At 67.4% G+C, this 104,721-nt stretch carries 91 protein-coding genes, 2 pseudogenes and 1 riboswitch (1 of these 94 running past the window's edge); of the genes and pseudogenes, 66 read left to right on the top strand and 27 right to left on the bottom strand.

Features of this window, described 5'->3' with window-relative positions:
- Positions 1-519: 519 nt before the first annotated feature.
- The 3 genes from ACX9OT_RS14045 to hemH all read right to left on the bottom strand — a co-directional run bounded on the left by ACX9OT_RS14045 (position 520) and on the right by hemH (position 4,729).
- Positions 520-2,625 (bottom strand): methyl-accepting chemotaxis protein, encoded by a 2,106-nt coding sequence (locus ACX9OT_RS14045; RefSeq protein WP_049462243.1) that lies wholly within the window; start codon positions 2,623-2,625, stop codon positions 520-522.
- 290 nt (positions 2,626-2,915) lie between these two features.
- Positions 2,916-3,770 carry an alpha/beta fold hydrolase gene (locus tag ACX9OT_RS14040; protein WP_277778807.1) on the bottom strand — a complete coding sequence of 285 codons (855 nt, stop codon included), beginning with the start codon at positions 3,768-3,770 and terminating at the stop codon, positions 2,916-2,918.
- A complete protein-coding gene (gene hemH / locus ACX9OT_RS14035; protein WP_049462244.1) occupies positions 3,767-4,729 on the bottom strand; it encodes a ferrochelatase in 963 nt (320 codons plus the stop codon). The genes ACX9OT_RS14040 and hemH overlap by 4 nt, the downstream gene beginning before the upstream one ends.
- Positions 4,730-4,894: 165 nt before the next feature.
- Here hemH and ACX9OT_RS14030 point away from each other — a divergent pair, with 165 nt between their 5' ends.
- The 4 genes from ACX9OT_RS14030 to tatC all read left to right on the top strand — a co-directional run bounded on the left by ACX9OT_RS14030 (position 4,895) and on the right by tatC (position 7,311).
- Positions 4,895-5,788 (top strand): lipid-binding SYLF domain-containing protein, encoded by an 894-nt coding sequence (locus ACX9OT_RS14030; protein WP_100469988.1) that lies wholly within the window; start codon positions 4,895-4,897, stop codon positions 5,786-5,788.
- Between the two features lie 75 nt (positions 5,789-5,863).
- Positions 5,864-6,091: a Sec-independent protein translocase subunit TatA gene (gene tatA / locus ACX9OT_RS14025; RefSeq protein ID WP_032128453.1), complete on the top strand. Its 228-nt coding sequence runs from the start codon at positions 5,864-5,866 to the stop codon at positions 6,089-6,091.
- Between the two features lie 15 nt (positions 6,092-6,106).
- Entirely contained in the window at positions 6,107-6,565 is a 459-nt protein-coding gene (gene tatB, locus ACX9OT_RS14020; RefSeq protein WP_189720266.1) for a Sec-independent protein translocase protein TatB, read from the top strand.
- On the top strand, positions 6,562-7,311 hold the full coding sequence (gene tatC / locus ACX9OT_RS14015) for a twin-arginine translocase subunit TatC (RefSeq protein ID WP_110714192.1): 750 nt from the start codon (positions 6,562-6,564) through the stop codon (positions 7,309-7,311). The genes tatB and tatC overlap by 4 nt, the downstream gene beginning before the upstream one ends.
- Positions 7,312-7,400: 89 nt before the next feature.
- On the opposite strand, the gene ACX9OT_RS14010 is transcribed toward tatC, so the two are convergent.
- From ACX9OT_RS14010 to ACX9OT_RS14000, 3 genes are read right to left on the bottom strand one after another with little or no spacing between them, the layout of a single operon-like run.
- Positions 7,401-8,312, bottom strand: a complete 912-nt coding sequence (locus tag ACX9OT_RS14010; RefSeq protein WP_043399673.1) for a BPSS1780 family membrane protein — start codon at positions 8,310-8,312, stop codon at positions 7,401-7,403.
- Between the two features lie 50 nt (positions 8,313-8,362).
- Positions 8,363-9,109 carry a glutamine amidotransferase gene (locus tag ACX9OT_RS14005; protein WP_005411673.1) on the bottom strand — a complete coding sequence of 249 codons (747 nt, stop codon included), beginning with the start codon at positions 9,107-9,109 and terminating at the stop codon, positions 8,363-8,365.
- On the bottom strand, positions 9,081-10,916 hold the full coding sequence (locus tag ACX9OT_RS14000) for a GspE/PulE family protein (RefSeq protein ID WP_049424290.1): 1,836 nt from the start codon (positions 10,914-10,916) through the stop codon (positions 9,081-9,083). Before ACX9OT_RS14000 ends, ACX9OT_RS14005 begins: the two co-directional genes overlap by 29 nt.
- A gap of 83 nt (positions 10,917-10,999) precedes the next feature.
- Here ACX9OT_RS14000 and glyQ point away from each other — a divergent pair, with 83 nt between their 5' ends.
- The 6 genes from glyQ (at position 11,000) to ACX9OT_RS13970 (ending at position 25,869) form a co-directional block, all read left to right on the top strand.
- Positions 11,000-11,911: a glycine--tRNA ligase subunit alpha gene (gene glyQ, locus ACX9OT_RS13995; RefSeq protein ID WP_459002554.1), complete on the top strand. Its 912-nt coding sequence runs from the start codon at positions 11,000-11,002 to the stop codon at positions 11,909-11,911.
- 71 nt (positions 11,912-11,982) lie between these two features.
- Positions 11,983-14,058 (top strand): glycine--tRNA ligase subunit beta, encoded by a 2,076-nt coding sequence (gene glyS, locus ACX9OT_RS13990; protein ID WP_277778808.1) that lies wholly within the window; start codon positions 11,983-11,985, stop codon positions 14,056-14,058.
- Between the two features lie 256 nt (positions 14,059-14,314).
- Positions 14,315-16,111, top strand: a complete 1,797-nt coding sequence (locus ACX9OT_RS13985) for an autotransporter assembly complex protein TamA (RefSeq protein ID WP_277778845.1) — start codon at positions 14,315-14,317, stop codon at positions 16,109-16,111.
- Positions 16,108-19,968, top strand: a complete 3,861-nt coding sequence (locus tag ACX9OT_RS13980; protein ID WP_049424283.1) for a translocation/assembly module TamB domain-containing protein — start codon at positions 16,108-16,110, stop codon at positions 19,966-19,968. Before ACX9OT_RS13985 ends, ACX9OT_RS13980 begins: the two co-directional genes overlap by 4 nt.
- A 171-nt stretch (positions 19,969-20,139) precedes the next feature.
- Entirely contained in the window at positions 20,140-22,287 is a 2,148-nt protein-coding gene (locus tag ACX9OT_RS13975; RefSeq protein ID WP_459002551.1) for a S46 family peptidase, read from the top strand.
- 135 nt (positions 22,288-22,422) lie between these two features.
- On the top strand, positions 22,423-25,869 hold the full coding sequence (locus ACX9OT_RS13970) for a hybrid sensor histidine kinase/response regulator (RefSeq protein WP_049399156.1): 3,447 nt from the start codon (positions 22,423-22,425) through the stop codon (positions 25,867-25,869).
- Between the two features lie 72 nt (positions 25,870-25,941).
- On the opposite strand, the gene ACX9OT_RS13965 is transcribed toward ACX9OT_RS13970, so the two are convergent.
- From ACX9OT_RS13965 to acs, 3 genes are all read right to left on the bottom strand, one after another.
- Complete coding sequence (locus ACX9OT_RS13965) at positions 25,942-26,517, bottom strand: manganese efflux pump MntP (protein WP_032128462.1); 576 nt, start codon at positions 26,515-26,517, stop codon at positions 25,942-25,944.
- Positions 26,518-26,605: 88 nt separating this feature from the next.
- Positions 26,606-26,695: riboswitch (yybP-ykoY riboswitch) on the bottom strand.
- Positions 26,696-26,928: 233 nt separating this feature from the next.
- Positions 26,929-27,594 carry a response regulator transcription factor gene (locus tag ACX9OT_RS13960; RefSeq protein WP_005420420.1) on the bottom strand — a complete coding sequence of 222 codons (666 nt, stop codon included), beginning with the start codon at positions 27,592-27,594 and terminating at the stop codon, positions 26,929-26,931.
- Between the two features lie 121 nt (positions 27,595-27,715).
- The gene (acs, locus tag ACX9OT_RS13955) at positions 27,716-29,659 is read right to left on the bottom strand and encodes an acetate--CoA ligase (RefSeq protein WP_180844895.1); all 1,944 of its coding nucleotides are present in this window, start codon (positions 29,657-29,659) and stop codon (positions 27,716-27,718) included.
- 245 nt (positions 29,660-29,904) lie between these two features.
- Here acs and ACX9OT_RS13950 point away from each other — a divergent pair, with 245 nt between their 5' ends.
- Positions 29,905-31,332 carry a DcaP family trimeric outer membrane transporter gene (locus tag ACX9OT_RS13950; protein WP_049399159.1) on the top strand — a complete coding sequence of 476 codons (1,428 nt, stop codon included), beginning with the start codon at positions 29,905-29,907 and terminating at the stop codon, positions 31,330-31,332.
- Positions 31,333-31,492: 160 nt separating this feature from the next.
- Positions 31,493-33,154, top strand: a complete 1,662-nt coding sequence (locus tag ACX9OT_RS13945; protein WP_032128465.1) for an MFS transporter — start codon at positions 31,493-31,495, stop codon at positions 33,152-33,154.
- Between the two features lie 140 nt (positions 33,155-33,294).
- Here the strand turns inward: ACX9OT_RS13945 and ACX9OT_RS13940 are convergent, their stop codons facing one another.
- On the bottom strand, positions 33,295-33,960 hold the full coding sequence (locus ACX9OT_RS13940) for a hypothetical protein (RefSeq protein ID WP_277778810.1): 666 nt from the start codon (positions 33,958-33,960) through the stop codon (positions 33,295-33,297).
- Between the two features lie 282 nt (positions 33,961-34,242).
- On the opposite strand from ACX9OT_RS13940, the gene ACX9OT_RS13935 reads away from it, so the two are divergent.
- The 4 genes from ACX9OT_RS13935 to xth all read left to right on the top strand — a co-directional run bounded on the left by ACX9OT_RS13935 (position 34,243) and on the right by xth (position 37,974).
- Positions 34,243-34,857, top strand: a complete 615-nt coding sequence (locus tag ACX9OT_RS13935) for a hypothetical protein (protein ID WP_277778811.1) — start codon at positions 34,243-34,245, stop codon at positions 34,855-34,857.
- 64 nt (positions 34,858-34,921) lie between these two features.
- The gene (locus tag ACX9OT_RS13930) at positions 34,922-35,461 is read left to right on the top strand and encodes a Tli1a family immunity protein (RefSeq protein ID WP_277778812.1); all 540 of its coding nucleotides are present in this window, start codon (positions 34,922-34,924) and stop codon (positions 35,459-35,461) included.
- A gap of 127 nt (positions 35,462-35,588) precedes the next feature.
- A complete protein-coding gene (locus ACX9OT_RS13925) occupies positions 35,589-36,998 on the top strand; it encodes a coniferyl aldehyde dehydrogenase (protein ID WP_277778813.1) in 1,410 nt (469 codons plus the stop codon).
- Between the two features lie 193 nt (positions 36,999-37,191).
- Complete coding sequence (gene xth, locus ACX9OT_RS13920) at positions 37,192-37,974, top strand: exodeoxyribonuclease III (protein ID WP_277778814.1); 783 nt, start codon at positions 37,192-37,194, stop codon at positions 37,972-37,974.
- A 103-nt stretch (positions 37,975-38,077) separates the two neighbouring features.
- On the opposite strand, the gene ACX9OT_RS13915 is transcribed toward xth, so the two are convergent.
- Complete coding sequence (locus ACX9OT_RS13915) at positions 38,078-38,329, bottom strand: GlsB/YeaQ/YmgE family stress response membrane protein (protein ID WP_014648887.1); 252 nt, start codon at positions 38,327-38,329, stop codon at positions 38,078-38,080.
- An 84-nt stretch (positions 38,330-38,413) separates the two neighbouring features.
- Between ACX9OT_RS13915 and ACX9OT_RS13910 the strand changes: the two genes are divergently transcribed.
- The 9 genes from ACX9OT_RS13910 to ACX9OT_RS13870 all read left to right on the top strand — a co-directional run bounded on the left by ACX9OT_RS13910 (position 38,414) and on the right by ACX9OT_RS13870 (position 46,586).
- Positions 38,414-39,013, top strand: a complete 600-nt coding sequence (locus tag ACX9OT_RS13910; protein ID WP_277778815.1) for a 4'-phosphopantetheinyl transferase family protein — start codon at positions 38,414-38,416, stop codon at positions 39,011-39,013.
- A 39-nt stretch (positions 39,014-39,052) separates the two neighbouring features.
- Positions 39,053-39,691 carry a 16S rRNA (guanine(527)-N(7))-methyltransferase RsmG gene (gene rsmG, locus ACX9OT_RS13905; RefSeq protein WP_277778816.1) on the top strand — a complete coding sequence of 213 codons (639 nt, stop codon included), beginning with the start codon at positions 39,053-39,055 and terminating at the stop codon, positions 39,689-39,691.
- A 113-nt stretch (positions 39,692-39,804) separates the two neighbouring features.
- The gene (locus tag ACX9OT_RS13900) at positions 39,805-40,602 is read left to right on the top strand and encodes a ParA family protein (protein ID WP_019661751.1); all 798 of its coding nucleotides are present in this window, start codon (positions 39,805-39,807) and stop codon (positions 40,600-40,602) included.
- Positions 40,602-41,525, top strand: a complete 924-nt coding sequence (locus ACX9OT_RS13895; RefSeq protein WP_005411652.1) for a ParB/RepB/Spo0J family partition protein — start codon at positions 40,602-40,604, stop codon at positions 41,523-41,525. Before ACX9OT_RS13900 ends, ACX9OT_RS13895 begins: the two co-directional genes overlap by 1 nt.
- A 125-nt stretch (positions 41,526-41,650) precedes the next feature.
- A complete protein-coding gene (locus ACX9OT_RS13890) occupies positions 41,651-42,385 on the top strand; it encodes a suppressor of fused domain protein (RefSeq protein ID WP_277778817.1) in 735 nt (244 codons plus the stop codon).
- A gap of 46 nt (positions 42,386-42,431) precedes the next feature.
- A complete protein-coding gene (locus tag ACX9OT_RS13885) occupies positions 42,432-43,397 on the top strand; it encodes an NAD-dependent epimerase/dehydratase family protein (protein WP_049424262.1) in 966 nt (321 codons plus the stop codon).
- An 89-nt stretch (positions 43,398-43,486) separates the two neighbouring features.
- On the top strand, positions 43,487-44,209 hold the full coding sequence (locus tag ACX9OT_RS13880) for a glycosyltransferase family 2 protein (RefSeq protein ID WP_107433458.1): 723 nt from the start codon (positions 43,487-43,489) through the stop codon (positions 44,207-44,209).
- Positions 44,209-44,556 carry a lipid-A-disaccharide synthase N-terminal domain-containing protein gene (locus ACX9OT_RS13875; RefSeq protein ID WP_005414908.1) on the top strand — a complete coding sequence of 116 codons (348 nt, stop codon included), beginning with the start codon at positions 44,209-44,211 and terminating at the stop codon, positions 44,554-44,556. The genes ACX9OT_RS13880 and ACX9OT_RS13875 overlap by 1 nt, the downstream gene beginning before the upstream one ends.
- A 257-nt stretch (positions 44,557-44,813) precedes the next feature.
- On the top strand, positions 44,814-46,586 hold the full coding sequence (locus ACX9OT_RS13870; protein ID WP_049424257.1) for a DUF885 domain-containing protein: 1,773 nt from the start codon (positions 44,814-44,816) through the stop codon (positions 46,584-46,586).
- A gap of 133 nt (positions 46,587-46,719) precedes the next feature.
- Here the strand turns inward: ACX9OT_RS13870 and ACX9OT_RS13865 are convergent, their stop codons facing one another.
- From ACX9OT_RS13865 to ACX9OT_RS13840, 6 genes and pseudogenes are all read right to left on the bottom strand, one after another.
- A complete protein-coding gene (locus tag ACX9OT_RS13865) occupies positions 46,720-49,929 on the bottom strand; it encodes an efflux RND transporter permease subunit (RefSeq protein WP_277778818.1) in 3,210 nt (1,069 codons plus the stop codon).
- A 10-nt stretch (positions 49,930-49,939) separates the two neighbouring features.
- Positions 49,940-51,145, bottom strand: a complete 1,206-nt coding sequence (locus ACX9OT_RS13860) for an efflux RND transporter periplasmic adaptor subunit (protein ID WP_277778819.1) — start codon at positions 51,143-51,145, stop codon at positions 49,940-49,942.
- Positions 51,142-52,395: a TolC family protein gene (locus ACX9OT_RS13855; protein WP_277778820.1), complete on the bottom strand. Its 1,254-nt coding sequence runs from the start codon at positions 52,393-52,395 to the stop codon at positions 51,142-51,144. Before ACX9OT_RS13855 ends, ACX9OT_RS13860 begins: the two co-directional genes overlap by 4 nt.
- Before the next feature lie 56 nt (positions 52,396-52,451).
- A complete protein-coding gene (locus ACX9OT_RS13850) occupies positions 52,452-52,787 on the bottom strand; it encodes a hypothetical protein (RefSeq protein WP_006402574.1) in 336 nt (111 codons plus the stop codon).
- Positions 52,788-52,977: 190 nt separating this feature from the next.
- A pseudogene (locus ACX9OT_RS13845) lies at positions 52,978-53,073 on the bottom strand (RidA family protein); the annotation flags it as partial.
- Positions 53,074-53,129: 56 nt separating this feature from the next.
- The gene (locus ACX9OT_RS13840; RefSeq protein ID WP_049396045.1) at positions 53,130-53,519 is read right to left on the bottom strand and encodes a RidA family protein; all 390 of its coding nucleotides are present in this window, start codon (positions 53,517-53,519) and stop codon (positions 53,130-53,132) included.
- 108 nt (positions 53,520-53,627) lie between these two features.
- On the opposite strand from ACX9OT_RS13840, the gene ACX9OT_RS13835 reads away from it, so the two are divergent.
- Together ACX9OT_RS13835 and dnaQ are read left to right on the top strand one after the other, a co-directional pair.
- Positions 53,628-54,521 carry a LysR family transcriptional regulator gene (locus ACX9OT_RS13835; protein WP_277778821.1) on the top strand — a complete coding sequence of 298 codons (894 nt, stop codon included), beginning with the start codon at positions 53,628-53,630 and terminating at the stop codon, positions 54,519-54,521.
- A 55-nt stretch (positions 54,522-54,576) separates the two neighbouring features.
- On the top strand, positions 54,577-55,086 hold the full coding sequence (gene dnaQ, locus ACX9OT_RS13830; RefSeq protein ID WP_005411640.1) for a DNA polymerase III subunit epsilon: 510 nt from the start codon (positions 54,577-54,579) through the stop codon (positions 55,084-55,086).
- Between the two features lie 13 nt (positions 55,087-55,099).
- Here dnaQ and ACX9OT_RS13825 read toward each other — a convergent pair whose 3' ends face one another.
- Entirely contained in the window at positions 55,100-56,314 is a 1,215-nt protein-coding gene (locus ACX9OT_RS13825; RefSeq protein WP_277778822.1) for a nucleotide disphospho-sugar-binding domain-containing protein, read from the bottom strand.
- A 278-nt stretch (positions 56,315-56,592) separates the two neighbouring features.
- Here ACX9OT_RS13825 and rpmB point away from each other — a divergent pair, with 278 nt between their 5' ends.
- From rpmB to ACX9OT_RS13790, 7 genes are all read left to right on the top strand, one after another.
- The gene (gene rpmB, locus ACX9OT_RS13820) at positions 56,593-56,829 is read left to right on the top strand and encodes a 50S ribosomal protein L28 (RefSeq protein WP_005411638.1); all 237 of its coding nucleotides are present in this window, start codon (positions 56,593-56,595) and stop codon (positions 56,827-56,829) included.
- A gap of 10 nt (positions 56,830-56,839) precedes the next feature.
- Positions 56,840-57,007 carry a 50S ribosomal protein L33 gene (gene rpmG, locus ACX9OT_RS13815; protein WP_170272460.1) on the top strand — a complete coding sequence of 56 codons (168 nt, stop codon included), beginning with the start codon at positions 56,840-56,842 and terminating at the stop codon, positions 57,005-57,007.
- 265 nt (positions 57,008-57,272) lie between these two features.
- Entirely contained in the window at positions 57,273-58,691 is a 1,419-nt protein-coding gene (gene cls / locus ACX9OT_RS13810; protein WP_049462271.1) for a cardiolipin synthase, read from the top strand.
- A 45-nt stretch (positions 58,692-58,736) separates the two neighbouring features.
- Positions 58,737-60,158: an FAD/NAD(P)-binding protein gene (locus tag ACX9OT_RS13805; protein ID WP_049462272.1), complete on the top strand. Its 1,422-nt coding sequence runs from the start codon at positions 58,737-58,739 to the stop codon at positions 60,156-60,158.
- A 9-nt stretch (positions 60,159-60,167) separates the two neighbouring features.
- Positions 60,168-62,360: a DNA helicase II gene (gene uvrD / locus ACX9OT_RS13800; RefSeq protein ID WP_277778823.1), complete on the top strand. Its 2,193-nt coding sequence runs from the start codon at positions 60,168-60,170 to the stop codon at positions 62,358-62,360.
- A 177-nt stretch (positions 62,361-62,537) separates the two neighbouring features.
- The gene (locus tag ACX9OT_RS13795) at positions 62,538-62,864 is read left to right on the top strand and encodes a low molecular weight protein tyrosine phosphatase family protein (protein WP_049462274.1); all 327 of its coding nucleotides are present in this window, start codon (positions 62,538-62,540) and stop codon (positions 62,862-62,864) included.
- Positions 62,865-62,971: 107 nt separating this feature from the next.
- A complete protein-coding gene (locus tag ACX9OT_RS13790; RefSeq protein WP_459002536.1) occupies positions 62,972-63,526 on the top strand; it encodes a hypothetical protein in 555 nt (184 codons plus the stop codon).
- Positions 63,527-63,611: 85 nt separating this feature from the next.
- On the opposite strand, the gene ACX9OT_RS13785 is transcribed toward ACX9OT_RS13790, so the two are convergent.
- Positions 63,612-63,758 (bottom strand): hypothetical protein, encoded by a 147-nt coding sequence (locus tag ACX9OT_RS13785; RefSeq protein WP_180862753.1) that lies wholly within the window; start codon positions 63,756-63,758, stop codon positions 63,612-63,614.
- Between the two features lie 183 nt (positions 63,759-63,941).
- Between ACX9OT_RS13785 and ACX9OT_RS13780 the strand changes: the two genes are divergently transcribed.
- The gene (locus ACX9OT_RS13780) at positions 63,942-64,388 is read left to right on the top strand and encodes a universal stress protein (protein WP_005411629.1); all 447 of its coding nucleotides are present in this window, start codon (positions 63,942-63,944) and stop codon (positions 64,386-64,388) included.
- A 134-nt stretch (positions 64,389-64,522) separates the two neighbouring features.
- Here the strand turns inward: ACX9OT_RS13780 and ACX9OT_RS13775 are convergent, their stop codons facing one another.
- Positions 64,523-64,807, bottom strand: coding sequence for a DUF2782 domain-containing protein (locus ACX9OT_RS13775; protein ID WP_049462276.1), 285 nt, complete (start codon positions 64,805-64,807; stop codon positions 64,523-64,525).
- Between the two features lie 98 nt (positions 64,808-64,905).
- On the opposite strand from ACX9OT_RS13775, the gene polA reads away from it, so the two are divergent.
- A complete protein-coding gene (gene polA / locus ACX9OT_RS13770; RefSeq protein WP_277778824.1) occupies positions 64,906-67,680 on the top strand; it encodes a DNA polymerase I in 2,775 nt (924 codons plus the stop codon).
- A gap of 328 nt (positions 67,681-68,008) precedes the next feature.
- Positions 68,009-68,488: a DUF421 domain-containing protein gene (locus tag ACX9OT_RS13765; protein ID WP_049462278.1), complete on the top strand. Its 480-nt coding sequence runs from the start codon at positions 68,009-68,011 to the stop codon at positions 68,486-68,488.
- Positions 68,489-68,530: 42 nt separating this feature from the next.
- Here the strand turns inward: ACX9OT_RS13765 and hemF are convergent, their stop codons facing one another.
- From hemF to ACX9OT_RS13735, 6 genes are read right to left on the bottom strand one after another with little or no spacing between them, the layout of a single operon-like run.
- Positions 68,531-69,427, bottom strand: coding sequence for an oxygen-dependent coproporphyrinogen oxidase (gene hemF, locus ACX9OT_RS13760; protein WP_149908940.1), 897 nt, complete (start codon positions 69,425-69,427; stop codon positions 68,531-68,533).
- Between the two features lie 54 nt (positions 69,428-69,481).
- The gene (locus tag ACX9OT_RS13755) at positions 69,482-71,098 is read right to left on the bottom strand and encodes a hypothetical protein (protein WP_049462280.1); all 1,617 of its coding nucleotides are present in this window, start codon (positions 71,096-71,098) and stop codon (positions 69,482-69,484) included.
- 37 nt (positions 71,099-71,135) lie between these two features.
- Positions 71,136-72,254 carry a hypothetical protein gene (locus ACX9OT_RS13750; protein ID WP_277778825.1) on the bottom strand — a complete coding sequence of 373 codons (1,119 nt, stop codon included), beginning with the start codon at positions 72,252-72,254 and terminating at the stop codon, positions 71,136-71,138.
- A gap of 35 nt (positions 72,255-72,289) precedes the next feature.
- Entirely contained in the window at positions 72,290-72,850 is a 561-nt protein-coding gene (locus ACX9OT_RS13745; protein WP_049398641.1) for a hypothetical protein, read from the bottom strand.
- 30 nt (positions 72,851-72,880) lie between these two features.
- Complete coding sequence (locus tag ACX9OT_RS13740; RefSeq protein ID WP_277778826.1) at positions 72,881-73,300, bottom strand: NUDIX hydrolase; 420 nt, start codon at positions 73,298-73,300, stop codon at positions 72,881-72,883.
- Positions 73,297-75,666 (bottom strand): S9 family peptidase, encoded by a 2,370-nt coding sequence (locus ACX9OT_RS13735; protein WP_277778827.1) that lies wholly within the window; start codon positions 75,664-75,666, stop codon positions 73,297-73,299. Before ACX9OT_RS13735 ends, ACX9OT_RS13740 begins: the two co-directional genes overlap by 4 nt.
- Positions 75,667-75,833: 167 nt before the next feature.
- Between ACX9OT_RS13735 and ACX9OT_RS13730 the strand changes: the two genes are divergently transcribed.
- The 29 genes and pseudogenes from ACX9OT_RS13730 (at position 75,834) to ACX9OT_RS13590 (ending at position 103,282) form a co-directional block, all read left to right on the top strand.
- Positions 75,834-76,163 (top strand): hypothetical protein, encoded by a 330-nt coding sequence (locus ACX9OT_RS13730; protein ID WP_005414880.1) that lies wholly within the window; start codon positions 75,834-75,836, stop codon positions 76,161-76,163.
- A 37-nt stretch (positions 76,164-76,200) separates the two neighbouring features.
- Positions 76,201-76,854 (top strand): RNA polymerase sigma factor, encoded by a 654-nt coding sequence (locus ACX9OT_RS13725; RefSeq protein WP_049462284.1) that lies wholly within the window; start codon positions 76,201-76,203, stop codon positions 76,852-76,854.
- The gene (locus ACX9OT_RS13720) at positions 76,851-77,066 is read left to right on the top strand and encodes a hypothetical protein (RefSeq protein ID WP_012512479.1); all 216 of its coding nucleotides are present in this window, start codon (positions 76,851-76,853) and stop codon (positions 77,064-77,066) included. The genes ACX9OT_RS13725 and ACX9OT_RS13720 overlap by 4 nt, the downstream gene beginning before the upstream one ends.
- Positions 77,067-77,384: 318 nt before the next feature.
- A pseudogene (locus ACX9OT_RS13715) lies at positions 77,385-77,975 on the top strand (ABC transporter permease); the annotation flags it as partial.
- 148 nt (positions 77,976-78,123) lie between these two features.
- Complete coding sequence (locus tag ACX9OT_RS13710; protein WP_459002527.1) at positions 78,124-78,684, top strand: ABC transporter permease; 561 nt, start codon at positions 78,124-78,126, stop codon at positions 78,682-78,684.
- Between the two features lie 13 nt (positions 78,685-78,697).
- Complete coding sequence (locus tag ACX9OT_RS13705) at positions 78,698-79,885, top strand: ABC transporter permease (protein ID WP_459002525.1); 1,188 nt, start codon at positions 78,698-78,700, stop codon at positions 79,883-79,885.
- Between the two features lie 128 nt (positions 79,886-80,013).
- On the top strand, positions 80,014-81,411 hold the full coding sequence (locus tag ACX9OT_RS13700; protein ID WP_277778829.1) for a cytochrome ubiquinol oxidase subunit I: 1,398 nt from the start codon (positions 80,014-80,016) through the stop codon (positions 81,409-81,411).
- A gap of 1 nt (position 81,412) precedes the next feature.
- Complete coding sequence (cydB, locus tag ACX9OT_RS13695; protein ID WP_010482330.1) at positions 81,413-82,426, top strand: cytochrome d ubiquinol oxidase subunit II; 1,014 nt, start codon at positions 81,413-81,415, stop codon at positions 82,424-82,426.
- A gap of 217 nt (positions 82,427-82,643) precedes the next feature.
- Positions 82,644-83,387: a beta-ketoacyl synthase chain length factor gene (locus ACX9OT_RS13690; protein ID WP_049424210.1), complete on the top strand. Its 744-nt coding sequence runs from the start codon at positions 82,644-82,646 to the stop codon at positions 83,385-83,387.
- A complete protein-coding gene (locus ACX9OT_RS13685) occupies positions 83,380-84,177 on the top strand; it encodes a lysophospholipid acyltransferase family protein (RefSeq protein WP_006402207.1) in 798 nt (265 codons plus the stop codon). Before ACX9OT_RS13690 ends, ACX9OT_RS13685 begins: the two co-directional genes overlap by 8 nt.
- Positions 84,164-84,421, top strand: coding sequence for a phosphopantetheine-binding protein (locus tag ACX9OT_RS13680; protein ID WP_005411610.1), 258 nt, complete (start codon positions 84,164-84,166; stop codon positions 84,419-84,421). The genes ACX9OT_RS13685 and ACX9OT_RS13680 overlap by 14 nt, the downstream gene beginning before the upstream one ends.
- 17 nt (positions 84,422-84,438) lie before the next feature.
- The gene (locus ACX9OT_RS13675) at positions 84,439-84,696 is read left to right on the top strand and encodes an acyl carrier protein (protein ID WP_006402206.1); all 258 of its coding nucleotides are present in this window, start codon (positions 84,439-84,441) and stop codon (positions 84,694-84,696) included.
- A gap of 22 nt (positions 84,697-84,718) precedes the next feature.
- Positions 84,719-85,270, top strand: a complete 552-nt coding sequence (locus ACX9OT_RS13670) for a COG4648 family protein (RefSeq protein WP_012512473.1) — start codon at positions 84,719-84,721, stop codon at positions 85,268-85,270.
- Positions 85,263-86,948, top strand: coding sequence for an ApeI family dehydratase (locus ACX9OT_RS13665; protein ID WP_277778830.1), 1,686 nt, complete (start codon positions 85,263-85,265; stop codon positions 86,946-86,948). Before ACX9OT_RS13670 ends, ACX9OT_RS13665 begins: the two co-directional genes overlap by 8 nt.
- On the top strand, positions 86,938-87,708 hold the full coding sequence (locus ACX9OT_RS13660; protein WP_134952149.1) for a glycosyltransferase family 2 protein: 771 nt from the start codon (positions 86,938-86,940) through the stop codon (positions 87,706-87,708). The genes ACX9OT_RS13665 and ACX9OT_RS13660 overlap by 11 nt, the downstream gene beginning before the upstream one ends.
- 1 nt (position 87,709) lies before the next feature.
- Positions 87,710-88,651 (top strand): lysophospholipid acyltransferase family protein, encoded by a 942-nt coding sequence (locus ACX9OT_RS13655; RefSeq protein ID WP_134952150.1) that lies wholly within the window; start codon positions 87,710-87,712, stop codon positions 88,649-88,651.
- Positions 88,641-90,191, top strand: coding sequence for an HAL/PAL/TAL family ammonia-lyase (locus ACX9OT_RS13650; RefSeq protein ID WP_049462290.1), 1,551 nt, complete (start codon positions 88,641-88,643; stop codon positions 90,189-90,191). The genes ACX9OT_RS13655 and ACX9OT_RS13650 overlap by 11 nt, the downstream gene beginning before the upstream one ends.
- Positions 90,178-90,609, top strand: coding sequence for an acyl-CoA thioesterase (locus tag ACX9OT_RS13645; RefSeq protein WP_071228589.1), 432 nt, complete (start codon positions 90,178-90,180; stop codon positions 90,607-90,609). The genes ACX9OT_RS13650 and ACX9OT_RS13645 overlap by 14 nt, the downstream gene beginning before the upstream one ends.
- Entirely contained in the window at positions 90,606-91,232 is a 627-nt protein-coding gene (locus ACX9OT_RS13640; protein WP_277778831.1) for an outer membrane lipoprotein carrier protein LolA, read from the top strand. Before ACX9OT_RS13645 ends, ACX9OT_RS13640 begins: the two co-directional genes overlap by 4 nt.
- On the top strand, positions 91,204-93,579 hold the full coding sequence (locus ACX9OT_RS13635; RefSeq protein ID WP_277778832.1) for an MMPL family transporter: 2,376 nt from the start codon (positions 91,204-91,206) through the stop codon (positions 93,577-93,579). Before ACX9OT_RS13640 ends, ACX9OT_RS13635 begins: the two co-directional genes overlap by 29 nt.
- A gap of 53 nt (positions 93,580-93,632) precedes the next feature.
- Entirely contained in the window at positions 93,633-94,883 is a 1,251-nt protein-coding gene (locus ACX9OT_RS13630; RefSeq protein WP_032129172.1) for an NAD(P)/FAD-dependent oxidoreductase, read from the top strand.
- Positions 94,871-95,428 (top strand): DUF3261 domain-containing protein, encoded by a 558-nt coding sequence (locus ACX9OT_RS13625; protein WP_107433485.1) that lies wholly within the window; start codon positions 94,871-94,873, stop codon positions 95,426-95,428. Before ACX9OT_RS13630 ends, ACX9OT_RS13625 begins: the two co-directional genes overlap by 13 nt.
- On the top strand, positions 95,425-96,609 hold the full coding sequence (locus ACX9OT_RS13620; RefSeq protein WP_277778833.1) for a beta-ketoacyl-[acyl-carrier-protein] synthase family protein: 1,185 nt from the start codon (positions 95,425-95,427) through the stop codon (positions 96,607-96,609). Before ACX9OT_RS13625 ends, ACX9OT_RS13620 begins: the two co-directional genes overlap by 4 nt.
- The gene (locus tag ACX9OT_RS13615; RefSeq protein ID WP_032129169.1) at positions 96,606-97,061 is read left to right on the top strand and encodes a hotdog family protein; all 456 of its coding nucleotides are present in this window, start codon (positions 96,606-96,608) and stop codon (positions 97,059-97,061) included. Before ACX9OT_RS13620 ends, ACX9OT_RS13615 begins: the two co-directional genes overlap by 4 nt.
- Entirely contained in the window at positions 97,058-97,789 is a 732-nt protein-coding gene (locus ACX9OT_RS13610) for a 3-ketoacyl-ACP reductase FabG2 (protein ID WP_049398676.1), read from the top strand. The genes ACX9OT_RS13615 and ACX9OT_RS13610 overlap by 4 nt, the downstream gene beginning before the upstream one ends.
- Complete coding sequence (locus tag ACX9OT_RS13605; protein ID WP_032129167.1) at positions 97,789-99,027, top strand: beta-ketoacyl-ACP synthase; 1,239 nt, start codon at positions 97,789-97,791, stop codon at positions 99,025-99,027. The genes ACX9OT_RS13610 and ACX9OT_RS13605 overlap by 1 nt, the downstream gene beginning before the upstream one ends.
- A gap of 62 nt (positions 99,028-99,089) precedes the next feature.
- Positions 99,090-99,530, top strand: a complete 441-nt coding sequence (locus ACX9OT_RS13600) for a hypothetical protein (RefSeq protein ID WP_010482305.1) — start codon at positions 99,090-99,092, stop codon at positions 99,528-99,530.
- A gap of 160 nt (positions 99,531-99,690) precedes the next feature.
- The gene (locus tag ACX9OT_RS13595; protein WP_010482302.1) at positions 99,691-99,951 is read left to right on the top strand and encodes a YcgL domain-containing protein; all 261 of its coding nucleotides are present in this window, start codon (positions 99,691-99,693) and stop codon (positions 99,949-99,951) included.
- On the top strand, positions 99,944-103,282 hold the full coding sequence (locus ACX9OT_RS13590; RefSeq protein ID WP_277778834.1) for an ankyrin repeat domain-containing protein: 3,339 nt from the start codon (positions 99,944-99,946) through the stop codon (positions 103,280-103,282). Before ACX9OT_RS13595 ends, ACX9OT_RS13590 begins: the two co-directional genes overlap by 8 nt.
- A 126-nt stretch (positions 103,283-103,408) precedes the next feature.
- Here the strand turns inward: ACX9OT_RS13590 and ACX9OT_RS13585 are convergent, their stop codons facing one another.
- Positions 103,409-104,721, bottom strand: the 3' portion of a protein-coding gene (locus ACX9OT_RS13585) for a monovalent cation:proton antiporter-2 (CPA2) family protein (protein WP_134951290.1). The gene runs 466 nt beyond the window's last position; only the last 1,313 of its 1,779 coding nucleotides appear in the window; the start codon falls outside the window, past its right edge; it ends in the stop codon at positions 103,409-103,411.

Raw genomic sequence — 104,721 nt, 5'->3', positions numbered from 1 at the left:
GGAAGTGAAACGCAGCTGCGCCGATGGTAGTGTGGCTCAAGCCATGCGAGAGTAGGTCATCGCCAGGGTTTACACCCAAAACCCCGCTGCTTACGCAGCGGGGTTTTTCTTTGTGCGCGCGAAATGCGGGTAGTGCCGGCCGCTGGCCGGCAACCCGATGGCGATACATCGCCCGTTAGATCCAGGCCATACGCGGATATTCTCCGCGGGTAGCCACAGCGCCAACCAAGGTTGGCGTCTACCGAGGGCATGCGGACCCACAGTAGATCCACGCCGTGCGTGGATGGGCTGTCCCTGCGAAGATCGGTGCCAACCCCGGCAGCAGGCCAGACAGTGCGCGTCGCTGTGATTGCCGGCCAGCGGCCGGCATTACCAGTAGATCCACGCCATGCGTGGATGCCCTCCGTGAGGAACCACGGCGCCAACCAAGGTTGGCAGCTACTGGCAGCAAGGCCTACGCAACAAAAAGACGGCGCCCTGCGGGCGCCGTCTTGATCAGGATCGAACTGAAGGCCCGGATCAGGCGGCCTGCGAGACCTCGTGCGGTTCCTGCTGGCGGAACACCGACACCGCCTCGGTAAGCGTACCCGCCTGCGATTGCAGCTCGCGTGCGGCGGCGGTGGCTTCTTCCACCAGCGCGGCATTCTGCTGCGTCGCCTGATCCATCTGCACCACGGTCTGGTTGATCTGCTCGATACCGATCGACTGCTCCTGCGACGCCGCGGAAATCTCGCGCATCAGGTGGCTGACATCCTCCACGCCGCCAACAATGCCCTGCATGCGCTGGCCGGCGTCGGCCACCAGCTGGGCACCCTCACCCACCTGGCGGCCGGCTTCGTCGATCAGCTTCTTGATCTCCTGGGCCGCCGCCGCAGAGCGCTGCGCCAGTACCCGCACCTCGCTGGCCACGACCGCGAAGCCTCGGCCCTGTTCGCCGGCGCGTGCCGCCTCCACGGCTGCGTTCAAGGCCAGGATATTGGTCTGGAAGGCAATGCCGTCGATGACGCCGGTGATGTCGCCGATCCGCTTCGAGGCACCTTCGATGGCCTGCATGGTATTCACCACGCGTTGCATGGCTGTGTTGCCGTCACTGGCAGCGCTCTGCGTGGAAGCTGCCAACGCACTGGCCTCACGCGCATGGGCGGCGTTCTGGCGCACGGTGGCGGTGAGTTCCTCCATCGATGCTGCGGTCTCCTGCAGGTGCGCGGCCTGGCGCTCGCTGCGCTCGGACAACGCGCCGTTGCCGGCGGCAATCTCGCTGGCGGCGGTACTGATCGACGCCGCACATTCCTGGATGCGACCGACCATGCGTGCCAACTGACCGGCCGTGGCATTCGCATCGCGCTGGATGGCAGCGAAAGCACCGTGATACTCGCCGTTCATGCGCCGGTCCAGATCGCCATTGGCCAGTGCCGAGAGCATCTGCCGCACTTCGTTGACGGTGCTGCCGAGCGTATCGAGCAGCTGGTTGATGCCACCGGTCAGCCCATCGAGGAAACTGGCACCTTCAGTGGCCTGCAGGCGCTGGTCGAGATCACCGGCCGCTGCCGCTGCGACGATGCCGGCCACGGCGTTTTCCAGCGCGAGTTCATGGGTGCGGTCATGCCATTCCACGGCGAAGCCCAGGCGCGCGCCCTGCGCATCGAACACCGGGGTGACCACCTGCGCGAAGTGCACGGGGCCGATCTGCACCTTGCCGTTGTGGGTGACCTGCAGGCCGTTGAGGATCGCGCGGATGCGATCCGGGTTGGCGTGGAAGCGGTGGATGCTGCTGCCGACCAGGCGCTCGGCATCGAAGTCGGGGAAGGCCTGGCGCAGTGTTGCCTGCTGGTTGCGCAGCAGGGCCACCACCGAGCGGTTCACGTAACGGATCACGTGGTCGTTGTCGGCAATCATCATCGCGGTGCGCGAGGCATCGAGCGCCTGGCGGATCTGCGCATTCTCGGCATGCGCTTCAGCCTCGCGCCCACGCTGCGCCTGCACGTGGCGGGCGGTATCGGCCAGCGCATGGGCCAGCGAACCGGGTGCATAGGCCGCGGTATCCGCATGTGCGCTCAGATCGGTGCCCGTCGCGATATCGCGCGCCAGTGCCGCCAGGCGGCGTGGGCCGTGGCCAAGTGCCTCGGTCTGCTGCCGCAGGCGCAGCGCGACCTGGCCGAGGAACACGGTCAGGCTGGCGAACAGGCCCGCCTGCAGCAACGTCGGTCCCACGGCTGCGCCGTGCAGCAGCGGTACCAGCAGGGCGAGGGTGCCAACACCACCGGCCAGCCATACCGGCAGGCGATCGCGGTGGCTGAGCAGCACGCCCAGCAACAGCGCAATCGGCAATGCCGGTGACAGGCTGACGATCGCGCACAACAAGGCCAGCTGCAGCGACAACAGCAATGCCAGGCCATTGCGGGCGACGGCCCGGCCCGCCTGTGGACCGGCCAGCCAGAGGGCGGGCAGTACGGCGGCCGCGGCCAACGCAGCGCCCGGTACGTGGGGCCCACGCAGGGCCAGCACGAGGCCAGCCACGGCCAACGCCGCGCTGCCGATCAGCAGTCGACGGTCAGCGCGGCGCGCGAGCTGCTGCAGATGCGGCATGCGGGCGGTATCGGGGGGACGGGAGGATGCAACGGACATCGGCGACTCCTGGATCAGCAAACGACAACAGCCACGCCGCGGCACACGCAGGAGTGCGTGAGCAGGGCGCGAGCCGGGAATTCGGGGAATGCGGCGCGATCAGCGACGCGGAGACGGGACACCGTGGCCACATCCTGTGGGTGACGGTGCAGCAGAGCGGGCATGCGGACTTCCTTGCAGAACCAGACACACGCCGCAGGCCCGACCGGACCTGCGTGCTGCGGACGCAGGGGCCCGCAACTGATGTATCGGCCGCAAACGCGCGGAGTGAAGCGCGCGGATACGTTTGCTCAGCCGGCGTTGCCGTTGCTGAAGAAGTGCAGGATCACGCCCGCGATCTGTTCCGGATCTTCCATGTGCAGGTGATGGTTGCCGGCAAACACCGCCAGACGGCCATCGCGCAGGTGCTGCAGGCGATCGCTGCGCATCGGCTCGGGATAGTACGACTGCGCCGGTGTGGCGTAGATCACCTGCGTCGGGCAGGCGATGGCCTGCAGCAGGTTGTCGATCTGGCCTTCGCTGAGGCGGATCGCAGTGGGCAGCATCAGGCGCGGGTCGCTGCACCAGCGGTAACCACCTTCGACCGGCTCCACGCCGCGCTCGACCAGCAGCCGTGCACAGCGCTCGCTGAGCTGGTTGGTCATCATCCGCGCGCGGATCGGGGCGGCGAGGTCGGGGAACACGCGCAGCTGCTTGCGTGCCAGTGCGCGTGTGGCATTCACATGCTCGCGCAGGCGGTTGGCGGTTTCTTCCTCAGGACCACGCAGGCCGCCGAGTGCTTCGATCGCCACCAGCCGTTCGACACGGTCGCTGACCGAGGCGGTGAGGCTGGCGATGCCCGCGCCCATCGAATGGCCGAGCAGGCTGAAACGGTCCCAGCCCAGCGCGTCGGCGACGTCGAGTACGTGACAGATGGCGGCGGCCGTGGTGTAGCTGGCACCGGCCGGCAGATGCGTGCTGTGGCCGTGGCCGGGCAGGTCGATGGCCACCAGCTGCAACGACGACAGGTGCGGCGCCAGCGGCACGAAGCTGGCCGCGTTGTCGAGCCAGCCATGCAGGGCCAGCACGCGCGGGCCGTCACCGTGGTTGCGCAGGCCGGCGACGCGCGCGCCACCGACCTCCAGTTCAAACGGTTGCAGACTCATGCCAGCGAGGCCACGGCCAGCCGCGCAAGCGCACGCGCGTGCTCCGGTTCGGCGTTGAGGCAGGGGATGTAGCGCATCGTCGCGCCGCGCTCGGCCAGTGTTTCGGTGAAGCCCAGTGCCACTTCTTCCAGCGTCTCCAGACAGTCGGTGGCGAAGCCCGGACACACCACGTCGATCTGCTTCACGCCGGATTCGGCCAGCGCCCACAGGCTGGGCTCGGCATACGGCTGCAGCCAGCGCTCGCGGCCGAAGCGCGACTGATAGCCCATCTGCCAGTCGTCCCTGCCCAGCTCCAGCGCCTTGGCGATGGCCTGCGCACTGGCCTCGCAGCGCTGCGGATACGGATCGCCGGCATCGGCCAGGCGCTGCGGGATGCCGTGGAAGGAGAACATCAGTTTCTGGCCGCGACCGTGCTGTTCCCAGTAGCGGCGGATCGAGCCGGCAACGGCGTCGACCCAGCCCGGATCGACCGAATAGTCGCGTACCAGGCTCACGGTCACGCCCGGATTGCGGCGCTGCCAGGCATCGACGCGGTCTTCGACCGAGGCGGTGGTGGTGGTGGAGTACTGAGGGTAAAGCGGCAGCACCACGACGCGGCGCGCACCATCGGCCGCCAGCCGGTCGAGTTCGCTGGCCAGCGCCGGTTCGCCATAGCGCATTGCATGGCGCACCGTCAGGGTCGGCAACAGCGCTTGCATGGCCTGCGCCAGCTGGCGCGTATGCACCATCAGCGGAGAGCCCTCCGGCAGCCAGACCTGGGCGTACTTGGCCGCTGAACGGCTGCTGCGCAGCGGCAGGATCAGTCCGCGCAGCAACGGCTGCCACAGCAGTGCCGGGATCGAGACCACGCGGGGGTCGGACAGGAATTCAGCCAGGTAACGGCGTACGGCGGGGGCCGTCGGCGTCTCGGGCGTGCCTAGGTTGACCGCCAGCACGGCGGTATCGGGTGCGTCGAGCATGAGCGGTATTGTCGCCGATCCGGTGCCGCGCCGGGATGCAGGGTTCGGATTGCAGGCATAGCGCGCATCAATGTGAGCAGGGAACGCTCATTGGGGATTCATGACAACACTACTAATTTCAGTCACTTGCTATATCTTCCTATGGACTGACTTCTGGAGCCTGCCATGCGTCGCCCGATCCAAGCCCTGCTGATCGCCGCCAGCCTGCTGTCCAGCCAGGCCATGGCCGGACCGCAGGAAGACCAGCGTGCCCGCAATGCCGTGCGCGTGCTGGCTGAAATCCAGGAAATCCCTGAACAGGGCATTCCGGACAAATTGCTCGACGAAGGCCGCGCGGTCATCGTCATTCCCGACACGATCAAGGCCGGTCTGGTCATTGGCGGTCGTCGTGGCCACGGCCTGATGTCCGTGCGCATGCCCAACGGTGCCTGGTCCAACCCGGTGTTCGTGAAGCTCACCGGCGGCAGCATCGGCTTCCAGGCCGGCGTGCAGTCCTCCGATGTGGTGCTGGTGTTCCGCAACGACCGGAGCCTGGACAACCTGGTCAACGGCAAGTTCACGCTGGGCGCCGATGCGGGTGTCGCCGCCGGCCCGGTCGGCCGCAATGCCGCCGCCGCCACCGACGGTCAGCTGAAGGCCGAGATCTGGTCCTGGTCGCGCGCCCGCGGCCTGTTCGCCGGTGTCGCCCTGGATGGTGCGGTGCTGCAGATCGACGATGCCGCCAATCTGGACGCCTACGGCAGCAACACCACGCCGCGCATGATCTTCGAAGGCCGCGCGGCCGGTTCGCCGTCGATGGATGTGGTCACGTTCCGCGACCGCCTGGAAGAGGCCACCTACGCCGCGCGCAACAACCGCAACGGCAACGGCGGTAGCGCGCCGCGCCCGGCAGCGGCCCCGGCGGTTGCTCCGGCGCCTGTTCAGGCAGCGCCGGCCGCCCCGGCCGAAGCCACTACCGCACCGCTGCAGAACGTGCCGCAGAACCCGCCGCCGCAGCAGCAGGGCTTCCAGCCGGTCAACGACGGCGAGATCCGCACGGAAACGCTGGGCGGAAACTGACTTTCGTCACGCGCGCCGGCTGACACCCGGTGCGCTATGCTCGACAGCCTGATCACTAACGTAACGAGCGTCTTTATGGGCAGTTTCAGCATCTGGCATTGGTTGGTCGTGCTGGCCATCGTCCTGCTGGTGTTCGGCACCAAGCGCCTGACCAGTGGCGCCAAGGATCTCGGTTCGGCGGTCAAGGAATTCAAGAAGGGCATGCGCGACGAGGACAAGCCGAACGCGCAGCTGGGCGATGAATCGCGCAGCCAGGACGCCTCGCGCGCCGCGCAGGACGAGCACGACCGTAACGCTCGCTGATCCGGAGCGGTCGCGGTGTTTGATATCGGCTTCAGCGAACTGCTGGTGATTGCGGTGGTTGCCTTGGTAGTGCTCGGTCCCGAGCGCCTGCCCAAGGCGGCCCGCTTTGCCGGCCTGTGGGTACGTCGTGCCCGCAATCAGTGGGATTCGGTGAAACAGGAACTGGAGCGCGAACTGCAGGCCGAGGACATCAAGCGGCAGATGCAGGACGTGCGCCAGGGCATGCAGGACACCGAGAACCAGCTGCGCGCCAGCGGTGAAGCGATCCGTCGCGAAGCGCAGGAGGCCCAGCAGCAGGGCGATACGTTGGCGCAGGAAGTACGCGCGCCGGCGCCCGCGGATCTTCCGCCGCACATGAGCACCGCGCCCGACGCCGATGTGCCCGTACCGGAGAGCGCTGCTCCCGAGCCGATGCCGGCGACACCCCCTGAAGCCGGTGCGACGCCGCCGCAGAGCACGGAGCGCCAGCCATGAGTGAACAGGATTTCGGCGAAAGCTCGCTGGTTGAGCATCTGGTGGAACTGCGTGGCCGCCTGGTACGCGCATTGCTGGGACTGGGCGTGGTGCTGCTGGGCCTGCTGCCGTTTACCCAGAAGCTCTACAACGCACTGGCCGAACCGCTGGTCTCGCAGCTGCCGAACGGGCAGACGATGATCGCCACCAATCCGGCCGGTGCCTTCTTCGCACCGCTGAAGCTGACTTTCTTCGTGGCCCTGTTCGTGGCGGTGCCGTGGCTGCTGTACCAGCTGTGGGCCTTCGTCGCGCCCGGCCTGTATGCGCGCGAGAAGCGCCTGGCGGTGCCGTTGCTGGTGTCCTCGGTGCTGCTGTTCTACACCGGCTGTGCCTTTGCCTACTTCCTGGTGCTGCCGGCGGTGTTCCACTTCCTCACCACCTTCAGCCCGGACGTGATCGCGATCACCCCGGATGCGAACGCCTACCTGGATTTCGTGCTGGCGATCTTCTTCGCTTTCGGCGGCAGTTTCGAACTGCCGGTGGCGATGGTGATCCTGGTGCTGCTGGGCTGGGTGACGCCGCAGCAGTTCAAGGAAGGCCGTGGCTACGCCATCGTCGGCATCTTCGTGGTGGCCGCAGTGCTGACCCCGCCGGACGTGGTCTCGCAGCTGATGCTGGCGATCCCGATGTGCCTGCTCTACGAACTGGGCATCCACGCCGCACGCTGGCTGGTGCCGTCGTCGGTAGTGAAGAAACCCGCCGCCTGAAAGAAGAAAAAAAGGGGACGGAGGGGATTAAGTCGTTAGCTGCACACACTGGGCATAAACGACTTAATCCCCTCCGTCCCCTTTTTCCGTCAGGCGTGGAACACGTCGCTTGAGGTCGGCGTGGTCGGGATCGGCGGCGCCGCGCGGCTGCCGCGGTGCACGAACATCTGCTTCCACGCAGCGTAGACCGCGCCGACATACAGCGGCATCAGCACCGTGGTCAGTACCAGCTGGGCGATGAAGGCGGCGGCCAGCGGGCCGCCGATCAGCATCGCGATCTGGATCACGATCACGAACAGGATGTACATGCAGAACGCGGCGATCAGGCCGAGCGCGGCGAACACGAACATCGCACCGATGTTCTCGATGCAGCCCTGCAGGCTCAGGCGCAGCGCGTGCATGCCGCTCTGCTTGTCGAACACCACCAGGGCCGGCTGGGTGAACATCGCCAGCGACAGCGCCACTGCGCTCAGGAACACCAGCAGCATCCACAGCGCGATGCGCTTGGCCGGCAGGTTGGCGACCAGCGCGGCCGCGTCGTCCGGCTTGATCTGCTGGCCGCTGCGGCTGATTTCTTCCATCTTGGTCATGACCTCGCTGAAGGCGGTGAAGCCCTCGCGGCCGATCATCATGAACAACAGCGCGCCCAGCAGCAGGACCGCCAGCACCTGGATCGCCAGCGGCACCAGCAGGTGGCTGACGCGGTGGTCGCGGATCGGCTGCAGCAGGTGCGAGGCCAGGCCCGGGCGGCCTTCGTCGATCTCGCCCACGGCATACAGCATGCCGCCGAACATGATCGGCGAAATGGCCAGGGTCATGAGCTGCACAGCCATGCCGGCGGCGCCGGGAATCAAGGTCGACAGCAGGGTCACCACCCAGCTCACCAGCAGCCAGGTCAGGCCGATCCGGGCCAGCTGCAGCGGCGCACGCCGGTACAGGGAGAACGTATCCAGCAACCACTGGGCGCCCGCCGAGGCCGGCAGCTTGCGAATCTCTTTCATGGACATCCGGGAAGGACAGGAGGGGGCCGGGCGGCTGCCCGTGCCGCCGATTATCCCTGTTTTGCCACCGGCTGGGCTGAAGACAGCCGCGCCTGGCGGACGAAGCGGCGCAACAGCTGGCGGGCCAGTGGTGCGGCGCTGACCGCGCGCTCGATGCTGCGGGCGCAGCCGCCGTGGCGGCCGATGCAGTCGGCGCGGGCGCGCACGTAGCCGCGCATGTGGTGGGTGGCGAATTCCGGATGGAACTGCACGCCCCAGGCCTGGCGCCCCCAGCGGAAGGCGTGGCAGCCGTCCAGCGGCGAGCGTGCCAGCACTTCGGCGCCGTCAGGTGCGCGCAGCACCGTCTGCAGGTGGGTGGCATGGGCGGCGAAATGCTGCGGCAGGCCCTGGAACAGCGGGTCCTGCGCGGCCTGCGGCTGCAGTTCCAGCTCGATCGTGCCGGACTCGCGGCCAGCCGGGTTGTAGGCCACCTCGCCACCCAGCGCGTGTGCCAGCAGCTGGTGGCCGTAGCAGATGCCGAACACCGGCAGGTCGTCGTGGGCGGTCTGGCGCAGCCATGCGGCGCTGCGCTCGCTCCACTCGGCGTGGTCGGTGACGAAGGCGGCCGAACCGGTCACCAGCACACCGGCGAAGGCATGTGGGTCGGGCAGGGCGCCACCGTGTTCAACATCGACCACCACCGTCTCGTGCTCTTCCAGCCCGGCGGCGACGCGGATCCAGTGCGGAAAGCGCCCGTAGCGGCGCAGCGACGGTACCGGGCGGCCGGTTTCAAGGATCAGGAACGGGGCTGGGTTCATCCGGGGGCGGCAGGACTGACAGGACTTCCTCGATTGTAGTCAGCCCCTGCGCCACCTTTTCAAGCCCGGCCTGGCGCAGGGTTCGCAGCCCTTCAGCCCGTGCGGCACGGCTGAAACCGGCCAGATCCATGTCGGCACGGATCTGCCCGCGCAGCCGCGAGCCCAATGGCAGCAACTCATACAGGCCGATGCGGCCAAGGAATCCGGTGCGCCGGCACTCCAGGCAACCGACCGGCCGACAGGGCGTGGCGGCATCTGGATATGCGGCATGGCTATCAGCCAGCACCGCCCAGTCGGCGGCGCCGAGGCTGTGCGGCTGCTTGCAGTGCGGGCACAGCGTGCGCACCAGGCGCTGGGCGAGGATGCCGTTGAGGGTGCTGGCCAGCAGGTAGTGCGGCACGCCCAGGTCGAGCAGGCGGGTAACCGCCGAGGGCGCGTCGTTGGTATGCAGGGTGGACAGCACCAGATGGCCGGTCAGCGAGGCCTGCACCGCCATCTGCGCGGTTTCCAGGTCGCGGATCTCGCCGATCATGATGATGTCCGGGTCCTGCCGCAGCAGCGTGCGCACGCCGCTGGCGAAATCCAGGTCGATGTTGGTCTGCACCTGCATCTGGTTGAACTCGGGCGCGATCATCTCGATCGGGTCCTCCACCGTGCACACGTTCACGTCCGGCGTGGCCAGGCGCTTCAGCGTCGAATACAGGGTGGTGGTCTTGCCCGAGCCGGTCGGGCCGGTGACCAGCACGATGCCGTGCGGGCGTTCGACCAGTGCATTCCAGCCCGCCGCCTCCTGCGGGCTGAAACCGAGCTGGTCGATGCTCTTGAACGCGGCATCCGGGTCGAAGATGCGCATCACGCACTTCTCGCCGAAGGCGGTGGGCATGGTCGACAGGCGCATCTCGACTTCGCGGCCGCCCGGCGAGCGGGTCTTGATGCGGCCGTCCTGCGGGCGCCGGCGTTCGGCCAGGTCCATGCGGCCGAGCACCTTGATGCGACTGACCACGGCGGTCATCACTGCCGGAGGCACCTCGAACACCTTGTGCAGCACGCCGTCGATGCGGAAGCGCATGCGCCCCATCTCGCGGCGCGGCTCCAGGTGGATGTCCGAGGCGCGCTGTTCGTAGGCGTACTGCAGCAGCCAGTCGACGATGTGCACGATGTGCTGGTCGTCGGCGTTGACGTCACCGGTACGGCCCAGCTCGACCAGCTGCTCGAAGCTGGGCAGGGTGGTGTTGGCCTCGCCGCGGACGTCGCCGCGGGCGCCACGCACCGAGCGGGTCACCCCGTAGAACTCCATGGTGTAGCGGTGCAGGTCCAGCGGGTTGACCACCGCCAGCTCGATGCGGCGGCGGGTCAGGTGCTGCAGGTCGCGGCGCCATTCCTGCACCAGTGGCTCGCTGGTGGCCACCAGCACGCGCTCGGCATCCACCGCCAACGGCAGGAAACGGTGGCGGCGCGCGTAGGCATGGGAGACCAGCGCGGTGACCGCGGCGACGTCGACCCGGGTCGGGTCGATGCGCAGGTAGCGGCTGCCGGTGCGCTGCGCCAGCCACTCGGTGAGGCGCTCCAGGGTCAGTTCGCCACCGCCGTTGGCGGCCAGCTTGAGGTTGGACAGCAGCACCAGCGGGTGCACTTCACTGGCGTTGCGTGCGCCCTGCGCGGAAAAGCGCATGCGCTCGCGGTCCTGCTCGGCCACCAGGCCATCGGCGATCAGGGCCGCGGCAATCTGCTCGAACTGCAGCCGTCCCCACGGCAGCGGTACGCCGCCAGCCTCGCCGGGCGTGCCCACCGGCAGCCGATGTTCCATCTGCCTGCTCCTCCCGGGTACGGAATGCCCCGCAGGTCGGCCGTTATACTAACGCACCCCCTTGCCGGCCAAGACTCGTACGCATGTCCGCGACCCCGACCGTTCCGATCACCTTCCAGGGCCTCATCCAGACCCTGAACCAGTTCTGGGCCCAGCAGGGCTGCGTGCTCATCCAGCCGCTCGACCTGGAGGTGGGCGCCGGTACCTTCCACCCGGCCACCTTCCTGCGTGCGATCGGTCCGGAGAGCTGGAACGCGGCCTACGTGCAGCCCTCGCGCCGCCCGACCGACGGCCGCTACGGCGAGAACCCGAACCGTCTGCAGCACTACTACCAGTACCAGGTGGCGATGAAGCCGGCGCCGGACAACATCCAGCAGCTGTACCTGGATTCGCTGAAGGCACTGGGCATCGATCCGCTGGTGCACGACCTGCGTTTCGTCGAGGACAACTGGGAATCGCCGACGCTGGGCGCCTGGGGCCTGGGCTGGGAAGTCTGGCTCAACGGCATGGAGGTGACCCAGTTCACCTACTTCCAGCAGGCCGGTGGCCTGGAGTGCCGCCCGGTGCTGGGCGAGATCACCTACGGTCTCGAGCGCCTGTGCATGTACCTGCAGAACTGCGACAACGTCTACGACCTGGTCTGGACCTACGGCCCGGACGGCCAGCCGGTGACCTACGGCGACGTCTACCACCAGAACGAGGTGGAGCAGAGCACCTACAACTTCGAATACGCCGACGTGGAAGAGATGTTCCACCGTTTCGACGCCTGCGAACGCGAAGCGCAGAAGCTGGTGGAAGTGAACCTGCCGCTGCCGGCCTACGAGCAGGTGATGAAGGCCAGCCACACCTTCAACCTGCTGGATGCGCGCCGCGCGATCAGCGTGACCGAGCGCCAGCGCTACATCCTGCGCGTGCGCGCGCTGGCCCAGGCGGTGGCCAAGGCGTACTACGAGCAGCGCGAGAAGCTGGGCTTCCCGGGCGCGAAGAAGGCCTGACGGCCGCTCCCCCCCTTACTCCGGGGCGCCGGACGCGTCGCGCGCTGCGCCCCCACCACAGGATTGAAACGATGAGCCAACTGTCCCCCCTGCTGATCGAACTGGGCACCGAGGAGCTGCCGGTCAAGGCGCTGCCGGGCCTCGCCCAGGCGTTCTTCGATGGCGTTGTCGACGGCCTGCGCAAGCGCGGCGTCGCGCTGGAACTGGGCGATGCGCGCCCGCTGTCGACTCCGCGCCGCCTGGCCGTGCTGCTGCCGGGCGTCGGCCTGGAACAGCCGGAACAGCACAGCGAAGTGCTGGGCCCGTACCTGAACATCGCGCTGGATGCCGAAGGCCAGCCGACCAAGGCCCTGCAGGGCTTCGCCGCCAAGGCCGGGATCGACTGGACCGCGCTGGAAAAGACCACCGACAACAAGGGTGAGCGCTTCGTGCACCGCGCGGTGACCCCGGGCGCGAGCACCGCCAGCCTGCTGCCGGAGATCCTGCGCGAGGCGATCGCGGCGATGCCGATTCCCAAGCCGATGCGCTGGGGCGACCACGCCTGGGGCTTCGCGCGCCCGGCGCACTGGCTGGTGCTGCTGCACGGCGCCAACGTGGTCGAGGCCGAACTGTTCGGCCTGCAGGCCGGCCGCGTCAGCCGTGGCCATCGCTTCCACCATGACCAGGCGGTGTCGCTGGCGCAGCCGCAGGACTACGTTGAAGCGCTGCGCGCCGCGTTCGTGCTGGTCGACCCGAGCGAGCGCCGCGCGCGCATCGTCGCCGAGGTCGAGGCCGCTGCGGCCAAGGCCGGTGGCAGCGCCCGCATCACCGACGACAACCTGGAGCAGGTGGTGAACCTGGTCGAATGGCCGTCGGCGGTGCTGTGCAGCTTCGAGCCCGCGTTCCTGGCGGTGCCGCAGGAAGCGCTGATCGAGACGATGGAGATCAACCAGAAGTTCTTCCCGGTGCTGGATGCCGCAGGCACGCTGACCGAGAAGTTCATCGGCATCGCCAACATCGAATCGAAGAACGTGGCCGAAGTGGCCAAGGGCTACGAGCGGGTGATCCGTCCGCGTTTCGCCGATGCCAAGTTCTTCTTCGACGAGGACCTGAAGCAGGGCCTGGTGTCGATGGGTGAGGGGCTGAAGACGGTGACCTACCAGGCCAAGCTGGGCAGCGTGGCCGACAAGGTGGCGCGCGTGGCTGCATTGGCCGAAGTGATCGCACCCCAGGTTGGCGCCGATGCCGCGCAGGCCAAGCGGGCTGCCGAACTGGCCAAGAACGACCTGCAGTCGCGCATGGTCAACGAGTTCCCGGAGCTGCAGGGCATCGCCGGCCGCCACTACGCCGTGGCCGGTGGCGAATCGGCCGAGGTGGCGCTGGCCATCGACGAGGCCTACCAGCCGCGCTTCGGTGGTGATGACATCGCGCTGTCGCCGCTGGGCAAGGTGCTGGCCATCGCCGAGCGCGTCGACACGCTGGCCGGTGGCTTCGCCGCAGGCCTGAAGCCGACCGGCAACAAGGACCCGTTCGCGCTGCGCCGCAACGCGCTGGGCCTGGCCCGCACGATCATCGAAAGCGGCTTCGAGCTGGACCTGCGCGCGCTGCTGGCCAGCGCCAACGCCGGCCTGGCCGCACGCAACGTGCAGGCCGATGTCGGCGAGCTGTACGACTTCATCCTCGACCGCCTGAAGGGCTACTACGCCGACAAGGGCGTACCGGCCACGCACTTCAACGCCGTCGCCGAGCTGAAGCCGGCCTCGCTGTACGACTTCGACCGCCGCCTGGATGCGATCGGCACCTTCGCCGCGCTGCCGGAAGCCGAGGCGCTGGCTGCGGCCAACAAGCGCATCCGCAACATCCTCCGCAAGGCCGAAGGCGACATCCCGGCCCAGATCGACCCGGCGCTGCTGCAGGAAGACGCCGAGCGCGCGCTGGCTGAAGCGGTCACCGCGGCCATCGACGACACCGGCGCCAGCCTGCAGCACAAGGACTATGTGGCTGTGCTGGCGCGCCTGGCACGCCTGCGCCCGCAGGTCGACGCGTTCTTCGATGGCGTGATGGTCAATGCCGAGGATCCGGCGCTGCGTGGCAACCGCCTGGCGCTGCTGACGATGCTGGGCGAGCGCCTGGGCAAGGTGGCAGCGATCGAGCATCTGTCGAGCTGACGCCCGTATCGGTAGTGCCGGCCGCTGGCCGGCATTGCCACCGCGCATCGGATCGATCTGCGGGTTGCCGGCCAGCGGCCGGCACTACCGGATCACCGCCGGCGGATGTCCATCGGGGTCATTGCCGGCATCGCGCACGATGCCGGCATCCTCGCCTTCGATTGCGATGATCGCCACAAAGGCGCGTATTTTGACCGCCACTTAACAACCGATCCCCAATGACGTGATGCATTTCGCATCGTCACCTTCGGTCGGTATGCTGTGCCGCATGCAGCCAAAGAAATACGCCCTGCCGCTGATGGTCCTGTCGCTGGCCGCCACCTCCGTGGCCCACGCGCGCGGCACCATCGACAAGGTGGACATCAAGGGATTGGACAAGGGCGACGACGCCGCAATCATCGAGAACATCCAGGAATCGCTGTCGCTGTACGACACGATCGGCAAGGAACAGGGCGAATCGCGCCTGGAGTACCTGCTGTCACAGGCCGAGCGGCAGACCCGCCAGGCACTGGAACCGTTCGGGTACTACAACCCGGTGATCAAGGTCGAGGCGCCGCGCGAGGACGAGCATGTGCGGGTGCTGATCCATGTCGACAAGGGCACCCCGGTGACCGTTCGCCGTGAGCACATCGACATCACCGGGCCGGCGATGTATGACCAGTACCTGCAGGACGACCTGGCCGCATTCAAGCCGCGCAAGGGCCAGCGCTTCGAACATACGCAGTACGAAGCCAGCAAGATCACCGTCACCCGCCGCCTGGCCGAACGTGGCTATTTCGATGCCGACTACACCCAGCGTCAGGTGCAGATCACCCGTGCCGACAACGCCGCCGACATCGACCTGACCTGGGACAGCGGCCGCCGCTACAACATGGGACCGGTGCGTTTCGAGCAGGACTACTTCGTCGACAAGCTGTTCGATCCGCTGGTGTACTGGGAACAGGGCAGCTACTTCCACGAGGGCAAGCTGGACCGGCTGCGCGAGTCGCTGACCAAGCTGGACTACTTCAGCGTGATCGACATCCAGCCGCGGCCCGACCAGGCCGATGCGAACGGCGAAGTGCCGGTGGATGTGAAGCTGACCCGTGCCAAGCGCACCATCTACACTGCGGGTCTGAGCTACGGCAGCGAAAGTGGCCCGGGTGTGCGCGGTGGCATCGAACGGCGGTGGCTGAACAACCGCGGCCACAAGATGAACACGCAGCTGGACTATGCGCAGAAGCGCAAGAGCCTGGTCACCAGCTACCGCATTCCGGCCTTCAACTGGCTTGATGGCTGGTACACCTTCGCTGCCAGCGCCTACGACGAGCAGACCGACTACATCGACCTGCGCAACTTCAAGCTGATCGCCAGCCGCAGCGGTGAGATCAACGAACACTGGACCGCGATCGCCTCGATCAACGCGCTGCGCGAGCGCTGGCGCTATGCCTCCGGCACCGAATTCACCGACGCGGTCTACAACACGTCGACGCTGGTGTACCCGCAGATGGTCGCCGACTACGTCAACGTCGATGACGAACTGTTCCCGCGCAAGGGCATCAGCGGTACTGCGACGATGCGTGCCGGCGTTGAGGGTGCCGGTTCGGACACCAGCTTCGTGCAGGCCAATGCCGTGCTGCGCTGGTACATCCCGGTGGGCGAAAGCAACCGCCTGATCCTGCGCGGCGAGGGTGGCACCACCTGGACCAGTGATCTGGTGGCGATGCCGCCCAGCCTGCGCTACTTCGCCGGTGGTGACCGCAGCATCCGCGGCTATGCCTATCGCGAGGTGGGCCCGCGGACCCCGGCACCGGACAAGTACGTGCTGGGCGCCAAGAACCTGGTGATCGGCTCGGCCGAGTACGAGCACTACTTCAATGGTGGCCCGTGGGGTGCGGCGGTGTTCGTCGATACCGGCAGCGCCTTCGACAACACCATCGATCTGCATACCGGCGTCGGCTTCGGCGTGCGCTGGAAATCGCCGGTGGGCCCGGTGCGCGTGGATATCGCGCATGGCCTGAACAACCCGGATTCGCAGTTCCAGCTGTACCTCAACATCGGAGCGGACCTGTGAGTACGCCCGCACCCACTCCGAACCCGACCACGCCGCCGCGCGTGCGCTTCTACCGCCGCCGCCGCTTCTGGGCCTGGTCCGGTGTGGGCGTGCTGGGCCTGGTGCTGCTGGCCCTGCTGGCGGTGTACTGGCTGCTGCAGACCGTGGCCGGCCGTGACGTGCTGCTGGCGCAGGTGGTGGCACGGCTGCCGGTGGGCGCCAGCTTCACCTGGGACAAGGTGGACGGCCCGGTGGCCGGTCCGCTGACCCTGTACAACGTCGACTTCCGCTACGACGACATCCATTTCCACGCCGAGCGCGCCCATCTGGAGCCGGACCTGCGCCCGCTGCTGGGCCGCAAGCTGCTGCTGGACAAGCTGGAACTGACCAACGCGACGCTGAACCTGGCCAAGAGTGACGAGCCGTTCAAGCTGCCGTCGTGGCCCGATTCGCTGCCGCAGATCGAAATGCCGTTGGCGATCCAGGCCGATGCCATCGCCATCGACGGCTTCCGCATCAGCCAGGCCAACGAGCCGGTGATCGACATCAGTCGCGTGCGCGGCGGCATCGAGATCGCCAATGGCGAGTTCCAGGCACACAAACTGGTGGTGGACAGCGACATGGGCAATTTCACCGCCCAGGGTCGTTACATCCCGGCCAAGGACTACGACACCGATGTGACCGTCACCGCGGTGCTGCCGGCGCCGCGTGGCCGCACGGCCGCCACCGTCGGCCTGGTCGCCCGCGGTGACCTGTCGCACATGGAAGTGGCCGTAGCCGGGCGCGCGCCGAAGCCGCTGCACGCGATGCTGGTGTTCGATGGCCGCACCGATCCGAGCTGGAGCGCCAGCATCCGCAGTGACGAGCTGGATCTGGCGCTGCTGTCGCCGGCACTGGCCAGCTCGGCGATCGCGCCGCTGGCACTGGACTTCACCGCCGCCGGCAAGGGCGGCAACGCCAACCTGCGTGGCAAGGTGAAACAGGGCGATCAGGAACTGGAACTGGCACCGTCGGTGGTGTCGCTGCAGGACCAGGTGCTGAAAGTCTCACCGCTGCTGGTGAAGGGTCTTGGCGGTGAGGCGCGGCTGGAAGGCACGGCCGATTTCAGCCAGGAAGACCAGCAGAAGCTCAACTTCTCGGTGGTCGCACATGACCTGACCTACGTGCCAGCGGCGGACCCGAACACCGCCGGCAGCGCCCCGGTGCCGGTCACCTTGAAGGAAGCGCGCTTCGGCCTGGCCGGTACCCTGAAGGCCTGGGCGGCGATCGGCCGCGCCGAGGTCGAGCGCGACGCGCAGAAGGCACAGCTGCACTTCGATGTGCGCGGCAACGATCAGGCCGCGTCGATCCACCAGCTGCAGGCGCAGACCCCGGGTGGCCAGCTGCAGGTGGAAGGCCAGGTGGCGTGGGCACCGCAGCTGGACTGGGATGCCAAGGCCACGCTGAAGGACTTCGACCCCGGCTACTTCGTGCCGGGCTGGAATGGCCGCCTGTCTGGCAACCTGGCCTCCAAGGGCCGCCAGCTGCCGCCGCCGGCAAACGCACCGCCGGGTACCGCCGGCACGTTGGAAGCCACGGTCGATCTGCCGTCGTTGAAGGGCGTGCTGCGTCAGCGCAACCTGGACGCGCAGGGCAAGTTCGCGCTGCAGGGCGCGCAGGGCCAGGGTGACCTGAAGCTGTCGCTGGGCAGCAGCCGGGTGACCGCTTCGGGCAAGGTCGGTGACCGCCTCGACATCGATGCGCGTTTCGAACCGCTGCAGCTGAGTGACCTGCTGCCGGGCGCCGATGGCGGCCTGCGTGGCCAGGTACAGGTGAAGGGCCCGCGCGATGCGCCGGACATCACCGCCGACCTGGTCGGCAACAACCTCAACTGGGACGGCTATGGTGCCGAGAGCGTGAGCATCAAGGGCCACCTGCCGTGGCGCGGCGACAGCGGCACGCTGGCGATCCAGGGCCAGCAGGTCAATGCCGGCATGCTGCTGGAACGCTTGAATGTGGATGCGCAGGGCAGTGTCTCCAACCTGCGCCTGGCCGCGCAGACCCGCAACGAGATGGGCGCGATCGAGCTGCAGGGCAGCGTGCGCCAGCAGGGCGCGCAGTGGCGCGGCGAGCTGGCCGCGCTGCGCATCGCACCGGTGAAGGGCGATGCCTGGTCGCTGCGTGCACCGGCGGCGTTCGCGATCAACGGCAGCAACTACACGCTGGGCGAAGCCTGCCTGGCCGCCGCCAGCAGCGGCACACTGTGCGCACAGGCCAACTGGCCGCGCGAAGGCCTGGTGGTGCGCAGTGATGCGCTGCCACTGGCGCTGGTGCAGCCGTGGTTGCCGCCACAGTCCGGCCGTCGCATCTACCTGCGTGGCGATGTCAGCCTGGATGCGCAGATCCGCCCGCGCGGCAACGCCTGGGAAGGCCATGTGGAAGTGCGCTCGAAGGAAGGCGGCGTGCGCCTGGGTGAGAACCGCAATGCCGTGGGGGACACCACCCGTGGCGAGCTGGTGCGCTACGACCAGTTCTCGCTCAAGCTCGACATGACCCCGGCCAGCATCAAGGGCTACCTGGGCATGGGCTTCCAGGGCAACGGCTTCGTCGATGCCAGGATGCAGACCGGTTGGGAAGCCAGCGCGCCGTTGAACGGCGAGCTCTATCTCAACATGTCGCGGCTGTACTGGCTGGAGCTGTTCTCGCCGGACATCGTGCGACCGACCGGCCTGATCGAAGGCCACGTCAGCCTGCGCGGCACGCGTGGCCAGCCCTCGCTGGGCGGTGACGCGCAGCTGAGCAACTTCAAGGGTGAATTCCCGGCACTCGGCCTGACCTTCGACCAGGGCAAGGGCAGCTTCGTGGCCCAGCCCGATGGTTCGGCCAAGATCACCGCGCAGGCCAACTCCGGCCAGGGCACGCTGTACGTGGATGGTGGCCTGTCGTGGTTCGGCGATGCACAGCCGCTGCAGTTGAAGATTCACGGCGACAACGTGCTGCTGTCCAACACCAGCGAGCTGCGCATCGTCGCCAATCCCAACCTCGACTTCACCCTGGCCAAGGCCGCGATGGAGCTGCGTGGCACCGTGCACGTGCCCGAGGCCGACATCGATCTGGAGCGCCTGGACCGCGGCACCTCGGTGTCCGAAGACGTGGTGGTGCTCGACCCGGCCGATCCGGAAGAGTCGCGTACCTCGCCGCTGGACATGGAGCTGACCGTCAGCCTCGGTGACAAGGTGAAGATGACCGGCTTCGGCCTGAAGGGCGCGCTGACCGGCAAGATGCAGGTCTGGGCCAAGCCTGGCCGCGAAATGACCGCCAATGGCGGGCTGGAAGTGAGTGGCCGCTACAAGGCGTACGGGCAGGACCTGACCATCACCCGCGGCAACCTCACCTGGAACTACAACGCGGTGTCCGACCCGCGCATCAACATCCGTGCCGAGCGCCGGATCGGTGATGTCACTGCTGGTATCGACGTGACCGGGCGTGCGCAGCAGCCGCGTGCGGACGTGTGGTCCGATCCGGCGATGTCGCAGTCCGAAGCCCTGGCTTATCTGGTGCTGGGACGCAGCCTGACCGGCGCCAGCAGCGACCAGACGCAGCAGGTCAATGCGGCCTCGGCGGCATTGTCGGCCGGCAGCGGCCTGCTGGCCTCGCAGCTGGGTGCCAAGCTGGGTCTGGACGATGCCGGCGTGAGCCAGTCGCGCGCGCTGGGTGGCTCGGTGATCGGCGTCGGCAAGTACATCTCGCCCAAGCTGTACGTCGGTTACGGCGTGTCGCTGGTCGGTGCCGGTTCGGTGATCACGCTGAAGTACCTGCTGCGTCGCGGCTTCGACGTGGAAGTGGAATCGAGCACGGTGGAAAACCGTGGGTCGATCAACTGGCGGCGGGAGAAGTAACGATGCGGTAGTGCCGGCCGCTGGCCGGCAACTGCACCGTATCTCCCGAGTTGCGTGGGTTGCCGGCCAGCGGCCGGCACTACCGTGCACGACGGCCCCAACCATCGGCCGTTGCCCCATCCGCCCCCAGCGGCTATGGTCCCGGGCTGTTCTGTCGTACCGGATTGCCCCATGTCACCACGCAAAGCCCTTCCCACCGCCCTGGCCCTGGGCCTGACCCTCGCCGCCGGCGCCCACGCCGATGAAGGCATGTGGATGCCGACCCAGCTGCCGGAGCTGGCCAAGCCGCTGCAGGCCGCAGGCTTCAAGGGCAATCCGGCCGACCTGGCCAATGTCACCGCACCGCCGCTGAGCGCGGTGGTGCGTGCCGGTGGCGGCACCGGCTCGTTCGTATCGTCGGACGGCCTGCTGCTGACCAACCACCACGTGGCGATGGGCGTGATCCAGTACAACAGCTCGCCCGAGCACGACCTGATCAATGGTGGCTTCATCGCCAGGGACCGCGCCGACGAGCGCCCGGCCAACCCGGACTTCCGCGTGCTGGTCACCGTCGGCTTCGACAAGGTGACCGACCAGGTGCTGGCGCAGGCGCGTGGCAAGACCGGCCGTGCCTACTTCGATGCGGTGGATGCGGCCAGCAAGCAGATCGTGGCCGAGTGCGAGAAGGACGGCAGCGTGCGCTGCTCGGTGGCCAACATGTACTACGGCACCGATTTCTACCGCATTGCCCAGCTGGAGCTGAGCGACGTGCGATTGGTCTACGCGCCGCCGCGTGCGATCGGCAACTACGGCGATGAGATCGACAACTTCATGTGGCCGCGCCACACCGGCGACTTCACCCTGCTGCGCGCCTATGTCGGCAAGGACGGCAAGCCGGCCGCGTACAGCAAGGACAACGTGCCCTACCAGGCGCCGGCGCACCTGCAGATGTCGGTGGAAGGTCCGAAGGAAGGTGACTACGCGATGCTGGCCGGTTACCCGGGCATTACCTATCGCCACCGTACCGCGGCCGAATTCGCTGGCCAGATCGATACCGTGCTGCCGCGCCGCGTATCGGTGTTCCAGCAGATGATCGACACTATCGAGGCCGCCAGTGCCAAGGACGCGCAGGCGCGCACCCGCTACGCCTCGCAGCTGCAGTCGCTGAAGAACAACCGCAAGCGCGCCGCCGGTGAGCTGGAAGGCCTGCTGCGCAGCGACGCCAAGGCCCAGCGTGCCGCCGACGAGACGGCGATGCTGGCTGCCACCGACCGCAAGTACCAGGGCGATATCAAGGCGCTGCTGACCAACCTGTCGCAGGGCGCGGCGGTGGGCGAACGTGACCTGCTGCTGGACCAGATGGCCGCACAGAGCCAGCTGCTGCGCTCGGCGCTGCTGCTGGAACGCCTGCGTATCGAATCTGCCAAGCCGGACGCGCAGCGCGAGAGTGGTTTCCAGCAGCGCGACCAGGCGATGATCGAAGGCGTGCTCAAGCAGGTCCAGCGCCGCTACGCGCCGGAGGTCGAGAAGGCGCTGCTGACCACCCTGCTGACCCGTTACCAGCAGCTGCCGGAAGCGCAGCGCGTGGCCGAGTTCGATACGGCCTTCGGCCGTACCCCGGAGCAGCTGGCGAAGGCACTGGACACCCTGTACGCCGGCACCCAGCTGGGTGAAGAGGCACAGCGCCTGTCCCGTTTCGCTGCTGCGCGCGAAGGCAAGGCGCTGGCCGCCGATCCGCTGATCACCGTGGCCGCCCCGCTGGTGGCCGCGCAGCTGCGCATCGAGAACGAAAGCAAGACCCGCGAAGGCGAGCAGCTGCGCCTGCGCCCGGCCTACATGCAGGCGCTGTTCGCCTGGCGTGCCAAGCAGGGCCGCGCGGTGTACCCGGATGCCAACCGCACCCTGCGCATCAGCTACGGCAAGGTCGAAGCGCTGCATCCGCGCGACGGCGTGACCTACTCGCCGGTGACCACCGTGGCCGGCATCGTCGAGAAGAACACCAACGCCTATCCGTTCGATGCGCCGAAGCCGCTGCTGGCCGCGATCGGCAAGGGTGACTTCGGCAGCACCGCCGACCCGGCGCTGAAGACCCAGACGGTCAACTTCCTGACCAACCTGGATACCACCGGCGGCAACTCCGGCTCGCCGGTGCTCAACGCCAAGGGCGAACTGATCGGCCTGAACTTCGACAGCAACTGGGAATCGGTCAGCGCCAGCTGGTGGTTCGACCCGCGCTACAAGCGCGCCGTGCACGTGGACATGCGCTACCTGCGCTGGCTGCTGGCCAAGGTCTACCCGGCGCCCGAGCTGCTGAAGGAAATGGGCGTGCCGGCCCAATAAGAAGCCGGCCACGACCAACGGTCGTGGCCCGCACCGCGTAGGCCCCCACCTTGGTGGGGGTGGTTGCCCCCAACGAGCCCGCACCCCCGGCCATGCCTGGCCTACACTGCGGGTTCTTCCGACGGAAACGCACGCGTGGTCTCCAGCTGGATCCTGCTGCTGGTCTCGGTTGCCTATGCCGCGCTGCTGTTCGGCGTGGCGTGGTGGGGTGACCGTCGGCCGATGTACCCCGACCGGCCGTGGCTGCGGCCGGTGGTCTACAGCCTGGCACTGGCCGTGTACTGCTCGTCGTGGACGTTCTACGGTGCGGTCGGTACCGCCGTGCGCAACGGCGTGGGCTACCTGCCGATCTATATCGGTCCGTTGCTGCTGCTGTTGTTCGGCTGGCGCATCATCGAGCGCCTGGCGCTGATCGCACGCAGCCAGAACGTGGTGTCCATCGCCGACTTCATTTCTTCGCGCTTCGGTCGCTCGCGGCGGCTGGCGGCGCTGGTGGCGATCATCGCGCTGATCGGCATCATTCCGTACCTGGCCCTGCAGTACAAAGCAGTGGCGATGAGCCTGCAGGTACTGACCGGCAACACCGGCCCCACTGGCTTCTTCACCGATCCCGCGCTGTACGTGGCGCTGCTGATGGCGCTGTTCGCCACCCTGTTCGGCACCCGCCAGGTCGACGCCACCGAGCACCACCACGGCATGATGCTGGCGATCGCCTTCGAATCGGTGATCAAGCTGCTGGCCATGCTGGCCGTGGGCGTGTTCGCCTACCTGTGGCTGAGCAACCGCACCGACGCGGTGGTCGAGTCGGTGCATACGCTGTTCACCGGCCTGCCGCCGGTGGGCTTCATCTCGCAGACCCTGCTCAGCTTCTTGGCCATCATCTGCCTGCCACGCCAGTTCCACGTGGCCGTGGTCGAGTGCGGTGACGTGCGCGACGTACGCCGCGCGCGCTGGATGTTCGGTGGCTACCTGGTACTGATCTCGGGCATGGTGCTGCCGATCGCCACCGCCGGCGTGACCCTGTTCGGCACCGGCGGCAGCGTCGCCGACGACTCGATGGTGCTGGCCCTGCCGCTGGCCGAAGGCCGCAACGCGCTGGCGCTGATCGCCTATGTGGGCGGCTTCTCCGCTGCCACCGGCATGGTCATCGTCTCGTCCATTGCGCTGGCCACCATGGTCAGCAACGACCTGGTGATGCCGGTGCTGCTGCGTCGCAGTGGCGACCATCAGGAAGCCGCCGACGTTGCCTCGCGCGTGCTGTGGATCCGCCGCCTGGCGATTCTGCTGCTGGCGCTGATGGCGTACAGCTACTACCGCACCAGCAGCAACGACAGCACGCTGGCCTCGTATGGCCTGATGGCGTTCGCAGCGGTGGCGCAGTTTGCGCCGGGCCTGATCGGCGGCCTGTACTGGCGCGGTGCCAGCCGGCGCGGCGTCGAGGTGGGCATGCTGCTCGGCTTTGCCACCTGGCTGTACACCCTGCTGCTGCCGGCGATGACGATGGCCGGCTGGGTCGATGCTGGCTGGGTGCAGCACGGCCCGTTCGGCATCGAGTGGCTGCGCCCGCAGCAGCTGTTCGGCATGACCGGCTGGGACCCGCTGACCCATGGCACGTTCTGGTCGCTGCTGGTCAATGCGGCGACGATGATGCTGGTGTCCGCACGCTGGCGGCCCGGTGTGGACGAGCGGCTGCGCGCCGCGCCGTTCCTCGACCCGTATGCCGAGCGCCCGTCGGTGGCCGGTGGCTGGCCCGGTCATGTGCACGTGGGCGACCTGCTGGCACTGGCCTCGCGCGTAGTGGGTGAACGCCATGCGCGACGTTCGTTCTTCGAACAGGCGCAGTCACTGGGCCGTGAGCTGCAATCCTCGGCACCTGCCGACCGTCCGTGGGTGCAGTTCACCGAGCGCCTGCTGGCCGCCTCGATCGGTGCGGCATCGGCGCGCCTGCTGCTGACCAGCCTGCTGCGTGGCTCGGGCATGGACCTGGGCGAAGTGGTGGCGGTGCTGGACGAAGCGGGGCAGGAGCTGCGCTTCAACCGCGAGATCCTGTCGACCACGCTGGAGAACATCAGCGCCGGGGTCAGCGTGGTCGACCCGGACATGCGACTGACCGCTTGGAACCGGCGTTACCAGGACATGTTCGGCTACCCCGACGGCATGCTCTACGTGGGCCGCCCGGTGGCCGACCTGATCCGCTACAACGCCGAGCGCGGCGAGCTGGGCGAGGGCGATATCGAAGTGCAGATCAACCGCCGCATCGGCTACATGCGTGCCGGTTCACCGCACGTGTTCGAGCGCACCCGCAGCGATGGCAAGGTGATCGAGATGCGCGGCCAGGCGCTGCCCGGCGGCGGTTACGTGACCAGCTACAACGACATCACCGACTACAAGCACGCGGAAAAAGCGCTGCTGGAAGCCAATGAGACGCTGGAACAGCGCGTGGCCGAGCGCTCGCATGAAGCCGAGGTCGCGCAGCAGTCGAAGACCCGCTTCCTGGCAGCGATCAGCCATGACGTGCTGCAGCCACTGAACGCCGCACGCCTGTTCGCTTCTGCGCTGCGCGACAGCGATCACGTGAGCGATGAGCAGAAGCACCTGGCCGAGCGTGTGGATGCGTCGTTGCGTGCGGCCGAAGAGCTGCTCGATGGCCTGCTGGACGTATCGCGGCTGGATGCCGGTGGCCTGCACCCGGTGATCGGCGAGTTCGACGTGAGTGCGTTGATGCGTGAGCTGGCCGCGCAGTACACCCCGGTCGCCGCCGGCCGTGGTCTGCGCCTGGACCTGTTCGCACGCCCGGCATGGGTGCGCAGTGACCGCCGCCTGCTGCGCCGCGTGCTACAGAACTTCCTGGCCAATGCGCTGCGCTACACCCGCCAGGGCCGCATCGTGCTGGCCGTGCGCCAACGCGGCGATGAAGTGGAACTGCAGGTGTGGGATACCGGCCCCGGCATTCCCGAGCACCATATGCGGCAGATCTTCGACGAGTTCCACCGCTACCAGCAACCATTCGACTGGGGCGAACAGGGATTGGGCCTGGGCCTGTCGATCTGCCAACGCATCTCGCGCCTGCTCGACCATCGGTTGAACGCACGCAGCCGGGTCGGCAAGGGCTCGATGTTCTCGATCATCCTGCCGCGGGTGGCACCGCTGCCGGGCTACACCGAGCTGGCCACACCCGCACAGACCGTCGCCGCGCCAGTACGCAGCGATTCGCTGGCGGGCCTGCGCGTGCTGTGCGTGGACAACGACGAGGAGATCCTCGACGGCATGCGCGCACTGCTGGGCCGTTGGCAGGTGCAGGTGATCACTGCGGCCACCGTCGACCAGGCGCTGGAGAAGATCGCCGAGCACCCACAGGTGATGCTGGTGGATTACCACCTGCACGACCGCATGGACGGCCTGGATGCGCTGGTAGCGCTGCGCGAGGCGGCCGGTTACCCGCTGCCGGGCGCACTGCTGACCGCCGATGGTCGCGACGAGCTGAAGCGGATGGCGCGCGAACGCGGCTACCGCGTGCTGACCAAGCCGATCAAGCCGGCCTCGCTGCGCGCCTTCCTGGGCGCGCTGCGCGATGCGCAGTAGATCCACGCCATGCGTGGATGTGACGTCAGGTAGTGCCGGCCGCTGGCCGGCAACCACGTAATCGCGGAAGCGTTACCCCAGGCCGTGCAGGTGTTCGTACAGGATCGTCGCGCCGATGATCACCAGGATCACGCCGCCGATGATCTCGGCACGCTTGCCGACCATGCTGCCCAGCACGCGGCCGAGCATGATGCCGACGGTGACCATGGTCAGCGTGCACAGGCCGATCACTGCAGCCATCACGCCGATATGCACGTCCATGAAAGCCAGGCCGATACCCACCGCCATCGCGTCGATGCTGGTGGCGAAACCGGTCAGCGCCAGCTTCCAGAAGCCGTGGTGCTGCGAGGGGTCTTCGTCTTCGTCGGCACTGTCCGGACGCAGGCCGTTGTAGATCATGTGGATGCCCAGTGCGCCGAGCAGGCCGAAGGCGATCCAGTGGTCGAAGGCTTCGACGTACTGCAGGGCGGCACGGCCGAGCAGCCAGCCGATGATGGGCGTGATCGCCTCGATGACGCCGAAGATGATGCCGGCACGCAGTGCGTCGCGGAATACCGGCTTGCGCATGGCCGCACCCTTGCCGATTGCAGCGGCGAAGGCATCGGTGGACATGGCAAAGCCGATCAGGAGGATCGAAATGGGGGACATGGGCGGCGGCTGAGGTCGGGCTAGGACGGACGCACGGCCTGCGCTCGCGCCCAACCTGACGTTGCGCGCGCGGGCCGCTGGTCTCGCCAACCATCATGGTTGTCCACGCCACGGCGCACTGGCCGAGTATGTTGACGTGGACGATTCCTGCGTAGGAATCCGGCTACTCCCCAAGGGGACGCGCAGCTTAGCATCGCGATTCACGCGCGGCGCATTTCCAGCGAAACGCGCAGGCAGGGCTGGTTTGTATAGCGATGGCTATATCGAGAGCGCAGCCGTGCCTGGTAGTGCCGGCCGCTGGCCGGCAGGTGCACCATCAAAAGCGTGCCAAGCAAGCTTGGCACCTACCAATGCAGTATCAGATGATGTCGCGCGTTTCAGGGGATTGCCGGCCAGCGGCCGGCACTACCTTCAGTCTTCTTCCGGCGGCAGCACGATGGCGTCGTCGTCGATCGCCAGCTTGCCGGCCATCAGCACGGCCTGGGTGCGGTTGGTCACGCCCAGCTTGCGCAGGATCGCGGTGACGTGGGCCTTGATCGTCGCTTCGGACACGTTGAGGTCGTAGGCGATCTGCTTGTTCAAGCGGCCGGCGCCGAGCATCTGCAAAACGCGGAACTGCTGCGGGGTCAGCTCGCGCAGGCGCTGGCCGACTTCGCGTTCCTCGCTGCCGGTGGGCGGCACGTTGTGCGCTTCCGGCGGTGCCCAGGTCTCGCCATCGAGGATGGTGCCCAGCGCGTGGCCGATGGTGTCCGAATCCGCAGACTTCGGAATGAAGCCCAGCGCGCCGTGGTCGAGCGCGCGGCGCATCACCGTGGCTTCTTCGCGCGCGGACACCACGACCACCGGTAGCTGTGGATGCAGCGAGCGCATGTGCACCAGCGCGTTGAAACCCTGCGCACCGGGCATGTTGAGATCCATCAGAACCAGGTCGGCGTCGTTGTGCTGGTCGGCCAGCGCGTACAGCGCTTCCACGCTGTCGGCTTCGAACAGCTGCACGCCGGGGATGACCCGCTGTACCGCCCCACGCAGGGCTTCGCGGAACAGCGGGTGGTCATCGGCAATCAGGAGGGTGGTCATGGGTCGAGCTTATCGATCAGGAAAAAGAGCGACGTGATGGCAGGTGCAGGACGGGTCGGACACGGCCGGGTCCCTCCTCCCGGCCACGTCCCTGGCGCGTCCTGCGCCTGCGGTCACGCCATCAGCGCACCTTGCGCTCGTCCACCAGTGACGCCACCACCGACGGATCGGCCAGGGTCGAGGTGTCGCCAAGCTGGTCCGGTGCGTTCTCGGCGATCTTGCGCAGGATGCGGCGCATGATCTTGCCCGAGCGGGTCTTCGGCAGGCCCGGCGCCCACTGCAGGTGGTCCGGCGTGGCGATCGGGCCGATTTCCTTGCGCACCCACGCAATCAGCTCCTTGTGCAGCTCATCGGTCGGCGCCTCTTCGGCCACCAGCGTCACGTACGCATAGATGCCCTGGCCCTTCACGTCGTGCGGGAAGCCGACCACGGCCGCTTCGGCCACCTTCGGGTGCGAGACCAGAGCGCTTTCCACTTCGGCGGTGCCGATGCGGTGGCCGGACACGTTGATCACATCGTCCACGCGGCCGGTGATCCAGTAGTAGCCGTCTTCGTCGCGGCGGCAACCGTCACCGGTGAAATAGCTGCCCGGGTAGGTGCGGAAATACGTATCGATGAAGCGCTGATGGTCGCCGTACACCGTGCGCATCTGGCCCGGCCAGGAATCGCGGATGATCAGGTTGCCCTCGGTCGGGCCGTCCTGGATCTCGCCATCGGCGTTGACCAGCGCCGGCTGCACGCCGAAGAAGGGCAGGGTGGCCGAGCCCGGCTTGAGGTCCATCGCGCCGGCCAGCGGCGAGATCAGGATGCCGCCGGTCTCGGTCTGCCACCAGGTATCGACGATCGGGCAGCGGCTGTCGCCGACCACCTCGTAGTACCAGCGCCAGGCTTCCGGATTGATCGGTTCGCCGACGCTGCCGAGCAGGCGCAGCGACGCGCGCGAGGTCTTCTTCACCGGCTCCTCGCCTTCGCGCATCAGTGCGCGGATGGCGGTCGGGGCGGTGTAGAAGATGCTCACCTTGTGCTTGTCGATGACGTTCCAGAAGCGCGAGGTGTCGGGGTAGTTGGGCACGCCTTCGAACATCAGCGAGGTCGCGCCGTTGGCCAGCGGGCCGTACACGATGTAGCTGTGGCCGGTGACCCAGCCGACGTCGGCGGTGCACCAGTAGATGTCGTCCTCGCGCAGATCGAACACCGCTTCATGGGTGTAGGCCGCGTACAGCAGGTAGCCGCCGGTGGTGTGCAGCACGCCCTTCGGCTTGCCGGTGGAACCGGAGGTGTAGAGGATGAACAGCGGGTCTTCCGCGTTCATGCGTTCCGGTTCGCAGGTAGCCGGCTGGCTGTCCACCACATCGTGGAACCAGCGATCGCGCGGCGCCTGCATGTCCACCGCGCCACCGGTGTGGCGCACTACCAGCACGGTTTCAACCGTGTTCGTGCCGGGCAGCTTCAGCGCTGCATCGACGTTGGCCTTCAGCGGAATCTTCCGACCACCGCGCAGACCCTCGTCTGCGGTGATGATCAGCTTACTCTGGCAGTCGCTGACGCGGTCGGCGATCGAGTTCGGTGCGAAGCCACCGAACACCACCGAGTGGATCGCACCGATGCGTGCGCAGGCCAGCATGGCCACGGCGGCGTCGACGATCATCGGCAGGTAGATGGTGACCCGGTCGCCCTTCTTGACCCCGAGGTTGCGCAGCGCATTGCCGAGGCGGCAGGTGCGCTCGTACAGCTCGCGATAGGTCACGTGCTGCGCCGGTGCGTCCGGGCCGTCCGGCTCGAACAGCAGGGCGGTCTTGTCGCCACGCTTCTCCAGCTGGCGGTCCAGGCAGTTCACGCTGGCATTGAGCTCGCCATCTTCGAACCACTTGATGTGGAAATCGGACAGGTCGTAGCTGACGTTCTTGATCTTCGTCGGCTTGCGCATCCACTCCAGGCGCTCGGCGGCCTTGCCCCAGAAACCATCCGGGTCGGTCACCGAAGCCTGGTACTGCTGTTCGTACGACGTCTTGTCGATGCGTGCCTTGGCGGCGAACTGCGGATCGACGGGGTAGATATCAGCCATGGCACCCTCACTTGCACGTTGACTTTGTATGTGCGGTCGCAGCATCGCAGCGACCGATCCCCTTCAGTTTGCCCCATCCACCCCCGGCCGCGTCACCACTCTGGTTAGACCATGGTCGAAAGTGAGCGCCCAGCAGGGCCGGGTTCGACCAATGGCGAATAGCCGCTATACATAATCGCCCCGCAGTCTCGGCTCGACCGTGCCCCACGCGCGGCATCACCTTGCCACTTGGGAGAGAGGGCAACATGAGCCACCGTACGTTGAAAGCCGTGCGCAAACCTTTGGCGGCCTGCCTGTTGGTCGCCCTGGTCGCACCGGGCATGGCGTTCGCTGAGACCGCCAAAGAGAAAGCGCTGGAAGCACGCGTTGCCGAACTGGAACGCCAGGTCCAGCTGCTGCTGTCTTCGCAGCAACAACAACAGACCCAGATCAGCCAGACCCAGCAGGCGGTGACCGAAGTCCGCACGGTGCAGGCCGAGCAGAAGCCGGTCGCCTCGGTGCCGGCGGGCAAGCAGCCGATCCAGGTCACCACCATCACCCCGGGCGCCGCGCCGGGCACCACGGTCAAGATCGGCGGCTTCATCAAGGCCGATTTCCTCGCCACCCAGACCAGCGATGGCCAGCTGGCCGACGACGCCACCGGCCGCTCGCTGTACCTGCCGGGCCAGACCCCGGTGGAAGGCGCCGGCGGCAGCGGCAAGCGTTCGGGTACCGATTTCAACGCCCACGCCAAGTTCTCGCGCTTCAACCTGGGCATCGACAACGTGAGCGAATCGGGCAACAAGGCCGGTGCGTTCTTCGAGATGGACTTCTTCGGCAACTCGCTGGGCAACCAGACCGCGACCAATACCTACGGTGTGACCCTGCGCCACGCCTACATGTACTGGAACAACTGGATGGCCGGCCAGACCTGGTCCAACTTCATGGACGCGGCCGCACTGCCGGAAGCGGTCGACTTCGTCGGTCCCACCGACGGCGTGATCTTCGTGCGGCAGGCGCAGGTGCGCTACACCCAGGGTGGCTTCAGCGTCGCGCTGGAAAACCCGGAAACCACCACCCTCACCGGCACCCGCAACCCGGTCACCGGCGCCTGGACCAACGCGAGCGCCAACTCCGATCGTGGCAGCCTGCCTGATCTGACCATGCGCTATGGCTGGAAGGGCGACTGGGGCACCTTCGGTGTCGGCGGCATCGTCCGCCAGCTGAAGGTCGACAACCAGGCCACCGGCGCCAAGGCCGACAAGGTGGCCGGCGGCCTGACCCTGGGCGGCAAGTGGGTGATGGGCGACAGCGATTCGCTGCACTACCAGCTGACCGGCGGCGAAGGCATCGCCCGCTACATCGGCCTGGGCATCACCGCCGACAGTGCCTACGACGTTGCCCGCGACGAGCTCAACCCGACCGGCGTGCTTGCCGGCTACGTGGGCTGGCGGCATGCGTTCTCGCCGAAGCTGCGCACCAACCTGATCTACGCGCGCAGCGACTACGACAACGACAGCATCCTCGGCCCGCTGGTGACCAAGAGCGTGCAGAGCATCCGCGGCAACATCTTCTACTCGCCGCTGCCCAAGGTCGATATCGGTGCGGAGCTGATGTACGGCCGTCGCGAAGTGGAGAACGGCAACAAGGGTGACATCACCCGGTTGCAGTTCACCACGAAGTACAGCTTCTAAGAGCGTGCCGGCCAGCGGCCGGCACCTACCGAGATAGGGTGCCGGCCAAGGTCGGCACCTACCGAAATGGGGTGCCGGCCAAGGTCGGCATCTACCGAATTGAGTGCCGACCAACGGTCGGCACCCACCAACAACGATTGCTTCGGAGGGGAAGCGTCCCATGTCCAGTACACCCAGCACCGCCCATAAAGCGGGCACCCTGACCAAGGGCCACAAGAAGGTCATCTTCGCCTCGAGCCTCGGTACGGTCTTCGAGTGGTATGACTTCTTCCTGTATGGCTCGCTCGCCGCCATCATCGCCAAGCAGTTCTTCAGTGGCGTCAATGAAACCACGGGCATGATCTTCGCCCTGCTGGCGTTCGCTGCCGGCTTCTTCGTGCGTCCGTTCGGCGCGGCCTTCTTTGGCAGCCTCGGCGACCGCATCGGCCGCAAGTACACCTTCCTGGTCACCATCCTGATCATGGGCATCTCGACCTTCCTGGTCGGCGTGCTGCCCAACTACGCTTCGATCGGTTTCGCCGCGCCGGTGATCCTGATCATCCTGCGCCTGGCCCAGGGCCTGGCGATGGGCGGCGAGTACGGCGGTGCCGCCACCTACGTGGCCGAGCATGCGCCGGACGACAAGCGCGGCCTGTACACCAGCTTCATCCAGTGCACCGCCACGCTCGGCCTGTTCATGTCGCTGCTGATCATCCTGGCCTGCCGCTACTTCCTCGGCAACGAAGCCTTCGAAGCCTGGGGCTGGCGTATTCCGTTCCTGGTGTCGATCCTGCTGCTGGGCGTGTCCGTGTGGATCCGCCTGCAGCTGAGCGAATCGCCGCTGTTCCAGCAGATGAAGTCCGAGGGCAAGGGTTCCAAGACCCCGTTCCGTGACAGCCTGAAGGGCGGCAACCTGAAGCTGATGCTGCTGGTCCTGCTGGGTGCTGCGGCTGGCCAGGCGGTGGTCTGGTACGGCGGCCAGTTCTACGCGCTGTTCTTCCTCAGCAGCATGCTGAAGGTCGATGCCACCACTTCCTACCTGCTGATCGCCGCCGCGCTGGCGCTGGGCGTGCCGTTCTTCATCTTCTTCGGCTGGCTGTCCGATCGCATCGGCCGCAAGAAGATCATCCTGGCCGGCTGCCTGCTGGCGGCTGTTACCTACATCCCGATCTTCAAGGGCCTGACCCACTTCGCCAATCCGGCCATCGAAGAAGCCCGCAGCAGCTCGCCGGCCCTGGTCGTGGCCGATCCGGCCACCTGCTCGTTCCAGTTCGATCCGGTCGGCCTGCGCAAGTTCACCAGCTCCTGCGACGTGGCCACCGCCGCGCTGACCAAGGCCGGTGTGCCGTATGACGTGCAGCCCGCCGCCGCCGGTTCGCTGGCGATGGTGAACGTGGGCAGTGCCAGCGTCACTTCGTATGAAGCCGCTGGCCTGACCAAGGAAGACGGCAAGGCCAAGGCTGATGCCTTCGGTGCGGAGCTGAAGACCGCCCTGACCACCGCTGGTTACCCGGCCAAGGCCGATGGCGCACGCATCAACATCGCCGGCACGATCTTCATGCTGTGGCTGCTGGTGCTGTACGTGACCATGGTCTACGGCCCGATTGCCGCCTACCTGGTCGAACTGTTCCCGACCCGCATCCGCTACACCTCGATGTCGCTGCCGTACCACATCGGCAACGGCTGGTTCGGTGGCTTCCTGCCGGCGATCTCGTTCGCGCTGGTGGCCGGTACCGGCAACCTGTACTACGGCCTGTGGTACCCGATCATCATCGCGCTGATGTCGGTGGTGATCGGCGGCCTGTTCCTGCGCGAGACCAAGGACGTGGATATCACCAAGTAACCGGCGCGCCGACCAACGGTCGGCACCCACCGGGTTTCAGGGGCCGCGGTGCAGACCGCGGCCTTTCTGTTTGTGGGGTGGCGACTGGGGTCGGATCCCTTTCGCGCGCGAATGGGCTCCGACCCTAACAGCAGGACGTGCTACTCCGAGCATCCATCGCTCAGCTCAAGCTGTCGCCTTGAAAACGCTTCGATGCAGAACCGACGCTGCGCGCTCTCATCGCCTGCCTGGCGGATCTGCCTGCGCAACTGGTCGGCTCCCGGGCAACGCGCAGCGCGAGCGACAACGAGGTTGCATACAGAAACGAACGGGAAGTGGACGTCATGGCGTGGAATGTTCAACTTCTCGTCCCAGGCCTCGAACGGAAAGAGCACATGTAACAAGCCATCTGCCGCTTCATCCTCGCTTGGTCGCGTAAGGGCGACATCCGGTGCATCCCTGAGCAACGTCGCATAGGCGTCCAGGAGGCGACGGCCGTGCCGATCATGCTCCGCCGGTGTGCTCGCCTGCCGCAAGGCGGTGTAGTACGGGAAGAGGCTATCTACATCGGGTCCGCTGCAGGTCACGCCGGATGAACATGAGCTGTCATTGACGGGAATCTGCACACGGCAGGTCGAACGCTCAAGCCTCTCTGCAAGCGCCTCGAGCACCCTGCCAATACTGGCACCGTGTGAGGCATCGCCCTCGAGCTCGCCGACGACGGCGGCCAGGGTGTCGCCCAGCAATGGGATGTGTTCGTGCTCGGTGTTCAGGTCGATTGCCGCGACATCAATGGACTGCTCGCTGGCATCGGAAACTCCGGGCATGAGAAGACATCCGGTCAGAAATGCAAATACGCGTCGCATCTACACATGTTATTGGAGGTGGGACACCACCTTCAGCACGCTGACGTCGTTAAGCAATGAAACAAGTACGAATCTACATATCAGCCAAGTACTCAATCGTACCGATGCGAGGTGACGTATCCAGCCACACGGAACACTGGAGCTTCTAGCAAGAACTGCCAACTTATGACGCAAATGGCCCGAATTCCCTTTGTTCGCCAGTGCGTCCCATAGCATGGGTGATTCATCGAATCGGATCGGGGCATGCGCAGCGTACTTCTGGCAGCGATCATCACTGTCTCAGCGTCATCGCCTGACGCAGAAACGCATGTAGCTGCCGACGGTGCGGCACCGCATGGAAGCCTGCGAGTCGAGGAAAGATCGCCCGTGATCAAACAACTATGCAAGACAGAGAAGGTCTGGCTGTCCTGGAACAACGCCGTACCAAACGCAACATTGGTGACCTGCGACTGCAGTTGCACATCGCATGACAACTCAGGATGGCTTGTCGAGGCGCAAGAAGTCGGCACCTATCGGGTGCATCGCGTCTCTCTCGGCAAGGTTTTCAGTCCCACGGAGTTCTGTCGGGCTGGTGCGCGGATTCAGGACATCGTCTCGTCGCATCCGTGGTGTTCAGTCGCTATATCGAGCATGCCGATGAATGCGATCTTTGCGACGTTGGTGAAGCAGCCCACGGAATCGGGCGATGAGCCTTACTGCTTTATGCCCCACTTCTTCGTAGGTGATCCAAAAGCCCCCCTGAGAAGAACTCCAGTGTCGGGTGAACTGTTCTCCGATGCGCCCGCAGCAGAGTCAGCAGTGATCGTGCGGGAGATCGAGATCCTGCATGACTGGAGGCGGGAATCTGCGAGTGAGTAGCGCTGCGTAGCGCATTGATTCCCTCGGACAAAGTATGAGGGCTATACATGCTGGAGTTTCAGTGATGTTTGTTTTGAAGCGCGTGGCGCTGGCATTAACTGTTGGCCCACCTCTGCTCTTATCTGCTTACGCTGTGGATGCCAGTGCGATCTATGGCGTCAACCACACTCACTGGGCGATCAACCGATTCAGTGTCGATGGCCGTTCGGCGATTGACGTTATTGGTCCATATCAAGGTGGCGGAGGAGGATGCTGTTACATGACTCCAGATCGGTGGCGGCCAGGGATGATGGTACGGGTCGATTGGGAAACCGGGACAGGGAGTACAGCGGGATTCCCTGGGTTTGCAGATGAGGCGAAGTACGACGCTTGGCTGCAACAAATCGAGGCACAAAAGCGCAGGCACAGCAAAGTCGTCCCCGTCCCGGATTACACCAACCAGAAAGTCTGCGGCATCACCGTGCATTTCCTGCCCTGCGATGAGATTCAGGTCACCACCTCCTGTTACGCCTACGGCAGCCCTGAGTATCCGATCAAGATTCCGCTTGAGTTGCCAGAACCGCCGTCATGCCCGGCAGAGCGTACCGAGCAGCAGAAGGCGTAGTGAGGGACGGGATTGCATGCGAGGGTGAGCGCATGCACGTTGGTGGCGAGGTTCCCGAATGAGACCCCGTGCGAAGGCGTGAAGGTTGGCATGCGAGTCGAGCACGGCTCGACTCTACAATCGGCCCATGACCACCACCACGCCGACCGACCTGCCCGCCATCCTGCACACCCTGCGCAGTGCCTGGCGGTCGCAGCGCCCGTCGCTGGACCAGCGCGAGAATGACCTGCGCCGCCTGCGCGAGGCGCTGAAGCTGCGCCTGGACGAAATGGCCCAAGCCATCGCCGAGGACTTCGGCCACCGTGCCCACACCGAATCGAAGCTGGCCGACGGCATGAGCGTGCTGTCGGCCATCGACCACCTGCGCCGTCACCTGCGCCGCTGGTCGAAGCCGCAGCGCGTCGGTGCCGGCTGGCGGCTGTGGCCGGCGCGCGCGCAGCTGCGGCCGACGCCGCTGGGCGTGGTCGGGGTGATCTCGCCCTGGAACTACCCAGTCACGCTGGCATTGGTGCCGCTGGTCACCGCCATTGCCGCCGGCAATCACGTGTTGCTCAAGCCCTCCGAACACACGCCGTGCACCAGCGCGTTCCTGGCCGATCTGCTGGCCAGCGTGTTCCCGCCCGATCGCGTGGCGGTGGTGCAGGGTGGGGCGGATGTGGCCGCGGCGGTGTCGTCGCTGCCGCTGGACCATCTGCTGTTCACCGGCTCGACGGCCGTTGGCCGCAAGGTGATGGTCGCTGCCGCCGAGCATCTGGTGCCGGTCACGCTGGAACTGGGCGGCAAGTCGCCGGCCATCGTCTGCCGCGATTTCCCGCTGGACAAAGCCGCTGCGCGGCTGGCTACCGGCAAGTGGTTCAACGCCGGGCAGACCTGCATCGCGCCGGATTACGTGCTGATCGACACCGCGCGCCAGCGCGAGTTCGTGCAGTCGCTGCAGCAGCAGGTGCGCGAACGCTACGGCGATTTCAGCAGCGCCGACGACTACACGCGCATCATCAACGAAGGCCAGTACCGGCGCCTGCAGGGTTATCTGGCGCAGGCGCGCGAACGCGGTGTGCCGGTGATTCCGTTGGCGCAGGTGGATGATGCGCGCGCCGACCGCGAGCGTCTGCTGGTGCCCACCGTGGTGCTGGACCCGCCGGACGACCTGGACCTGATGCGTGAGGAGATTTTCGGACCGATCCTGCCGGTGCGGGCGTACCCGGATCTGGATGCGGCGCTGGCCGACGTGCTGTCCCGCGACCGGCCGCTGGCGCTGTATCCCTTCAGCCATGACCGGGCCACGGTGGAGCGCATCCTCGGCCAGGTGGTGGCCGGCGGGGTGACAGTGAATGACACGCTGCTGCACTTCGCCGCCGATGGCCTGCCGTTTGGCGGGGTGGGGGCCAGCGGCATGGGCGCGTACCACGGCCGGGCCGGGTTCGATGCCATGAGCAAGCAGCTGCCGGTGCTGTGGCAGTCGCGCTGGGCTGCCAGTGACCGGCTGCGGCCGCCGTATTCGAAGATTGCGGGGTTGTTGAAGCTGTTGCTGCGGTAGTGCCGGCCGCCGGCCGGCAACTGCAGGGTCTTGCCGACGGTTCATGGGGTTGCCGGCCAGCGGCCGGCACTACCGGTGGGTGCCAACCCGCGCGGCCCCTTCCGGTGGGTGCCAACCTTGGTTGGCACGCGTGAACCCCATGCGCCAACCAAGGTTGGCGTCTACCAAACCTAGGCCGGGTAGAATGGCCCCCATGAAGATCGCCTCGTGGAACGTCAATTCGCTCAATGTCCGCCTGCCGCACCTGGAGCAGTGGCTCAAGGAGTTCGGCCCGGACATCGTCGGTATCCAGGAAACCAAGCTGGAGGACCACAAGTTCCCCGATTCGGCGCTGATCGCCGCGGGCTACCGCAGCGTGTTCGCCGGCCAGAAGACCTACAACGGCGTGGCGCTGCTGTCGCGTGAGCCGGCGCAGGACGTGCAAATCGGCATTCCCGGCTTCGAGGACGAGCAGAAGCGCGTCATCGCCGGTACCTTCGGCGACCTGCGGGTGATCAACCTGTACGTGGTCAACGGCCAGGACATCGGCACCGACAAGTACGACTACAAACTGCGCTGGTTGGAGGCGGTGCATGCGTGGATCGCCGAAGAACTGCAGCGGCACCCGAAGCTGATCGTGATGGGCGACTTCAACATCGCCCCGGACGCGCGCGATGTGCACGACCCGGAGGTGTGGAACGAGAATCACATCCTGACCTCCACCGCCGAGCGCGGCGCGCTCAACAAGCTGCTGCAGCTGGGCCTGCACGATGGCTTCCGCCTGCACAACGACGAGGCGGGCACCTTCAGCTGGTGGGATTACCGTGCCGCCGGCTTCCGCCGCAACCTGGGCCTGCGCATCGACCTGATCCTGGTCTCCGATGCGTTGAAGGGCAGCGCGGTGGCCTCGGGCATCGACCGCGAGCCGCGCACCTGGGAACGCCCGAGCGACCATGCGCCGGCGTGGGTGGAAGTAGAGTCGAGCTTGCTCGACTGATCTCCCATGCAGTCGAGCAAGCTCGACTCTACAGAACGGGGCCCGACGATTGCCGGGCCCGTTCTGGAACATCTGCCGGCCAGTGGCCGGCACTACCCTCGGATCACCGTATGCTCTTGCGGGTGAACAGGTTGACGATCGCCAGCAGGATCACCGCGCCGATCAGCGAGAACAGGAAGGTGCGGAGGGTGATCGCTTCGTTGATGCCGCCGCCGAACAGCCAGCCGGAAATCAGCGCGCCGACGATGCCGACCACGATGTTGAGGATGATGCCCTGCTGGGCATCGCGCTTCATGATGATGCTGGCCAGCCAGCCTACGATGCCGCCGACGATCAGCCAGATGATGATGCCCATGATCGAACCTCCGGTGGGAAACTGTGACCAGTTGACGCGCACGGCCGTGAACCCGTCGTGCAATTGCGTGATGGGCGCGTGCGGATGAGCCTGCCAGCCACCCTCGACGGCCCGTGGCGCTTCGGTCCGGTAACGGTCTGGCGGCGTCCGCACGTGCCGGGCCAGCGCGGTGAACCGCGGGCGCGGCAGGTACTGGCGCAGGCGCTGGGCACCGATCCGCAGACGCTGCCACTGGTCCGTGACGACAAGGGCCGGCCGGAGCTGAGCGGCGCGTTGGCCCACTACGGCACCGGCTGGAGCCACAGCGGCGAGGTGCTGCTGGTGGCGCTGGGCGAGGGCGTGCGGTTGGGCGTCGACCTGGAACTGCTGCGCCCGCGGCCGCGTCTTCTGGAAATCGTGCAGCGCTTCTTCCACCCCGAGGAAGTGGCCTGGCTGGAAAGCCTGGACGAGGCCGGGCGCGAGCACTGGTTCTTCCGCGTGTGGTGCGTCAAGGAGGCCATCCTGAAGGCGCACGGGCAGGGCATCTCGTTCGGCCTGCACCGCCTGCAGCTGGCACCGGGGGCCGATGGCGCCCTGCACCTGCGCTGGTGCGCCCCGGAACTGGGCGAGGCCGCGCGCTGGCACCTGCACGAATGGCAGGCCACCGGCCAGTTCCGCGCCGCATTGGCCTGGTATCCACACTGAAGCGGGGAATCAGCGCGCAAAACCGGCGATAATGGCGGCATGAGCGAACACCCACTTCCCGCCAGCGTGGCTGCCACGCTGGAACAGGGCCTGGCCAGCATGGGCCTGGACGCCGCGCTGGCGCCGCCGCTGCTGCGCTACCTGGCCCTGCTGCACCGCTGGAACGGCACCTACAACCTCACCGCCATCCGCGACCCGCAGGAGATGGTTACCCGCCACCTGCTCGATTCGCTGGCGATGCAGCCGTTCGTGGCTGATGGCAGCCTGGCCGACCTCGGTACCGGCCCCGGGTTGCCCGGCATCCCGCTGGCGATCGCCTGCCCGGGCCTGCAGGTCACCCTGGTGGAGAGCAACGGCAAGAAGGCGCGCTTCATGCGCGAGGCCGTGCGCCAGCTCGGCCTGGGCAACGCCCGCGTGGCCGAATCGCGGGCCGAAGCGCTGGACGAGGCCGGTCGTTACGACCAGCTGACCGCGCGCGCAATGGATACCCTGGCCGGCATCGTCCGTGTCGGTGGCCATCTGCTGCGCCCCGGTGGCGTGCTGCTGGCCATGAAGGGCGTCTACCCGCATGAGGAGATCGCGGAACTGCCGGCTGGCTGGCAGGTGCGTGAGGTGACCGCGCTGAGCGTGCCCGGCCTGGCCGGCGAACGCCACCTGGTCACCGTTACAGGTCCCTGATTCCCGCCGCCAGCCCTTTGTGGAACAACGGGTTGGCGATCCACGATTTCCGCAAGGGGCCGGTTGTACGCATAATGACCGGTCCCAACCATCCGTCGACGAGGCACACCCGCATGGCCCGCATCATCGCCATCGCCAACCAGAAGGGTGGCGTCGGCAAGACCACGACCGCCGTCAACCTGGCCGCTTCCCTGGCCAACGCACCCAAGCGCGTGCTGTTGGTCGACCTGGACTCGCAGGGCAACGCGACCATGGGCAGCGGCGTGGACAAGCGTGAGCTGGCGGCCTCCACCTGCGATCTGTTGCTGGGCGAGAACAGCGCCGCCGATGTGCGCGTGCAGACCGCCGAAGGCTACGACCTGCTGCCGGGCAACATCGACCTGACCGCCGCTGAGATCCAGCTGATGGGCCAGAGCGAGCGCGAGCAGCGCCTGAAGCGCGCATTGGCGCCGATCCGCGACGAGTACGACTACATCCTGATCGATTGCCCGCCGGCGTTGTCGCTGCTGACGCTCAACGCGCTGGCCGCCGCCGATTCGGTGATCGTGCCGATGCAGTGCGAGTACTACGCATTGGAAGGCCTGAGCGCGCTGGTGGAAACCATCGAAGCGCTGCGCACCAGCCTGAACCCGGCGCTGGAGATCGAAGGCGTGCTGCGCACCATGTTCGACGTGCGCAACAACCTGGCCAACGCAGTGTCGGCCGAGCTCACCGAGCACTTCGGCGACCGCGTGTTCCGCACCATCGTGCCGCGCAACGTGCGCCTGGCCGAGGCACCCAGCCATGGCCAGAGCATCGTCGGCTACGACCGTGCCTCGCGCGGTGGCGTGGCCTACCTGGGCCTGGCCGGCGAGATCATCCGCCGCAACAACGAACGCAACAAGGCCGGCAAGGCCGTGGAGACCGTCTGATGACCAGCAGCAAGCCGGCAGCCAAGAAGCGAGGCCTCGGCCGTGGCCTGGACGCGCTGCTGGGCCCGAAAGGCGCGGTCAGCCAGGTGCAGGCCACCACTGCGGTGATCGAACCGCTGCCGGGTGAAGTGCTGCGCAAGTTGCCGGTCGGCCAGCTGCAGCCGGGCAAGTACCAGCCGCGCCGCGAGATGGACGAGGGCAAGCTCTCCGAGCTGGCCGACTCGATCAAGTCGCAGGGCGTGATCCAGCCGATCCTGGTGCGCCAGCTGCCGGCAGGCAACTACGAAATCGTCGCCGGTGAGCGCCGCTGGCGCGCATCGCAGCTGGCCGGCCTGGACGAAGTGCCGGTGGTGGTGCGCGAGCTGGAAGACCGCACCGTCATCGCGATGGCGCTGATCGAGAACATCCAGCGCGAAGACCTCAATCCGCTGGAAGAAGCCGAGGCGCTGCAGCGCCTGATCAGCGAGTTCACCCTGACCCATGCCGAGGCCGCCGAGGCCGTCGGCCGCTCGCGCGCGGCGGTGTCCAACCTGCTGCGCCTGCTGGAGCTGCCGGTGGCGATCCGGCTGCTGCTGGAAACCCGCCGCCTGGAAATGGGCCACGCCCGCGCGCTGCTGACCCTGGCTCCCGAGCTGGCTGGCAAGCTGGCGCAGGAAGCGGCCGATGAAGGCTGGTCGGTGCGCGAGGTCGAGCGCCGTGCGCAGGCCTTCGCCGCCGGCAAGGTGCCGAGCAACCGCCCGGTGGCGACGCCGAAGGTGCAGCAGGCCGACATCGCCTCGCTGGAAACCGAACTGTCCGAAGCACTGGGTGCCAAGGTGGCGATCAACCACGGCCGGGGCGGCAAGGGCAAGCTGATCATCCACTACACCGATCTGGATACCCTGGACGGCGTGCTGGAAAAGCTGCGTACGCGCCAGGGCTGAGCCCGGCGCAGCGCCAGGGGGTGCGGCCTGTTCCCGCCGCGTCCTGCAGATGACAGGGAACGCACCGCCGCGCGTGCCGGGGATGCACCGCTCTCCGGTCCGTGGCCTCATCCAGGGAACAGGACATGAGCAACGAATACGAGGACGTCAGCCCGGACGGCACCCAGATACTGGTACATCGCCGCGAAAAGGACTTCGTGCCCGCCATCGGCGAAGAACAGCACATCGAGGCGATCAGCGCCCACCTCGAACGCCATCTGGGCCCGGTGTCCGGTGTCTTCCACGAGATCATCTCCGACCTGGTGCACATCGACGTGCACGTGGTGCCGGCCAATGACCACTGCCCGTACCTGCGCCTGGTCACCTCCGGCATGAGCGACCTGCCGATGACCGTGCCCGCCGAGGTGGACGCGGACGTGCCGCGCTACATGGAGCTGATGGTGACCCTGCCGGCCGACTGGCCGATGTCCCAGGACGCCTTCGAGGACGAGCGCAATTACTGGCCGGTGCGCCTGCTGAAGGGCATGGCGCGGTTGCCGCACGAGTACGACACCTGGCTGGGCTTCGGCCACACCATTCCCAACGGCCATCCCAGCGAGCCCTATGCGCCGGGCGTGGGTTTCGACGGTGCCATCGTGCTGTCGCCGGTGACCGCCCCGGAGGACTTCGCCACGCTGGCGCTGGAGGACGGCAGAACCATCAGCTTCATGAGCCTGGTGCCGCTGTACCCGGAAGAGATGGACCTGAAGCTGAAGAAGGGCGCCGACGCCCTGCTCGACCGCTTCGATGCGAAGCAGATCAACGATGTGATCGAGCCGGGCCGGGTCAACGTCGCCAGGAAGCGTTTCGGTTTGTTCTGAGACCGGTAACATCAGGGGCCTGAATTTCTGCTTCCGGGCCCCTGCCATGACCATCCTGCTTACCGGCGCTGCCGGCTTCATCGGTGCCTATACCGCCCGCGCGCTGCTGGAGGCGGGCCAGCCGGTGGTCGGCCTGGACAACTTCAACGACTACTACGACCCGCAGATCAAGCGCGACCGCGTGGCCGCGCTGTGCCCGACGCTGGACCTGCGCACCCTGGACCTGACCGACCAGCAGGGCCTGGCTGCGCTGTTCGACGAGGTGAAGCCGACCGCGGTGATCCATCTGGCTGCACAGGCGGGCGTGCGCTATTCGCTGGAAAACCCGCAGGCCTACGTCGACAGCAACCTGGTCGGCTTCGTCAACATGCTCGAGCTGTGCCGCCACCGTGGCGTGCAGCACCTGGTCTATGCCTCCAGCAGCTCGGTCTACGGTGATTCGGCCACGCCGCCGTTCTCCGAGGACCAGCGCGTGGACCAGCCGCGCTCGCTGTATGCGGCCACCAAGGCGGCCAACGAGCTGATGGCCTACACCTACGCGCAGCTGTACGGCCTGCATGCCACCGGCCTGCGCTTCTTCACCGTGTATGGCCCGTGGGGCCGGCCGGACATGGCACCGTTGCTGTTCTCGCGCGCGGTGCTGGCCGGGCGGCCGATCGACGTGTTCAACGAAGGCCGCATGCAGCGCGACTTCACACATGTCTCCGACATCGTGTCCGGTATTCTCGGCGCGCTCGCGCATCCGGCCGATGGTCCGGTACCGCACCGGGTGTTCAACCTCGGCAACCATACGCCGGTCGAGCTGGAGCGCTTCATCAGCGTGATCGAGCAGGCTGCCGGCCGCCCTGCGCAGAAGGTCTACAAGCCGATGCAGCCGGGCGACATGGTGCGCACGATGGCCGATACCCGGCGCGCCCATGACGCATTCGGCTTCGACGCGGTGACCCCGATCGAAGCAGGGTTGCCCCCCGTCGTGCAGTGGTGCCGCGAGTATTTTGGCGACCGCGCCTGAGGAGGGATCCTCACACAGCCGGATTCATCTTCGGATAACCTCGGCTTCGGAGAATGCGCGGTCTTTGTCCCCCTTTGGCCGAGTGCCTTATGAGCCAACCCGAGCTTTCCGTTGTCGTCCCGGTGTTCAACGAACGCGACAATGTCGCCCCGCTGGTTGCCGAAATTACCGCCGCACTGCGTGGGCGACTTCCGTTCGAGATCGTCTACATCGACGACCACTCGCGCGATGACACCCTGGTGGTGCTGCAGGGCCTGAAGGCGACCACCCCGGAACTGCGGGTGCTGCACCATGTGAATCAGAGCGGGCAGAGCACCGCCGTGCGCACCGGCGTCAAGCACGCACGTGCGCCGTGGATCGCGACCCTGGATGGTGACGGGCAGAACGATCCGGCCGACATTCCCAAGCTGCTGGCGGCGCGCGCTGCGGCCGAGGCGCAGGTGAAGCTGTTTGCCGGCTGGCGCGTCAACCGCCAGGACAGCGGCAGCAAGCGCTGGGCCAGCAAGTGGGCCAATGCCATCCGTGCACGCATGCTGCGCGACGATACGCCCGATACCGGCTGCGGCATCAAGCTGTTCGAGCGCAGCGCGTTCCTCGACCTGCCGTACTTCGACCATATGCACCGCTACCTGCCCGCGCTGATGCAGCGTGCCGGCTGGAAGACCACCAGCGTGCCGGTCAACCACCGCCACCGTACCGCCGGCGTGTCCAAGTACAACAACCTGGGCCGTGCACTGGTCGGTATCCGTGACCTGCGCGGCGTGGCGTGGCTGATCACCCGCAGCAAGCGCACCGCAGTGGAGGAGCGTTGATGGACCTGGAGCTGCACTGGCTCGACCAGCCGCTGACCTGGTTGTACTGGACCGGCCTGCATGTGACCGGCTGGAAGCTGATCGGCTACACCGGCGCGCTGATGTTCGGGGGCCGCTGGCTGGTCCAGTTCATCGCGTCCAAGCGTGCGGGCAAGCCGGTGATCCCGCGCCTGTTCTGGTACATGAGCGTGGTCGGCAGCCTGATGACGCTGAGCTACTTCCTGTTCTCGGCCAAGCAGGACTCGGTGGGCGTGCTGCAGAACCTGTTCCCGGCGTTCACCGCGCTGTACAGCCTGCAGCTGGACATCAAGCACCGGGGCTGGAAGCGGGACAAGGCCAGCCACTAGGTCTTCGGGGCCTCATCCGGTAGCTGCCGACCTTGGTCGGCGCTGGGTTTGGGGGCCAACCAAGGTTGGCCGCTACCGGAGCCCCGGTCTGCCACGCTACGGTAGATGCCGACCTTGGTCGGCGCTGGGTTTGGGGGGCCAACCAAGGTTGGCCGCTACCGGGGCCCCGGCCTGCTGCGCAGGCAGGACCTTCGTCCCATGCCACGGGCCGTGGGCGGTGCCATCATCGGGGTCTGCCTTCCCGGGAACCTGTGCTCGTGAAAACCCGTCTTGCCGTTGCCCTGCTGATCGCCCTGTCCACCCCCGCCGTAGCCCTGGCCGCACCGCCCGCCGCCGCCGCACCGGCCAGCGTGGCCACCGAATCGCCCGCCGATGCCGCCTTCCGCGCGCTGTACGAGAAGGAATGGAAGTGGCGCCAGGAGGGCGGCGGCGAGGCCAGTGAGGACGAGGACGCTCCGGCCAATGCCACCCGCATGCCCGACGTCGGCCCGGCCGCGCAGCAGGCGCGCCTGAAGGTGTGGGATGAAACCCTGGCTGCACTGAAGAAGATCGACCCGAAGACCCTGTCGCCCGACAACCAGGTCAACTACGCGATCTACCGTGACCAGGTGTTCAACCTGGCCGAAGAAACGCGTCTGCGCGGCTACGAGATGCCGTTCAACGCCGACTCCTCGTTCTGGTCCAACCTGTCCTTCATGGCCCGGCGCGAGATGAAGACCGTGCAGGACTACCAGAACTACATCGCCCGCCTGAATGATGTGCCGCGCTACTTCGGCCAGCAGACCGAAAACATGCGCGCCGGCCTGAAGCGAGGTTTCAGCGTGCCGCGCGCGGTGCTCGATGGCCGCGAGGTGTCGATCGCCACCGTCGCCGAGCTGAAAGACCCGACCGAATCGCCGCTGTACGCGCCGTTCAAGAAGCTGCCCAACAGCATTCCGGCCGCCGAGCAGGCCAGGCTGCAGGCGCAGGCGCGTGAAGCGATCAGCGGCAAGGTGGTGCCGGCGTTCCAGCAGCTGCGCACCTTCTTCGTCAACGAGTACGTGCCGCAGGCGCGCACCACGCTGGCCGCCGAAGCGATGCCCGATGGCAAGGCGTACTACAAGCAGCAGATCCACGAATACACCACGCTGGACCTGTCGCCGGACGAGATCCACCGCATCGGTCTGGATGAAGTTGCACGCATCCAGAAGGAAATGAACGACATCATCAAGCAGGTGAAGTTCAAGGGCAGCTTCGCCGAGTTCCTGACCTTCCTGCGCACTGATCCGCAGTTCTATGCGAAGACGCCGGAAGAGCTGCTGTCGCGCGCCGCATGGATCTCCAAGCGGGCCGACGGTCAGTTGGGCAAGTACATGACCTTGCCGCGCGCGCGCTTCACCATCGTGCCGGTGCCGCCGGACATCGCGCCGTTCTGGACCGCCGGCCGCGGTGGCATGGGCACCTACTGGCTCAACACCTACAACCTGCCGTCGCGCCCGCTGTACAACCTGCCGGCGCTGACCCTGCATGAATCCGATCCGGGCCACGCGCTGCAGGGTGCCATCGCCGCCGAGCAGAAGAACCTGCCCGAGTTCCGCCGCAACGCCTACATCTCCGCCTACGGCGAAGGCTGGGCGCTGTACTGCGAGAAGCTGGGCGTGGAGATGGGTATCTACGAAACCCCGTACGAGGATTTCGGCCGCCTGACCTATGAGATGTGGCGCGCCGCGCGCCTGGTGATCGACACCGGCGTGCACAGCAAGGGCTGGACCCGCGAGCAGGCGTTGGCCTACCTGCGTGACCACACCGCGCTGAGCGAGCATGAAGTGACCACCGAGGTGGACCGCTACATCTCCTGGCCGGGCCAGGCGCTGAGCTACAAGCTGGGCGAGATCGCCATCGTGCGCCTGCGCGCGCAGGCCGAGAAGGAACTGGGCGACAAGTTCGACATCAAGGGCTTCCACGACACCCTGCTCAAGCAGGGCTCGGTGCCGCTGCCGGTGCTGGAACAGCAGATCCAGGCCTACATCGCCGAGCGCAAGAAGGCCTGACCGTGCAAGGGTAGTGCCGGCCGCTGGCCGGCAACCCGCATGCACCGCAATTGTTCGACATTGCCGGCCAGCGGCCGGCACTACCAGGGATCGGAAAACGGGGTCGGATCGCATGATCCGACCCCGTGGTCTTTCAGCCCACCGCCCGCGGCTTGGCTACCCGCGCCGCAAAGGTCGGCAGCACCAGCAGGGTCAGCACGGTGGCGGTGATCAGGCCACCGATCACCACTGTCGCCAACGGCTTCTGCACCTCCGCACCGGAACCGCTGGCAATCGCCATCGGAATGAAGCCGACGATCGCCACCAGCGCGGTGGTCAGCACCGCGCGGATACGGCTCGATGCACCGTTGATCGCTGCCTGCAGCGGCAGGTCACCGGCATCCAGGCGTTCGCGGATCGCCTGCATCAGCACCAGGCCGTTCAAGGTGGCCACGCCGGAGACGGCGATGAAGCCGACCGCCGCTGATACCGAGAACGGCATGCCACGCAGCAGCAGCGCGAGGATGCCGCCGACCAGCGCCAGCGGCACGCAGCTGAACACCAGAATGGCTTCCTTGCCGCTGCGCAGGGCCATGAACAGCAGGCTGCCGATCAGCAGGAACACCACCGGCACCACCGTTGCCAGTCGCTTCTCCGCGCGCTGCAGGTTCTCGAACTGACCGCCCCAGGTCAGGTACGCACCCGGCGGCAGCGCCACGTCTGCCACCGCCGCCTGTGCTTCCCCCACGAAGCCGCCCAGATCACGGCCACGCACGTTGGCCTGCACCACCACGCGGCGGCTGCCGTTGTTGCGGCTGATCTGGTTCGGTCCTTCGCTGACCGTGATGCGCGCGACCGACGACAACGGAATCACCAACCCCGATGGCGTGGCGATCGGCAGCGAGGCCAGCTGGTCCGGATCGTTGCGCGAGGCATCGTCCAGGCGCACCACCACGTTGAAGCGGCGATCACCTTCGAAGATCTTGCCCGCCGCGGTGCCACCAATGCCGGTGGACAGTGCATCACTGACGTCTGCGGCGGTCAGGCCGTACTGCGCCGCCGCCACGTGGTCGATCGCCACGTTCAGGGTGGGCAGGCCGGAGATCTGTTCCACCCGCACGTCGGCCGCGCCGTTCACCGCACGCAGCTTCAGCGCCACCTGGTCAGCCACCTTCTGCAGCTGGCTGAAGTCATCGCCGAAGATCATCACTGCCAGGTCGGTACGCACGCCGGAGATCAGCTCGTTGAAGCGCAGTTCGATCGGCTGGCTGAACTCGAAGCTGTTGCCCAGTTGCTGCCCGGCCAGCTTTTCGAAGCGCGCCACCAGTGCGTCCTTGGCCAGCTTCGGATCGGGCCAGTCCTTGCGCGGCTTCAGCACGATCACGCTGTCGGAGATGTTGGTCGGCATCGGGTCGATGGCCGCCTCGGCGGTACCGGTACGCGAGAAGACGGTTTCCACTTCCGGCTGCTTGGCGATCGCTTTCTCCAGCGCGAGCTGCATCGCCAGCGACTGCTCCAGCGAGGTCGACGGCACGCGCAGGGCCTGCATCGCCACGTTGCCTTCGTCCAGCGTCGGCATGAACTCGCGGCCCAACAGCGAGAACGCGCCGATGCCCACCACCACCATCATCACCGCACCGGCCAGCACCGTGCGCGGATGCGCCACGGCCTTGCGCACCACCGGTTCGATGCGTGCACGCAGCACGCGGATCAGCTTCGTCTCGTGCTCGCCATCTTCGGCATGCGTATCGCCGTCCCTCACCTTCGGCTCGCGCACCAGCAGCGCGGCCATCGCCGGCACGAAGGTGAAGGAGAACAGGAAGGCACCGACCAGGGCCAGCATGAAGGTCGCCGCCATCGGGTGGAAGGTCTTGCCCTCCACACCTTCCAGCGTGAGGATCGGCGCGAACACCAGCAGGATGATCAGCTGGCCGAAGGCCGCAGGGCGCGCCATCTTCATCGCCGAATCGGCGGCCACGCGCAGGCGTTCCATCGCGGTCAACGCACGGCCCAGTTCGGCGCGGCGCTGGCCCAGCATCAGCAGGGTCGACTCGACCACGATCACCGCACCGTCCACCAGGATGCCGAAGTCCAGCGCACCCAGGCTCATCAGGTTGCCGCTGATCCCGAAGCGGTTCATGCCGATCACTGCGAACAGGAACGACAGCGGAATCACCAGCGCGGTGATCGTCGCTGCACGCAGGTTGCCCAGCAGCAGGAACAGCACCACCACCACCAGCAGCGCGCCCTCGGTGAGGTTCCTGGCCACGGTCTTGATGGTGGAATTGACCAGCACGCTGCGGTCCAGCACCGGCGCGGCCACGATGTCGGCCGGCAGCGACTTGTTCACCTGCTCCAGGCGCGCCGCAGCGGCCTGCGCCACGGTGCGGCTGTTGCCGCCGGCAATCATCAGCGCGGTACCCAGCACGGCTTCATGGCCGTTGCGGCTGGCCGCACCCAGGCGCGGCGCGCGGCTCAGCTCGACCTCGGCCACATCGGCCACGCGCACCACCACGCCATTGCGGGTCGCCACCGGGGCCTGTGCCAGATCCTCGGTGGTCAGCGCCAGGCCATCGGCACGCACCACCAGTCCTTCGCCGGCGCGCTGCACGAAACCGGCACCGGCCTGCACGTTGGAACGCTGCAGGGCGGTGACCAGATCGGCCAGGCCGAGGCCGTGCGCGGCCAGCCGTGCGCTGTCCGGATGCACGCCGTATTCCTTGACGTATCCACCGACCGTATCGACGCCGGCCAGCCCCGGGCTGGAACGCATCTGCGGCGCGATGATCCAGTCCTGCACGGTACGCAGGTAGGTGGCACGTTCTTCCGGCGTGCGCAGCAGATTGCCTTCCGGCGTGCGGTAGACCTCGCCAGCCTGCCAGCCGGCTTCACCCGGCTTGGCCAGCCTGGCCGGATCGAACGCGGTGAAGTCCACGGTCCACATCAGCACTTCGCCGAGGCCGGTGGTAACCGGCGACAGCATCGGCGACGTGCCATCGGGCAGGTCTTCAGATGCCTCGCGCATGCGTTCGGCCACCTGCTGGCGCGCGAAGTAGATGTCGGTCGCATCGGTGAAGATCGCGGTGACCTGCGAGAAGCCATTGCGCGACAGCGAACGCGTGGTGGTCAGGCCGGGAATGCCGGCCAGCGCGGTTTCCAGCGGATAGGTCACCTGCCGCTCGATCTGCTCCGGCGTCAGCGCCGGTGCCACCGTGTTGATCTGCACCTGGCGGTTGGTGATGTCCGGCACCGCGTCGATCGGCAGCTTGCCCAGCTGGAACAGGCCCACCGCAGCAATCAGCGCCGCCATGAACACCACCAGCCAGCGGTGGCGCACCGCTGTTTCAATGATCAGCTTGAACATGGTCGCTTCCTCAGTGGCCGTGCTCGGCTTCGCCCTTGGCCAGTTCGGCCTTGAGCAGGAAGGCGTTGCTGCCAACGATGCGCTCGCTGCCGGTCAGGCCACCGAGGATCTCGATGCGGTCACCGGCACGGCGCCCAGCCAGCACCGGCTGCGCCTTGAAGCCGCCTTCGACGGCGACGAACACCGCGCTGCTGCCATCGACGTTCTGCACTGCATCGGCCGGGACGCTGAGCGAGCCGTCCTGGCCTTCGGTGACCACTACGGCCGATACCGGCGAACCGGCCGGCGGCAGCGACGCATCCACAGGCGTGGCACGGATGACCGCGACGCCGCCCTGCTGGCGCACATCGGCGGCCGAACCGGTGACGGTGGCGGTGAAGCTGCCACCCGGCACGCTGACTTCCAGCTTCATACCGGGCGTGACCTGCGCGGCCAGCGCGGGCGGTGCGGTGAACACCAGCTCGTTCATCGTCGGGTCGGCGACGTCGGCCACCGCGCTGCCGGCGGCGACCACGCCGCCCGGGGTGACCTGCACGTTGCCGACGATGCCGGCCACCGGGCTGGTGATGCGCACGCGACCGCTGGCATCGGGCGCACCGTTGGCGGCGGCCTGGGCCTGCGCGGCAGCAGCCTGGGCCTGTGCCGCCAGCGAACGTGCACGCGAGGCTTCCATCTCCTGGCGGGCGACCACGCCCTGGTCGACCAGCGCCTTGTCGCGACCATAGGCCAGCCGCGCGGCTTCGGCTTCGGCCGCTGCGGCCAGCGCATTGGCGCGGAACACCGCCGCTTCGCCGCTGACCACGATCGCCAGCGCCTGGTTCTGCTTCACCGCGGTGCCCGGCGCGACCAGCACGCGCTCGACGCGGCCGGTCACCGTGGAGGCCACCGACGCGCGTGCGCCGACCGACGGTTCGACCCGGCCGGACAGGCGCGTGGAACCACCGCCACCGCGACCGATCGCGACCACTTCAATACCGGAGGCCTTGATCTGCTCCGGGGTCAGCTGCACCACGCCTTCGTCGGCGTCAGCAGGCGCCTTCGCGGTTTCTGCCTTGGCTTCCTTGCTGCCGGCGGCATGGCCGTGGCCATCGTCGGTGCCGGCCTTGGCCGCAGCGGGGTTTTCATTGGCAGGCGTCTGCGCGTTGCCGGCGCAGCCGGCCAGCAGCATGGTCAGCAGCACGCCGCCGATCAGCGGGAAAGTACGGGAGAGAGTCATTTGGCCTCCACAAAAGGTGCGCGCCCTTCCAGGCGGGCAAGATCGATTTCCGCGGCGACGCGCGACAGGCGCGCATCCACGGCGGTGCCGCGGGCGGCGATGAGGGCGCTGCGCGTGCTGCGCAGTTCCAGCTGCGAGATACGTCCGGCGTCGAAGCCGACGCGGGCCAGGCGATACGCCTCTTCGGCGGCGACCACGCTTTCATCGGCGGCGCGGGTCCGGCTTCCGGCGGCTTTCAGTCCGGCTACGGCGGAGAGACGTGCCGCCTCGCTGTCGCGGCGCTGCTGGTCCAGGCGGGCCTCGGCCGCGCGCTGGTCGGCATTGGCGGCGCGGATGCCCCCGCGGTTGCGGTCGAACAGCGGGATGCTGAGGCTGACCCCGAGGTTGTAGGCACGCTCGCCGCCTTCGCGGAAGCGGGTCTGCGCGGCGGTGACACTGAGGTCGGGCAGGGCACGCTTGCGCTCCACCTCGACCAGCTTGCCCGCCGCATCGGCTTCGGCTTCGGCGATGCGCACCGCCAGTGCCACGTCGGTGGCGCCACGCGGCAGCGGCGGCGCACGGTCGAGCAGGCTGTCTTTGATCGACTGCACCGGTGCATCCAGCAGCGCGGCACCGGCCAGGCGGGCCAGCGCGGCATCGCGGAAGGCCTGTGCCTCATCCAGTGAAGCACTGGCGTTGGCCACTTCGCTCTGCGCCTGCACCGCACGGAGCTGGGGTTCGCGGCCCTGCTTGACCATCGCGTTGACGGCGTTGGCGTCATCGCGGGTGAGGGTCAGTGCTTCTTCGGCCAGGGTGTAGCGGCGCAGTGCACTTTCCGCCTGTGCGTAGACCACCGCCAGCTGGCTGGCCACGTCGCTGCGGCTTTGGGCACCACGCAGGTTGGCGGCCTGTGCTTCGGCCCGGGCCGCACGGACGCGCGCGCCACGCTGGCCCCAGACCTCCAGCGGCTGGGACAGGGTGAGCACGGTATCGGCCTTGCCCATGCCGCCATAGGAGCCGGTGCCCCAGGCGTTTTCGGCGGAGTAGGAGAGGGAAGGATTGGGCAACGCACGGGCCTGGTCGGCACGCGCATCGGCGGCCTCGGCCAGTGCCGTACCCACACGGGTACCGGGCAGCTGGTCCAGGCGTTCAAGCAGGGTGTCGTAGGAGGGGGCGGCTTGCGCCATCACCGGTGCCGCCGGGGCCAGGCCCAGCAACACGGCGACGACCAGCCCGGCCGCGCGCGGCGACCGAGGTGTCAGGATCGACATAGGGGGATTCCGGTTGTGAGTGAAACGGGAGCCCGCGATTGCGGGACGCGCTCAACTCACGCCCGGGGGGGACGCGTCAATTCATCCTGGGCGACCGCATAGGTCGCAACGTCGCCGGCATTCATCCAGCGCGCCGGCAGCGGCGTACCGAAGGCGGCGAAATCGTTCGCCGGCAGGCTCAGCGTGGAGTGGTGGCAGTGGTTATGCGTGCAGGCACCCGTGTGCTTGCTGTCGCTGTCACCGCCTGCATCGTCCGCGAGGGATTCGACATGGGCGCTGCTGGCATGCGGTTCCACCGCACACACCAGTGCGTCGGCCACCGGCACGACCACGAATGCCGCCATCAGCAGCATCATCAGGTACGTACGCAGTTGGCGGGTGATCCGGCGCATGGAGGGGAGGCTAGCAAGCGGTTTTCGCCGGATACAATATCAATGACCACCTCGGGAATTCGTCGGAACCTCCCGTTCAGGTGGGCCGGGCACGCCAGCTCTGGCAGGTGCCGACCTCCTGCCCTGGTGGGTGTCGACCTTGGTCGACACGCTTTTCGACCCCCGACACATTGCCGGCCAGCGGCCGGCACTACCGGTCTGCAGGCAGCTCCGCGATCACCTTGATCTCGAACTGGAACCCGTACAGCCAGGTCACGCCGACTGCCCTGGTAGGTGTCGACCTTGGTCGACACGCTTTTCGACCTCCGACACATTGCCGGCCAGCGGCCGGCACTACCCGTATCACGGCAGCTTCGCGATCACCTTGATCTCGAACTGGAACCCATACAGCCAGGTCACGCCGATGCCGGTCAGGGTCGGGTGCGGCGCCTCGCCCCAGTACTCGGGCACGATCGCCCAGGCCTTCTCGAAGTTGGTTTCCGGATCGACCAGGAACACGGTCACGTCGATCACGTCATCGAACGTGCAGCCGGCAGCAGCCAACACCGCATTGAGATTCTCGAACGCGCGGCGCACTTGGGTTTCGAAATCCGGCTCGGGCGAGCCGTCCTCGCGGCTGCCGACCTGGCCGGAGACGAACAGGAAGCCATTGGATCGGATCGCCGGCGAGTAGCGGTTGCGCTCGTACAGGGCCTGGCGGCCGGCGGGGAAAACGACATCACGCTGTGACATGGGGAAGATCCCGTGGGAGAGAACGCCATCCTCCGCGCCAGTGCTGTCTGGATAAACCGCGATGATCGGCCTAGATTGATTGCCAATTCCAAACAATCACGGCCCACAATGGACCGTTTCGAGGCGATGCGGGCGTTTGCCCGCGTGGTGGAAACCGGCAGCTTCACCCGCGCCGCGCAGACCCTGCAGATCAGCCGAACCACGGTCACCCAGCTGGTGCAGCAGCTGGAGGCACACCTGCGGCTGCGCCTGCTCAACCGCACCACGCGCCGGGTCAGCGTCACCGCCGACGGCGCGGCCTACTACCCGCGCATCGCCCGCCTGCTGGCCGAGCTGGAAGAAGTGGAGGGCGGGCTGGGCGACGCGGCCACCCAGCCACGCGGGCGGCTGCGCGTGGATGTGCCCGGGCCGTACGCGCGGTTGCGGCTGGTGCCGGCGTTGCCGGATTTCCAGGCGCGCTACCCGGAGATCCAGCTGGACATCGGCGTGAGTGACCGCGAAGTCGATGTCATCGCCGACAACGTCGACTGCGTGATCCGTGGTGGCACCCCGGCCGACCCGGCACTGGTGGCGCGACCGCTCGGCGCGCTGCCGATCGGTTTCCACGCCAGTCCGGGCTATGTGCAGCGTTTCGGCCTGCCGACCGATCCGCGCGCGCTGGAAGGCCCCGATCACCGCATGGTCGGCTTCCTCAGCCCGCGCAGTGGCCGCGCACGCGTGTTCGTTGCACAGCGCGGCGATGAACGCGTTGAGGTGCAGGGCCGCTATACGGTCGGCTTCGATGATGGAAACGCCTATCTGGCCGCTGCGTTGGCGGGGCTGGGCGTGGTGGCGCTGCCCAGCTACATGGCCGAGCCGCACGTGGCGCGCGGCGAGCTGCTGCCGGTGTTGCAGGACTGGCAGCTGCCGCCGATGCCGATGCACGTGATGTTCCCGCCGAACCGGCACATGAGCCAGCGGCTGCGGGTGTTCATCGATTGGGTGGTGGAAGCGTTGGGGTGAGTGCATCGGCCGCGTGCGAGAATCGGCGTGCACGTACTGGAGAACGCACACCCTGATGAGCCGCATCGTTGCACTGGATACGGAAACCACCGGCATCTCCCACCGCCTGGGGCACCGGGTGATCGAAATCGGTGCCGTCGAACTGATCGATGGCCAGCTCACCGGCCGCCAGTTCCACACCTACCTGCAGCCGCAGCGCAAGGTGGATTGGGGCGCACAGCGCGTGCACGGCATCAGCGATGCGATGCTGGTGGGCAAGCCGCTGTTCTCCAGCAAGGCGGCCGAACTGCTGGAGTTCCTGCGCGGCAGCGAGATGGTCGCGCACAACGCCACCTTCGATGTGGGCTTCCTGGACAACGAGCTGCGCCTGTCCGGCATCCCCGGCACGCTGGCCCAGCACTGCCGCATCACCTGCAGCCTGAAGCTTGCGCGGGGACGCTGGCCGGGTCAGGGCAACAAGCTGGATGATGTGCTGCAGCGCCTGCGCATTCCCAGCCAGCGCGGCCTGCATGGCGCGTTGAAGGATGCGCACCTGCTGGCGCAGGTGATTCCGCACCTGCGCTGAGGCCTGGCGGCTGTCACACCGGCCGCAACCATCGCTCGATCATTGCAACGCCACAGGCCACCCCGTCCTCATGGCGCATCGCCACGCCCAGGGCCGCCGCGCGTGCGCGTGTTGCGTCGGTTTCAACGAAGGTGATGGCTGCCGCCAGCGTTGCTGCGTCCAGCCGCTTCGGTGACAACGGTGCCGGTGCCACGCCCAACCGATACAGACGATCAGCCCAGAAGAACTGATCTGCGGCGAACGGCATCACCAGTGAAGGAATGCCGGCGCGGCAGGCCGAATGCGTGGTGCCGCTGCCACCGTGGTGGATGGCGAATGCGCAACGCGGGAACAGCGCTTCGTGTGGGGTCGGGCCCAGGACGAAGACAGAATCGGGCAAGCGCATCGCAGGCAGTCCCACCCAGCCGGGAAACAGCAGGACACGGCGCGGTGCCAACGCCTGCAGCAGGGCCGGCAACACGCGTTCGCGATCAAAGCCGGTCATGCTGCCGAAGCCCAGATAGACCGGCGGCGGTCCGGCGTCGAGGAAGGCCTGCAGATCGGCCGGCGGCGTCCAGGGCGCATCAGGAAACCGCCATTGGCCACAGACGATGTGGTCGGCCGGCCAGTCCGTCGGTGGCGGCAGCAGCTGCGGCGAGATGCCATAGAGCATCGGCAGGCCGGACCACAGCGAGCGGCGCGGCGATTGCCCCAGCTGCTTGCGGGCCTCGTTGATCGGCTGGCGGAACTGGCGCCAGATCAGGCCGTTGACCAGCCCATAGCTGGCCCGGTTCAACCAGCCCGGCGAGCGTCCCGGCGGCAGGAACGGGGAGCGGAAGGCACGCGTCGGGGTCAGTGGAATCATGCCGGTCCCGATCACCGGCAGACCCCGGCGTTCGCCCACACTCATGCCGACAAAGGCCGCCAGCCCACCCGTCAGAATCGCGTCGCAACCCTCGGCCGCCGCGTCCGCCTGCCGCATCCAGCCAGTGACATGCTGCAGCGCCATCCGTGCCAGTCCGCTACTGGCGGCGGCAACACCGTTGCCACGCGAGACCAGCGCGACCACTTCGTCATGGATGTCACCTTCCAGGGACGCATGGGGCACATTCAGCGCCTGCGCGCTGCCCAGCGTGCCGCCATCGGCCAGCAGTGTCACCTCGTGGCCTGCGCCAATCAGCCCATGGCAGAGCATGGCCAGCGGACGCGTATCGCCTTCGGTTCCGTAGGTCAGGGCCAGCAGCCGCATGGAAAGCTCCGCAGTGAACCGGGCCAGTATGCCGGTTGGTGGGCTCCCGACCCTCCCGGTTCAGTCCCGGCCTGTGGGTAACTTGCGCAAGTGCTTGAACCCGTGCATAATGCGCGGCTCGCTGTGTCCGGTTTTCTACCGGGCGGCGCCCCCGGGAGCACGTCCCCGGCCGCCCAACGCCAGCGTAACCCTTTGATTCTCTTGACGTGTGGTGGGCAACCATCGAGGCCGCCGTCTCCCGGGCTACGGGCTGACACAACTTACTATCGAGGTGCGCAATGTCCCGCGTATGCCAGGTTTCCGGCAAGCGAGTGCAGACGGGTAACAACGTCTCGCACGCCAACAACAAGACCCGTCGTCGTTTCCTGCCGAATCTGCACGAGCGCCGCTTCTGGGTTGCCAGCGAAAACCGCTGGGTGAAGCTTCGTGTTTCCGCGCATGCACTGCGCACCATCGACAAGAACGGTATCGATTCCGTTCTGGCTGAGCTGCGTGCGCGCGGCGAAAAGGTCTGAGGAGTAGACGATCATGGCAGGCAAGCGCGATAAGGTCCGTATGATTTCGACCGCTGGTACCGGTCACTTCTACACGACCGACAAGAACAAGAAGAACACCCCGGGGAAGATGGAATTCTCCAAGTACGATCCGGTCGTGCGCAAGCACGTCCCGTACAAGGAAGGCAAGATCAAGTAATCCGCAAGGATTGCTGATCCCCGCGAAGAAACCCGCCCTTGTGGCGGGTTTTTTCATGCCCGACGGTGGGGCCGGTGGGTGCCTGTGGGTGCCGACCGTTGGTCGGCACACTCCCCCGGTAGGTGTCGACCTTGGTCGACACGCTGTCCCCTCACCCGGTAGGTGCCAACCTTGGTTGGCACACGGCTTCAAAGCAGTCGAGCGCGGCTCGACTCTACACACCCCGCTGGGCAGAATGGCCCATCACCTCCCGACGGGCGACGCGATGCTGTTCGAGTGGTTGCTGGGTTCCTACCTGCTGCTGATCGACTGGCTGATCCGGCTGGTCGCGCTGTGCTGGATTCCCACCCGCACCACGCCTGGCGCGGCGCGCAGCTGGCTGCTGCTGGTCGGCTTCGTACCGCTGCTGGGCCTGCCGCTGTATCTGCTCTTCGGCCACCCGTGGCTGTCGCGCGAGCGCATCCGCCGCCAGGCCGAGGCCTCGCAGGTCATCCGCGAGGAACAGGCACTGCAGCATCGCCTGCGCTGGACCCCACAGCCCGACACCGCCAGCGCCGAGATCGTGCCGCTGGTGCAGCGCCAGGGCGATTTCATGCCGGTGCACGGCAACGCCGTCGATCTGCTGACCGACTACGACGAGTCGCTGCACACGCTGATCGCCGACATCGACCAGGCCGAAGACCGCGTGCACCTGCTGTACTACCTGATGTTCGATGACGCGGTCGGCGAGGCCATTGTCGAGGCCTTGCAGCGTGCCGCCGCGCGTGGCGTGCAGTGCCGCGTGCTGCTCGATGCGGTGGGCGCCAAGCGTGGCCTGCGCGCCTATCGCAAGCGCCTGCAGGCGCGCGACATCGAAGTGCGCGCGATGCTGCCCGGTGGCCTGCGCTGGCGCCGCAGCGGGCGCATGGACCTGCGCAACCACCGCAAGATCGCGGTGATCGACAACGAAGTGGCCTATGTCGGTTCGCAGAATCTGGCGGGCCCGCGGTTCGTGCCGGGCCACCCGAACCGCGAGCTGGTGGCGCGCGTGCGCGGCCCGGCGGTGGCGCATCTGGAAGCCGTATTCGCCAGCGACTGGTACATGGAGACCGGCCAGCGCCTGGATGTGATCACCGATGTGCCCGAATGCGGCGACGACATCGCCACCCAGCTGCTGCCCAGCGGCCCGGCCTACCCGTACAGCAACGCGCGCGACGCGGTTGCGGCGCTGATCCACCTCGCACGGCGCCGGCTGGTGATGGTCACCCCGTATTTCGTGCCTGACGAAGCCACGCTCAGCGCGCTGCGCATCGCGGCGTTGTCCGGCGTGGAAGTGCAGCTGATCCTGTCGGCCAGCAACAACCAGCGGCTGACCTCGTGGGCACAGGAGGCCTACTACGACGAGCTGCTGCGCTGTGGCGTGCGCATCGCGCTGTACGAGCCGCAGTTCCTGCACGCCAAGCACATGAGCGTGGATGAGGACATCGCTGTGCTCGGCTCGATCAACATGGATATCCGCTCGTTCGCGCTGAATGCCGAAATCGGCCTGATCTGCTACGACCGCGCGCTGGTGCAGCAGCTGTGCGCGATCGAGGATGGCTACCTGCGTGAAGCGCGGCAGCTGGACCTGCAGCAGTGGCGCAGCCGCCCTACGTGGCGGCGCAGCCGCGAAGGTATTGCACGGCTGGCCGATGCGTTGATGTGAGGCGGCGGCAACCGCCCATTTCGGCAATCCGGCCTGTCATCGCCGATGGCCTACAATCGGCGCATGACTGATTCACCGCGTAATGGCGAACTGGACCTGGCGATCATCGGTGGTGGTGCGGCTGGCGTGCTGGTGGCGATCCAGGTATTGCGCCAGGCCAAGGCGCCGCTGGCGCTGGCCATTTTCGAACCCGCCTCGCAGCTGGCGCAGGGCATCGCCTATGCCACGCCATGGCCGGAGCATCTGCTGAACGTGCCGGCGGCGAAGATGAGTGCGTTTGCCAACCAGCCCGGCGATTTCCTCGACTACCTGATGGCCGCCAATGCCTACCCGGGCGAGGCGCGCGAGGTGCTGGGCGAGCGCTATGTGTGCCGCCACTACTTTGCTGCCTACCTGCAGCAGCGCCTGCAGGAGGCCGCTGCGACCAGCCCGGCACAGCTGCAGGTGATCGCGCAGCCGGTGCTGGGCCTGCAGCCGGATGACCACGGTTACCAGCTGACACTCGGCGATGGCAGCACGCTGCACGCCGCGCAGGCGGTGCTGACCACCGGCAACAGCATGCGACCGCTGCCGGTAGCCGGTGCCGAGGCACTGCCCGCCGATGACGTGATCGAGGCCTGGGACTACGACGGCGTGCGCACCCTGGCCGGCGAGCAGGCCGTGGCCATCGTCGGGTCCGGCCTGAGCATGGCCGACACCGTGTTGGCATTGGTCGCCGCCGGCCACACCGGCCCGCTGCATGTGATCTCGCGCCACGGCCTGCTGCCGTTGCCGCATGCGCACGGGGGGCTGCCCACGTTCGATCCGGCTTTACTGCTGCCGATGAACCTGCGCCAGCGCCTGCGCGCGTTGCGCGGGTTCGCACGCCAGTCACAGGCCGACGGCCTGCCGTGGCAGGGCGTGATGGACCGCATCCGTCCGCACGGGCAGGCGCTGTGGTGCAGCCTCGAAGAGGCCGACCAGCGTCGCTTCCTGCGCCATGTGGTGCGCTATTGGGACGTGCATCGCCACCGCATCGCCGAAGAAGTGGATGCGCAGTTGCAGACGCTGCAGGACAGCGGCCAGCTGCGTATTCACCGGTCCCGCCTGCAACGTGTCTGGCGCGACGGCGATGCGCTGCAGCTGTCGGGCCGCGATGCCTCGGGCAATGAACAGCAGTGGATGATCGGCGGGGTGATCAACGCCACCGGCGTGGAGACCCGCGCCAGCGCACTGCGCAATCCGTTGCTGCAGCAGCTGCAGGCCGATGGGCTGGCACGCCCCGGCCCGCATGGACTGGGGTTGGACAGCACGGTGCCGGGCGATCGCCTGCGTGCCGCCGGTGGCCAGCCGCAGGCACGGCTGGGCGTGCTCGGCAGCCTGCGCATCGGCAGCCTGTGGGAAAGCCTGGCGGTGCCTGAACTGCGTCAGCAGGCGCAGGCACTGGCAACCCAGGTGGTCGCAGGAGCCGCGACGGCGATGCCGTAAAATGGGGGCATGGATGTCTCCCACCTGCTTGATGGCCTGAACCCGGCCCAGCGCGAAGCCGTCTCCGCTCCCCCCGGCCACCACCTGGTGCTGGCCGGTGCCGGTTCCGGCAAGACCCGCGTACTTACCCACCGCATCGCCTGGCTGCATGAAGTCGATGGCGTGCCGACCCACGGCATTTTCGCGGTGACCTTCACCAACAAGGCGGCCGGCGAAATGCGCCACCGCATCGACGCACAGCTGCCCAATGGCAGCCGTGGCATGTGGATCGGCACCTTCCACGGCCTGGCCAACCGCCTGCTGCGCCTGCACTGGCAGGATGCGAAGCTGCCCGAAGGCTTCCAGGTGATGGATTCGGACGACCAGCTGCGGCTGGTCAAGCGCGTGGTGCAGGCGCTGGAACTGGACGACGGCAAGTACCCGGCCAAGCAGATCGCGTGGTGGATCAACGCGCAGAAGGACGAGGGCCGCCGCCCACAGCACATCCAGCCCGAACCGCACGACGCGTGGCTTGAAACCATGCGCCAGGCCTACATCGAGTACCAGGCACGCTGCGACCGCGCCGGCCTGGTCGACTTCGCCGAACTGCTGCTGCGCGCGCACGAACTGCTGCGCGACAACCCGGCGCTGCTGTCGCACTACCGCGCGCGCTTCCGCGAGATCCTGGTAGACGAGTTCCAGGACACCAACGCCATCCAGTACGCCTTCGTGCGCGTGCTGGCCGGCGATTCCGGCCACGTGTTCGTGGTCGGTGACGATGACCAGGCCATCTACGGCTGGCGCGGTGCCAAGGTCGAGAACGTGCAGGGCTTCCTGCGCGACTTCCCGGGTGCGCAGACCATCCGCCTGGAACAGAACTACCGCTCCACGGCCAACATCCTCGGCGCCGCCAACGCGGTCATCGCGCACAACCCGGACCGCATCGGCAAGGAACTGTGGACCGACAGCGGCGACGGCGAGCCGATCGACTTGTACGCGGCGTACAACGAGATGGACGAGGCGCGCTACATCGTCGAGCGCGCGCGCCAGTGGGTGCGAGACGGTGGCAGCTATACCGAAGTGGCCGTGCTCTACCGCAGCAACGCGCAGTCGCGCGCGCTGGAAGAGGCCCTGCTGAGCGAACAGGTGCCGTACCGCGTGTACGGCGGCATGCGTTTCTTCGAGCGCGCCGAAATCAAGGACGCGCTGGCCTACCTGCGCCTGCTGTCCAACCGCAACGATGACGCGGCGTTCGAGCGCGCGGTCAACACGCCGACGCGTGGCATCGGCGATCGCACGCTGGACGAAGTGCGCCGCGAGGCGCGCGCGCAGGGTATTTCGCTGTGGGAAGCGACCATGCTGGTCACCCAGGGCAGCGCGCTGGCTGCACGTGCGCGCAATGCGCTGGCCGGCTTCCTGGTGCTGGTCAACGAGCTGCAGGCGCAGACCCTGCACATGACCCTGGCCGAACGCGTGGACCACGTGCTGGCCCGCTCGCAGCTGCGCGAGCACTGGAGCAAGGAAAGCCGCAACGCGCTGGACTCGGAATCGCGTACCGACAACCTCGACGAACTGGTCTCGGTGGCCTCGCGCTTCGTGCGCCGCGCCGACGACATCGAGGAAGTGGGCGAGAACATGGACGAGCTGGTCGCGTTCCTGGCCTATGCCGCGCTGGAGGCCGGTGAGGGCCAGGCGCAGGCGGGCGAGGACGGCGTGCAGCTGATGACCCTGCACTCGGCCAAGGGCCTGGAGTTTCCGCTGGTGTTCCTGGCCGGCCTGGAAGAAGGCCTGTTCCCCAGCGCACGTTCGCTGGAGGAAAGCGGGCGGCTGGAAGAAGAGCGCCGCCTGGCCTACGTGGGCATCACCCGCGCACGCCAGAAACTGGTGCTGAGCTACGCCGAATCGCGCCGCATCCATGGCCAGGACAACTACAGCCTGCCGTCGCGCTTCCTGCGCGAGATTCCGCGCGAGCTGCTGCACGAAGTGCGCCCGAAGGTGCAGGTCTCGCGCCCGGCCTCGATGGGCGCCAGCCGGGTGATGGGCCACGCCTCGATCGAGGCGCCGCCGCTGAAGCTCGGCGCGCTGGTCACCCATCCCAAGTTCGGCGAAGGCATGGTGACCGACTACGAAGGCAGCGGTGCCCACGCCCGCGTGCAGGTCGAGTTTGCCGATGCCGGCAGCAAGTGGCTGGTGATGGCCTACGCCAACCTGACGGTGATCTGATCACCGTCGGGGGGGCGGGAATTCCTGTAGAGCCGAAGGTAGCGGCAGGAGCCGCTGCCAACGTCGCTTGCGACGGCCCGAAGGGTGCCGGTCAGGACGACCGGCATAGCCATGCTCGGCTGCTTGCAGCGGGAAAAGTCAGTCGAGCACGGCTCGACTCTACAAAAGCGAGTATCCATGACCCGCAACGTGCTCTTCCTCTGCAGTCAGAACCGCCTGCGCAGCCCCACCGCCGAGCAGGTATTTGCCGATTGGCCGGGCATCGAGACCGCCTCAGCCGGGTTGCTGGCCGACGCCGAGGAAGTACTCAGCCCCGAGTTGCTGCAGTGGGCCGACCTGGTCTTCGTGATGGAAAGGGCGCACCGCAACCGTCTGTCCAGCCGTTACAAGGCCTGGTTGAATGGCAAGCGGGTGATCTGCCTGGAAATCCCCGACGACTACGACTACATGGACCCGGTGCTGGTGGAGCTGCTCAAGCGCAAGGTGGCGCCGTTCCTGCGTTGACGGGCTGTTGTAGAGCCGAGCCCATGCTCGGCTGCTTCTGTCGGGAAAGAACAGCCGAGCATGGGCTCGGCTCTACAATAGAAGCCACATCTTCCAGGAACGCCCCGATGACCGAACCCACGTTGCACGTCACCGTGAAGTTGAACGCCAAGCTGCAGCCCGAGCATCGTCATGAACTGTTCGAGGATCCGCTCGATGCGCTGCTGCAGGCGGCGCAGGTGGGTGAGCTGACTGGCGGCGGCACCGCGATGTCCGACCTCGGCGAGGTCGAATACGGCGATATCGAAGTGGCGCTGGTCGATGCGGCCGGCGTGCCGAAGCTGATCGATCTGCTGGAGCAGCTGGGTGCGCCGAAGGGTTCGCAGCTGCAGGGTGCGGGCAAGGCCGACCGCAGCTTCGGCGTGACCGAAGGCCTGGGCATCTACCTGGATGGCCTGAACCTGCCGGACGAGGTCTACGAACAGTGCGATTCCAACCACGTGTTCGAGCAGCTGTCGGAGAACATCGATGGCCTGGGCGAGATCTGCAGCTGGTGGCAGGGCCCGACCGAGACCGCGCTGTACATGTATGGCGAATCGTTCGAGGCGATGCGTGATGCGATCGCTGAATTCGTGGCCAGCTATCCGCTGTGCCAGAACGCGCGCGTGGTGCAGATCGCCTGAAGATGGGGGCGCTGTAGAGTCGAGCTTGCTCGACTGCCTTTTGTGAGCAGACGCAGTCGAGCAAGCTCGACTCTACGGCAGCAGGCTATCGGCCGGCTGACTGCCTGGCGTTGTCGCGCTGGGCCAGATCCTTGCCCAGGTAATAGCCGCCGCAGAACAGCACGAAGGCGGCAATGAGGCTCCACAGGATGATCCTGAGGGGGCTTCGTGATGTCGGCTTGCGGTCCTGCATGCGGGTTCTCCCAAGGCGGCGGCGCGCCGCCCACCCAGCTTGCGCTGCGGTGTCCGGGTACGCAAGCCGGCGGTGCGCACACGCCGCTGCGCGGCGCCGGATTGATCCTGCTCAAGGCGCGCCCTGCACATCCGGTGTGCAATGGTGTTGTTCCCATCTGGCAGACCGCCACGGAGCCCCATCATGTACAAGCGCATCCTGATTGCCACCGACGGATCCGAGCTGGCCGACAAGGGCCTGGCGAAGGGCTTGGAGCTGGCCAAGGACCTCAATGCAGAGGTCGATATCGTGACCGTTTCCGAGCCGTGGGCCGTCGGCATGTACGACGCCATGGGCTGGAGCGTGGGCTACATGAACAGCCCTGAGTACAAGGCCGACCGCGAGGAAGGCGCGCAGAAGGTGCTGCAGCCGGCGCTGGCCAAGGCCGCCGAGCAGGGCATTACCGCCAACCCGGTGCACGTACTGGACCGCTACGCGGCCGACGGCATCATTGAGACGGCGGGTGAGCGCAACAGCGACCTGATCGTGATGACCTCGCATGGCCGCCGTGGTGTGACCCGTGTGCTGCTGGGCAGCCAGACCGCTGAAGTGCTGGCACGCAGCACGCTGCCGGTGCTGGTCATCCGCTGATACAAGCGTTCCCGGGGAGGGGACCCGACGCCGGCCGCAGGATGCGCGCCGGCGTCATCTTTTGTAGGGCCGGCAGGGGCCCATCCACGCATGGCGTGGATCTACTGAATCGCAGGGATCCGACCCCGGTCACATCACCAGCTGTACAGCTTCCAGTACACCGGCGACACGCCGTCCTTGTCGTTGTCGAAACGGCCATCGCCGTTCTTGTCGTACATGTAGAACGGGGCACCGCGCGACGGGGTCACCTTGACCATGCGCAGCTGGCCGGACACGCGGTATTCCTCGATGACATCGCCGTTGTCCATGGTGCGCTTGGACACATCCGCGCCCTTGACGTCCACCGGGGGAGCGCCCGCGCCACCCATGCTGGCGCAGCCAGCGAGCAGGAGCAGGGGAGCCAGCATCAGGGTCTTCATCGGCGGGGGCCTTTGCCTGGAAAGAGCCTTGATTATGCCCCATCGCCGCGGCTGTGCCGTGTCGTCGCAGTGCAGGCACGGGCGCGTAGAATCGACCCATGAGCAGATTAGTCCTGATCGACGGGTCCAGTTACCTGTACCGCGCGTTCCACGCGCTGCCGCCCCTGTCCAATGCACAGGGCGAACCCACCGGCGCGCTGTTCGGCGTGGTCAACATGCTGCGCTCGACACTGAAGGAGCGCCCGGCCTACGTGGCGTTCGTGGTCGATGCGCCGGGCAAGACCTTCCGTGATGACCTGTACGACCAGTACAAGGCCAACCGCCCGCCGATGCCCGACGAGCTGCGCAGCCAGGTCGAGCCGATGTGCCGCATCGTCGAAGCGCTGGGCATCAGCATCCTGCGTGTTCCCGGCGTGGAAGCCGACGATGTGATCGGCACGCTGGCCCTGCAGGGCGTGGCGCAGGACCTGAAGGTGACCATCTCCACCGGCGACAAGGACTTTGCCCAGCTGGTGCGGCCGGGCATCGAACTGGTCAACACCATGACCGGCAGCCGCATGGATTCCGATGCCGCAGTGATGGAGAAGTTCGGCGTGCGCGCCGATCAGATCATCGACCTGCTGGCGTTGATGGGCGACACCGTCGACAACGTGCCGGGCGTGGAGAAATGTGGGCCGAAGACCGCCGCCAAGTGGCTGGCCGAGTACCAGCACCTGGACGGGGTGATGGCGGCCGCGCCGACCATGAAGGGCAAGATCGGCGAGAACCTGCGCGCCGCGCTGGAGCGCCTGCCGCTGAACCGCGAGCTGGTGACCATCCGCACCGACGTGGAGCTGGACGCCAGCCCGACCACGCTGGCCCTGCGCGAGCAGGACGTGCCGGAGCTGACCGAGCTGTATGCGCGCTACGGCTTCACCCAGGCGCTGAAGGAGCTGGGTGCACCGCTGCCGGCGCCGACGGCCGCCAGCGAAGCAACGCCGAGCCTGCGTGGCACCGCCGCCGGCTTCGCCCGTGGCAGCGCCGAGGCACCGGCCGCCGGCACGCTGGATCCGGCGCTGGCCGCACCGGGTGAATACGAGACCGTGCTGACCGCCGAGCAGCTGCAGGCCTGGGTCGAGCGCCTGCAGCAGGCGGACCTGATCAGTTTCGATACCGAAACCGATGCGCTGGACGCGATGCGTGCGCGCCTGGTGGGCATCAGCCTGGCGGTCGAGCCGGGCAAGGCCGCCTATATTCCGGTCGGCCACGATTACCCGGGCGCGCCGACGCAGCTGCCGATGCAGCAGGTGCTGGATGCGCTGCGCCCGGTGCTGCAGGACCCGGCAAAGAAAAAGCTGGGCCAGCATGGCAAGTACGACCTGCATGTGCTGCGCCGCCACGGCGTGGAGGTGCAGGGCTACCACGACGACACCATGCTCGAGAGCTTCGTGCTCAATTCCACCGCCACCCGCCACGACATGGATTCGCTGGCCCTGCGTTACCTGGGCTACAACACCATCAAGTTCGAGGACGTGGCCGGCAAGGGCGCCAAGCAGATTCCGTTCTCGCAGGTGGGCATCGACGAAGCCAGCCGCTATGCGGCCGAGGACGCCGACATCACCCTGCGCCTGCACCGCGCGCTGCAGCCGCAGCTGCTGGCCGAACCGGCGCTGGACAGCGTGTACCGCGACATCGAGATGCCGCTGGTGCCGGTGCTGACGAGCATCGAAGCCAATGGCGTGCGGATCGATACCGTCGAGCTGCGCCGGCAGAGCCAGGACCTGTCCTCGCGCATGCTGGCCGCGCAGCAGAAGGCCACCGAGCTGGCTGGACGCAGCTTCAACCTGGATTCGCCCAAGCAGCTGCAGGCGGTGCTGTTCGATGAGCTGAAGCTGCCGGCGGTGGTGAAGACCCCGAAGGGTCAGCCCAGCACCAATGAAGAGGCGCTGGAGGCGATCGCCGACCAGCACGAGCTGCCGCGAGTGATCCTGGACTACCGGGGCCTGGCCAAGCTGCGCAGCACCTACACCGACAAGCTGCCGGAGATGGTCAACCCGGACACCGGCCGGGTGCATACCAGCTACCACCAGTCCGGCGCCGCCACCGGCCGCCTGTCCTCGTCGGACCCGAACCTGCAGAACATCCCGATCCGCACCGAGGATGGCCGCCGTATCCGCCGCGCGTTCATCGCGCCGGAGGGCTTCCAGCTGCTGGCGGCCGACTATTCGCAGATCGAGCTGCGGATCATGGCCCATCTGTCCGAGGACCCGGGCCTGGTGCGTGCCTTCGAGCAGGGCGCCGACGTGCACCGCGCCACCGCCGCCGAGGTGTTCGGGCGCACGCTGGAGGAAGTGACCCCGAACGAGCGCCGCGCGGCCAAGGCGATCAACTTCGGCCTGATGTACGGCATGAGCGCCTTCGGCTTGGCCCGCAACCTGGGCATCGACCGTGGCCAGGCGCAGGACTACGTGGCGCTGTACTTCAGCCGCTACCCGGGCGTACGTGATTTCATGGAGCGGATGCGCCAGCAGGCCCGCGACCAGGGCTATGTGGAAACCCTGTTCGGCCGCCGCCTGTACCTGAACGACATTCATGCACGTAACCAGGGCCTGCGCGCCGGTGCCGAGCGCGCCGCGATCAACGCGCCGATGCAGGGCACCGCCGCAGACATCATCAAGCGCGCGATGGTGGACGTGGACCAGTGGCTGCGTGACAGCGGCGCACCGGCACGGATGATCCTGCAGGTGCACGATGAACTGGTGTTCGAAACCGAAAGCAGTTTCGTCGAGGAGTTGCGTTTGCAGGTGGTCGAGCGCATGTCGCAAGCGGCCAAACTGCGGGTGCCGCTGGTGGTCGATACCGGCATCGGCAACAACTGGGACGAAGCACACTGAGGGTGTTTCAGGCCGAAAACGACGTGAATTCGTTCATTCGTCAGAGGTTTCTGACTCGATCATGAATGTTGCCCTGATGGAGGTTCATTAAATTGGGCCCCTTCACGAACCGTTAGTGTTCGGAGTGCTTCTATAACTCTCGACAGGCGCAACGCCTGTTGTGGATCTCTCCCATCCCCTGGAGCAGATCTCGGAACGGGGACTCCTCCCCAAGTGCCCGTTCCCCGGCCCCGTTGACCTCCCCCTGGTCAGCGGGGCTTTTTATTTGTGCCGTTGCCAGATGCCGTGGCCTGCGCCACGCTGGGCCACCGCTCCGCAGGGGAAGACAATGCCCGATCTGTTCGCACTGGCCATGCCGTGGTGGGAGTTCATCCTGCGCGCGGTGGTGGTGTATGTCGTGGTGCTGGGCATGGTCCGGCTGGGTGGCAAGCGGGCTCTGGGGCAGATCACGCCCTTCGACGTGCTGCTGATCGTGCTGCTGGGCAACGCGGTGCAGAACGCGCTGTTGGGCACCGACACCTCGCTGGGCGGTGGCCTGCTGCTGGCGGCCACCCTGATCGTGCTGAACTATGGGGTGGGCTGGTTGACCACCCGGAATCGGCGCATGGAGCGGATGATCGAAGGAGAGCCCACCGTGATCGCGCGTGATGGCCGGCTGTTGGAGGGCGTTCTCCGCCGCGAACTGATCAGCCGGGCCGATTTCGATGCCGCGCTGCGCCAGCAGGGCGGCCTGCGGATCGAGGACGTGCAGATCGCGCTGCTGGAGACGACCGGACACATCACGATCATCACGCAGAAGGGCACCTGACTTGTAGCACCGAGCCCAGGCCCGGCGCGACCAGGCTGCCCCTCACAGCCAGTCGCGCGGGACCAGGTAGTCGGCCAGTCGCGATTCTGCGCTGCCGGGTTCAGGCGAGAAGCCGTACTCCCAGCGCACCCGGGGCGGCAGGCTCATCAGGATGCTCTCGCTGCGGCCACCGCTCTGCAGCCCGAACAGGGTGCCGCGGTCGTAGACCAGGTTGAATTCCACGTAGCGGCCGCGGCGGTACAGCTGGAACTCGCGTTCGCGTTCGCCATGGGGTGTGTCCTTGCGCTGCTGCACGATCGGCAGGTAGGCGTCGAGGAAACCATCGCCGACCGCACGCAGATAAGCGAAGTCGCGCTCGAAGTCGCCGTGCAGGTCGTCGAAGAACAGCCCGCCGACGCCGCGCGTTTCATTGCGGTGGCGCAGGAAGAAGTACTCATCACACCAGCGCTTGTGCGCGGCATAGCGTTCGTCGCCGAACGGCGCACACAGATCGCGTGCCACCTGGTGCCAGTGCTGCACGTCCTCGTCGAACGGATAGAACGGGGTCAGGTCGAAGCCGCCGCCGAACCAGCTGGCCACCACTTCGCCGTCGCGCTGCGCCTGGAAGAAGCGCACGTTGGCATGCGTGGTCGGCACGTAGGGGTTGAGCGGGTGGAACACCAGCGACACGCCAGTGGCACGCCAGGAGGCGCCAGCCAGTTCCGGACGGTTGGCCGAGGCCGATGGCGGCAGGCGGCTGCCGGCCACGTCGGAGAAGCCGATGCCGGCCTGCTCGAACACCGCACCGTCGCGCAGCACGCGGGTACGCCCGCCACCGCCCTCGGCACGCTGCCACAGGTCTTCCTGGAAGCGGGCCTGGCCATCGACGGCCTCGATCGCCGCACAGATGCGGTCCTGCAGGTCGGTGAGATAGGCGCGCACGCGCTCGAATTCGTTCATGGCGCGTACTTTACCGCAGGGCCCGCCCGAAGCTGTGGGCAGGCCCTGGCCGGCTCAGCGCTTGCGGTTGGAGTTGCGCGGCGCCGGAGCGTCGTCCACGGCCGCCTCGTCAACCGCCTTCTGCAGAGCACCACCCAGCGTGATCAGCTCCCAGTTCTGGGTGCCGAGCACGTCGCAGGCCACATGCAGGCCGCTGCGGTCGGCCTTGCACAGCTGCTCCAGGGTTGCCCGTGCGTCCAGTTCCGCGCCGTTGCCCTGCGCGGTGACCAGGTTCTCGCACCCTTCGCGCACGCCGGCGCGGCAGACCGTGGTGTAGTGCTCGGCGGCCTGCAGCCAGTTCCCGGACAGCGCAAGGCGGTTGCCGAGAATGTTGCAGCCCTGCAGCTTGCCCTGCGCGCAGCAGGCTTCGGCGCCGCCCTCGTTGGCCAGTGCCAGCGGGCAATCCTGTGGCAGTGGCAGCACCTTGAACTGCTTCGGTGCACTGCAGCGTGTCGGGCCCTCGCCGGTGGGGACGAACACCTGGAAGCGGGTCCAGTTATCCAGCCCCAGCAACTGCCCGCCCGGCAGCGGGCGCAGCACGAAGTCGCCGTCCCGGTCGTGGTGGATGCGGATGTCGCCCGCTTCGACGCGTGCGCGAAGATGGCTGCTCCAGCCAACGCCAACCAGGCCGGCATCGCCGAAGTCCAGCGTGTCCATCAGGCCGCCGTCGGACCGGTAGTTGCCGCAGGGTAATGCAGTTGCGGGCTGCGGTCGCAGCGATGCGCCCACCGCCTGCAACGCCGGCAGGCGCTCGCAGGTGGCGGTGTCATTGCCGGGGGTGCAGGCTGCAGCCAAGGCCTGCACCGCCTGCTGGGGATCTCCCGCGTCCCAGGACAGCTCAGCCACGCGGGTGCAGAAGCCGCCGTGCGCTACCTCGCGGCACAACCGCAACAACTGTTGCCGCCGCTCAGCTGGAATGATCACCGGCACGGTCGGCGCCGTCATCGTCACCATGGCTTCGGTCATGGCGGCCGTCATCGCGGCCTTGACCAGCTGCTCCTGCACTGCCGGGTCGGCCTCGAGTGCGGCGGCACACGCCGGGGTTCCCTCTTCGAAGCCACCGTTGTCACAGGCGGCGGGGAGTTTGATGCCGGACAAGGCGGCGTCGAGCGCTGCCTTTGCCAGGGCGGGATCGGCCTCGACCGTGGGTTTGGCTTCCTCGTGCCAACGATCGGCCAGTTGCAGGCACATGCCGGGCACGCCTTCCCGGCACCCTGCTTCCAGCGCGGCCGGGGTCGCTTCGCGACGGTTGTCCAGGCACGCGGCCGCATCGGCCAGGCAGCTGCCATCAGCCGGCGTGGCGGCTGCGGCGCACTGTGCGGGGGCCTGCAGGAGGTAGACCGTGCCATCCACCTCGACCGTGCGGCCACGATCGCGCACCTGCAGCGCACTGGGCAGGCCGTACTCCAGGTTCACCAGCTGCAGCTTTCCGTCGATCTGCTGGAACGCGACCGGAGACGGCGCACTGCCGAAGTGCTTCTGCTCGCCGCGGTTCGGTGAGCTGATGCGCAGCGTGCCGCTGCCTTCGTCGGCCTTGAACAGGCCGCATTGTGGTGACTGTGCGGCGGCCATCGGCGCGGCCAGCAGCAGGGCCCAGGCCAGCCAGCGGCGGCGCGGTGCGGGTGAATGCATGTCGTCTCCTTGACGATCGAACGGGAAGCTCCTGGCGCTACGGCGAACCCTGGCCCTCGCGCGGGGGCGTGCATTGTGCCGTGCCGGGCACGAGCTGGTAACGCTGGTAGGCCGTCTGGTTGTCCATGCCGAGCAGGTCGCCGTTGCCGAGCTGGCGCAGCACAAGGGTTTCGCCGTTCTGCTGCAGCTGGACGGCGCCTTCATGCAGGCGGGCATGCGCGCCATCACCGAAGTCGAGCATGTCGATCACGCCACCGTCGGCCTGGTAACGGCCGCACGGCACCTGCTGCAGCGGCACCAGGCGCAGGTCGGTGCCGAGTTCACGCAGCGGTGCGGTACGTCCGCAGGCACTGACGCGGCCCGCATCGCAGACCACCTGCAGGGCCTGCACTGCCAACGCAGGTTCCAGCGCGTTCAATTGCTGCGCGGCCACTTCCACGCAGAAGCGGCCACTGCGGTGCTGCAGGCACCGCTGCTGCAGCTGATCGCGTGCAGCGGCCGGAAGCGGCGAATCCAGTGTGTCTTCGTCTTCCTGCAGCAGGCGTTGATTCACCCGCTGCATGGCGGCAGCCAATGCATCATTGGTCAGCGCCTCGCAGGCCTGCGGGTCATGCCCGGGCGTGTGTTCGCGGCAGGCAGGCGGGCGATCAAAGCCTGTGGCACCGACGTCGTCGGTGGCCTTCGCTGGGCTGTCATCCCGCAGTTGTCGCAGCAGCGCCGAGCAGCCCGCGCCAACGCCTTCGCTGCACGCGCGCTGGGCCTGGCCGGGCGAAGCCGCCGGCAGCTGCGCAATGCAGTGGCTGCCGGCGGCGCGGCAGCTGCCGGCAATCGCACTGGGTTCGACGGCGCAGTCGCGGGACTGGCGCAGCGTGTAGACCACCACGTCGTCTTCGATGCGCTGCCCATCGGCGCTGATCCGGACCGGCAGTGCCACGCCATCGTCGAGCATGACCAGTCGGGCCTGCGCCGCACTGCGATCGACCCACAGCGGCTCCGGCTCGCTGCCGTCGTCGCGGCGGTAGCCGCTGCTGGGTGATGTGAATATCAGCGCCATGCCACCGTCGGTGCTGCGGTATTCGCCACAGCGCAGCGCATCGGCGGCGGCAGGCAGCGCGGCGAACAGCAGCAGCGCGGGGAGAAGGGTCAGCAAGCGCATGCGACGGTCCTTGTCGTGCGGGAAAGGGGTGTGGCTCAGTGGAAGCGCGAGCGGATGTCTGGTCGCAGCAGGCGCCAGGCCAGCCAACCCTGCAGGCCGAGGAGTACGAATGACATGGCCACCATGGTCAGCGTGATCAACCAGCGTTTCAGATGGAGTTCCTGTTGCAGGACGGCGTCGTCGGAGAGAAACGGGATGACGTCGCGCATGAACACGTCCAGCCACCCGGCGATCGCAAAGTTGGTCAATGCACTCATCAGCAGGATGGCCACAAAGCTCCACAGGCCCCAGCTGCGCTCGCGCAGCAGTCCCCAGCTGGCCAGCGTCGAGGCAAGGCACAGCAGTGCGACGATCATCGACGCGGCCACCGGATGCGCCAGAAGCCAGATCAGGCTGTGCAGGTGCTGGAGTTGTACTTCCCTCTCAACCAGGTGCCAGATCGGAAGGTTGTGCAGCGGCCACAGCAGCAGTCCCTGCATCACGAAGTAGACCGTGAGCAGCAGTGACAGCCAGAACGAGGCGTGTGCGATCGGGCGCACCCAGGCGTGATAGGTCGGTTGGACCAGCGAAGGAATCGGCGGGATCGACATTGACATCCGGTGTCCTTGCAATCGGTGCCCGCGCGCTCAGCGGGCCGTCACCCGGGTGGCGACGGCCGGCAGGATATGGTGTTCGCTCAGCGGTGCCAAGGGCAGGCCGTGCGGCGGCTGCAGCGGCACCCAGGCCAGTTCAGCGATCTCCGCGCGTGCCTGTGGCATGCCGTCCACCTGCACCCACCAGGCCTGGGCCTGCACGCGGTGGCCGGGCTCGTTCACCGCCCAGTCTTCGAACGTGCCCAGCGCGACGGCGGTCTCGACGCACAGCTGCACGCCGAGTTCCTCGTCCAGCTCGCGGGCCAGCGCCTGCAGCGGTGCTTCGCCGGCTTCGGGTTTGCCGCCCGGCTGGATGAAACGGTCAGCGCCGTGCTTGCGCACCACCAGCGCCCGGCCGCGGTCATCCAGGATGACCGCGGCCACGATGTGGATCGTGGCCGCGGCGTTGCTCACTTCAGGTTCTGCTCGAACAGCTTGAGGATGCGCTTGTACTGGTCCAGCCAGGAATCGGCGCGGACGTAGCCGTGGCGCTCCAGCGGGTACGGAGCGATCGACCAGTTGTCCTTGTGCAGTTCTATCAGGCGCTGGGTCAGGTTCACCGAGTCCTGGAAGAACACGTTGTCATCCATCATGCCGTGGGCAATCAGCAGGTTGTCCTGCAGGTTCTGCGCGTACTCGATCGGCGAGGACACGCGGTACGCCTCCGGATCGATGTCCGGGGTGTTGAGGATGTTGCTGGTGTAGCCATGGTTGTACTGGTGCCAGTCGACCACCGGGCGCAGCGCGGCGCCGGCCTTGAACGTGCCCGGCGAGCGGAACAGCGCCATGAAGGTCATGAAGCCGCCGTAGGAACCACCGTAGATGCCGGCATGGTCACGGTCACCCTGCTGGGTGTCGACCAGCCAGTCCAGGCCATCCTTGTAATCTTCCAGTTCCGGGTGGCCCATGTTGCGGTAGATCGCCGTACGCCAGTCGCGGCCGTAGCCCTCGCTGCCGCGGTAATCCATGTCCAGCACGATGTAGCCCTTCTGCACCAGCAGGTTGTGGAACATCTGCTCGCGGAAGTAGGCCGGGTAGCGCTGGTGCACGTTCTGCAGGTAGCCGGCACCGTGCACGAACATCACGATCGGGTACTTTTTGCCGGGTTCCTTGTTTTCCGGTTCGTAGTACTTGGCCCAGACCACGCCGGCACCATGCTTGGACGGCACTGCCACCAGCTTCGGCTGGATCCACTGGCGCGCCTTGTAGTCGGCAGTGCGGGTGTCGGTCAGCACGCGGGCCTGGCCACCGGTGCTCGGCAGCACGGCCAGCTGCGGCGGCAGGTAGGCGCCGGAGTAGCGCACCAGCAGCTGCTGGCCGTCCGGCGACAGCGAGAAGTCTTCCACGCCGTTGAGGCTGGTCAGCTCGCGCACCTGGCGGCTGCCGGTGTCGATCGCGCAGACTTCGTAGTCATGCGGGGCCTGCTGGTTGCACAGGAAGTAGAAGCCCTTGCCATCGGCGGACGGCACCGGCGCCGAGGTTTCCCACTTGCCGCTGGTCAGCGCCTGCGGCTTGGCGGTGCCGGCCTGGGTGTACAGGTGCGAGAAGCCCGATTCCTCCGACAGCAGCCACAGCGTGCGGCCATCGGCCATCCAGCCGAAATCATTGAAGCCCCAGTTGATCCAGCCGTTGTCGGTCAGGCGATGGCGGTTCTGCACGCGGCCATCGGCAGCGTTGACGCTGATGATCCAGCGGTCCTTGTTGTCGTTGGCACGCAGCATTACTGCGGCCTGCTGGCCATCGGGGCTCCAGCGGATGCCACCGCCCATGAAGTCGCTCATCACCTGCAGGCTGCGCTCGCCCTTCAGTGCGTCCTTGCCGGCCTTGCGACGCAGCTCGGCCAGCGGATCGGTGCTGATGCCAGGCAGGCCGGCCAGCGAGACCTTCTCGGCTTTGCCGGTGCGCACGTCCACGTACCACAGGGTGTGCGGCTCGAAGCCGTTACGGCCGACGCGGGTGCGGGTGTCTTCGGTTTCCTCGTAGCCCGACTCGGTCACGTACAGCGGCATCTTGCCGCCACGGCCGTCGTCGAAGTCCTTCGGCTTGGTCACCACGATCAGGTGGGTCAGGTCCGGCGACAGCACGCTGTCGGCGATCTCCACGTCGGTGCCCAGGTACACCGGGCCCGGTGCACGGGTGGGATCGGCCTGGCGCCAGCGCTGGTCCTGGTCCTTCAGTGCTTCGCGCTGGTCGCGGTCGCGGCGCAGGGTTTCCAGCGTGCGCAGCTGCTGGTCACGCAGCACGTCGGCCTTCGGCGGCGTGCGCGGATCCTTCTCGGCCTTCAGGCTGGCCACCTGCTGCACGCCGCTGGCGGCGGTCCAGTGGAACCAGTTCTGGCCAACGCGCCAGATCACGCCATTGTCGGCAGCAAAGTTCACGTTGCCCGCGCGCTCGTTGCTGCGGGTCAGCTGGGTCAGCGCGCCGCTGCGCAGGTCGCGCACGAACACGTCGCCATTGCGGACGAAGGCGCTGCGGCTGCGGCTGCGGTCGTAGACCGGCTCGGCCACGTCCAGGGTGCCGCGCTGGTCATCGGCCACCTGTGCGGCCACGCCACCCGCCACCGGCTGGCGGAAGGTATCGCGCACCGGGCTGCCGTTGCGCTTGAGCTGGTATTCCACCTGCTGGCTGTTCCACGACCACCAGGCCTTCTCGACCGGCGGACCGATCCAGTCCGGGTCGGCCATGGCCTGTTCGATGGTGATCGGCGTCGGCGCGGCATGCGCAGCCGGTGCGGCCAGCACGGCCGACAGCAGGAGGGACAGGGGCAGCACTCGGGACATGGGCGGACGGCACCAGAAGAGGAAACCGGCCAAGCGTAGCAGCCGCAAGGGCCCGGGGCAGGGGCCACAGGTCATGGCAGCGGGATTGGCAAAGTGGTGCAACCGGTAACCGGCCTCGCGCATCCATTCTCCTGAACCCGCATCATCCACCGAACAGGAGCCCGACCATGCAGGAACTGATCCCGATCACTCTCTTCATCTGCATCGCCTACGCGATCCACGCCATTGCCGATGCCCGCGCCCGCAGCAAGCTGGTGGCCCCGCACGTGCCGGAGGAAGTGATCCGCTCGCTGGCCGTGCTGGAAGAAGAACGCCGCCGCCAGGGGGCGCTGCGCTGGGGCATCAGCCTGGTCTGCCTGGCGTTGGCCATGGCCCTGCTGGAAGCCATCGGTGCCCGTGACCTGACCTTCGGTGCCGCCGCCGCGCTGGTCGGCAGTGCTGGCCTGGGCCAGCTGCTGGCCTGGCACTTCACCCGCCCCGCCGCACGCAAGGGCTGAGCCGGCCCATGTCACGGGCACAGGGGGCGCCCCGCAGATGAGCCTGCTCGGCGAAGCATTGTCGGCACTGCGGGGCCGTCGCCGCCACGATGCAGCGGCGACGGCGGCACCCGCCGCACCGCTGGATGCGGACCAGGCCCTGGTGCGGGCCATCATCGATGGCTCGCAGGCGGCGTTTTCGCAACTGGTCGAGACACATCAGCGCACCTGCGCACATGTGATCGGGCGCATGGTGGGCGACCGCGATCAGGTGGCCGACCTGCTGCAGGAGACCTTCCTGGCCGTGTTCCGCCAGCTGCACCGCTTTCGTTTTGAATCCTCGCTGCGCACCTGGATTTCCCGGGTGGCCTACACCACCGCGCTGCAGCACCTGCGCCGGCGGCGGCTGGAGGCGCAATGGATGGTGGCGGTGGAGGTGCCGGAGGAACTGGGAATCGGCGATGAAGGACCGGGGCCGGCTGAACTGAGCGAGGCGCTGCAGGCGGGGCGCCATCTTGGCGTGGCGCTGGAGCGGCTGAGTGCACCGCAGCGCCTGATCGTCGGCCTGCACTACCTGGAGGACTTCGACCTGGTCGAGATCGAGCAGGTGACCGGGCTGGCACGCGGTACCATCAAGAGCCACCTGCACCGCGCGCGCCAGGTCCTGAAGCAGGAACTGACGCGGCATGCCGCCGCCGGAGAACTGCTGTGAGCCCATCGACCGACCCTCGCGATGCGGAAGAACGCGCGCTGGCGCAGGCGTTGCGTGAGCAGACGCAGCAGGAAGAAACGCCGGATGTGAGCGAGGCGCTGCAGAAGCGCATTGCCGCTGAATCGCGCGACAGTGGCGTGGGTTATGTGGTGGTGCAGGTGGTGTTGTTGGGAGCGTTGGTGGCGGCGGCTGTGTGGTATTTCTGGGTCTAGAAGAACGCTGACGCCTGCACCTGATTCTGGACGCTTTTTCCTCCAACACCTGATCAGATGGCCAGGCATCGGGCGTTATCTGCAAATCGACAGTTGGTTTTCCGCGTCAGATTCCGTCACCTCGGTCTCGTCGTCGATGGCGATGGCTCTATCCAGGACCTACGAGCTGCGTGTGTTTCCTGAGGAAAGTTGCAAATCCCATGTCTCCACTTGAGGCGTAGTTTCACAATCAGAGATTCTCAACCATCAGCTTCCACAGGCATGGAGTGAGAATCACATGGACAGGTGCGCGAGTAAGCCAATGCCGGATGCAGTTGGATGATGCTCTACTACGTCCAGCTTTCGCTTGCCCGATTCAAGCAGCGAGTCGGCACTCATCTGGCAATCGCTCTCATGCTGGGTGCGGGGGTAGGGATCACCACCGTGATGCTTTCCATTGTTCTCCAGGCATCGTCGGATCCCGCTCCAGGCCGGAGCTCGGCATTGTTCCGCCCCTACCTTGACGCGCGTCCAGATGCACTGCGCAGTGGCTCTCCGGATCCTGGTCAGTCACTGACCTGGCCAGACGCGAAGGTGCTTCTGAACCAAGGCCGGACGTGGAAGCAGGCAGCAATGGCAGGGGGCGCGGTGACGCTCTCCCGGCCGGGAGAGCCCAGCGTAAGATTGCGCGCCAGGTTCGCCACGTCCGAAGTCTTCAGTGTCCTCGGCATTGCCGTTGTTCAAGGGCGCGCATGGACCGCCGAGGAGGGGCATGCTGCGAGTCGAATCGTGGTTCTGTCGCGTGTGCTCGCAGAGCGCGAGTGTGCACAGGGCTGTGTTGGTCATCAGTTGGACCTGGGCAGACGCACCTATACCGTAGTGGGTGTCGCGGAGGATTGGCATCCGGTGCCTATGTTTCAGGGAGACCTCACACGCAGGCCGTTTGTGGAGCCTGACGAGATCTACCTGCCGCTTGAAACCGCAATCGCAGACAAGCTGACTGTTTTGGACGGGACTGCGATCTGGGGTGGTGACCAGGACACGGATCCTGCAGGGGCCAACGTTTCCCTGGCTTCAATTGTGGGCGTGGCTGCCCACCGCAGACGATGTCGCCGCTTACCGCGCGAATCTGAATGCCTATGCGCAGGAAAAGGGGCTTCGGATCGAGCCAGGCACCCAGCAGGTGGCACTCTGGCCGTTGATGGATTGGCTGGACAGGCTGGGATTGGTTCCGGAGCAGGCCAGGATGCAGCTTCGGTTGTCGCTGATCCTGCTCGGCGTGTGCATCGTCAACGCGGCTGCGCTGCTGAGCTTCAGTCTGGGGCGCCGTCGGCGGGAGCTCGCGATACGACGTGCACTGGGAGCACGACGCCGAGACGTGTTCATCCAGCTCATGTGGGAATCCATCGCGGCGGGCGTCGCAAGCGGTGCGCTCGCTGTCGTCACCTATACGCTGGGAATACGGGTGGTTGCTGCGGGAGATGTTCTGCCCAGCGCGATAACAGCGATGCATGCCGGGGCAATGCTGATGGCGGCTGGTCTGGGAGTCGTCACGACGTTGCTCTGTTCATTGGTCCCATCGTTTGAAATCTGCAGGGTCAGTTCACTGTCGAGTGCCTTCGCGAAGGGGGCTGCCTGAAATGTTCGAATCAATGAGGGAGACTCGACGACATCTGGGAAGCGCCGCACTGCTTGCAGTGCAGGCTGCGCTTGCAAGCCTGGCATGTGCGTTCGCACTGCAATCTGTGCTGGACAGCTTCGCCAGATTGAACACCCGCAGCATCCGGGACGCAGTATCGATTGGTGTGGTCAGGGTCTCGGATGTCGAAGAAGGCGCTGATGCTGCAGTGCTGCGGGCAGACCTGTCCGCGATCCGGCTGCCCGGTGTTCAGGACACGGTTGTGAGCGACGCTGTTCCGTTCGGGGGAAGAGCCCATCGATACGGCGTGTGCACCAGCGAGTCGGCCATGGCGTACTCGATGAACGCGGGTACGACAGACGTTGCTGGATGTGATCGCATTCCCGTGGCAACTGCCAGTTCTGGCTTGCTGGCGATGCTGGGCGCGGGAATCGTCCTGGGACGGGATGCCACAGAGGACGACATGGCTGAAGGTGCTCCGGTAGTGCTGATCAGTGAAGCGCTGGCTGCCCGTCTGTTCGGAACGGAGAGTGCTGTTGGCCGCCACCTGTATTTCGGCCCCGGCAGCAGCCGGGTCATCGTGGGCGTATTTGCGTCTGTTGCTGGACCGGCACCAGGAGGCAATGAGCGGGACTCGCAATGGGCGCTGCTTCCGGGCCTTCCCACGGGCGCCAGTCGCTATTATCTGGCGAAGTGGAAGTCGGAGGTTGATCGTTCATCGCTTGATCGCACTGTCGATGCGCTACAGCGGCCCTATCGGATCGTGAATTCGACCGGTGTCGAGACGCTGGCGGGATATCGCGACGCCTACGTCAAAGCTGATCGCTTCGCTACGACCGTGCTCGCGGTCATGACGGCCATCGTTCTCGGTGTGCTGATGGCCGGGGTTTCCGGAGTCGTAGGCGCCTGGCTTGATCGGCGCCGGCACTCCATTGGGGTTCGACGGACACTCGGTGCTCGCGGCTCAGTGATCTTTGCCGAAATCATGTTCGAAGTTTCACTGTTCACCACACTGGGCGCCCTGCTCGGCGCGTTGTCGTTGCAGTGGATAGGGCCGCCACAGGATGGCATCACAGGTTCACTGTGGTTATCGATATCGAGCGCTGTCGTGCTGGTGATGGCGGCCTGCTTGACTGCACTGGTACCCCGGGCCCTGCGAATCGCCAAGGAGCCGCCCTTGACCCTGCTGAAGCCCCTGTAGCCCGTTCATCCTGTCATCCAGCTTCCCTGCGACAAAGTGAAGCAGCGCGTCACCCGGTCGCATCCCACCTTAACGAAATCCCCCTAAAGTGGTCCGGTATCCCACCGGTCACAGGCAGGAGGCGTCCCTTGGACGCGTTGTTGTTGTCCCGGATCCAGTTCGGATTCGTCATCAGTTTCCACGTGCTGTTCCCCGCTTTCACCATCGGCACGGCCAGCTGGCTGGCCTTCATCGAATGGCGCTGGCTGCGCACGAAGTTGCCCGTGTGGCGCGAGCTGTATTTCTTCTGGCAGAAGATCTTCGCGGTGTCGTTCGGCATGGGCGTGGTCAGCGGCATCGTCATGGCCTTCCAGTTCGGAACCAACTGGCCACGATTGAGCGAAGTGGCCGGCACGGTCATCGGACCGCTGCTGACCTACGAGGTGTTGACCGCGTTCTTCCTGGAGGCCAGCTTCCTTGGCGTGATGATGTTCGGCTGGGGCCGGGTCTCGCCGCGCCTGCATTTCCTGTCCACCTGCATGGTGGCGCTGGGCACGCTGTTCTCCACGTTCTGGATCCTGTCGTCCAACAGCTGGCTGCACACGCCGGCCGGCTACGAGATGGTCAACGGCATCGTGCATCCGGTGGACTGGTGGCAGGTGGTGTTCAACCCCTCGTTCCCGTACCGCCTGGCCCACATGGCGCTGGGCTCGTTCATCACCACCTGTTTCGTGATCGGTGGCGTGGGTGCGTGGTACCTGCGCAAGGGAACGCACGTGGAAGCGGGCCGACGCATGCTGATCGCAGCGGTGGCGTTCGCGGCATTGACCGTGCCGGTACAGATCTTCGTCGGCGACATGCATGGCCTGAACACGCTCAAGCATCAGCCGATGAAGATCGCGGCGATGGAAGCGCACTGGCATGAAACCCAGGAAGGCGAGGGCGTGCCGCTGGTGGTGTTCGCGCTGCCGAACGAGAAGGAAGAGCGCAACGACTTCGAAGTCGCCATCCCGAAGCTGGGCAGCGTGATCCTCACCCACAGCCTGGACGGCACCTTCGATCCGCTCACCTCGGTGCCGGCCAGCGAGCGGCCGCCGGTGACGCCGGTGTTCTTCGCCTTCCGCATCATGGTTGGGCTGGGCACGCTGATGCTGCTGCTGGCCTGGGTGTCGGCTTTCCAGCTGTGGCGCAGGAGGCTGCTGGATTCGCCGTGGCTGCTGCGCGGCTGGAACTGGATGCTGCCCAGCGGTTTCATCGCACTGCTGTCGGGTTGGTTCGTCACCGAGATGGGGCGCCAGCCGTGGGTGGTGTATGGCGTGCTGCGCACCGCTGATGCGGTCGGCCCGCAGAGTGCGTGGATGACGGCGTTGTCGCTGGGTGTCTATGTGGTTGGCTATGCCTTCGTGTTCGGCTGGGGCATCTGGTACCTGGTGAAGATCCTGCGCCACGGGCCGCAGCCGTATGCCGAGGGGCCGTCGCTGGACCATGGCAGCCATACCCCGGCACGTCCGTTGTCGGCCGCCGATGAACCGCTGGAGGAGCGCTGACATGGACCTGATGACCTGGCTGCCGGTGGCGTGGTTCGCGGTGATCGGCTTCGGCGTGCTGATGTACGTGGTGCTGGACGGCTTCGTGCTCGGCATCGGCATCCTTGCCCCGTTCGCCGAGGACGAGGAACAACTGGACCTGATGATGAACACCGCCGCGCCGATCTGGGACGGCAACGAGACCTGGCTGGTGCTCGGTGGCGCTGGCCTGCTGGCGGCCTTCCCCAAGGCCTATGCGGTGCTGCTGTCGGCGCTGTACCTGCCGGTGCTGCTGCTGGTGGTGGCGCTGGTGTTCCGCGGCGTGGCCTTCGAGTTCCGCTTCAAGGCGCATCGATCGCGCCGGTTGTGGAGCGTGGCGTTCGGCCTCGGTTCGCTGCTGGCCACGTTTGCCCAGGGCGTGATCCTCGGCACCCTGGTGCAGGGCATCCCGCTGGTGGACGGTGTCTATCAGGGCGGGCCGTTTGCCTGGTTCAGCCCGTTCGCGATGCTGACCGGTGCCGCGCTGGTGGCCGGCTATGCGCTGCTGGGCAGCACTTGGCTGATCCTGAAGACCGAGGGGCGCGTGCAGGCGCTGGCGCGGCAGATGACCCGGCCACTGGTGGTGGCGGTGATCGCGGCGATGGGCCTGGTCAGCAGTTGGCTGCCGTTCCTCGATTCGCGGTTGATGGATCGCTGGTTCAGCGACGGCAACTTCTGGTGGCTGTCGCCGGTGCCGCTGCTGACCCTGGCGGTAGCCGCCGCGCTGTGGCGCAGTGCCACCCACCCGCGCCGTGACCTGCCGCCGTTCCTGCTCAGCCTGGCCCTGTTCGTGCTCGGCTTCCTCGGCCTGGTGCTGGGCATGTGGCCTTATCTGCTGCCACCGTCGATGACCCTGTGGCAGGCCGCCGCGCCGGCGTCGTCGCTGGGCTTCACGCTGGTCGGGCTGGTCATATTGCTGCCGGTCATCCTCGGCTATACGGCGTGGTCCTACCGGGTATTCCGCGGCAAGGTGCACGCCGACACCGGTTACCACTGATCGATTGAAGACGGGGCCTGCCGGTGCTGGGCCCCGTGTTGGGAAATGTGAAACCTGCACACCCTGCGCGGGACGTGCTAGCGTGCGCTCCTTTCCGGCGGCCAGGGGGGCAGCCGGCGACGTCCTGGACGGACGCACGGCTGCAGGAACGGGGGGCCGCCGCGCGTCGCCGTAATGGCTCGTGCCTATCGTTCTCCCGTTGAAGCACCATCGCTAAATGATCGAATTCTCCATCGTCGACTGGGCCGCCTGGGCGCCCGGCCTGAGTGAGCGTAGCCAGTGGCTGGGCTGGGCCGATGCGCCGTACCTGCCGCATGGCGCGGACACGCCGGCGCTGGCCGAAGTGCCGGCGATGCAGCGCCGCCGCATCGAGCGGCTGGGCCGGATGGCGATCCAGGCCGCGTGCTGGTGCGAGGACGGGCAGGGCGCCGACAGTGACGTGCCGCTGGTGTTCGCCAGCCGCCACGGCGACGTGGCCCGTTCGATGGACCTGCTGGGCGCGCTGGTCGGCGACCAGCCGTTGTCGCCGACCGGATTCGGCCTGTCCGTGCACAACGCGATTGCCGCGCTGTATTCCATCGCCCGCGGCCACCGCGGCAACTACCTGGCGCTGGCGGCGGGCCAGGCCACGGTGGAGACGGCCTGCCTGGAGGCCGTCGGCCTGCTGGCCGACGGTGCCCGCGAGGTGCGGGTGGTGGTCTATGAGTCGCCACTTCCGGAAATTTACGCGACGTTCGCCGACGAACCCGACCCGTTCTTTGCCTGGTGCTGGCGCCTGACCGCCCCGGCAGAGGGCCGACCGACGCTGTCGCTGCAGTGGCAGCCGGCCGACGCCCAGGCCAGCACTGCGCCCGGCCTGCTGCCGCATGCGCTGGACCTGCACCGGTTCCTGTTGTCCGGCGCGCCGGCGCTGGAACACGTGGCCCACGGCCAGCGCTGGCGCTGGAGCCGCCGTGGCTGAGCTGCTGCGCCGCCTCGACCATGCCTGGCGGGTGTTTGGCACCGGCCTGAGCTTTGTCGCATTTGGCCTGGGCGGCCTGCTGCTGGGCGTGCTGGTGATGCCGGTGCTGTTGCTGATGCGCGACCCGGTGGTCCGCCGCCGCCGGGCCCGGCGCGTGGTCCAGGCCGCCTTCGCCAGCCATCTGCGGCTGATGCGCGGGCTGGGGGTGATGACCTACGAGATCGAGGGCGGCGAACGCCTGCAGCGCGACGGCCTGCTGGTACTGGCCAATCACCCGACCCTGATCGACGTGGTCTGCCTGATCTCGCTGCTGCCCAACGCCGACTGCGTGGTCAAGCGGGCCGTGGCCTGCAACCCGTTCATGCGCGGTCCGGTACGGGCCGCCGGCTACATCTCCAATGACGATGGCGCCGGCCTGGTCGATGACTGCGTGGCCGCGGTGCATGCCGGCGGCACCCTGGTGATCTTCCCGGAGGGCACCCGCAGCGTGCCCGGGCAGCCGCCGCGGCTGCAGCGTGGGGCCGCCAACATCGCCGTACGGGGCCGCCTGGACGTCACCCCGGTGCGGATCACCTGCAGCCCGCCAACGCTGACCAAGGGGCAGAAGTGGTATCGTGTCCCCTCACGTCGCTTTCACGTTCGGCTGCAGATCGGCGAAGATATCCCGATCGCGCCATTTCTGGCCGAAGACGACTCGCCAAGGGGGGATGCCTTGGCAGCCCGTCGCGTCACCGAGCACCTTTCTCGTTATTTCGACCTGTCTGGAGATCCGAACCGTGCAAGCACTTGAGCACGAGATCAAGGAATTGATCATTTCCTCCCTTTCGCTGGAGGACATCACGCCGGAGGACATCGATCCGACCGCCCCACTGTTCGTCGAGGGCCTCGGCCTGGATTCGATCGACGCGCTGGAGCTGGGCCTGGCGCTGCAGAAGAAGTACGGTGTGAGCCTCTCGGCCGATTCGGAAGAAACCCGTCGCCATTTCTCCAGCGTGCGCGCGCTCGGCGAGTTTGTTGCCGCCCGCCAGTCGTAACGGTGCCAGGACCTGCCATGACCAAGAATGAACTGTTCGAACGCATCGTCAGCATCCTGACCGACAGCTTCGAGATCGAAACCGCCCGGATCACCCCCGAGGCCCGCCTGTACGACGACCTGGACATCGACAGCATCGACGCGGTCGACCTGATCGTTCAGCTGAAGCCGCTGCTCGGCCGCAACCTGCAGCCGGAAGCGTTCAAGGCCGTGCGTACCGTGCAGGACATCGTCGATGTGGTGCACAGGCTGCTGCCGGACCAGGCAGCCGCCTGACCGCAGCGCCGGCGGCTCCACCATGGCACGCGCACGCACGGTCGTGGTGGCTGCGATCTCGCTGGCCTACCCGGTGCTGGTGTACCTGGCGATGGGCCGCTTCGAGCCACGCTGGTTGTCGCTGCTGCTGTTCACCCTGGCCCTGCTGCGCGCGCTGAGTACGCGTCAGCCGCTGTGGTGGGCCGCGGCCGCCGGCACCGGCCTGCTGGCGGTGCTGGCCACTGTGCTCAACCAGGCCCTGCCGCTGAAGCTGTACCCGGCGCTGGTCAACGCAGTGATGCTGGCGGTATTCGGCACCAGCCTGCGTTTCGGCCCGCCGCTGGTGGAACGCCTGGCACGGCTGCAGGAACCGGACCTGCCCCCGTTCGCGGTGGCCTATACCCGCCGCGTCACCCAGGTGTGGTGCGGCTTCTTCGTTCTCAACGGCAGCCTGGCCCTGCTGACCGCGCTGTACGCGTCGGACCGGGTCTGGATGCTCTACAACGGATTGTTGGCGTACGTGATGATGGGCGTGTTGTTCGCAGGTGAGTGGCTGGTGCGGCGGCGGGTGAAGGCGGCGCACGCGCATGGCTGAGTGGATTGCCCTGGACCGGCTGCTGCTGGAGGCGCGGCGGCATCGAAGCGTTGGCGTCTGCGATGGCGAGGTGATCGACCACGCCCGCTTCCGCCAGCGCGTACTGGCCTGGCGCGCCGCGTTTGCGGCGGCCGAAGGCCGTGACTGGGCCCTGTATTTCGATGATGCGGTGGCCTTTGCCGCTGCGTTGTTCGGTGCCTGGCATGCCGGCAAGCGGGTGTTCCTGGCTGCCGACAATCTGCCGGCCACGCTGCAGGCGCTGCAGCCGCAGGTGAGTGGTTTCGCAGGCGACGTGTCCGCCGATTATCGTCCGCTGGCGGCGCTGGACGCCGCACCGGACGAGGGTCTTCAGGCGCTGGACGAGCGCGCCTGCGAGCTGTGCGTGTTCACCTCCGGCAGCACCGGACAGCCCAGTGCGATCAACAAGCGCATGGACCAGCTGACGCGCGAGGTGGACGCACTGCAGGCTGCGTTCGGCACGCAGCTGGAAGGCGTGCAGGTGCATGGCACGGTGTCGCACCAGCACATCTATGGCCTGCTGTTCCGCGTGCTGTGGCCGCTGGCTGCCGGCCGCCTGATCCATCCACGCCGGTTCTTCCACGAAGATCTGGTGGGTGCGCTGGCCGGTACCGATACGGTGCTGGTCGCGACCCCGGCCCACCTCAAGCGCCTGCCCGGGCAGCTCGACTGGGCCAGCCTGCATGGCCGCCTGCGCGCGGTATTCTCCTCTGGCGGCCCGCTGCCGGAAGAAGCCGCACGCCAGGTGCGGCAGTGGCTCGGCGTGGCACCGACCGAGGTCTATGGCAGCAGCGAGACCGGCGGCATCGCCTGGCGCCGCTGGGACACCGACCTGCCGCCGTGGCAGCCGCTGCCCGGCGTGCAGTGGCGCATCGAGGAGGGCTGCCTGGCGGTGGCCTCCGCACATCTGGAAACCCCGGATTGGTGGCGTACCCAGGACCGCGTTGAAGCGTTGGCCGATGGCCGCTTCCGCCTGCTGGGCCGCGCCGACCGCATCGTCAAGATTGAAGAGCGCCGCGTTTCGCTGGATGCACTGGAACGTGCGTTGCGCGAAGACGCCGAAGTGGATGACGTGCGCGTGCTGGTGCTGCCCGGGCAGCGCGAGCAGCTGGCCGCGGTGGTGGTACCGGCCGACCCGACGCTGCTGGAGGGCGGTGAGGCCGCGCGCCGCGCGCTGGGCCAGCGTCTTGGCACACGCCTGGCACAGGCTCATGACGCGGTCACCCGGCCGCGCCGCTGGCGGCTGGTGCCGGCGCTGCCGATCAACGCACAGGGCAAAGTCACCCAGGCGGCACTGGCAGCGCTGTTCCAGCCGCTGATGCCGGTGCCGGTCTGGGATCACCGCGATGCGGCCAGCGCCACGCTGCGGATGACCCTGGACCCGGCGCTGCGGCCGTTCCAGGGCCACTTCCCGCAGGCGGCGATCCTGCCCGGCGTGGCGCAGCTGGACTGGGCGGTGCGGTTTGGCCGCCAGGTGTTCGCCATGCCGGCAGTGTTCCTGCGCATGGATGCGGTGAAGTTCCAGCACGTGGCCCGCCCGGGCGATGAGCTGACCCTGCAGCTGGACTGGGATGCCGCACGCAACGTGCTGGCCTTCCGTTACACCTCCAGCCACGGCGTGCATGCCAGCGGCAAAGTGGTCTTCGCCGATGCGGACTGATCCGGCCGTTGCCGGTGCCGCGTTCGCGCCACTGGTGGTGATTCCCGTCTACGACCACGAGCACGCCATCGCGGCGGTGGTCGACGGCGTGCAGGCCGCCGGCCTGCCGTGCCTGCTGGTCGACGATGGCTCGCATGAGGCGTGCGCGGCAGCATTGCGTTCGCTGGCACAGCGCCAGGGCGTCGACCTGCTGCGCCTGGACGTCAACCAGGGCAAGGGCGGGGCGATGCTGGCCGGTTTCGCCGAAGCCGGCGCGCGTGGCTACAGCCACGTGCTGCAGATCGATGCCGACGGCCAGCACGATACCCGTGATCTGCCACGCTTCATCGAAGCGGCGAGCGCCCATCCCGAGGCGGTGATCTGCGGCATTCCGGCCTACGACGCCAGCGTTCCCAAGGCGCGCCTGTATGGCCGCTACGCGACCCACATCTGGGTCTGGATCAACACACTGTCGCTGCACCTGCGCGACACCATGTGCGGCTTCCGCGTGTATCCACTGCCGCCAGTGCTGCGCCTGGTCGGCGAAGAAACCATCGGCCGGCGCATGGATTTCGATACCGAAGTGATGGTGCGCCTGTACTGGCGGCACCTGCCGGTCGAGCACCTGGCCACGCACGTGACCTATCCATCCGATGGCGTCTCGCACTTCGATGTGTGGCGCGACAACGTGCGCATCAGCCGCATGCACACCCGCTTGTTCTTCGGCATGCTCTGGCGCGCACCGCGCCTGCTGTGGCGCCGCCTGCGGGGGCAGCGCTGAGATGGCGGCCGCGCAGGGGGCCCCGCACTGGGCCGACATCGGCGAATCCACCTCGGTGGCCGGCGTGCTGTTCCTGTGCTGGGTGCACCGCTGGTTCGGGCGCTGGCCGTTCCGCCTGTGCGTGTGGCCGGTGGTGGCCTGCCATTGGCTGGGCAACCGCGTCGGCCGCCAGGCCTCGATGCAGTACCTGCAGCGGCTGCAGGCGCACAGCGGCGTGCTCGGCCGCACGCCGACCCGGCGTGACAGCCTGCGCCACTTCTTCGCCTTCGCCGACACGATGCTGGACAAGATCCTCGGCCTGGGCGGGCGCTATCCGGCCGAACGCATCCATCTGCATCGCGACCTGGTGCTGGAGAAGATCGCGCGCCGCGAAGGCGGGCTGATCCTCACCGCGCACATCGGCTGCCTGGAACTGTGCCAGGTGCTGGCCGAACAGGTGCCGGGTTTCCGCATCACCGTGCTGGTGCACACCGCGCATGCGCAGCGCTTCAACCGCCTGCTGCAGCGGCTGGACCCGCTGGCGGCGGTGGAGCTGGTGCAGGTAACCGAAATGGGCCCGGCCACGGCAATGATGCTGGCCGAGCGCGTGGCGGCGGGTGGCTTCGTCGCCATCGTCGGCGACCGCACGCCGGTGCAGGGCGGCCGCAGCGTCACCGCCGATTTCCTTGGCCACCGCGCGCCGTTCCCGATCGGTGCCTACGTGCTCGCCGCCGCGCTGGGCTGCCCGGTCTACACCATGGCCTGCCTGCACCAGGGCGAGGGCTACCGCGTGGCATTCGAACAGTTCGCCGAACGCATCGTGCTGCCGCGCGGCTCACGCGATGCGGCGCTGGCCGAACAGGCACAGCGCTTCGCGCGCTGGCTGGAACTCCAGGTCATCCAGTCCCCGTTGGACTGGTTCAATTTCTTCCCCTTCTGGGATCAGGCTCCGCATGACGACTGACGCCGTACCCGTGTGCCGCTTTGGCGATGCACCGTTGACCATCGAAGACGTGGTTGCCCTGGCCCAGCGCCAGTGCGAGGCCGCACTGAGCGACGCGCCTGCGTTCCGCGCGCATATCCAGCGCGGTGCCGACTTCCTCGACCGCCTGCTGCGCGAGGACGGCGTGATCTACGGCGTGACCACCGGCTACGGCGACTCGTGCACGGTGAACATCCCGCCGGCGCTGGTGGCTGAGCTGCCGCACCACCTGTACACCTACCACGGCTGTGGCCTGGGCCGTTACCTGGACCCGGTCGAGACCCGCGCGGTGCTGGCTGCGCGCCTGGCGTCGCTGGTGCGTGGCATGTCCGGTGTCAGTGTGCCGCTGCTGGAAGGCCTGGCCACACTGCTGCAGCACGACGTGCTGCCGATGATTCCGGCCGAGGGCTCGGTGGGTGCCAGTGGTGACCTGACCCCGCTGTCGTACGTGGCCGCGGTGCTGTGCGGCGAGCGCGAGGTGCTGCACGACGGCCGCGTGCAGCCGGCGGCGGATGTGCTGGCGAAGATCGGCATGACCCCGCTGAAGCTGCGACCGAAGGAAGGCCTGGCGATCATGAACGGCACCGCAGTGATGACCGGCCTGGCCTGCCTGGCCTGGCAGCGCGCCGATTACCTGGCGCGCATGGCCACGCGGCTGACCGCGTTCAACGTGCTGGCCAGCGACGGCAACGCGCATCACTTCGACGAAACCCTGTTCGCCGCCAAGCCGCACCCGGGCCAGGGCCGCATCGCCGCGCGCCTGCGCAGCGACCTGCACAGCGAGCGTCCGCCGCGCAATGAACAGCGCCTGCAGGACCGCTATTCGCTGCGCTGCGCACCGCACGTGATCGGCGTGCTGGAAGACAGCCTGCCGTTCCTGCGCCAGCTGATCGAAACCGAGCTGAACAGCGCCAACGACAACCCGCTGATCGATGCCGACGGCGAGCGTATCCTGCACGGCGGCCACTTCTACGGCGGCCACATCGCGCTGGCGATGGACACCCTGAAGAACACCGTGGCCAACGTCGCCGATCTGCTCGACCGGCAGCTGGCGCTGGTGGTCGATGCCCGCTACAACCACGGCCTGCCGGCCAACCTGTCGGCGGCTACCGGCCCGCGCGCAGCCATCAACCATGGCCTGAAGGCGCTGCAGATCAGCGTTTCGGCCTGGACCGCCGAAGCGCTGAAGCAGACCATGCCGGCCAGCGTGTTCTCGCGCTCCACCGAATGCCACAACCAGGACAAGGTCAGCATGGGCACCATTGCCGCGCGCGATTGCCTGCGCGTGATCGAGCTGACGGAACAGGTGGTGGCCGCGATGCTGATCGCTGCCCGCCAGGGCCTGGCGCTGCGCGAACGGGTTGGCCTGAACGCGCAGCTGCATGGCAGTCTGGCCGACATGTACGCCGACCTGGGGCAGCGCATCGCCCTGGTTGAAGAAGACCGCGCGCTGGATCGCGAACTGCGGGAACTGCTGGTGGAGATCCGCGCGCAACGTTGGGAGCTGTATGCCGGTGAATGAAGCAATCGAACGGGCCGGCGAGATTTCGCTGACCCCGGCCTTCCATGACTGCGATCCGATGAACGTGGTCTGGCATGGCAACTACTTCAAGTACTTCGAGATCGCGCGCTGCGCGCTGCTCGGGCGCTACGACTACGACTACCCGCAGATGCTCGAATCGGGCTACCTGTGGCCGGTGGTCGATGCGCGGGTGAAATATGTGCGCCCGCTGCTGTTCAACCAGGCCTTGCGCGTGATCGCGCGCATCGTGGAATGGGAGAACCGGCTGAAGATCGAGTACGAGATTCTCGATGCGCAGAGCGGCCAGGTGCTGACCCGCGCGATGACCATCCAGGTTGCGGTGGACGCTGCCAGCAAGGAAATGCTGTACCAGTGCCCGCCGGTGCTGTGGGAACGCCTGGGAGTGCCTGCGCCATGAACCGAGCGAACCGTTTCGCCCGTGCGCTGCTGTGCGCGCTGCTGCTGGCCGCACCGCTGGTGCAGGCGGCCGACCCCGCCATCGATGCGATCACCCAGGCGGTGGCCCGGCCGGACGTGCTGCGTGGCCAGTTCAGCCAGGAAAAGCAGGTCAGCGGCTTCAAGAACCCACTGCGTTCTCAGGGCCGCTTCGTGGTCGCGCGCCAGCACGGCGTGATCTGGTCCACGCTCAAGCCGTTCCCCTCCGAGGTGGTGGTCACCGCCGACCGCATCCTCAGCCGCCAGCGCGATGGCAGCACCCGCGTCGAACTCGATGCACGGCAGCAGCCGGCGATGCGTTCGGTGAACGCGATCATGTTCGCGCTGATGAGTGGCGACGTGCAGGCGCTGTCCAGCCAGTTCAACGTGGCGGCCAGCCGTGAAGGACAAGGCTGGCGGCTGCGCCTGACGCCGAAGTCGGCGATGCTGGCCAAGGCTTTCGAATCGCTGACCCTGCAGGGCGACCGCTATGTGCGCCAGGTCGAGATCGTGGAGGCCAACAAGGACCGCACGCAGATCCAGTTCAGCGCGTTGAGCGAGACGCCGGCCACGCTCAATGCCGACGAGGCCCGCCGCTTTGAGTGAGGCCGCGGCATCGAACGCACCGGACCGGTTGCGGCGCTGGTGGCACTGGCTGGGCATCGCCTGGCTGCTGGTGCTGCTGGTACTGGGCGCGCAGCAGTGGCACTTGTGGAGCCAGCAATCGCGGATCGACACCGACATCCTCGCCCTGCTGCCGCAGGATGCACACGACCGTCTGTTGAGCGATGTCACCCGGCGCATTGCCGATGGCAGTTCGCGGCAGGTGGTGGTGCTGCTGGGCAGCAAGGACGGCGCTGCCGCCAAGCGTGCGCAGGCCGCGTTTGCTGCAGCCATGGCCAAGGACGCCGATCACGCCCTGCTGGTACCCAGCGGCTCGATCGAAGGCTGGTTCGATGAGGCGCGCGCGTTCTACGCGCCGTACCGTGACCGCCTGCTGACCCCGGCCCAGCGCGAGCAGCTGCAGGGCAGCGAGCCGGGCGCGCTGGCCGAACAGGCGTTGGCCGCGCTGTACGGCCCGATGGGCGCGCCGCGCCTGACCGACTGGCGGCAGGACCCGTTGTCGCTGTGGCCGCAATGGTGGCAGCAGCAGGCGCAGGGGTCGGGGCTGCGGTTGGGCGATGACGGCCTGCTTGAAGCCGAGGGCAGGCACTGGGCCGTGCTGCAGTTCGATACGCCCGGCTCGGCGTTCCAGCTGGACGGCGAACGCCATCTCGATGGCCTGCTGGAACGTGCCGGGCAGGCAGCAAAAGCGGCCGCTCCGGATCTGGAGATCCTGCATGCCGGCGTGCCACTGCACGCCGAAGCGGCCGCGGTGCAGGCCAACCAGGAGATCAACACCATCGGTTGGGGGTCGCTGGCGGCGGTGCTGCTGCTGGTGTGGCTGGCATTCCGCTCGCTGCGGCCGATCCTGCTGGTCGCCGCCTCACTGCTGATCGGCTGTGGCGTGGCGCTGGCAGTGACCGTGCTGGTCTTCGGCAAGGTGCACGTGCTGACCCTGGTGTTCGGCGCATCGCTGGTGGGCGTGGCCGAGGATTACGGCATCCACTGGTTTGCCTCGCGCCAGGCCGAGCCGGCCGATCGTCGCTGGAAACTGCTGCGGCATCTGCTGCCTGGCCTGTGGCTGGCCCTGCTGACCAGTGCGCTGGCCTATCTGGCATTGGGCCTGGCCCCGTTCCCGGGCCTGCGCCAGATGGCGCTGTTCTCGGTGGTCGGCCTGGCTGCCGCCTTCCTCACGGTGATCTTCTGGTTCCCGTGGCTGGATGGTGGCGAGATCCGCCAGACCCGCTTCTCGCAGTGGCTGGGCAACACGCTGGAGCGTTTCCCGCGCCTGCATGGCCGCCGCGCGGTGACGATGTTCGTGGTGATCACGCTGGCACTGTCTGCCATCGGCATCGCGCGCCTGCAGAGCAACGACGACCTGCGCAGCCTGCAGTCGTCGCCGCCGGCATTGATGGCGCAGCAGATCCGCCTGAGCCAGTTGCTGGGCATGCCCAGCCCGGCGCAGTTCTATCTGGTGCAGGGTGCCGATGCCGCGCAGCTGCTGCAGCGCGAAGAAGCGCTGACCGAACGCCTGCGTGTATTGGCCAACGACAAGCGCATTGGTGGCTATCGCGCGATCAGCGATTGGCTGCCGTCGCCGTCGCGCCAGCAGGCCGATGCCGCGCTGACCGCGAGGGTGGAACCCGGCGTGCTGTCGGCCGTGTCCGAGGCCGTGGGCGAGCCGCTGCAGCGACCGCAGTTCGCGGCCGCACCACTCAGCGCCGAAGCCTTCCTTGCCTCGCCGGCGTCGCAGCCGTTCCGCCACCTGTGGGTGGGCGGGGTCGGTGGGCAGATGATCAGCGTGGTGATGGTCGATGACCTGTCGCGCGCCGATGCGCTGGCCACCCTGCAGGGCGCGGCCGAAGGCCTGCCCGGCGTGCGCTGGGTGGACCGCACCGCCGACTTCTCCACGCTGCTGGGCCACTACCGCAAGCTGATGGGTGGGCTGCTGCTGGTCGGCATCGCGCTGGTGTTCGGCGCGCTGTGGCTGCGCTACCGCCGCCAGGCCTGGCGCGTGTTCGCGCCGACCCTGATTGCCGGTGCCTTGACCCTGGGCCTGCTGGGTCTGTTCGGCCAGCCGCTGCAGCTGTTCAACGTGCTGGCACTGATGCTGCTGCTGGGCATGGGCATCGACTACGGCATCTTCCTGATCGAGCACCGTGGCGATGCCAGCGCCTGGCTGGCAGTGTGCGTGGGCGCGGCCAGCACCTGGCTGTCGTTCGGCCTGCTGGGCCTGTCGCAGACCCCGGCGCTGCGCGCGTTCGGCCTGACGCTGCTGTTCGGCATCGGCCTGGTCTGGTTGATCTCGCCGCTGTTCCGGCCGCCGCCACATGACCTGCCGCCAGCTTGAACCTGTCTTCCGACTTCCTTCTTTCCACCTGATCGAGCAACAAGGACGCACCGATGAATACTGCTGTGGATGCTGTCGAACGTACTGAAATCCTGATCATCGGTGCGGGCCCGGCCGGCTCGGTGGCCGCGGCGATGCTGCGCCAGCAGGGCCGCCAGGTGTTGATGCTGGAGCGCCAGCAGTTCCCGCGCTTCTCCATCGGTGAAAGCCTGCTGCCGCAGAGCATGGAGTACATCGAAGCGGCTGGCCTGCTGCAGGACGTGGTCGAAGCGGGCTTCCAGCACAAGAACGGCGCCGCGTTCGTGCATGGCGAGGCGCGCACCGCGTTCGACTTCAGGAAGAAGTTCTCGCCAGGCTGGGGCACCACCTACCAGGTGCAGCGCGCCGACTTCGACAACGTGCTGGCACGCGGCGCCGAGCGCATGGGCACCACGCTGCGCTTCGGCGATGAAGTGCTTGCGGTCGAGCCGGGCGAGCAGCCGGCGGTGACCGTGCGTCGTCCGGACGGCAGCGAGTACCGCATCGAGGCCGATTTCATCCTCGATGCATCCGGCTTCGCGCGCTTGCTGCCACGCCTGCTGCAGCTGGAATCGCCGTCCAACTTCCCGGTGCGCGGCGCGATCTTCTGCCACGTGCGCGACAACATTCCGGCCGAAGCGGACTTCGATCGCAACAAGATCCTGATCACCACCCATCCCGAGCACATCGACGTCTGGTACTGGACGATCCCGTTCTCCAACGGCTGCTGCTCGCTGGGCGTGGTCGCCGAGCCATCGTTCTTCGAACGCTACGAAGGCGACGACCTGCAGAAGCTGCAGGCCATCGTCGGCGAGGACCCCAACCTGACCCGGCTGCTGGCCAACGCCGAATGGGCGGTGCTGCCGGTGCGCCGCATCACGGGTTACTCGGCCAATGTCAGCTCGTTGTGGGGCCCGGGCTACGCCCTGCTGGGCAATGCCGGCGAGTTCCTCGACCCGGTGTTCTCCTCCGGCGTCACCATCGCCTTCAAGTCCGCGCAGCTGGCCAGCGAATGCCTGGCGCGCCGCTATGCCGGCGAAACCGTCGACTGGGAAGCTGAATTCTCGATCCCGCTGCGTGCCGGCGTGAAGACCTTCCGCCGCTTCGTTGAAAGCTGGTACGAGGGCGGCTTCCAGAAGATCATCTACCACCCGCAGCAGCAGCCCGAAGTACGCGACATGATCAGTTCCATCCTGGCCGGCTACGCCTGGGACACCAACAACCCGTATGTGGCCGACGAAAGCGGCCGCCGCATGCGCGTGCTGGAGCAGCTGTGCAGCGCCTGATCGCCCGTACCGCGGCCGTGCTGCTGTGCCTGCTGCTGGCCGCCTGTGCCGGCCGCATGCCCAAGCCATTGGTGGAACTGCCGCCGCTGCGCCTGTCGCCGGCCAGCCTGCCGGCGCCGCTGGCATTGCAGCAGCAGCTGCATTTCCGTTTCGGTACGCATGAGCGCGACCTGGATGCTCTGCTGGAAGCCGATGCGCAGCAGGTGCAGCTGGCGGTGCAGGCGATGGGCCAGACCGGCGTGCGCCTGCAGTGGGACGGCCAGCAGCTGACCCAGCAGCGCGCACCGTGGCTGCCGCCGCAGGTGCGTGCCGAGCGCGTGCTGGATGACCTGCAGTTCGCGCTGTGGCCGACCGCGGCCATTGCCGCCGCGTTGCCGGCAGGTTGGCAGGTCAGCGATGACGGCCGGCAGCGCAGCCTGTCGCGCGACGGCACGGTGTGGCTGCAGCTGCAGCGCCTGGACGATGGCAGCGTGCAGCTGGACAACCGCGCCGAAGGCTATGCGCTGCGCATCGAATCGATCGACATGGCCGGGCAGGACCGATGAGTGCACCGATCTACCTGAACGACCTGGGCGTGGTCTGCGCGCTCGGCGATGGCCGCGCCGCGGTCGCGTCGGCGATGTTCGCCGATGTGCCGGGCGGGCTCAGCGACAACGACAGCCTGCTGCCGGGGCGCACCCTGGCGCTGGGAGAGGTGCGCACGCCGCTGCCGGCGCTGGAGGACCTGCCGGTGGCCCTGCGCGGGCGCAACAACGCCCTGCTGGACGTGGCACTGGCGCAGATCGCACCAGCGGTGGCCGCCGCGATCGCCCGCCATGGTGCCGAGCGTGTGGCGGTGGTGCTGGGCACCAGCACCTCGGGCATTGGTGAATCCGAGCAGGCCCTGCGCACCCACGCCGAACAGGGCCAGTGGCCGCAGGGCTTCGATTACGCCCAGCAGGAAATGGGCACCGCCGCGCAGTTCGTGCGCCAGCGCAGTGGTGCACAGGGGCCGGCATGGACCCTGTCCACCGCCTGCTCGTCCAGCGCCAAGGCGCTGATGTCGGCCGCGCGCATGCTGCGCGCCGGCATCGTCGATGCGGTGATTGCCGGCGGTGCCGATTCGCTGTGCCGCTTCACCGTGGCCGGCTTCAGCGCGTTGGAATCGGTGTCGGCCCTGCGCTGCAATCCGTTCTCGCAGCACCGCTCCGGCATCAACATCGGCGAGGGCGCCGCGCTGTTCCTGCTTACCCGCGAGCCGGGTCCGGTGTGCCTGGCCGGGTGGGGCGAATCGGCCGATGCCCATCACATGTCCGCCCCCGATCCGCAGGGGATGGGGGCCATCGACGCCCTGCAGCAGGCGCTGCTGCGCGCCGGCTGGGGCGCCGACGAAGTGGATTACGTGAACCTGCATGGCACCGCCACCGGGCACAACGATGCGATGGAAAGCCTGGCGGTCTCGCAGGTGCTGGGCAATGGCGTGCCGGCCAGTTCGACCAAGCCGCTGACCGGCCATACGCTGGGTGCCTCGGGCGCGATCGAGGCGGCGCTGTGCTGGATCCTGCTGGCCGAGAACCCGCAGCAGCAGCTGCCACCGCACTGGTGGGACGGCGTGCCCGACCCCGCACTGCCGGTGCTGCCGCTGGTCGCGCCGGGCTCCCGCCTGGCGCAGGCGCCGCGGCGGGTGCTGAGCAATTCGTTCGCCTTCGGCGGCAGCAATGCCGTGCTGGCACTGGAGCGTCGATGAACACGCTGTACGCGATCGAGGACGTGGTGCCGCACCGCCAGGACATGTGCCTGCTGGAGCGCATCACGCAGTGGGACCAGGACACCCTCGAGGCTGAACTGGTGGTGCCCGAATCCGGCCTGTTCGTGGAGAACGGCGAAGTGCCGGCGTGGGTCGGCATCGAATACATGGCGCAGGCCATCGCGGCCTGGGCCGGCTGCCGTGCGCGTGCGGCCGGCAAGCCGCCGCAGCTGGGCTTCCTGCTCGGCAGCCGCCGCTACAGCAGCGCGCGCAGCAGCTTCCCCAGCGGATCGCGGCTGCGCGTACAGGCGCGCTGCGAGCTGTTGGGTGACAATGGATTGGGGATGTTCGCCTGCCGCATCCTGGCGGGCGAGGACGAATGGGCGACAGCCAACGTGTCGGTGTTCGAACCGGCCGACGCGATGGCCTATCTGGAGAGTGGACAGGCATGACAGGGAATCGAAGCGTGCTGGTGACCGGCGCCAGCCGGGGCATCGGCCGGGCCATCGCGCTGCGCATCGCGCGCGATGGCTTCGACGTGGTGGTGCATTGCCGCAGCCGCCTGGAAGAGGCACAGGCCGTGATGGCCGAGATCCAGGCCTTGGGCCAGCAGGCCCGCGTGCTGGCGTTCGACGTAGCCGACCGCGAGGCCGCACGCGCCGCGCTGGAGGCCGATGTCGAAGCGCACGGCGCGTACTACGGCGTGGTCTGCAATGCCGGCATCGCCCGTGATGGCGCCTTCCCGGCGCTGTCGGCGGAGGATTGGGACCAGGTCATCCACACCAACCTGGATGGCTTCTACAACGTGCTGCATCCGCTGATCATGCCGATGGTGCGGCGGCGCAAGCCGGGCCGCATCGTCACCCTGTCGTCGGTGTCCGGGCTGGCCGGCAACCGCGGCCAGGTCAATTACAGTGCCGCCAAGGCCGGCATCATCGGTGCCACCAAGGCGCTGGCGCTGGAACTGGCCAGCCGCCAGATCACCGTCAACTGCGTGGCCCCGGGCCTGATCGAGACCGAAATGCTCAACGATGAAGTGATCGAACACGCGCTCAAGCTGATTCCCGCCGGCCGCGTCGGTCGTCCCGACGAAGTGGCGGCCACGGTGGCGTTCCTGCTGTCCGAACCGGCTGGCTACATCACCCGCCAGGTGATCTCGGTGAACGGAGGCATGCTCTGATGGCTGCCGATCGTCGCGTGGTGGTCACCGGTGCGGCCGCCATCAGTCCGCTCGGCCACGACTGGCCGACCATCGAAGCGCACCTGCGCAGCTGCCGCAATGCCGTGCGCACGATGCCCGAATGGGATGTCTATGCCGGCCTGAACACCAAGCTGGCCGCGCCGGCGCAGGACTTCGAGCTGCCGCCGAACTACAACCGCAAGACCACCCGCTCGATGGGCAAGGTCGCGATCATGTCGGTGCGCGCCACCGAGGTGGCACTGCGCGAGGCTGGCCTGCACGAGCACCCGGTGCTGCGCAGTGGCCGTACCGGCGTGGCCTACGGTTCGTCCTCGGGCAGCCACGAGGCCACCGGTGAATTCGGCCGCATGCTCAACGAGTTCACCACCGACGGCATCAGTGCCACCACCTACCTGAAGATGATGAGCCACACCGCGCCGGTCAACATCGGTGTGTTCTTTGGTTTGTCCGGGCGCGTCTACACCACCTCCAGTGCCTGCACCTCGGGCAGCCAGGGCGTGGGCGCGGCCTACGAAGCGATCCGCAGCGGCAAGCAGACGGTGATGGTGGCTGGCGGTGCCGAGCAGCTCGATGCCACTGCCGCGGCAGTGTTCGACACCCTGTTCGCCACCAGCGTGCGCAATGATGCGCCGCAGACCACGCCGCGCCCGTTCGATGCCGGCCGCGATGGCCTGGTGCTGGGCGAGGGTGCCTGTACGCTGATCCTGGAAGACCTGGAGCACGCGCAGGCACGTGGCGCCACCATCCTTGCCGAGGTGGTCGGCTACGGTACCAACAGCGATGGCCAGCACGTCACCCAGCCCAGTGCCGACACCATGGCCCAGGCCATGCGCCTGGCGCTTGAGGATGCCGGGCTGGACGCGGCGCAGATCGACTACGTCAACGCCCACGGCACCGCCACCGACCACGGTGACATCGCCGAGACCCAGGCCACCGCGCAGGTGTTCGGCAGCCGCATGCCGATCAGCTCGCTGAAGAGCTACGTCGGCCACATGCTGGGCGCCTGTGGTGCGTTCGAGGCCTGGATGAGCATCGAGATGATGCGCGCCGGCTGGTTCGCGCCCACCCTGAACCTGGCCGAGGTCGATCCACGCTGTGGCCAGCTCGACTTCATCACCGGCCAAGGTCGCGAATTGCAGGCCGAGTACGTGATGAGCAACAACTTCGCCTTCGGTGGCATCAACACCTCGCTGGTGTTCCGCCGCTGGCGCGAGTGATCCACCGCCCCACCGCCGCTGTTCCCGCAACCTACCCGCACCCTCGACAAGGAGATGTTCCGATGCGCCGCACCCTGATGATCGCCACGGCCACCGCACTGCTGGCCCTGGCCTCCACCGCTTCTGCCCGCGATACCCGCGTGGAGCAGTCCCTGCAGGAACTGGTCAGTTCGCAGGCTGCCAAGGACGCCGGCATCGACGGCAGCGTCCGCTTCTACCTGGCCGGCCAGCCGGTCAGCGTGCAGCAGCGCCTGGGCGAAGACGTGACCAACAAGAAGACCAACGCCGCCAACAAGAGCGATGCCGAGGCCTGCCGCTGGGTCGCGCTGTCGGCGCTGCGCGCGCTGCAGGACGGTGCCAAGTCGCGCGGCGCCAACGCCGTGGTCGACATCGTCAGCTACTACAAGAAGAACGAGTTCAAGAGCAGCACCAACTACGAATGCTATGCCGGTGCGATCCTCGCCGGTGTCGCGCTGAAGGGCACCTACGCCAAGGTCAAGTAAGCGCCCGTGTGGCGGCGGCGTTGGCTGAACGCCGCCGCCACATTGCTGAATCCTGCCGGGGAAACGCCGCCGATCACGCCGCCATCGTCGGCTGACGGCTTTCCCCGGTGTCGGCTTTCCGACACAATCATGGCTCTTCCCGGGTTATCGTCCCGCGGACATGCACGCCTACGTCTATAAAAGCCAACTCAAGCCGGACACCTACGTCTACGTTCCCCGTCGCGATGATTTCAGCGCGCTGCCTGCGCCGCTGCTCACCTCGCTGGGGACGCTCGCCTTCGTCCTGGACGTGGCCCTGGATGCCCAGCGCCGCCTGGCCCAGGCCGATCCGGAAAAGGTCCGCAGCGAAATGAGCGAGCGCGGGTTCTACCTGCAGGTGCCGCCATCGGTGGCCAGCCTGATGCCGCGCCACTATGACTGACACGTCCCGTCCGCGCGCCCTGTCGATCGCCTTCGCCGTAGGCGCCGTGCTGGCGCTTGGCGCCGCTGTGGGCGGCGTTCCAGGCGCCATCCTTGCGGCACTGGCGCAGCCGGCGTTCGCGCTGGGTGTGTCGTGGTGGCGTCGCAGCCGCGCGCTGCTGCCGCTGAAGATCGTCGCGCGCCAGGACCTGCCGGCGCTGCTGGCGTTGTGGACGGCAGCGCCGCTGTTGCTGGCGCTGCTGCTGGCCTGGCCGCTGGCGGCGCTGCGTGACAGCGGCAGCCTGGCCGCGGTGCTGGGCCTGAGCGTGCTGGTCAGTGCCGGCCTGCTGGCGGCCTGGCGCACCTGGCCGCTGTGGAACGATGTCGAACGCCTGGATGGCAATCTCGCCCAGCATTGGCAGGCGCTGGCCGGACGCGACCTGACCGCCTGGCGCGGTCTCGGTGTCGCCGCGCTGGTGATCGCGCTGGCCGCGCTGGTGGTGCTGCCGGCCTGGCCGGGCCTGTTGCCGGAAAGCGCACGCTGGCCCGCCGCACTGGCGGTCGTGCTGCTGTCGCCGGTGCTGCACCTGCTGCTGCAGCGGGTCGCGCCCGCGCCGCTGGTGTCGCTGCGCCCCAGCCCGTTCGCAGCGGCCAGCAGCGAACAGGAACCGATGTTCCCCGCTGCGGCCGAAACCGCGCCGCTGGAGGCGATGGCGCCGCAGGAGCTGACCCCGGCCCTGTATGAAGCCGCCCGCCATGGCCGCATCGACCGGGGCCTGCAGCTGCTGCAGGCCGGTGCCGATCCGTACGCGCTACCGGACCCGAACTGGCGCGACCAGCGCAGCCTGGCGGTGCTGGCGGCGGTGCTGCCCGACCTGCGCCTGCTGCGCGAACTGATCGCCCGCGGCGTCGATGTGAATGCGCCGCACCGGGGCATGACCCCGCTGCTGGCCGCCACCCGCGACAGCTGGCACGGCCGTCCCGAAGCGGTGATGACCCTGCTCGCCAACGGTGCCGATTCGCGTGCCATCGACAGCGATGGCAACACCCCGCTGCACCATGCCGCGCGCAGTTCCGACCCGGGCGTGGCCGCGCTGCTGCGCGATGCCGCCGCCGAAGTCGACGCGCTGAACAACGAGGGCTGGTCGCCGCTGGCCGTGGCCTGCCAGGTCGGCAACTGGCGCCTGGCCCGCTTCCTGCTCGAACGCGGTGCGCGCAGCGAACCGGCCGAGGGTACGCCGGTGCTGCTGGCCGCCGCCGCCACCGAAGACGACGATCCGGCCGGCGTGCAGCTGCTGCTCAAGCACAAGGCGCGGGCTGACGCGCGTGATCGCCAGCGCCGCAGCGCGCTGCATGAGGCCGCACTGGCTGGCCACGTCGAGATCATCGGCGTGCTGCTGGGTGCCGGTGCCAATCTGGAAGCGCGCGATGCGCTGGGCCGTACGCCGTGGCTGGAAGCGGCCCGTGCCGGTCGCGCTGCCGTGGTCGAGCATCTGCTGCCGCACAAGCCGGATCTGGTTGCGGTGGACGGCGAAGGCCGCAATGCGGTGCAGCTGGCGGCGATGGCCGAGGATGTCTCGCCATTGCTGATCAAGCGCCTGGTCGAGCTGGGCATCGCCGCCGATGCCACCGATCCGGTTGGCCGCCGTGCGGTGGACTACGCCGCCGAAGCCGGTCGCTGGGCGATTGTGGCCCTGCTGGACCCGTCCTATCCGTTGCCGGCCGCCGTCAGTGATGGCCTGGCCGAGCGCGGCGAAGCCGCCAGCGCCAGTGGCCTGCTGCCGGACCGCCCGCCGCTGACCCTGCTGCGCGAAGCGCTGGGCTTCGGCAACACCGATGGCATGGCCGCGCTGGCCAAGCTGTGCCAGCCGGAAGAACTGGGTGGCCTGCTGCTCGATCCGGAACTGGCACTGGAGCCGCGTGCGGTCGATTGGCTGCTGGGCCACGGCGCCGATCCCTACGTGCGTGACGCCTGCTCCGACACGCCGATGTTCGCGCTGCTGTCGCGCGGCATCGATGCGGTGCCGGCGCTGCAGGTCATGCTGCAGCGCGGCCTGTCGCCGGCCGGACGCGGTGGCCTGGCGCGCTTCCTTGCCGCCTGCGCACAGCACGATCAGGCCGCCCGCGGCCTGGAGCAGCTGGCGCTGGAACTGCTGGAACGTGGTGCCGATCCGTTCGCGGCCTCGCCGGCGGGTGACCCGCCGTTGTCGCTGGCAGTGCGCCTGGGCTGGCTGCGCCTGCAGCAGGCCCTGCTCAAGGCCGGTGTCGATCGTGAAGCGCGTGACAGCCATGGCATGACCGCATTGCATCTGGCCACCGCATTGGCCCGCGAAGGCGCGCTGAAGCTGCTGGTGCAGCACGGTGCCTCGCCGGAAGCACGTGCCGCCGATGGGCAGACGCCGCTGGGCGTGGCGCTGTCGATCGGTCGCCGTGACCTGGCCGACTGGCTCGACTGGCGGGTGTGGCCGTTGCCGCGCCGCACCCTGCGCGAGGCCGATCTGCCGGCCGCTGCGATGGCCGGTGACGTCGATGCGGTGCGCCGCCTGATCGATCTGGGATTTGCCGTCGACGCAGTCGACGCACAGGGCTGCACCGCGCTGCTGCGTGCGGCCGGTGGTGGCCATCTGGCAGTAACCGACCTGCTGCTGGCACGCGGCGCCGATCCGCAGCACGCCGCTGCCAGTGGCGCGACGCCGCTGTCGGCGGCGGTCAGCATGCGTCAGGTGGACATCGTTTCGGCCCTGCTCGACGCCGGTGCCAAGCTGGAACACCGCCTGCCGGGCGGCGTGACCGTGCTGATGCTGGCCTCGGCGCTGGGCCTGCCGGACATCGTCGCGCGCCTGCTCACCGCCGGTGCCGACGTGCATGCCGGTGACGCGCAGCAGCTGGGCCCGCTGCACTGTGCCGCGCTGTACGGTTTCAGTGCCCGCGACCGCTCGCGCTTGCTGGCCCTGCTCGACACCCTGCTGCTGGCCGGTGCCGAACCGGACCAGGCCGCCGCCGGTTCGGTCACGCCGCTGCTGCTGCTGCTGGGTGCGCGTGCCGAGCCGGGTACCGCCTGCGACGAGCAGGTGGTGATGGCGGCGGTAGAGCGCCTGCTGGACGAGGACGTGAGCCTGGACGTGCGTGATCCGCGCGGTTTCGGCCCGCTGCACCTGGCCGCGCTGCATGGTCTGCCGCTGCTGGTGCAGCGCCTGCTGCGCGCCGGTGCCGATCCGGAAGTGCGCGACAGCCTCAACCGCAGCCCGCGCGAGATCGCGGTGATGCGCGGCTTCATCGACGTGGCCGGCGAGTTCGAGCCGCGCGTGCCTGGCGTCTCGTCGATGGCGCGGTTCCTGCGCGACAACGGCTGATCCCTGGAAATGGGTAGTGCCGGCCGCTGGCCGGTAACCTCATGAAACCTCCGGGATCCCGAGGCTGCCGGCCAGCGGCCGGCACTACCGCAATCTGTGGTGGGTGCCGACCGTTGGTCGGCACGCCTACTTGCCGTCGCTTTCCGCGTCGGCCTCGAACAGGTGCATCAGGTCGTTGCGTGCATCGCGCGAGGTCTGGATCACTGCCGCCTCGTCGTCGTACACCAGGTACTGGTCGCGCAGCAGCTGCTCGTCGTGCTCACGGAAGCGCTGCACGTGGCGTTCGGCCACTTCAGGTGCAACACCCAATGCAGTCAGCACGCGCCCGCTCATTTCCAGGCTGGTGCCGAACACTTCGCGGAACGGCTCGGCCGACATGTCCATCAGGCGCCACGCATGCTGGCGGTTGCGTGCACGCGCCAGCACCTTCGCGTCCGGGTACAGCCGGCGCACCATGCGCACTGCACGCAGGTTGGTCTCCGGGTCGTCCACGGTGATCACGAACACATCGATGTGCTCGCCGCCGGCCGCGCGCAGCATCTCCGGCCGGGTCGGGTCGCCGTAGTACAGCTGGTTGCCGAAGCGGCGCAGGTCGGCCACGGTATCGGGGTTCGCTTCCAGCGCCACGAACGGCACCTTCTGCGCGGTCAGCAGGCGTGCGATGACCTGGCCGAAGCGGCCCATGCCGGCAATCAGCACCTTCGGCCGGTTGTCCGGCGCCACCTTGTCGGCCTCGGCTGCCTCGCGCGGCGTTACCTTCTCCTGGCCGAGCAGCTTGAGCAGCGCGATCATCAGCAGTGGCGTGATCGCCATCGACAGGCCGACGATCGCCACCAGGCGGTCATGGTTGGCGTTGCCCAGCAGGTGCGCGCGCTGCGCTTCGTTGAACACCACGAAGGCGAACTCGCCGCCCAGCCACAGCACGCTGCCCAGTAGCAGCGAGTGCCGTGAACTGAGCTTTGCGATGCGCCCGATCACGTACAGCAGGCTGAATTTGACCACCAGCAGGATCGCCACGCCGGCGGCGATCAGCCACGGCTCGGCAACGATGCGGTCGAGGTCGATGCCCATGCCCACCGCAATGAAGAACAGGCCCAGCAGCAGCCCCTTGAACGGCTCGATCTGCGCTTCCAGTTCGTGCCGGAACTCCGAATCGGACAGCAGCACGCCGGCCAGGAACGCGCCCAGGCTGGGGCTGAGGCCGGCCTCCTGCATGAACCAGGCGGTGCCCAGCACCACCAGCAGTGCGGTCGCGGTGAATACTTCCGGGCTGCGGGTACGCGCGATGATGCCGAACACCTTGCGCAGCACCGGTCGCCCGCACAGGATCACCACCGCCAGCGCGCCGAGGGCCACGGCGGCGTCTTCCCAGCGCAGGGTCTCGTTCTTTACCCCGCCCAGCAGCGGGATGGCCGCCAGCAGCGGAATCGCGATCAGGT

The organism is Stenotrophomonas genospecies 3, assembly GCF_054473855.1.
This window is presented reverse-complemented; position numbering and strand designations above follow the sequence as displayed.

Bases quoted from the DNA above. Each gene is read 5' to 3' on its own strand.
- ACX9OT_RS14040 (WP_277778807.1), bottom strand. From the start codon at position 3,770: ATGAGTCTGCAACCGTTTGAACTGGAGGTCGGTGGCGCGCGCGTCGCC.
- ACX9OT_RS13650 (WP_049462290.1), top strand. From the start codon at position 88,641: ATGACGACTGACGCCGTACCCGTGTGCCGCTTTGGCGATGCACCGTTG.
- uvrD (WP_277778823.1), top strand. From the start codon at position 60,168: ATGGATGTCTCCCACCTGCTTGATGGCCTGAACCCGGCCCAGCGCGAA.
- ACX9OT_RS13940 (WP_277778810.1), bottom strand. From the start codon at position 33,960: ATGCCCGGAGTTTCCGATGCCAGCGAGCAGTCCATTGATGTCGCGGCA.
- ACX9OT_RS13925 (WP_277778813.1), top strand. From the start codon at position 35,589: ATGACCACCACCACGCCGACCGACCTGCCCGCCATCCTGCACACCCTG.
- ACX9OT_RS13890 (WP_277778817.1), top strand. From the start codon at position 41,651: ATGAGCAACGAATACGAGGACGTCAGCCCGGACGGCACCCAGATACTG.
- ACX9OT_RS13840 (WP_049396045.1), bottom strand. From the start codon at position 53,519: ATGTCACAGCGTGATGTCGTTTTCCCCGCCGGCCGCCAGGCCCTGTAC.
- ACX9OT_RS13825 (WP_277778822.1), bottom strand. From the start codon at position 56,314: ATGCGGCTGCTGGCCCTGACCTACGGAACCGAAGGCGATACGCGTCCG.
- ACX9OT_RS14000 (WP_049424290.1), bottom strand. From the start codon at position 10,916: ATGGAACATCGGCTGCCGGTGGGCACGCCCGGCGAGGCTGGCGGCGTA.
- ACX9OT_RS13805 (WP_049462272.1), top strand. From the start codon at position 58,737: ATGGCCTACAATCGGCGCATGACTGATTCACCGCGTAATGGCGAACTG.
- ACX9OT_RS14030 (WP_100469988.1), top strand. From the start codon at position 4,895: ATGCGTCGCCCGATCCAAGCCCTGCTGATCGCCGCCAGCCTGCTGTCC.
- polA (WP_277778824.1), top strand. From the start codon at position 64,906: ATGAGCAGATTAGTCCTGATCGACGGGTCCAGTTACCTGTACCGCGCG.
- ACX9OT_RS13935 (WP_277778811.1), top strand. From the start codon at position 34,243: ATGCGCAGCGTACTTCTGGCAGCGATCATCACTGTCTCAGCGTCATCG.
- xth (WP_277778814.1), top strand. From the start codon at position 37,192: ATGAAGATCGCCTCGTGGAACGTCAATTCGCTCAATGTCCGCCTGCCG.
- ACX9OT_RS13745 (WP_049398641.1), bottom strand. From the start codon at position 72,850: ATGTCAATGTCGATCCCGCCGATTCCTTCGCTGGTCCAACCGACCTAT.
- ACX9OT_RS13615 (WP_032129169.1), top strand. From the start codon at position 96,606: ATGAACACGCTGTACGCGATCGAGGACGTGGTGCCGCACCGCCAGGAC.
- ACX9OT_RS13730 (WP_005414880.1), top strand. From the start codon at position 75,834: ATGCAGGAACTGATCCCGATCACTCTCTTCATCTGCATCGCCTACGCG.
- ACX9OT_RS13635 (WP_277778832.1), top strand. From the start codon at position 91,204: ATGCCGACGAGGCCCGCCGCTTTGAGTGAGGCCGCGGCATCGAACGCA.
- ACX9OT_RS13750 (WP_277778825.1), bottom strand. From the start codon at position 72,254: ATGCGCTTGCTGACCCTTCTCCCCGCGCTGCTGCTGTTCGCCGCGCTG.
- ACX9OT_RS13945 (WP_032128465.1), top strand. From the start codon at position 31,493: ATGTCCAGTACACCCAGCACCGCCCATAAAGCGGGCACCCTGACCAAG.
- ACX9OT_RS13885 (WP_049424262.1), top strand. From the start codon at position 42,432: ATGACCATCCTGCTTACCGGCGCTGCCGGCTTCATCGGTGCCTATACC.
- ACX9OT_RS13640 (WP_277778831.1), top strand. From the start codon at position 90,606: ATGAACCGAGCGAACCGTTTCGCCCGTGCGCTGCTGTGCGCGCTGCTG.
- ACX9OT_RS13930 (WP_277778812.1), top strand. From the start codon at position 34,922: ATGTTTGTTTTGAAGCGCGTGGCGCTGGCATTAACTGTTGGCCCACCT.
- ACX9OT_RS13835 (WP_277778821.1), top strand. From the start codon at position 53,628: ATGGACCGTTTCGAGGCGATGCGGGCGTTTGCCCGCGTGGTGGAAACC.
- glyQ (WP_459002554.1), top strand. From the start codon at position 11,000: ATGTCCGCGACCCCGACCGTTCCGATCACCTTCCAGGGCCTCATCCAG.
- ACX9OT_RS13880 (WP_107433458.1), top strand. From the start codon at position 43,487: ATGAGCCAACCCGAGCTTTCCGTTGTCGTCCCGGTGTTCAACGAACGC.
- ACX9OT_RS13865 (WP_277778818.1), bottom strand. From the start codon at position 49,929: ATGTTCAAGCTGATCATTGAAACAGCGGTGCGCCACCGCTGGCTGGTG.
- ACX9OT_RS13705 (WP_459002525.1), top strand. From the start codon at position 78,698: ATGAGGGAGACTCGACGACATCTGGGAAGCGCCGCACTGCTTGCAGTG.
- ACX9OT_RS14005 (WP_005411673.1), bottom strand. From the start codon at position 9,109: ATGAACCCAGCCCCGTTCCTGATCCTTGAAACCGGCCGCCCGGTACCG.
- ACX9OT_RS13965 (WP_032128462.1), bottom strand. From the start codon at position 26,517: ATGTCCCCCATTTCGATCCTCCTGATCGGCTTTGCCATGTCCACCGAT.
- hemH (WP_049462244.1), bottom strand. From the start codon at position 4,729: ATGCTCGACGCACCCGATACCGCCGTGCTGGCGGTCAACCTAGGCACG.
- ACX9OT_RS13735 (WP_277778827.1), bottom strand. From the start codon at position 75,666: ATGTCCCGAGTGCTGCCCCTGTCCCTCCTGCTGTCGGCCGTGCTGGCC.
- ACX9OT_RS13765 (WP_049462278.1), top strand. From the start codon at position 68,009: ATGCCCGATCTGTTCGCACTGGCCATGCCGTGGTGGGAGTTCATCCTG.
- rpmB (WP_005411638.1), top strand. From the start codon at position 56,593: ATGTCCCGCGTATGCCAGGTTTCCGGCAAGCGAGTGCAGACGGGTAAC.
- dnaQ (WP_005411640.1), top strand. From the start codon at position 54,577: ATGAGCCGCATCGTTGCACTGGATACGGAAACCACCGGCATCTCCCAC.
- ACX9OT_RS13670 (WP_012512473.1), top strand. From the start codon at position 84,719: ATGGCACGCGCACGCACGGTCGTGGTGGCTGCGATCTCGCTGGCCTAC.
- ACX9OT_RS13910 (WP_277778815.1), top strand. From the start codon at position 38,414: ATGAGCCTGCCAGCCACCCTCGACGGCCCGTGGCGCTTCGGTCCGGTA.
- ACX9OT_RS13610 (WP_049398676.1), top strand. From the start codon at position 97,058: ATGACAGGGAATCGAAGCGTGCTGGTGACCGGCGCCAGCCGGGGCATC.
- hemF (WP_149908940.1), bottom strand. From the start codon at position 69,427: ATGAACGAATTCGAGCGCGTGCGCGCCTATCTCACCGACCTGCAGGAC.
- ACX9OT_RS13900 (WP_019661751.1), top strand. From the start codon at position 39,805: ATGGCCCGCATCATCGCCATCGCCAACCAGAAGGGTGGCGTCGGCAAG.
- ACX9OT_RS14045 (WP_049462243.1), bottom strand. From the start codon at position 2,625: ATGTCCGTTGCATCCTCCCGTCCCCCCGATACCGCCCGCATGCCGCAT.
- ACX9OT_RS13600 (WP_010482305.1), top strand. From the start codon at position 99,090: ATGCGCCGCACCCTGATGATCGCCACGGCCACCGCACTGCTGGCCCTG.
- ACX9OT_RS13795 (WP_049462274.1), top strand. From the start codon at position 62,538: ATGACCCGCAACGTGCTCTTCCTCTGCAGTCAGAACCGCCTGCGCAGC.
- ACX9OT_RS13690 (WP_049424210.1), top strand. From the start codon at position 82,644: ATGATCGAATTCTCCATCGTCGACTGGGCCGCCTGGGCGCCCGGCCTG.
- ACX9OT_RS13675 (WP_006402206.1), top strand. From the start codon at position 84,439: ATGACCAAGAATGAACTGTTCGAACGCATCGTCAGCATCCTGACCGAC.
- acs (WP_180844895.1), bottom strand. From the start codon at position 29,659: ATGGCTGATATCTACCCCGTCGATCCGCAGTTCGCCGCCAAGGCACGC.
- ACX9OT_RS13985 (WP_277778845.1), top strand. From the start codon at position 14,315: ATGCTGTGCCGCATGCAGCCAAAGAAATACGCCCTGCCGCTGATGGTC.
- tatC (WP_110714192.1), top strand. From the start codon at position 6,562: ATGAGTGAACAGGATTTCGGCGAAAGCTCGCTGGTTGAGCATCTGGTG.
- ACX9OT_RS13915 (WP_014648887.1), bottom strand. From the start codon at position 38,329: ATGGGCATCATCATCTGGCTGATCGTCGGCGGCATCGTAGGCTGGCTG.
- ACX9OT_RS13605 (WP_032129167.1), top strand. From the start codon at position 97,789: ATGGCTGCCGATCGTCGCGTGGTGGTCACCGGTGCGGCCGCCATCAGT.
- ACX9OT_RS13960 (WP_005420420.1), bottom strand. From the start codon at position 27,594: ATGACCACCCTCCTGATTGCCGATGACCACCCGCTGTTCCGCGAAGCC.
- rsmG (WP_277778816.1), top strand. From the start codon at position 39,053: ATGAGCGAACACCCACTTCCCGCCAGCGTGGCTGCCACGCTGGAACAG.
- ACX9OT_RS13860 (WP_277778819.1), bottom strand. From the start codon at position 51,145: ATGACTCTCTCCCGTACTTTCCCGCTGATCGGCGGCGTGCTGCTGACC.
- ACX9OT_RS13875 (WP_005414908.1), top strand. From the start codon at position 44,209: ATGGACCTGGAGCTGCACTGGCTCGACCAGCCGCTGACCTGGTTGTAC.
- tatA (WP_032128453.1), top strand. From the start codon at position 5,864: ATGGGCAGTTTCAGCATCTGGCATTGGTTGGTCGTGCTGGCCATCGTC.
- ACX9OT_RS13950 (WP_049399159.1), top strand. From the start codon at position 29,905: ATGAGCCACCGTACGTTGAAAGCCGTGCGCAAACCTTTGGCGGCCTGC.
- ACX9OT_RS14010 (WP_043399673.1), bottom strand. From the start codon at position 8,312: ATGAAAGAGATTCGCAAGCTGCCGGCCTCGGCGGGCGCCCAGTGGTTG.
- ACX9OT_RS13665 (WP_277778830.1), top strand. From the start codon at position 85,263: ATGGCTGAGTGGATTGCCCTGGACCGGCTGCTGCTGGAGGCGCGGCGG.
- glyS (WP_277778808.1), top strand. From the start codon at position 11,983: ATGAGCCAACTGTCCCCCCTGCTGATCGAACTGGGCACCGAGGAGCTG.
- ACX9OT_RS13620 (WP_277778833.1), top strand. From the start codon at position 95,425: ATGAGTGCACCGATCTACCTGAACGACCTGGGCGTGGTCTGCGCGCTC.
- ACX9OT_RS13595 (WP_010482302.1), top strand. From the start codon at position 99,691: ATGCACGCCTACGTCTATAAAAGCCAACTCAAGCCGGACACCTACGTC.
- ACX9OT_RS13850 (WP_006402574.1), bottom strand. From the start codon at position 52,787: ATGCGCCGGATCACCCGCCAACTGCGTACGTACCTGATGATGCTGCTG.
- cydB (WP_010482330.1), top strand. From the start codon at position 81,413: ATGGACCTGATGACCTGGCTGCCGGTGGCGTGGTTCGCGGTGATCGGC.
- ACX9OT_RS13790 (WP_459002536.1), top strand. From the start codon at position 62,972: ATGACCGAACCCACGTTGCACGTCACCGTGAAGTTGAACGCCAAGCTG.
- ACX9OT_RS13660 (WP_134952149.1), top strand. From the start codon at position 86,938: ATGCGGACTGATCCGGCCGTTGCCGGTGCCGCGTTCGCGCCACTGGTG.
- ACX9OT_RS13725 (WP_049462284.1), top strand. From the start codon at position 76,201: ATGAGCCTGCTCGGCGAAGCATTGTCGGCACTGCGGGGCCGTCGCCGC.
- ACX9OT_RS13645 (WP_071228589.1), top strand. From the start codon at position 90,178: ATGCCGGTGAATGAAGCAATCGAACGGGCCGGCGAGATTTCGCTGACC.
- ACX9OT_RS13755 (WP_049462280.1), bottom strand. From the start codon at position 71,098: ATGCATTCACCCGCACCGCGCCGCCGCTGGCTGGCCTGGGCCCTGCTG.
- ACX9OT_RS13895 (WP_005411652.1), top strand. From the start codon at position 40,602: ATGACCAGCAGCAAGCCGGCAGCCAAGAAGCGAGGCCTCGGCCGTGGC.
- ACX9OT_RS13630 (WP_032129172.1), top strand. From the start codon at position 93,633: ATGAATACTGCTGTGGATGCTGTCGAACGTACTGAAATCCTGATCATC.
- ACX9OT_RS13655 (WP_134952150.1), top strand. From the start codon at position 87,710: ATGGCGGCCGCGCAGGGGGCCCCGCACTGGGCCGACATCGGCGAATCC.
- ACX9OT_RS13780 (WP_005411629.1), top strand. From the start codon at position 63,942: ATGTACAAGCGCATCCTGATTGCCACCGACGGATCCGAGCTGGCCGAC.
- ACX9OT_RS13590 (WP_277778834.1), top strand. From the start codon at position 99,944: ATGACTGACACGTCCCGTCCGCGCGCCCTGTCGATCGCCTTCGCCGTA.
- cls (WP_049462271.1), top strand. From the start codon at position 57,273: ATGCTGTTCGAGTGGTTGCTGGGTTCCTACCTGCTGCTGATCGACTGG.
- ACX9OT_RS13855 (WP_277778820.1), bottom strand. From the start codon at position 52,395: ATGTCGATCCTGACACCTCGGTCGCCGCGCGCGGCCGGGCTGGTCGTC.
- ACX9OT_RS13775 (WP_049462276.1), bottom strand. From the start codon at position 64,807: ATGAAGACCCTGATGCTGGCTCCCCTGCTCCTGCTCGCTGGCTGCGCC.
- ACX9OT_RS13975 (WP_459002551.1), top strand. From the start codon at position 20,140: ATGTCACCACGCAAAGCCCTTCCCACCGCCCTGGCCCTGGGCCTGACC.
- ACX9OT_RS13785 (WP_180862753.1), bottom strand. From the start codon at position 63,758: ATGCAGGACCGCAAGCCGACATCACGAAGCCCCCTCAGGATCATCCTG.